This window comes from Flavobacterium notoginsengisoli (genome assembly GCF_042686225.1).
Classification (GTDB): domain Bacteria; phylum Bacteroidota; class Bacteroidia; order Flavobacteriales; family Flavobacteriaceae; genus Flavobacterium; species Flavobacterium notoginsengisoli.
This window is the reverse complement of record NZ_JBHUOT010000011.1, coordinates 57,672-173,014: the sequence shown is the minus strand read 5'-3', so window position 1 is coordinate 173,014 and position 115,343 is coordinate 57,672. Positions and strand designations below refer to the sequence as shown.

Below are 115,343 nucleotides of genomic sequence, written 5' to 3'. Positions count from 1 at the left end.
GTTCATTTTTAATACTATAAATTTTGGCTTGCAAATAATTAGACTTAAAATAACTATTATCAATGGTTTTACTTTTAAAACTAAGAGAATCTACCTTTTTTAAAAAAATAAGCGCTCTATCATATTTTTTTGTAGCATAGTAAAGATCTCCAAGATTAAAACTTGCTATTTGATAAAGAGACTCACTATTAACCTGTTTTGCATAGAAAGCGATATCATAGTAAATCTTTTCTGCATTTTTAAAATCCTTTTTAAAGACATACACGTTTCCCAGGCTCAATTTTGCGGTAATATTGTTATCAATAAATTTATCCGAATATGAAATAGCCTTTTTGTAAAAATATTCTGCAGAGTCTAATAAGTATTTTTTATCTCTGTTTTTAGAATAATATCCTTCATACGAACTTCCAAGATTTATGTAAGTATTACTTTTAGAATTCTGAAACAAGTCTTTCTCATAAAGACTTTCATTTCTATCCAAATAAATATCATTTTGTCTCAGGATCTTTATTGACAATTGATAGTTACCAACACTTTCATTTAACATAGCAATATTCGCCTTAAGCCTTAAAATTTGAATTACATCTTTAATCTTAGTCGAATATTTAATCCCTTCTTGATAGCTACTGAGAGCTTTTGCATAATTACCTCTTTTCCAAAAACTTAAACCTCTGTAATTAGCTAAATAAGATTGAAGTTTATCCTTATTATCTGTTTCCGGTATTTTCTGTAAATGCTTTAAGGCCTGAGCATACTTTTTATCAGACTCAGCAACATTTCCTTTTAACTGATATAAGTATGAACTAACACCATAAGCAAAAGTCAAACGTTCCTCATTTTTCGACTTTAGTAATTGATCAACATAAGCTAATCCATCATCATAGTTTCCATTTATACTGAAACGAATTTTATCCTGTAGTTCTAAATACTCTTGTTCAGTAAACTCTTTTGTAGGTTGAGCCACAGCAGTATTAAGCAGGAATAAAAATAAAAAAGAGATGATCAGCCTCATTTAATTTAATTTTTGGTATTCAAAAATAGTCTATAAATTATCAATAAACTACAATTAATTTGCCAAATTCCTATTAATTTTATTTTTACCTTGAAAAAATATAACAATTAAAGCGTTATTTGTTATATTTTTATTACGTAAATTTGTTTTGTTAAAAATTAAAAAACATGAAACCAGACCTATTTCAATCTCCAGATTACTATAACCTAGACGATTTACTTTCTGACGAACATAAATTGGTTCGCGAATCTGCTCGTGCATGGGTTAAAAAAGAAGTTTCTCCTATTATAGAAGAATATGCTCAAAAAGCAGAATTTCCTAAACAACTTATTAAAGGTCTTGGAGAAATCGGTGGTTTCGGACCTTATATTCCTGTAGAATATGGCGGAGCTGGACTGGATCAAATTTCTTATGGCTTAATTATGCAGGAAATCGAAAGAGGCGATTCTGGTGTAAGATCAACCTCATCTGTTCAATCTTCCTTAGTAATGTATCCGATTTGGAAATATGGAAACGAAGAACAAAGAATGAAATACCTTCCAAAACTTGCTACAGGAGAATATATTGGCTGTTTTGGTTTAACCGAGCCAGATCACGGTTCTGATCCAGGAAGTATGATTACCAATTTTAAAGATATGGGAGATCATTATCTTTTGAATGGTGCCAAAATGTGGATTTCGAATGCTCCATTTGCTGATATCGCTATTGTTTGGGCTAAAAATGAAGAAGGCCGAATTCATGGTTTAATCGTAGAACGCGGTATGGAAGGCTTTACAACTCCCGAAACACATAATAAATGGTCGCTTCGTGCCTCTGCAACAGGAGAATTAATTTTTGATAATGTAAAAGTTCCAAAAGAAAACCTTTTACCAAATAAATCCGGACTTGGTGCTCCGTTGGGCTGTTTAGATTCTGCCCGATATGGAATTGCCTGGGGTGCAATCGGTGCTGCAATGGATTGTTATGATACCGCTTTACGTTACTCTAAAGAAAGAATTCAGTTTGGAAAAGCAATTGGAGGAACACAATTACAACAGAAAAAACTGGCAGAAATGATTACCGAAATCACAAAAGCGCAATTATTAACCTGGCGTTTAGGTGTTTTGAGAAACGAAGGCAAAGCAACAACGGCACAAATTTCGATGGCAAAACGTAATAATGTAAATATGGCGGTAACCATTGCAAGAGAAGCCAGACAAATGCTTGGAGGTATGGGAATTACTGGCGAATACTCGATTATGCGTCACATGATGAACTTAGAAAGTGTAATTACTTATGAAGGAACTCACGACATACACTTGCTTATAACCGGAATGGATGTGACTGGAATTCCAGCATTTAAATAAACGTCAACTATTAAAATATACATAAAATCAATGCGAAAAGCTTCTTCTTAACGGAGAAGCTTTTTATCTTTGCACCAAAATTTTTCCAGAAATGAATATCGAAGCGATAAACAAAAGCATACAACCTCAAAAAGATCAACTTTTACAACATTCTTTATATAATAGAATTCAAAACATAGATGACTTACACAGCTTTCTTGAAACGCATGTTTTTGCTGTTTGGGATTTTATGTCGTTATTAAAAGCCTTACAAGCCAAACTTACCTGTACGACTACGCCTTGGTTTGCTACAAAAAACCCGGAAACAAGATATTTAATCAATGAAATTGTTTTGGCAGAAGAAACCGATTTAACATTGGACGGAAGAAGACAAAGTCATTACGAAATGTATCTGGAAGCAATGGAAGCATGTGGCGCCAATACAACCGGAATATTAAGTTTCTTATCAGAAGTAAATTCGCTTCAAAATATATTTGTTGCCATCAAACAAAGTTCGCTGCACCCTAACGTGAAAGCTTTTTTAGACTTTACTTTCAGAGTAATTGAAGAAGGAAAACCACACGAAATTGCTGCTGCATTTACTTTCGGAAGAGAAGATTTGATTCCGAGTATGTTTACAGAAATCCTGAAAAACTTTCAAAAGAATCTTCCGGAAACCGATCTAACAAAATTGCTTTACTATTTTGAAAGACATATTGAACTGGATGCCGATGAGCATGGTCCAATGGCTATGACAATGATTTCAGAATTATGTGAAGAAGATGCACAAAAATGGAAAGAAGTAGAAGAAGTTTCAATTCTTGCCTTAGAAAAACGTATCGGACTTTGGAACGCCATCGAAGAAGATATTGTAATGAAAACCGAAATGGTTTAATAAATCCAAAACAACTTATTTAACGTAACTATTTGTTTAAAGAGACTCGAATCTAATTAAACAAATTATGACAACAGATTTTAAGCAAATAGTTACTATTATATTCTCAGTATTTCTTCTCAGCTGTAGTTCAGACGAAACTGCTCCTGCCCCTTCTCCAACAACTCCACCGGTCGTAACGCCACCAACAACGCCAAATCCGCCAATAGCGAGCACTATAAATTATTTAGCCTTAGGCGACAGCTATACAATTGGTCAAAGCGTCTGCTCAACCTGCCGTTTTCCGGAACAGCTAAAAGCGAGTTTGAATACCATGTATTCCAGTACAATTTCGCTCAAAATAATTGCTACAACAGGCTGGACTACATCCAGTTTACTTTCAGCAATCGAATCTCAAAAACCAGAATCCAATTATGATTTGGTAACACTTTTAATTGGCGTTAACAATCAATATCAGCACAGGAATTTTTCGGTTTACGAAAAAGAATTTCCGGAATTGGTCAACAAAGCGATTATGCTGGCAAAAAGCGACAAAAAAAATGTTGTAGTAATTTCTATTCCCGATTATGCCTATACACCTTACGGGAAAGCACTTTCCGGTGATCAAAGCGCTACAATTTCTACAGAAATAGACAAATACAACACATTTGCAGAAAACTACTGTAATAACAACCAGGTTGCGTTTGTATCCATTACAGACATTACGCGTTTAGGACTTAGCAATCCAAACCTTGTAGCTTCAGACGGCTTACATCCTTCAGAAGCTGCTTATAAAATATTTGTAGACCGAATGATGCCGAAGATTAAAATTGCTTTACAGAATTAAGTTTTTTATTTTTTTTAGAAGCAGAAAAACTCGTTTTCAAAAGCACGTTTAGTCCCGCTATCCGCTATATCTTTTGTTCTGAACCCCAGAACAAAAGGATATCGCTTCTATCGGGGCTAGATTAGAAATTATCGGCTTTTAAGAAAAAATATTCCTAATTTTGCTTAGATCGATTAGATAAAATAAGCTTTAATCAATCTCTTCGAATAAATTTCTTTAAAATACAAGCATTACATAATGATTATTTCTAAAACTACAACTCAGGATATCGATGCCGTTTTCGATATTTATAATGAAGCTACATCCTATCAAAAAACGGTAAACAATAAAAGCTGGAGAGGTTTTGAAAGAGCCTTAATAGAAAAAGAAATTGCTGAAGATCGTCATTTCATAATCAAAGAAGAAAATGAAGTAGCTTGTACATTTGTACTTACTTTTAATGATTTAATTATTTGGAAAGAAGACAGTAAAGATCCTGCAGTTTATCTTCATCGTATTGCTACGAATCCAAAATTCAGAGGACAGTCTTATGTCAAAAAAATTATAGAATGGACTAAAGAATACGCCAAAGAAAACGAAAAAGAATATATTAGACTTGACACACACAGCGGCAATGAAAGAATAAATAAGTACTACACAAGTTGTGGTTTCACTTACAAAGGAATAAGCACTATCGAATGGACAAATGAATTACCAGAACATTACAAAGAAGGTTCTTTTAGTTTGTTTGAAATTAAACTTTAGATTTACTTCTTAGTTTTCCAAATAAACCCATCCAACAAATAATGTGTAAACTGCGGAACGCTCAACAAAGGAACCAACAAAATCTGCCAGCTTGAAAAATCAAAACTGCTTATTGTGATATTTTCATTCCAAACAAAAAACTCCCAAAGAAACTCTTCCGAAAAAGCAATTAAAAGCAGAATTCCAATGTAAATCAAAAGTCCTTTGTATTGTTTCAAAAAAGACAAACGCCCTAATTCCGAGGCTGATTTTCCATCAATTTCCCTAAAATAAACCAAAGCCATGTATGGAATTCCATGCGAAACGACATTCAATAAAGTAAAAACCAAATCGTCATTAAAATACACAATTCCGAAATACCAGGACAAAGCCGTTCCCAGAATAATGCTGTTTTTCGGAATATTAAAAAACTGATTTTGAATTGATTTTACAGCCGTATAAACTACATACAAAATCAAAATTCCGATATAAATCCAAAACAGGATTTCAAGAATTCTTTGGTTTTCAAACCTGAAAAATTCATTTTCTACGAACCAGTTGAACTTTCGCTTTGACGAAAAAAACCAATACAGCATAGGATATCCTGTCGAAGCATAAATCGCCAGATTATCGATCCAAACTGAAATTTTTGTTTTTGTTTCTTTTCTGGCATACAATCTCATAAAGCCGTATTGCTGTCTGATAAAATGAAAAACAGCCACATAAGCCAGAAACGACCAAAAAACTAAACTTCCAAAAGCGAAAAGCACAATGCCTGTGACCAAACAAATAATGGGCAACAGAATCAATCTTCTTTTCTGTTTCTGAAATTCATCAGCGACAAAATAAGTTTTGAATAATGTGGCGTAAACATGCGCCACATCTATAAAAACAATTAAAAACAACCAAGTGTAAAAAGAATAATGCTCTTCAATCTGAGTAATATAATACTGAAACAAAAAGATGATCGCCAATACAAAAAATGACGGCCCAATGATAAAAGTTAAATCGGTTTTGGCTTTATGAATCCACGGTTGTTCCATCTACAATTTCATTTACAACATTAATTCCCTGATGAAAAGCTTCTTCAAAAATCGAAATTCCCGATAAATCGCTGTGCGCGAAATATATTTTATTTTGAATATTCTGCTTGGCCTGTTTCTTCGCTTCTCCAAAAATAAATCCTGGCGCAGGCGAAATCATTCCGTGCCCTAAAAGAAAAACTTCTATATCTTCTGTATATTCTTCAATATCCGGATGTGCCACTTTTAAATCGTCCAGCACAAACTGTTTCCAATATTCTTTATCTTTTTTATAAAGCTCTTTTCTGGTTTTCTTCAAATCAGCCGAAGAAAAACTATAATAATACGTAATCACCTTTTTGTCCTGAATTTGATTCACAGTTTGATGCTGATCGTAAACATATCCTAAACCTTTGGCATCATAAATCACATTGTCCCAAGAAAGCGGAAAACTAAAATTATCCGATAAATCATTAACAACCAAAGTTGCCAAAAGCCAGGGCGTGTAATGAAACTCTTTTGTAAACGCCTTTCTATCATTAATCAAATACTGATTTACAAATTGCGGAGAAGCCATTATCACTTTATCAGCAATTATTTCAACCGAAGTTTTGTTTACATCATCAAAAGCTTTTGCGATTACTTTATTGTTTTCTACTTTGATATCATAAACCAAATGATTTTGCAGCGATTTATCTTTCGTATATTTTTTTAAATGATTGGCTAAACGTGAATTTCCTTCTGGCCAGGTTAAAACACTGTCGTGCTTTTCGGGCGTACAATCTTGTTTCCTTCCAGCAAAATAATGAATTCCTGCCCAGGCCGAAACGTATTCGATTCCTAAACCAAAATCGTCTTTACAACAATAATCAATGTAATTGAACAAAGGTTCAGACGTAAAATGATTGTCTGTAAACCATTGTTTCATAGTTATTTTATCTAAAGCTCTTGTCTTTTCGTCTTTAGAAGAAAGATACAGCGGAATATCAAACAAATACTTTTGATCTTTTCCTTTGGCAGTTCTAAAAACATCCATTTTTTTAAAGAATTTCTCAAATTCCAAATCATCAGAAACTAAATTTCCTTCTTTTGGAACTACGCCTTCCTGCCAATTATTTTTGTAAAACAAACGTTCGTCTGGTGCAAAAGTCAGCTGTAATTCATCAAAAACAGGAAATCCTTTTTCATCATACTTTAAAATGATTTTTTCCTCTTCCAGAAATTGAAGCAATTCTTTATCCTGAAAATTAGGTAAAGGAAGATAATGTGCGCCTAAAGGATATTTTGAGTATTTGTTTTCTCCGTTGGAAGAATTTCCTCCCAAATGATTTTCTAATTCTACGATCAAAAAATCTGAAATTCCTTTTTTATGAAACTGACGCGCGGCGCTTAAACCTGAAATCCCGCCACCAACAATCAAATATGGAATTTGGATTTGCTTGGTCGGTTTAGGAAAATCCTTTATCCATAAACGATGCCCAAGCAAGTGTTTTGTTCCCGATAAACGAATCATCAGTACCGCAATTTTATCGGAACAAAACTGCAGAAACGGAACCGCAATTAAAGCCGTTCCTACTATTTTTATAAAACTCCTTCTGGATTTATTGCAGTTTTCCCCACTCTTCATCAAAATAGCGTACTAAAATCTGGTTATCTAAACGGTTGATTTCGATTTCGTTTGAAATCATATCGTTGGTAAAATAATTGAAGCGGTCGAATTGATAATTGTAAAATCGCAATCCGTCAGCTTTTCGGTTTACGGAATTAAAAGTCGTTCCAAAACCATTTATGGCAATCGTATAACCCCATTCTCCAAACGACGGCACATAAGCATGATAAGCATCAACCTGAGGAAAAACCTGCATGACTGTTTTATTGATACACCAAAAAGATTTCGGCGCAAAATAAGGCGACGTAGTTTGTATTACAACGGCTGCGTCAGGTTTTAAAATGTTTTTTATGGTTTGATAAAAATTAAGCGAATACAATTTCCCCAAACTATAATTGGACGGATCCGGAAAATCGATTATCGCTACATCGTATTTTTCTTTGTTGTTTTTCGCCCAAATATAAGCATCGGTATTGATTACGGTAACTTTAGGATTATTCAACGAATTCTGATTGAAATTCGTCAATACTGAATTGGTTTTAAACAATTTGGTCATTCCTTCATCCAAATCGACCAAAGTTACTTTCTTAACATCTTTATATTTCAGGATTTCACGAACGGCAAGCCCGTCTCCGCCACCTAAAACTAAAACATTTTCGACACTTTTTGCCATCGACATCGCAGGATGAACCAAAGCTTCGTGATAACGATATTCGTCAGCCGAACTAAATTGTAAATTGTTATTCAAATAAAGCCTGTAATCGCTCTTATTATGCGTTAAAACGATACGCTGATACGGTGTCGAATTGGTATAAATGATATTTTCGCCATATAATTTCCCTTCTGAATACGCGAGAATATCATTCGAAAAAATAAAAACGACCAGTAATAGCACAAAAGAAAAAATGGCTTTTGCTCTTAATAAAGAAGGTTTTTTTAATTCTCTTTTCAATAAAAAACATAATGCAATAGCAATACTGACATTGATCATTCCGAAGAAAAGAGACGTTCCCATAATGCCCAATTTTGGCACTAAAACCAATGGAAATAATATGGAAGCCAAAAGTGCTCCGATATAATCAAAAGTAAAAACATTCGAAACCAGATCTTTGAACTCAACCCTGTCTTTTAAAATATTCATTAAAAGCGGAATCTCCAATCCGACCAAAAAACCGGTTACGAAAACAAATAAATATAAAATAAATTGAAACGAACCCACACTTTCAAACAGCAGAAACAAAACCACCGAACTCAGACCTCCAATAAGTCCAACCAGAATTTCGATTTCTACAAAAGTATTGAGCAGATTTTTATTGAAAAACTTCGAAAAAAACGAGCCTATACCCATCGAAAACAGGTACACGCCAATAATAAATGAAAACTGTTTTACCGAATCGCCTAATAAATAACTCGCCAAAGTTCCCGCAACCAATTCATAAATAAGACCGCAAGTGGCAATTATAAATACAGCAAAAAGTAAAAGAAATTCAAACCTAAGAAACTTTTTACCCATGAATTGCGGCACTAATAATCATGGAAATTCCAATGATAAACGCTGCCAAAACAATCGCAACAGCAACATTACTTTTTTCTGTAACTTCTTTCCAGGTATTTTCCGGAGTCAGTTTTTCGATAATAAAATAGCCTACTAACAAAATGGCAATTCCTAAAATAGAATAGATAATAGAATTTACTATTGGCTGAGCGTGAATTAATTCCATAATTGATTTTTTTTATTTGTGGTAAAAATGGTTATAAGATGAACGGCTTCCGCTCGTTGTTGATCTGTATTTTTCTGTAGTTTCGCAATCGCAGATTCTATTTCCTGCAAGAGCAAAATAGATATAAACCCCAAAGCAAAAGAATCCAATTGCTAGAGGCGCCCAATTATTGGCAAAGAAATCCGAAATTCTATTCATATTCATAAGTCGAGTAGGAACTGTCCGCCCATCTCTTTTTTTCAAATTGATTCGTAAAATATCGTATTATAAAATAAAGTACAACCATCCCGATGATAACCAGCCAGACATTTCGGTTCGAAGGCTGATTCCAGACTACGCTTACATTCATTGTGCTGGTAGAAAAATCTTCCGGAGCTTTCATTGGTGTGATAGAAAGATGATATTTTCCAGCCTTTACACCACAGATATTAAATTTCTCAGACTGACTTCCTTCTGTCCAGGATTCTCCATCAGTATAGCCGTGATAATATTCTATGTCTTTGCTGGTGTAAGTCTCATCACCATTATCTTCATTAATTAAAGCGATATTTAAATTGGCCCAGGAATTATTAACTGCTGTCGAAACCTTAATCGTCATAGGAGCCGAAGCGCCATTGAGCACAAATGAAGGGGTAGTCATTTCTTTATTATCAAATTCACTGAATTTAATAACGCTGTCAAAGACATTTTGTTCTACCTGATCTTTATAAATATACCAATTGGCTGTCAGAATTAATAAAGCAAAAAGACAGAAAATAATGGCTGTATTCCTAAGATCAAAACGAGACGGCTGAATCATACCAACTCCGGACTGATAGGGCATTGTTCGTTTAGGAAATGCTTTTTTAATGACACTTTTCCTTATATATTCACCATGAAAAGCCGTCTCCACATTATTCATTTTTTCAATAGAAATGATATACGGTGGATTTATAAATTCGGCCAGATGAATTAATTTGCCCGGAAGTTCAAAATCAAAAAAACCTTGGGCATCTATAATTTGAGCATCCGAATGCTCAAATAAATCGTAGCTTACATCATCATGCTTTAGGACTTTAACCCCCTTTTTCAGTTGATCGATTTTTTCCATTTCGGTAAGCATCATCCAATGCCCGTTTGAAACAGAAAGATAAAGGAATTCCTTAGCTTCATTTTGCAGTATAAATTCATTCCAGGTATAATCCGGATGCACTTTTTTCTTCAGTATACCTGTAACCTTATATTCTCTTCCATTCAAAAATCCAATATCGCCAAGTTCCAGCGGATAATCTTTGAGTATATTACTGTATTTATTTTTTCGTCGAAAATGTCCTTCATTGTCGCGAGCGTATAAACTATGACATTTTGGACACACAAAATTGACTACTTCAAAACCAACCTCTAACTCGGTTTCTGTATTACAATCGTAACAAGGAATCTTCATATCTTATCGGTTAATTTCAAAATCTTTAATAATATCAGCATCAAAATAGGCAATATAATCGGCCATTACAGCGCGCACTTTCTCCGAATTATCCTGAAGATAATTACACAAATAAACATCCAGAGTCAACTGATTGTATTCTGGCCAGGTGTGTATACAAATATGCGATTCTTTAAGGCAATACGAAATCGTAAAACTATCGTTATCAAAGTCATGCACCACCACACCGACTTTCTCCAATTCGTATTTTTCTAAAATGGAATTTGTAACCGAAACAAAACCACCGCTGTTGGTAAGCTTCGAAATTTCGGCGACATGTAAAGTAACCAGTTTATGCAATCCTGGCGAATAAGGTGGTAAATCCATCAAGTTATTTATATTACTCAAAAGCCAAATATATAATATTTCCAGAATAAAATAATGTGGGAAACCGTATTTAAGTATAACTTTTTGGAACTATATCTTTGTGATTTTTTCTTTTTTTAAGAAGCAGAAAAACTCATTTCAAAAGAACCTTTAGTCCCGCTATCCACTCTATCTTTTGTGGCGAACCCCGCCACAAAAGGATGCCGTTCCTATCGGGGCTAGATTAGACGTTTTCGTTTCTATTTGTAGTTTTTAAAATCAACCTCAACTTTTTCAAACAGTTCGGCTTTTTCCAAAATCGAATTAATCTTTACCAAACCCTCCTGATTCGCATCGGCTATTATAAAAGCAAAACCCCAGATATCTTTAGAAATGGTAAATTTTCCCACTTCAGAATCATATGTCATTAACACTTCATCATTCATCCACAAATCGAGAATATCAATCATTTTGGGTTTTATTTCCTGAATTGCACTTAAAAAATCAGAAATAAAAGTTTCATTTTCAGCGCCGATAAAAATATCCAGTAAAAGTTCTTCAGCCTGATATCCCGGACGAAAGTGATATTGATACATCTTACTCTTTTAAACTTAAAACTATTGAATCCTTTTGAAATGATAACCGAGATTATAAGAAGATCCTGCCGCCAGCATAAACATAATTGCACCGGAATTATCATACGCAAAATTCACCAGAAGTCCGTTGTCTTTTGCTAGTCCGATTCTGGTTTTGTGATTGGTATAACCACCGGCAATATACGGAATGCCGTTGCGTTGCAGATATTTATTATCCAGGTAAAAAAGTCCTTTTTTTAATTTGAATCCCACCACTACACCATCTACATTTACACTATCTTTTTTTGCAATAAACTGTATCCGATTATCTTTTAATATTTTAACGTCAACAAAATACTTTTCCGAATAATCGTATCGGCATTCTCTGGATTTTACAAAAGCATTCAGGTTATTTCTCGCTGCTTCGTCTGACTTGATTGTTTGCGATTTTCCTTTTTTATCATAACTGATATCCGGAAACAACTCATAACGGCCTTCCAGTTTTTTCAGATCTTTTTCTTTTAATGAGACTTTGTTTTGTCTAATAACTCTGTCTGAAAATGAGGCACAGGAAGAAAAAAGCAAAACCATCACCAAACCTATTAGTATTCTCATGAATTGTTTATTTACAATTTTAAAGATACTCTTTTATTTCAATAACAACTCACTCCAAAAACTCTCATTTGTTTAAAAAAATCGAATCCTCCGGATTTTCAAAAATTGATTTACCCGAATTTTTCGCAAGGCCACGCAACCATTTCGGAATATCGCTATCTAATTAAAATACAGCAAATTATTTCTTTAATTTTGTAAACCATCAAACCTAAATAAATGAAAAATCTAATTTTAATTGCAGCCTTATTTTTATTTGTCGGCTGTTCCAATGATGACGACAAAGCCAGTGAAGATATTACAATTACAGCTGTCGGACAAGGAAGTTTATCCTCTTCAACCATCGAAAAAGCAAATATGGTGATTACGAATAAAATTACCTGGGAAGCCTTAATAGCAAAAATGAATGAATATAATAAGAATACTACCGAAATTTTTTTAAAGGAAACAGATATAGATTTTTCTAAATTCAATGTTATTGCTGTTTTTTACAAACAACAAAGCAATATGTCAACCTCGATAGATGTTACAAAAGCCACAATACGCTCAGGCAAAATTATCATTAGAGTAGAAAATTTAAAAGTTGGCTTCACAAATGACGTTTCACAACCTTTTCATATTGTGAAAATTCCTAAATCGTCAAAAAACATTGTTTTTGAAAAAATAAAAAACCCTCTCTTACCAGAATAAACCTGTTTTTTACCAAAATGTATTTTCCTCAAAAAAATTAAATATCTTTGATGTATGAGCACAACATCAAAACCATATCATATAGGACGAAAAATAAGCCGTATTCGTGAACTTAAAGACATGAAACAAGAGGCACTTGCACAGGCTTTAGGAACAAATCAGCAAGCTATTTCGGCTATGGAAAACAGCGAAAACATAGACGAAGAAAAATTAAAAGAAGTGGCAAAAGCACTTGGTGTAAGCGTTGAAGCAATTCAAAATTTTACGGAAGAAAATATGATTAATTATTTCGCAAACTTTTATGATAATAGTACTAACTCTGGAAACATACAACCAAATCACTGCACATTCAATCCTTTAGACAAATTGGTTGAAGTTTATGAGGAAAACAGAAAACTCTACGAGCGTTTGATTCAGGCTGAAAAGGAGAAAAATGAGTATTTGGAGAAGTTGTTGGAAGGGAAGTAAAAAAACCTTTTATAAAATAATAATTTATTGTAAAAAGAGATTTCAGGTTTGAAATCTCTTTTTTGTTTAGTTACATCAAACAAATTGTAAAATTTATTTGATCTTATATTTTACCAATAAGGATTCAAAATTTTCGGAGCGTACAAAATTCTGTTTAATCTTGTTTACTTGAATTACCTCTAAAAATTTCATTTCTACCAACATATTCAAGTCTGTTCTTGCTGTATATTTTGATACTTGAAAACGATTTTCTACTTCTTTTACTGTAAAAATACTTTCCGGTTCATCAAAAATGATTTTCAACAATTGTGCCTGACGCTCATTAACATTGGGAATTCTAATGAAACTTACAATTTGTAAATTTTCTTTTTGCTTTAACTGGATATATTCTTTCAAAGCTTCAAAAGATTTATCCATTACTTTTAAATGATATGTCATAAAATAAGTCAAATCATTTGCATCGGCTTCGGTATATAAATAAGCTTTTTCATATTGAGTTTTACTATCCTGAATAATTTTCGAAATAGATAAATATTCTGTTAACCAATAGCCTTTTTTTAATAAATACCAGTAAAATAAAGCACGTGCAGTTCTTCCGTTTCCATCAGTAAAAGGATGTATATATCCTATCATAAAGTGAATTACAATAGCTTTTAGAATTGGATGAATAAATGTTTCTTTTGTATCAGTATTAAAAAAATCACATAAATCTTTAATCAAACTTTCCAATTCACTATTATTGGGTGGTGTATGAACCACTTCTCCATCAACATGATTCACCACATGAACATCATCAGATGTTCTGAAAGCTCCTTCTTCTTTTTTATCTTCTAAAGTATCGCAGGATATTAAACCATGAATATATAATAACTTCTCAGGTGTTAAATCATCGTTGCGATTCTGGGTAATATGTTTGATTGTAAGATAATTATTTACAATCATTTGTTCCGACTTTGTTTTTGGCTTTACTTCTTTACGAAGCATTTCTTTCGCCTTTTTACGTGTAGTATTAGCTCCTTCGATCTGACTGCTCGAAATTGCTTCTTCCATAATAGTACTTACTAAATATCTTGTCTTATCAGCATTTGGAACCACATTTTTAGCTCCCATATAACCGCCAATATGCATATCAAAATAATGAAGAATTTTTTGAATATAATCTGTAGTCACATAATTAAATTGATACTTATCAAAATTTATGTTTTTATAATTTACTGCACGAGCCATCTTTACGGCAGACCATAATTGTTCTGGTTCTAAATCTGGAACTTTTTTATATTTCAGTTTATCCCAGTACAAATACTCATTATTAATCTCTTTAATTTTCAAAACCATATCTGGTTTATTTACCAATGCAAATATCTTTGTAGTGAAGTGCACTTTTGGGGCATTTTCGATCATAATGAACAATTTTACAAAAACAAATATAAACAAAAATAGGGAGATTTAAACAAAATCTCCCTATTTTTACAGTTTTCCGTAATTCCGTTTCCTTATATCTTAAGTGATAAATAAAAAAAACCTGCAAAAATTAATTCACAGGTTACTTAAAATTCGCAGAAAGGAAGGGATTCGAACCCTCGATACAGTTACCCATATACTAGCTTTCCAGGCTAGCTCCTTAAACCACTCGGACACCTTTCTATTTTGGTCTGCAAAGAACAAAAAAAAAATCGAGTTATACAACGTAAATTTTAAGATTCGTTGATGCTTTTACTAAATTCTTCCATAAACAATTTTACAGCCTTCTTTTGATAGCTCCCAATTGTCAGCATAAACGAATCCCGCTTCGTTACAACGCCCGTAATCTGAATGGCTTTTAGACTGTGCTCCCAGCCTTTTAATGCTTTTTCAGCTACAATTGTTGCCCAGTCGCTGTTTTCTACCATTTGCAGTAAGGCATTAATGGAATTTAATTCTATGGAAATCTTCGGTTTCATATGATGTTTTACAAAAAGAATTTCTACATATTCTCTGGAATTTGATCCTTTTCCCGGAAGAATCAGCGGCACTTCTTCTATTTTCTTAAAGGGTATTTTTTCTAAAGAAGCTAAAGAATGTTTTTTTGAAACCGCCATTACCATATTGGATGTAAACAAAGGCACTTTCTGAATTGGCGGACCAATCTCATGCGATGAAATTACCAATACTAAGTCTAATTCATTATGAATCAGTTTTTGTTCTAAGGATTCTGTTGTACCGTAATCTACTATAATTCTTAAATTTTGATATCTTTTGGCAAAGGTATTCACAACAGGCAGCACCAATAATCCGAAAATATACGTAACACCTATTCGAAGTTCGCCTCCAATCATTTCGTTCAAATCTTCAATGGCTTGTTTTCCGTTTTCTACATTTTCTACCACTTTTTTAGCGTGAATTAAAAAAACGGAACCTGCTTCTGTCAATTGTACTTTTTTTCCAATTCGCTTGAACAAGGGCATTCCCAATTCTTCTTCGAGTTTTTTTATTTGCTGCGAAAGCCCTGATTGTGTTACAAAACATAATTCCGCCGCTTTGGTAAAGTGCAAAACCTCAGCCGTTTTAATAAAATATTCCAATTGATAGATTTCCATATTGATAAGTTTTACTACTTATTATCAGTAAAATTATTAATTTTTCTAATGAAATCATAATCCCGACCTTTGTATCAAATAATTAAGATCATGTTTAAAGCCTTAAAATCTAAAAATTTCAAGTTGTTCTTTTACGGACAATCTGTTTCAGTAATCGGAACCTGGATGCAAAAAACAGCCGTGAGCTGGATGGTGTACAGTATAACGGGATCTGTTTTTCTCTTGGGATTGGCAACTTTTTTAAGTATGATTCCGTCTCTTTTTCTGGCGCCTTTGGCAGGAAGTATAATCGGACGTTACGACAGACATAAAACATTATTGTTTCTGCAATCTCTTGCTATGCTTCAGGCAGGAACTTTAGCTTTGCTGATTTATCTTAAAATATACAATATCAACTTCATTTTAGCATTAAGTTTAATTCAGGGAATTATCAACGCTTTTGATATGACCTGCCGCCAAACCATGATGATTGATATTGTGGACAACAAAGAAGATCTTCCAAATGCGGTTGCTCTTAATTCTACAATGAACAACTTTGCGCGTATTGCCGGTCCCGCTCTCGCCGGAATCATTCTGCACGAATACGGAGAAGACATCTGTTTTATTGGAAACTTCATAAGCTACGTTCCTGTTTTGATTTCATTACTATTAATGAAAATCACACCTCATATTAAAGCTGAAAACAAATTAAATATGCTGGACGATCTTATTGAAGGTCTGGATTATGTGAAAAAAGAAACCGAAATGGCCAGAATGCTTTTGATGCTTACCTGCAGCAGTTTGTTTGTGATTTCGTTCAATACACTTATGCCCGTTTTCGCCAAAGATATCTTCAGCGGAAATGCAGAAACTTTTAGCTGGTTTGAAAGTGCTGCCGGAATTGGTTCTGTTTTATCTGCTATTTATCTGGCCAATTTAAAATCTGCTGAAAATATGAGCAAATTATTGATCGCAGCAAGTTTACTTCTGGGTTTCAGTGTAATTATTTTAGCGGTTTCAAATAGCATCACTGTCGCTTTGATCTGTATGACTTTAAGCGGAATCGGAATGATGGGACAAACTTCATCTATTAATATTTACATTCAGACACATAGTATTGTTAGTATGCGTTCCAGAAGTATCAGCTACTTTATGATGGCCTATCAGGGAATGATTCCTGTGGGAAGTTTAATTATCGGATATGTTTCTCACTCGCTTGGTGTAAGAGCAACGGTTGCTATTCAGGGAATTATTTGTATTCTTTCTGTTTTGGTTTATGCTTATTACAAAAAACATAAATCAACTGAAGAAGATTTAGAAACTTGTCCTGTACCTTATCAAAACTCTAAAAATTAAATTTCAAATTCCTATTTTCCACAATCTTGTCATCCTGACGAAGGAAGGATCAGACTAGTAATTTCCGCATGTAAAAGTGTCCAATCTTTGTCGAGCTCCTTGTGTGATCCTTCCTTCGTCAGGATGACAAATTGGAACGATTAAACAAGATTCTCAATAAAAAATCCCAAATTCCAATTATCCACAATTTTGTCATTTCGAGAAACGAGAAATCAAACGCGGGATTCTACAAAGATTGGCGACATACTTTCCGGAGTTTCTTGTGTGATTTCTCGTTCCTCGAAATGACAAACTGGAACGGTTAAACGAATTTCTCAATAAAAAAAAATCCCAAATTCCAAAACTAAAGTATGGAATTTGGAATTTTAAATATTGGAATTTTGAAACTATGAAATCTCTCCTCTAAGTGCAGTCTCAAAAATCTCTTTAAAACCGTTTTGCGGAATATTATGTCCTAACAAGTACATTAATTTTGTAATAGCAGCTTCTGTCGTAATGTCTTTTCCTGAAATAACGCCAAGCGATTTTAAAGCTGTACTGGTTTCGTATTGTCCCATGTTTACACTTCCGCCTGAACATTGTGTTACGTTTACAATATGCATTCCCGATTTGATGGCTTTTTCTATTAAATTCAAAAACCAGTCTTCGGTTGGAGCGTTTCCGGAACCATACGTTTCCAGAATAATTCCTCTTAAACCTTTTGTGGAAAGGATTGAAGCCAAAACGATTTCGCTCATTCCCGGGAACATTTTTATAATCGCAACATGATTGTCTAAATTCTTATGAACAATCAGTTTTGCGTCTTTGTTTATTGGAAGAAATAAATGTTTATTCAATTTTAAATGCACACCAGATTCTACCAATTCAGGATAATTTGGTGCTGTAAAAGCTCTGAAATGTTCTGCATTTACTTTTGAAGTTCTGTTTCCGCGGTATAATTTATATTCAAAATACAAACATACTTCTGTAATAACAGGTTTTCCGTTTTCCTGAAGAGAAGCAATCTGAATCGCTGTAATCAGGTTTTCTTTGGCATCAGTGCGTAAATCTCCAATTGGTAATTGCGAACCTGTAAATACTACTGGTTTTGACAAATTCTCCAACATAAAACTCAATGCTGAAGCTGAATATGACATTGTATCTGAACCGTGAAGTACCACAAATCCGTCAAAAGAAGCGTAACTTTCCTCGATAATAGTGGCAATTTTTGTCCACATTTCGGGATTCATATTGGAAGAATCTATTGGATGTTCGAATGAAATGGATTCTATTTCACAATCCAATTGTTTGATTTCAGGAATTTTCTGAATTAATTTGCCAAAATTAAAAGCTTTTAAAGCTCCTGTTTCAAAATCTTTGCTCATACCGATAGTTCCTCCGGTATAAATCAATAATATTTTAGCTTTAGATGACATCTTGGTATTTTAATTTATTGACAACCGGATTGGCATACATAGCCAAAAATCCTTGTCTTGTCACAGGATTATCACTTCCGATACGCATTTCTAAACGACGCTCAAAAAGAGACTTTTCGCTCTCTTTGTATTTATCAGAAAATCGGTCTGTTTCGTTCAAAATATCGTAAGCTATAAAATTAGTTGGCCATAATTGATAGTTCTTAATAATAACATCATCAATCGTTTGTGCCAATGCCAGAACCTGCTTGTTTGCATTGTCATTTTCGGCTACAATCTGATCAATTTCTGTATCTAAAACATCTCCGACAGAAATATGTATTCTTTTTTTAGTTCCCATGATACCGCTAATGATATTCATGAAATCTTCGTTTTTATCTTTTACGTAAACTTCATTATTGGCTTCGGCCATTAACTGTGGCATTTTCAGAACGTCAGTCGGATCGTATTCGTAGGAGATAGAAACCGGAACTACTTTTAATTTCTTAAAGTAATCCATTAAATTTTCTTCGTCAGATCCCATTCCAATCATTTTTAAAACTCCCGGATTGGTTTCATCATTTCCGTCTTTTGTTCTTCCTTCTTTCTGAGCAATCCAAACCGAACGATTTTCGCGAAGCAATAATTGTCCCATATACTCTGAAAGAAGCTTAGAACTTTGCAGCATTTCACGAGGTGTTAATCCTCTTAAAACCAAAAAGTTTCTGTTCAATTTTGCTAAAGTTGCCAGGAAAGCTTTCTTTACTAAATTATCTCCAATTGCAGATGCCGTCATCACTAAACCATGTTCAAACAAACATACATTTAATAGCGTCGTATCTAAAAGAATATCTCTGTGATTGGATATAAATAAGTAAGAAGTATTCGGTTCTAATTTTTCAAAACCTGAAGTTGTTAAGCCTTCAGAGCTTTTTTCTAAAACCTTCTGAATTGTGTTGTAAATAAAATTGCATTGAAAATCACGAATAGAGTGTGTTTTCTTTAATTGATCTTTCCAAACCTCATCTTTTACATCCGGAAAAGTAAAGTTCATCATGGTTTTCATCATCGGATGATTAACAACACCATGAAGTGCTTCATTTATTTCAGAATCATAAAAAGGTCGAATGGCATCAAATTTCTGCATTATTTATATTGATTTTAAGTGGGCAAAAGAACAAAAAAAAAATTACATTAAAGTAACGAATAGATTAAATCCCGAAAACGTCCTTCGAATTCCGGGTTGTTATCGTTGCTATTTCATCTTCAGAAACTTCGTAAATCGTTGCCAGTTTTGAAATTACATTCACTAAATAACTACTTTCATTACGTTTTCCACGGTACGGAATTGGCGCTAAATAAGGAGAATCTGTTTCCAAAACAATATGTTTTAAATCGATTTGATTCAAAAACTGATCGATTTTCCCGTTCTTAAAAGTAACAACACCGCCGATTCCTAATTTCATATTATAGGAAATAGCCTGCAAAGCCTGTTCTAAAGTTCCGGAAAAACAATGAAAAATCCCAAACAAATCTTCTGATTTTTCTTCTTCAAGCACTTCGAAAATTTCATCAAAGGCTTCACGACAATGAATTACAATGGGTAATTTGTATTGTTTTGCCAGCTGAATTTGTTTTTTAAAAGCAATCTGTTGTTCTTTTAAATGTGTTTTATCCCAATATAAATCGATTCCGATTTCACCTACAGCATAGAATTTTCTTTTTGCCAGTTCATTTTCAACGTGCGTCAATTCTTCCAGATAATTATCTTTCACGTAAGTGGGATGCAAACCCATCATTAAGAATACGTTATCCGGATAATTTTTCTCTAAATCGTACATGGATTGAGTTGCTGCGGCATCGATAGCAGGAATAAAAAAACGGGTCACTCCGGCATCAATAGCACGTTGAATCATTTCGTCACGATCCTGATCAAATTCTTCAGAATATAAGTGCGTGTGGGTATCGGTAATAATGGGTGTTGAATTCAATGGTATAAATTTAAAGCCGTCAAAAATACGACAATATTAAAAGAATACCAATTTTGTAGAGATTACGGAACGCGGATTTGACTGATTCACTTCGTGAAACCGCGGATAAAAACGGATTTCTTTATTTTCATTTTGAAAAATTACACTTAAAATGAGAAAAACCTTTGTCTAAGTTTAGAAACTTTGCCAAAGGTCGCTCTAAATTCTCTTTCGTTTTTTATCCTCTTAAGGAACGAAGAATCTCAAAAGTAGTTTCGCAAAGAAAACCCCCATTTTTTCTGACGATCAACTAATGTGATCCTTCGTTCCTCAGGACGATAAACTGAATTAATAAAATGTTATTTGTTTGTTTCAATAAATAATAAAGCACGGTCTAAAACTTCATCTTTTCCTTCCTGAATGCCTTTGATTGTTGGCTTTACTTCAATATCAGGAACTATGCCAATTCTTTGGGTTTCGCGCCCATCCGGATAATAAACTCCGATTCCTGTATATCTTGTATGAAAAGTTTTAAAATCAAGCTCAGTTACATTTCCGTCAGCTCCGGCTGTCTGACTTCCTATAATTGTTGTATTGCTCGCTGTCTGAAAACACATTGCAGTCCATTCTGCCTGACTTAGGGATTCTTCATTTAGCAATACAATAACTTTTCCTTTGTAATGATCTTTGTTTTCAGCCCCACAAGTTGATCCTTCTGTCCACTTAAATCTTCCCGGATAACTAAAATCAGGATATGTATAAATGGCAAATTTTTCTTCATGTGCATTTAAGAAATTAGCAATATCATAATAGGTTCCATTTGGATAATTTCGCATGTCAAAAACAATTGCTTTAGTTTGCTTTAGTTTTTCGATCATAGCAGGAATATTGGCACTTTTAATAATGCCCATATCTACATATCCAATATTATTTTCCAGGAGTTTAAACTTTTCCTTTTTTTTCTGAGCGCCTTTTTTGAATTCATTTCTATGAGAATCATGATAATTAAACCATCTCATTGCTTTTGTTGTGTATTTGCCGTCTTTTAAAAACTCAACATTCACATTGTCTGAATAGCCGTTTAAAATTCTTCTAACTACTTTGTTTAAAAGTACCGCTTCATTTGACGCTGCGCATAAATCTCTATTTTCAGCAATAAGCGCTGCGATTGTTTTATCATTTACTTTTGTAATTACATCTCCTACTTTTATATCATCGGCTTGAGCCAGGCTATCTGCTAGTATTTGAGTAACAACTATTTTATTGTCAATTATTTTGCCTCTAGCTGGAAAAAATCGCCTATTCTCATCAAAAAAGCCACTCTTATAAGGAACAAATTCAACATGACTATCATCAAGCTTTGCGGCTACTTTTGTCATTACATTAAAGAAATCTTCTTCATTCTGCGCTTTAATAAGCAATGGAATTGCATTTTCTAAAGTCAAATCCCATTTTTGATCCATTAAATACTTATAGGGAAAATAATATTCTACTAAATTCCAATACATAAAAAACCATAAGATTCGGGAATTTTGATTATCAAACTTCAGATCAAAATAATTTCCATTTTTAAGCGGATTATACCCCGGACCAATTTCCTCATCGGTTTGAAACCTGTTTTCTTCAACAAATTTTAATTTCTTAGAAAGCTTCTTTGAAAACAATTTATTGTTAAACCAGCTTAAATTGAAATTTTTATCAAAATACTTTACCTCTTTTGACACTGCTATTGGCGCAATTTCTTTTACCGGACCAAGATCATCAATCCAGTTTTCCAGAATTAATGAAAACTCTTCTTTGGTTTGTGCTTTTTCTATTTTAGGCAATTTCTCTAAAAGCTGATTGTCCCAATTGATTTCTCCATTGGCTACTTTTGGATGATAGTATTTTAAGAAACCCCAAACTTTGCAAGTTGCCACAAGTTTTTCTGTTTCAGTGATTTTAGCAGCACTGAAAACAGTTTGAGAAAATACGATAAAAAGAAATAAAATAATCTTTTGCATCAATTAATCCGGTTAAGTTTTAAATTGTTTTGGGACAATTCTTATAAAAAGAAAATCGAATTTAGAACTAAAATTCCAAATTCGATTGAGGTTTTACGTAAAGACCGCATTTTTTTTATCGATCTCCCTAAATTTTAACTAATTTAACTCTTCTAGCAGTTGTTCAACATCATCATAATCTTCAAAATCTTGCGAAATAGTCTGCAGAATTTCCTGGCATTCTTTATATTTTCCTTGTTTAAGTTTAGATAAAGCCAGATTCCATTTTGCTTTTTCTTTGTAAGCAGAATTTCCTGACTCTAATTCTTTAAAGATAGTTTCTGCCTTTACATATTTACCAACTTGTAACAACGAAATTGCATAGAAATATTGAATTTCCAGTGAATTATTTTCTTTTAAAATGGCTTCAAAAAGCGGCACTGCTTTTTCATATCTTTTTCCATTGAAATTATCTTCAGCTTGCTTTAATGTTTCTTCAGAAACACCTCTTTCGGTAAAATAAGCGCTTTCTGGATGGTTATAATCTTCAAAATTAGGGTAATGTTTATAGTCAAAGAAAAACAATCCGAACATAATCACAACGGAAGCTGCCGCAGCAAAATACCAAGGTTTAAGCGAAACTACTTTGCTTTGCTTTTTATTGAAATATTTATCGGAGATTCTACCCAGGTTTTCTTTAAAAGCTTCTCGTTCTGTTTCTAATCCGAATTTATTGTCTAATTGAAAATGCATTTCTTTGAAAGTCTCAAAAGACGATGCCAGTTCGGGATCTTCTGTCAATTGTTTCTCCAAATTGTTTTTTTCATCAACGGTCAGTTCGCCCTGAAGATATTGATCAAATAATATATAGCGTTCTTCGTTCATGATTAATTGTTTTTTAAAGAGTTAAAATTTTTCGCTTCCTGAATCCACTGCGTTAACTGCCCCACACATAACGATTTCTTTTTTCGAACATAACCATACGTCACATTGAGTTTTTCGGCTACTTCTTCCATTGATTTTAAACTGAAACTGAGTTTTAAAACTTCCTGACATTTCTCTCCGAGTTTCTGAAACATGGTATCAAAAAGTTGTTGTTTTTCGTCAAATTCTTCTGTTTGAGCAATTAAATCATGCGCAGATTCATTACTAGATACCACGTTCTCATAAATTGTTACCCCTTTGTTCGATGATTTTTTCAGTTCGTTCAGCCAGCGTCTTTTGCACAATAAGAAAAAGTAAGCGTCAAACGGACAAGTAAGCTGCAGTTTATTGGCTTTGGCCTGATTAAAAAGCAAAATCATAATTTCCTGAATCACATCCTGAGCCTGATCTTTATCTCCCGAGTTATTGGTGATAAACAAAACCACCTTGGGCGCATACTTCTTATATATCATTTCAATAATTACCGAATCATTTGCGGCAAGTCCGTCGATATATTTTTGGTCAGGATGAATTTTATTTTGATCCATAAAAAATGTTTTAACAGCTAATTTAAAAAAAGAATCTCAAAAATTTTCAAAAACAACGGGTAACAATAATTCAACGAATTGTATATAACGAAACAAAAGTCTTTTAAAAACCTTTAAAAAATTAAAAGAAATGGAAAGTTACCAATTTGTAAATGAGAAAAACCTGGACCGATTCTATGAGATCATCGCCGCCAAAACGCGCAATGGTTTTGTAATTACAGAACAAAATGAAAAACTGCCTTATGTGGTTTTATCCAAAGAAAAAAAATCCATAAACCATGCACTGCATTTATTTATCAGTTTCATGACTTTAGGTTTTTGGGTAATTATCTGGATTTATCTCATTCTGAATTTCTCCCGTAAAAGAGACATTTTGGTAGCCGTTGACGAAGACGGAAATTTCTTTGAAGACAAATGCCTTTCTGCTTAAATAAGAAATATGACTACCCATTACTCGTAAAAACAGGGTATCAATTATACCAACTTTCATAATGATCTGTCTAATCGGACGCGGATTAGACAGATTCGCTATCGCGAAGACGCGGATTAAGACGGATTTTTTCATTAATCAATTTAAAAAAATTTAAGTGCTAAATCTGTCTTAATCCGTGTTTTTACGAAGTAAATCTGTTTTATCCGCGTCATATATATCCTTTAGTGAATTATTAGTCTGCCTATAGTCATATAAAAAAAACAAAAATAAAGGGTAACAATTTTTAAAGCCAATTGATATAACGATATAAAAAAATATTTTTTGAAAACAAGGGTAACAAAATCAAACCCAAATTGATTTAACTAAAAATTAATTAACCAAATCTGAAAACTACTTGAAACGATCAAGCCAGATTTATAAAAACTAGAAATTATGAAAACAAATTTTAAAAAGATCGGACTTTTAATATTAGCAATGACAACTTTTGCAAGCTGCGACGATACAGACGGAGATAATATTAAACTTTCTCCTCCAACAGCTGCCGCTTTTAAAAGCATCAACGAAAAAGGAGTAAAAAGAAACACTCAAAATTTTACCATGACAGCGGGGAACGGAGTAGTAACTTTAACTTCCGCAAAGGGTGTCAAGCTTTACATTAACGGAGATTGTTTAACTAAAAACGGAAATCCTGTTACCGGACAAGTGGATATTGAATACATTGAACTTTTTGATAAAGGAAATATGTTAGTGACTAACAAACCAACAATGGGAATTATGCCAGACGGAAAGAAAAATCTCTTGATTTCCGGAGGAGAATTCTTCATCAAAGCAACTCAGGGGGGAGTCGAATTACAGACCTCATGCTACATGAACATGATTGTTCCAACGGCATTAACGAATGGTTACGATAACTTAATGACTTTATGGACTGGAGTTATTGATGAAGATGGTGAACTAGCCTGGAAAGATGGCAGAGGCGCAGACGGAAAAGGCGGCGTTCAAGGCGAAGGAAACAATTACTATGTGACTTTTGGAAACTTTGGATGGACAAATGTTGACCGTTTCTACAGCGATCCAAGACCAAAAACAACCATTTTAGTTGATGTTCCAGAAGGATACGATAATACTAATAGTGCTGTATATCTTTCTTATGATGGCGAAGGTAACAATGCGCTTGCAAAATTAGACACTTACACAGCCGAAGGATTATTCAGCGAACACTACGGTCAGATTCCGGTTGGTCTTGCCTGCCACATCATTTTCGCAACCGAAGATAATGGTAACTGGAGATACGCAATAAAAGGAGTAACAACTACATCAAATGCCGTTTATACCTTTACACTAGCCGAAACAACAGTCGGTACAGAAGACCAGCTGGTTGCTGCAATTAATGCCATTCAGTAACTTTCAAATGCTTTTTTTAAGAAAAAGTGGTGATTTGCTCATCACTTTTTTTTACATTTAATCCTGTTTGAAATTTCCCCAAGAAATTTTAAGCCTCAAAACTATCTAGTTATGAAACCACATCTGTCTATTTTCTTTATTCTATTTTCTATTCTCTCAATAGGGCAAACCAAAGTAAAAGACACCATAACCCGAAGAGCAAATATCAGTTTCATTCAAAACGGAAATCAGGTTTCTTATAAACCCGAAACACCGCCTTTGATTCCGATTGCGGGGGCGCCAAAACCAAGTTATTCTTATTTATGGGAACTGGGCGACGGACATTACAGCAAAGAAGCCGAACCGAAACATGTTTATAAAAAGAAAGGCACTTATACCACTAGACTTGCCGTAACGAACAATTACGACAACGGAAAACCTCCTGCAACGCGCCCGAAAAAAGTAGCTGTTAATGATATTACAGATACCAATTATAAAGACATTGCTTCGATTGCAGATCAGAACGGTTTTGCGATTATCAAAAATTGTGATCCAATTCCGGAGCAGGAAATGGTAGTCGTAGTGAGTTATCAAAATCTGGAGAATTATGTTGCCAACGGAAAGTTATATTTGTTTTATAATGAAAAGCAATTCAAGCACAATAATTTCGAATTGAGCAATTTCAGAACTTATGCCGGCGAACGTGAAGTCAAAGAAAACTTAGTCGCTTCAGTCGATGATTTGAATGATTCGAATAATTTTCTGGCTTCCGCCGAAGGGAATTTCAAAACCAAAAAATACCGAAATACAACAACTGAAGAAGATTTGGACGCATCGCTTTTAGATGCCAATAAAACGTATCACAATGTTTCGGTTTTAGAATTTGATGATGCCAATCCAGGCGAAACCCGAAATGTTTTTTACACTTTCAAAACCACTCCCGAAATGATTAAAGATACAAGCGCAACGGTTACGATGCGCGGTATTTTTGTTCCCAACAGAAGTTATAAAAACCATAAAGTGAAAAATCTGGAAATGGAAATTGTGACTTCTCATGATCCAAACAAAATGGGATCTAACGGAAGATTTATGAATTACAGACTGGTTCGTTTTAAAAGAGTCAATTTTAAAACCCGTTTTCAAAATAACGGCGAAGGCCCGGCAAGAAAAATTCGTTTAGAAACGGATGTTCCGGATATGTTTGACAAAAAGACTTTCCAGATTGAAAGCATGTATCCCGAATGTCCGATTTGTCCAAAAGGCGAAGAACCAACCGTAAGCTGTTTGGATACGATTATCAAACAAAAACAGATCATTTTTACTTTTAAAAATATTTATCTGCCGGGAACGGAACAGAAAAATGTAAAGGAAAAAGACAGTACAAAAGGTTTTGTAAAATACTCCATGAAGTTTGGCGAAGATTTTCATAAAGTAAAAACCAAAAGCCGAACGTCTATTATTTTTGATAAAAACGAACCGATAATTACCAATTATGCCACTACCCGATTCCTGCCTGGACTTTCAATTGGCGTAAAAGCGGGTTATAATTTTTATCCCGATTTAGATAAATCTACAAGTTATTTTGTTGGTGCAACGCTTTCGCCATTTAAATCGTATCGCTTTTATTGGCAGGTAGAATGGGTAAATGCTTTGAATCAATACAATAGTGCTGTAAATGTCACAGACGAATTTAACACTAATGCCAACGGAACAAGACAGTTGGTTCGTACCACAACTTCGACGGAAAATAAAAATATCAATTGGGAAGTTCCTGTTTTAATTCGCTACAATATCAATAATTACATTGGTGTTGGTGCGGGAATTCAGGCGAATATTAATGTTTCTTCTGAGCAAAACCAATCGATAAAAATTGATACTTATGAAGGTGATAAGGAGAACTTTTTGATTAGTTCTACAACCAGTTCAGATAAAGTGAAAAACAGTTTTACAGATGTAAAAACAGGTCTTTTATTTGATTTGACAGCAGGTTTTGCGAGAATTGGACCAAGTTTAGGCGCGCGATATGTGATTAATTTTGAACAGAATTTTAATTATTTTCAGGTTTATGGAATTTGGAAATTTTAGAGGTTATTCCGCAGAGATACACAAAGTTTACACAGAGATACGCAAAGTTATTTTTGCTTTGTGAATCTTTGCGAAAAAAACTTTGTGAATCTCTGTGAAATTAAAAAAGCTTAATATGAACTTATATCACTTATATGGTTTTATATTCCTTTTCCTGAATCTGAATGTTTTCGGACAAAATCAGGAGGATAAAATATATAATGCTGTGGATGGTTTTACCGCAAATCCTTCCGCGGAAGCGTTACAAAATCTCAGGAATATTGAAAGTGATTTTTGGAAAAGTGCAAAATCAAAAACCAAAGACGAATTATTGGCAATTGTTATTTTAAACTGCAACAAGGCCTATTATGAAAATCAGTTTGGGCAGACTTTAAAAGCGGTAAAAAGCTATGAAAATGCCTGGATGGTTTATCAGAAATACAAACTGCAACATTATGATATTGTCGAATTCTGTTTAAAGCCTTTAGGGAATTTATACACAGTTTTGGGCGATTATAAAAACGCAGAAAACATTATCAAACAGTACTATTTTATTGCAAATGCAGAAAAAAATAAAGGCCAGAAAGTTGCTGCGATTCTAAATTTATCAAATGTTTATCAAAATTCAGGAAGAGTCAATGAAGCAATTGAAATGCTTGAAAAAACAATTGATTCAGAAAAAATAACTCCATCTCAAAAAGGTCTTCTATTAAATAATTTAGGCACAAATTATCTTTTGAAATCTAACAATGGAGACTTTTCGAATGCTGAAATTGCATTTTTAAAAGCCGTTCCGTTACTCCAAAAAGATAAAACATATTCTGAAAATTTATTTAATACTTACATCAATCTTTATAGAATAAAAACTGCTTACAATTCAAAAGAAGCTACAGCATATTTTGAAAAAGCAGCGAACATTTTTGATAAATTACCTCAGCAGGAACCCCGAAAAAAAGCAAAATTTTATCTGGAAAAAGCTTTTCTTTTATTGAAGCAAAATAATGTGGTGAATGCGCAATCTGAACTCAAAACAGTATATAAAATACTATTGCCAAATTATAATTATACAAATCAAAAGAATATACTTCCTGACAGAAATACACTCTATGCAGAAACAGTTTTGCTTGATGCTTTAGATTTACAGGCAGAAATTTTTCTAGCAGAAAACGAACCAAAAAATGCTTTAAAAAGTTATTCTCTTTCCTTTCACATTGAAGAATTATTTCAATCTATTTTGGTTTATGAAGATTCTAAAATTATAACTCAAATTAGAAACCGAAACCGAACAGAAAAATGTCTTGATATTTACAAACTGCTTTTCGAAACGGAAAAAAAACAAAGTTACATTGATGCTGCCTTTATACTTACCGAACATACAAAATCTGTAGTTCTAAAAGATCATCTTAGGAATCTTGAATCCTTGCCAAGAGAACAAAAACTGATTCTGCAGCAGATGCAGAACTGGAATACTATTATTCTAAAAGAGCAGCAAAAAATGGAAATGGCCAATATTTCAAAAATAAATGAGGCCATTCAAAAGCAAAACAAATTAATGCTGCTATATAAATCAAATGAAGAAAAATACGATCAAACCAGTCAAGCCTCTTTTGATTTACAAAAATTATATACCAAACTTCAAAAAGATGATGCTATACTGTACGAATATTTTTGGGGCTATAAAACACTTCATCTTTTTACCATTGAAAACAATCAGATCAAATTAAAATCTATTTGCATTGCACATATATGTAGTGAACCAGTCATAAGATTTACCAGACTTTTTCATAAACCCGAGAATATTACCAATGATATTGGAAATTACCAAAAGATGGCTTTTATTGTTCATGAAAAACTTCTTTTACCTTCAAAATCTGATTCTAAAAATCTTATTATTATTCCCGACGGACTTTTAAATTCCTTACCTTTTGAAGCTTTAATAACGAAAAAAACGAAAACGACCAATTTTGCCAAAATGTATTATTTGTTAAATGATTTCAATATTGCATACAATAATTCGGCTGAGTTATATTTAAATACCAACGTACTTTCCAATGGCAAAAAGAACATTTTAGGTGTTTTCCCTATTTTCGAAAACACCAATTATACGCTTCGTTTTTCTAAAAATGAATTGGAATCTATAAAACATAATTTTGAAGGGCAGTTTTTTGAGAATGAAAATGCCACGTTCTCTAACTTTAAAAATAATACAGCAGAAAAATCGATTATACATCTCAGCACACATGCTTCTTCCGGAGATCTTGAAACACCAGCCAGTATTAGATTTTACGATCGGGAAATCTTATTCTCAGAATTGTATAACTTAAAGCTTAATCCTGATTTAGTAGTTTTAAGTGCCTGCGAAACCGGAATTGGGAAACTGTATAAAGCAGAAGGCGCTATGAGTGTTGCCAGAGGTTTTCAGTTTGCAGGAGCTCGAAATCTGTTGTTTTCGTTATGGAATGTAAATGATTATACAACTTCTGTATTTATGGATGATTTTTATAAAGAGATCAAACATAATGTTTCTTTTGTAAAAGCGACTGCCAATGCTAAAAGAGAATTCTTAAAAGATGAAACGATTCCGAATGCCAAAAAATCTCCCTATTACTGGAGTGCTTTTGTATATTATGGAGCTATTGAAGAAACAGAAAAACCAACAAATTATATCTTCTATATCATTAGTTTTTTGGCTATAATTGGCTTATTTTTGGGTTTCAATCATTACAGAAATGGAAAATCTTCACAAAATTCTCAAAATAGAGAATTACAAAAAAATAAAGTTCAAAATCACTAAAACCCAGCATTTACAGATAAAAGCCAAAATTAATGGTATTTCCGGAACTTTTATTCTGGATACTGGTGCATCTAACACCTGTATCGGATTTGAAAGTATTGAGCGTTTTGAACTGGATGCTAAAAACTCTAAAACAAAAGCTTCCGGCGCTGGCGGAACGGGAATGAAAACACAGATTTCATCTCAAAACAAGTTACAATTAGGAAGCTGGAAAAATAAGGATTTCAGTATCGTTATTTTCGATCTTTCGCATGTTAATGAAGCTTTAGAATCTTTTAAAGCAAAACCTGTTCATGGTATTATCGGTGCGGATGTTTTACTGGAAGGAAAAGCGATCATTGATTATTTTAATCATTATTTGTATTTAAAATAATGTAATGTAAGTTTTTTCATTATATATTTGTCGAGCTATTTTAACAAATATAACCGTATGAAAAAAACTCTACTTTGTCTTTTTATTTTATTAACCAATCTATTTTACGCGCAAGTCACCACTGTTACTGTGTGTAATAATGATCCCTTTAATTTAACCACACTTAAGCCAAACTTTATTGGCAATTTAAATCCTGCAGAAACAACTGTCACCTATTTTTTAAGTGAAAATAATGCATTAAATAATACTAATTCAATTGTAAATCCAACTGTTTATAAAGGAGCTGTAGGTACAACAAAAATCTACGGCCGAATTGATAATAAAGGTACAATTACAGTTAATTATGCAGATCTTAATACATTGCCTTCTTTAAATGTAACTGCATCCAACAAACCAATTTTATGTAAAGGAACTAATACCTCCTTAGCCATAAAAGCAACAGGAGGAAGTGATTCCTATTCCTATTCGTTGAATGGAAGTTCTTTTGCCAATTTGGATTACTACGATAATCTGCCTGCTGGGGTTTATAATATTAGGGTTTTAGATAAAGTAACTAACTGTACGACTTCTTTTAGTTATACTATTACGGAGCCTGCTGCTTTAGTAGCAACCGTAGCAACAACAAATCAAAACACTTTTGTCACTGCAATTGGAGGAACAAAACCTTATAAATATTCTGTAGACGGAGTTAATTATCAGACAAATAATTACTTTTCAAATTTAGCTCAGGGAAATTATAATATCATAGTTTCAGATTCTGAAGGTTGTTTAACTTCTGTTCCGGTTACTATTTTACCTGCTTTAACTTCTTCGACAACTATAACTTCTGGTCTAAGCTGTAATAGGGATATGGCAACAATCTCAATTACTGCTGCTGGAGGTAAAGCTCCATACGTTTATTCGGTAAACGGAGTTCCTTATCAGTCAGGCAATATTTTTTATAATTTATATGCTGGTACTTATACTGTAATGGTAAAAGATGCTTTAAATACAACAAGTACAGCATCACTTTACATTGAACCTTATTTACCACTCCAGTTTACAAAAACTATTACAGCTCCAAATTGTTATGGAGGAACTGATGGAAAAGTAGAAATTTCAACTCTTGGAGGAAGATCTCCTTATTCGTATAAAATCGATAATGGTCCAGTGGTATCAAGCAATATTTTTAGTAATCTGACTACTGGATATTATACAATAGCTGTTATAGATGCGTTAGGATGTTCTGATAAATTTGACATATTTGTACCAGAAACTAGCCAAATGAATATAGTTGAAAGTGTTACAAATGCAGGCATTGATAACAATAATGGAGAAATTAAAGTTACTGCTTCCAATGGAAATCCTTCTTATACTTATTCTCTTCACAATAATAATGGTACAATATTAAAAGGCCCGCAGAGTTCTAACATTTTTTCAGGTCTTTCGGCTGGATCCTATCAAGTTAAAGTCACCGATTCAAAAGGATGTTTTGCTACTAGATCTTATATCGATGTTCAACAATCTACAATTATTGCTAACTTAACTGTAAACTCGATAACATGCAATAACCCTAAAGGATCAATTGAAGTTGTCGTTACTGGAGGAGTTCCTCCGTACCAATATTCATTGGATTATGGCAATTACACTTCTTCAAATGTATTTAATAACTTAACTCCTCAAACTTATACAATAAGAGTTAAAGATGCACAAAATGGAAGAGTTTCTCTTTCTGGTACAGTTATTCAATCAACTCCTTTAACACTTTCTACCAAATTAGACACTCCGGTTTTTTGTAATGGAGAATCAACTGGTACCATTCTTTCGACACCAAGCGGAGGAAAAAGCCCTTATACGTATTCGATAGATAATGGAGTGACATTTCAGTCTAGCAGATATTTTTTAAATCTAAAGGCAGGTACTTACAACATTACTACAAAAGATGCTAATAACTGTATTGCTGTTAGTTCAATTACATTATCAGAGCCACCTGCATTAACTGCAACATATCAAATTGTTAACGATCAAAATATATTTATAACTGCTTCAGGTGGCAGCAACCTTTATACTTATTACATTACCAATACTACAACAGGAATTCAATATGGTCCAGAAACTGTAGGTGCTTTTACTAAATTACCTCCTGGACTTTATACTCTTGAACTTGGAGATTCTAGTGGCTGCCGTTTTTCTCAATCTGGAATAAAAATTGAAGCTTCACAATCTACAGCATTATCTGCTGTTTCAGTTGTCAATCCTGCTGGTTGTTTAAGTTTAGGAAGAATAGTTGTTTCTGCAATGGGTGGTAAAACTCCTTATCAATATTCAATAAACAATGGAACAAATTATTCATCAACAAATAGTTTTTCTTCGCTTACACCAGGCACTTATGCTGTCAAAGTTCGCGATGCTGACTTAAATACAACATCTCATTCTGTTACAATTAACCCTGTAGGTTCAGCTCCTACAATAACTGCTATTGCGACCAATGTAACCTGTCAAGGCCTTAAAAATGGAACTATTTCAGTAAAAGCAAGTGGCGGATCAGGTACTTATAGTTATAGTTTAAACGGAGTTCAACAAGGTCGCGATACATTTTCGAATTTAGCCCCTGGTAATTACACGATAAAAGCACAAGATATGAACCTGTGTACGGCCACGATAACGGTTGTAATAACAGAACCAAATGCTCTAAACGCAGCTGCAAAAGTTGGCCTTAATCAAGATATCACAGTTAATACCACAGGAGGTTCTGCTCCATACTCTTATTCTCTTGAAAATGAAAACGGAGTACAAGTAGCAGCTCCTCAAAGCAGTAATATCTTTAGTAATTTAGCAACTGGACTTTATACCGTAAAAGTAATTGATGCCAATGCTTGTAGTGTAACTTTAACAAACATAAACGTAATACCAGTAACAGAATTATATGCCTCTGCTACTGCAACCAATATAACGTGTAGTAATCCAAGAGGATCAATACAAATTGAGGCAATTGGTGGTGTTAAGCCATATCAATATTCATTAGATGATTTAACTTATGTTTCTTCAAACTTATTTGAAAACTTAGATGCCAAAAACTATGCGGTAAAAGTTAAAGATGCTCAAAATACTGTTTTCAATTTGAATGCGACAGTTGCTCAAACAACTCTTTTAACCGTTTCTGGAACAATAGAAACTGACATCCATTGTCCTGGCGATAATACGGGCTTTATTAGCGCTTTGGCAAAAGGAGGAGCTCAACCTTATCAATACTCAATTGATGGAATAACTTTTAAGTCTAATAGATATTTTCTCAATCTGAAAGCTGGAAACTATACTATTACTGTAAAGGATAATAATGGATGTATAGCTGTAACGTCTCCTTTAATTTTATCTGAACCTACTCCGCTATCTGGAACTTATACAATTGTTAACGAAGAAAATATCGTTCTAACTGCAACTGGTGGAAGCACTATATACGGTTATTCTCTTGAAGATGCTAATGGTGTTAAATTTGGCCCAGATCAAACAGGTCGATATACAAAGTTAGCCCCAGGCACCTATAAAGCAATAATTAATGACTCTAAAGGTTGTGCTTTCCAAATATCCGGAATAAAAATCGAGCCTTCGTCATCAACAAACTTAACTATAGCAACTTTTGCAGATCCTGTAACTTGTACGTTTCGTGGAAGGATAACCATAATTGCAAAAGGCGGTAGAGCTCCTTATCAATATTCATTAAATAATGGAGAAACTTATTCTTCATCAAATGTAATTGTTGGTTTAACTGCTAATTATACCTATCCTGTAAAAGTACGTGATGCAGACCTTAACACGGTTACAGCTCAAGTACCAATGACCTTAAGCGACTCTGCTACTAGATCAACTGCAGTTGTTACAGATGTAAGCTGTGCTGGAAATAATGATGGAAAAATTAAAGTTGTACCGTATAACAATGAAGGTCAACATCTTTATTCGATAAACGGAAGTCCAGCAAGTACTTTAGACACATTTGAAAACTTAGCACCAGGGAATTATACAGTATCAGTACAAGACAAGAATTTTTGTCAATACTATTTTATAGTTGTAGTAAAAGAACCGACGCCATTAATTGCAAATATTGAACTCGCACCAAACACCTTAACTGCTACTGTAGTGGGAGGAAATGCTCCGTACTCATATACTTTGGAAAACGAGAATGGTACATTATTATCACAAACCACAAATACTTTTAGTAATATACCAGCAGGTCTTTACAAATTGCATGTTATAGATGCAAATAGATGCAGTATTTTAATGGATGTTACTATAGCTCCTCCTGCTCCTTCAATTGAAGGAAAAAACACTTTAACTGTAGAATTCAAACAAGGCCAGACTTTGGGTGATCTTACTATTGATGGTCAAAATATTAAATGGTACAGTACTCCGGGCGCTACAACAACTGGAAAAACAGGTAAATCTGCCGAAACTACTTTACCTTTATCAACTATCTTAGTTGATGGTGTTACTTATTACGCTTCTCAAACCATAAATGGAATTGAAAGTAAAAATCGTCTTGCTGTAACCGCAAAAGTAAACGGTTCTCTTTCTACTCCAGACTTTGAATTGGCGGACTTCAGATTTTATCCTAATCCTGTAAAACATATTTTGAATATTCAATACAAATCAATAATTGACGATATTCAAATTTTCTCCGTTTCAGGACAATCTGTTTTATTCAAAAAAATAAATAACACCCATTCTGAAATTGATTTGTCTAATCTTCCGAGAGGAATGTACATTTTAAATGTGAAAACTGACGGAAAGGAAAAAGCAGTTAAATTTATTAAAGAATAGTAAATTCAAAAGAACAATAAAAAAGCCTTCATATTCGATTATGAAGGCTTTTTTATTTCAGTATTTTTTATTACTCTGTAATATCAGTTTTTGGAACCGCATGTTTTTTCAGTGAAAAATAAGCAACAATCGTACTCAATAACATTAAAACTCCTCCCAAGATAAATGGCGCGCCAGCAAATTTAAAAGGCGCATCATTATGAGTAAAAAAGTAGAATGTATTAGCCATCATAGGCGGACCAATTATAGAAGAAGCACTCATTAAACTAGTTAAAGTTCCCTGAATTTCTCCTTGCTCACTTGGTGCAACTTTACTCGCTACAACCGACTGTAATGCTGGTCCGGCAATTCCGCCAAGACAATATGGAATTAGAAAAACAAACATCATCCAGCTTTCTGTTGCAAAAGCAAATAACAGCATTCCAATTGTGTATAAAGCCAAACCGATGTAAATACTTTTCTCATTTCCAATTTTAGGATTAATAAAACGAACTAATCCGCCTTGTACTACGCCAACCAATAATCCAATAATTCCTAATGAAATTCCAATCATTCTCTCATCCCAATTGAATTGGTAAATAGTAAAAAAACTCCAGTTACTTTGTACGGCGTGAGAACCTACGTACAATAGAAAAATTGCCGCAATTAATCCAATTAAAGTAGGATGTTTTCTTAAACCTAAAATAGCTCCAATTGGATTAGCACGTTTCCAGTCAAAAGGTCTTCGGTTTTCTTTTTTAAGTGATTCCGGCAGAATGAAAAATCCGTAAAGGAAGTTTACCATACACAAAACAGCTGCTGCATAAAAAGGAACTCTGGATCCGTACTGTCCTAACAATCCTCCTATTACAGGCCCAATAATAAATCCTAATCCGAAAGCCGCTCCAACTAATCCGAAGTTTTTGGCTCTGTTTTCAGCAGTACTTACATCTGCGATATAAGCAGACGCTGTTGTAATACTTGCTCCGGTTACACCGGCAATAATTCTTCCGATAAAAAGCCAGATAATGGTTGGTGAAAATGCTAATAAAAGATAATCTAACGAAAATCCGAAAAGTGAAATTAAGATGATTGGCCTTCTTCCAAATTTATCACTCAAATTTCCAATTACGGGAGCAAATACAAACTGGGTTATCGCATACGCGAAAGTTAACCAGCCGCCAATTTTTGCCGCTTCACTGATGTCTCCATGAATTAGTTCTTCAATTAATTTTGGAATCACAGGAATAATAATTCCCCATCCTGTAATGTCAATTAACATGGTTATGAAAATAAAACCAATGGCTGCAGATTTGTCTTTTTGTAGCATAGTTATTTTTGTAAGGAGATGCAAATAAACAGATTTTTCAATTAACAATAAAAAAATCCCAAGTTCCTTTCAATTGGAATTTGGGATTTTTTATTGTGAAATTCCGAATTCGGGTTCGAAATTTCACTATCAAAAATTAAAACTATTAATGAGTGTGTTTCGGATTGAAACCGTCTTCGCTTAATTCTGTATGCTCATAATCGGCAACCATTTCAGCTTCGTAATCGATTTTTTCTCCTTTAGAGAATTTTCTAATGATTTTCTCCATAATGTCATAGATCACAGGAACTACGATTAACGTAAGGAATAATGAAGAGATCAAACCTCCAATAATTACCCAAGCCAATCCGTTTTTCCATTCTGCTCCTGCTCCTGATGCTAATGCAATTGGGAACATACCAAATACCATCGCAATTGTTGTCATTAAGATTGGACGTAAACGAGCGTGGTTAGCCTGAATAAGAGCGTTTCTAATTGATTCTCCGGCTGCTCTTCGCTGATTCGTATAATCGACAAGCATGATCGCATTCTTACACACCAGACCAATCAACATGATTACCCCTAAAATCGTAAAGATATTTAAAGTATTATTGGTCAATGCCAATGCAAATAAAACTCCAATGAACGAAAGCGGAATAGCAAACAATACAACAAACGGGTGAACGAAACTGTCATACAATCCAACCATTACAAGGTAAACCAAAATAATAGCTGCTAATAATGCGATTCCTAAAGTACCAAATCCTTCAGATTGGTTCTCCTGGTCACCACCCCAGATGTAATTAACTCCTGTTGGCTTTTGCAATTTATCTAATTTTGCCTGCCATTGCTGAACAATTGTTCCTGCTGGTACCCCAACATTCTGACCTTGTACCGTTACAGAAGCTGTTTTATCTCTACGCTCTAATTTACTTGGTCCTGAACCTTCAGTAATGGTAGCAAATTGGTTTAATTTAATCTGCTGACCTGCGTTGTTTATGAAAATCAGGTTACTAACGTCTGTGATGTTTTTTCTATCAAATTCGTTGTATTTAATGTTGATATCATATTCGTATTCACCAGCTCTGTATTTACCATCAGTATTACCGCTATAAGCAGTCTGCATTGTTAAACCAACTGTTTGCAACGTCAATCCTAAAGCAGCCATTTTATCTCTGTCAACCTGAACGTTGATTTCCGGGTTTCCGTCCTCAACTGTTAATTTAATCTCCGTTGTTCCAGGAATGGTACGTAATTCAGCTTCAGCCATTTTTGCAAATTTCATGGCACTTTCTACGTTCGGACCTGTTACGATCAAACCTAAAGTCGCATCTTCTGCCGTTCCTAAGATACCTACAGGCACTGTTTTTACTTTAGCACCAACTAATATTTTCTCCAGTTTACGTTTTGTTTTAGCTGCATAAACGTTAGCATCATCCGTACGATCTTTTTGCTCGATCATTTTAACGTCGATCTCTGCTTTGTAAGCTGTAGCCTGCGCTGCTCCTAAACCTTCACTGGTTTGACCTACTGTTGTAATCTGACTGAAAACGTATTTTTCTCCTTTTAAGAAAGCTTCTGCTTTTTGCGTCATAAAGTTGGTTTGCTCCAACGAAGCATCTTTTGGCATCTCAATTTGTACTAAGAACTCACCACTATCAGATGATGCGAAGAACTCTCCTCCAATATAACCACCTCCCATTAACCAGAAGATTGTACCAAAGAACAATACCAAAATAACTCCCATCGTCTTAATATAGTGATCTAAACACCAGTTAAGTAAGTTCGATACCCAGTCAGTAAAACGAGTTAAGTAACTTTCAAATCCAAGAATAATTCTTCCAAAAAGGTTTTTACCTTCAATATGCTCCAATTTTCCAAAACGAGAAGACAACCACGGAATAATTGTAAACGAAGCCAATAATGAGAACATCGTAGAAATAATTACCGTAACACAGAATTGTGTAATAATGTTCGATACCAATCCGGTACTCATTGCAATTGGTAAGAACACCACCACAATTACTAATGTAATCGAAGTTACGGTTGCACCAATCTCGGCAGTTCCGTCATAAGCGGCACGGATTCGGCTTTTACCCATCTCCATGTGTCGGTAAATGTTTTCCAATACCACAATCGCATCATCCACAAGAATACCAACTACAAGAGATAAACCAAGTAAAGACATTAAGTTAAGTGTATAACCTAACAAATAAATACCAATAAATGTTGCGATCAAAGAAGCAGGAATAGATACCATTACGATCAATGAGTTTCTAATACTGTGCAGGAAGAACAACATTACAAATGCTACCAGAATAACTGCAATTAACAAGTCATGTACAACAGAATCTGCTGCTTCAAGCGTAAATACAGTACTGTCTTTTGCAACTTCTAATTTTAACTGAACCGATTTATAATCCTGTTCTAAAGTTTTAACTGTTTTAATCAACTGCTCACTTACCGCAACGGCATTCGCATCCGATTGTTTTACAATTTGAAGTACAATGGCACTTTTTTGATCTACACGCGCGATTTTCTCTGCGATCTTTTGTGTATCCTGAACGTCAGCGATATCTCCTAAACGAACCTGAATTCCGTTTTGAGAAGAAACTACTAAGTTTCTTAATTCTTCAACGTTTTTATATTTACCCGCTAAACGGATTAAGATTTTTTGATTACGAGTCTGGATGTTACCCGTTGGGAAATCCAAGTTAGATGTCAAAATAGTCTGCTGAACCTGAGGAACTGAAAGTCCGTAACCCTGCATTTTTACAGCGTCAAGGTTTACCTGAATCTCACGCTCCTGACCACCAATAATGTTTACCTGAGCAACCCCTGATACACGAGATAAAATTGGAGCAATCTTTTTATCAATCAAATCGTAAAATTGTGCTTCGTCCATTTTACCATTCGCTCCTAGCGTCATAATTGGTAAATCACTCAAAGAGAATTTAGTTAATGACGGCGGATCGGCATCGTCTGGTAAATCACTCAAAATTGCGTTGATTTTACGCTGTGCATCGTTCATCGAAATATCAACATTCGCATTTGATGTCAATGTGATCGATACTACAGATAAACTCTCATAAGATTTCGAATCAATTTTCTTTATATTTTCCAGAGAGGCAATTGCATCCTCAATTTTTTTGGTAACAGTATTTTCAACCTCACTTGGAGAAGCTCCAGGATATACAGTTGAAACCGTAATTACGTTGGTTTCGAATTTCGGAATCAGCTCGTAGCCTAACTGGCTATAGCTGAACAATCCACCTAGAGTCAGAATTGTAAACAATACAATTACTAACGACGGACGTTTTATGGATATTTCGGCTAATTTCATATGTTTTTTTATTAAGTCCTTAGTTTTTTAGTTCCTAGTCCTTAGTTTTAATTCCTCGTTTTTTAATGTTACCTAATTCTAGGCACTAAAAAACTAAGGACTATGGACTAATTCCCTTAATAACTAATTACTCTTATTTAATAATTTCTACTGTATTTCCGTCTTGTAAGTTGATCTGACCTGTAGTAATTACTACATCTCCATCATTCAAACCATTAATGATTTCAACTTTATCTCCTAAAATTCTTCCCGCAACAACTTTTTTCAATTTTGCTACTTTATTTTCTACTACGAAGATTTCGTTACTGCTCACACTTCCAACAAAAGCATTTCTAGGAACCACTTTTAAGTTTTGTTTTTGGTTGTTTGAACCAAAGTTTGCTGTTCCGTACATACCTGCTTTTAAGTCATTATTAGCATTATTTGTAATTTCAATTTCAACAGGGAAGTTTAAAGAAGCATCTGCTTTTGCAGCGATAAATGTAATTTTTCCAGAGAATGTTTTATCAGGATAAACACTAGCAGTAATGTTTACTGTGTTTCCTAATTTTAAACTTGCTACCTGGCTTTCGTTTACTGTAACTGTTAATTTTAATTTAGAAACATTTACAATATCAAATAAAGCAGTTGCTGGCATTCCTGCTAAAATAGATCCCGGCTCAACATATTTTTTGTTGATGTATCCGTTAATTGGAGCTTTTACTCTTGTATCACCAACATTAATTTTAGCCTGAGTATAGTTAGACTGAGCATTTGTTAAAGCTAATTTTGCCTGATCTAATTGTTGTTTTGTAACACCACCGGTTTTAAAAGCATTCTCATATCTTGCATAATCAGATTTAGCATTTTGGTATGCTGCTTCAGCTGCCTGAGCATTTACATTGATTACGTCACCTCTTACTGTTAAAAGAGTTTGTCCCACTCTTACGTAATCACCTTCTTTTACTAAAACGCTGATCACTTTTCCGGATTTTTCAGCAGAGAAAGTTAATTCCTGAATTGGTGCAAAGTTTCCGTTTGCCGTAAAACCAAGATTTACATCTTCTGTTTTTACAGTTGCTACTTTTACAGAAACTGCAGCATTTTTTTCTGCTACAATGGCAGTTTTACCTTCATTTTCAGCCTTATTCTTATTTAAAATGTAGTTAATCCCGACAAGAGCCACGACTATGATTACGATTGTTATAATTATTTTTTTCATTGTAATAATTTGTTATTTAGTAAGAGATTTTAGTTCGCCTTTTGATTTAATTAGAGATATTTCGGCAATTTTATAATTTAAAACTGCTCTGGTGTAATTATTTTGAGCTTCAAGTGATGCATTTTCTGCGTCCAGCAAATCGGTTAAAGATGCTAGTCCCTGAAGATAATTGTTTTTGGTGTTGCTAAGAATTTCACTAGCTAAACGCATATTTTCTTGCTGATTCTGAATTGTCACCAAATTATTATCGATTTGTGCCATTGCATTTTTATAATCTAAATCAAGAGATAATTTAGTGTCTTTGATATCTTCCTGAAGAGATCTAATTTCGACATCTGCTTGTCTTACTTTTGCACGAGTACCAAAACCTGTAAAGATTGGTACGTGTAAGTTTAACCCAATTGCAGAGAAATCTGACCAATAAACTCCTTTTTCCGGTTTTGCAAACCAAGGAAATTCAGGACCTTGTCCGATATAATTGTAACCAGCAGTTAATGAAAGTGTAGGGTAATATCCTGCTTGCATTGCTTTTTTATTGTAAACCAAAAGCTCTTCTTGTTTTTTCAAAAGCAGATATTCTGTTCTGTTTTCGATATTTGGTTCTTGAGTTAAAGCAGCTGGGACTACTTCAAATTCTTCTTTTGGTAAAACGATTTGAGTTTCAATAGGCATACCCATATAAAATTTCAAAGCATTTTCCTGTAATGTAATTTGATTTTTTATCTGTTGGCGTTCTGTATCTATGTTAGACATTTTAACGACAATACGATCTAAGTCAATTTTTTTAGCCAAACCGTTATCAAACTGTCCTTTTACAATATCGCGAACTTTGGTAGTGTTTACATAATTACTATCCAAAAGCATCAGTCTTTCCTGCTGAACATATACAGAATAATAGTTATTCGCAACTCTCTCAATAACTTGCTCTTCTGTCAATTGATCGTTTATTTGATAAAACTCACGAGTAGATTTTGCTGCTTTTAATCCCGTAAAAACAGATTGATCAAAAATGGCCTGAGTTAAAGAAAGTCCTGCAGTCGAAGTCCAAGTCTGACCAAATGCTGCCTGGATTGTAGTTCCCGGCTGACCAAAACCTGCTCCATCAATAACCGTAGTCTGAATAATTGGATTGTATGTTAAGTTTCCGTTCGCAGAGATTTGCGGTAACGCTCTTGAACGTACTTCCTGAATTTTATATTCGCTGTTTTCAACCTGAAGTTTTGCTTTTTTCGCATCAGCTTTATTTTGAAGCGCATAATTGACCGCGTCTTTCAGAGTTAAAGTAGTGGTTTGTGCGGCGGCAGATAAGCCTATTGTACACAAAACTATAAGAAAGATTCTTTTCATAAGTGTTACTATTTATTAAATTTGAGATGAGACCGTCATTGTTTCTTTTACCCTCACACAGAAAAATGACGATTAATTTTGGAATGGTTAATTATTGATTCTTTTTAATTGCTTTTCTAACTCCTCGACTCCTTTTTCAGTAGCCATTGCACGAGTATGGTATTCTAATGCTTCTAATTCTATTCTTTGTGCTTCACTTTCAGAAACCGTATTTTCATTAATATGAAAAATTAGTGTGTAATAAAACTTCACATACACTTCTACATTCAAATCACTTCTGTAAAGTCCTTCTCGAATTCCTTTATCAATATTATCTTTAAAACACTGTGTACATTGATCTATTTCTATTGAAAGGATATTTTGGTAAATCTCAGGATAATGTTTTTTCAGCTGGTAAATTGGAGAAGTATCAATATTATTTTTAAACATATCTCGAAACATTTCCCTAATTTCAAAATTCTCATGAATCGCATTGTAATTCTTAGCTATAATGGTGTCCATAATTTCGTGAACCTGGCTATGAACCATTGAAGTACTCTCTTCAATCAAAACTTCTTTATTACAGAAATATTTGTAAATCGTTTTCTTTGAAATACACATTTCTCCTGCAATATCATCCATTGTAACACTCTTAAAACCAAGCTTTAAAAAAAGTTCACTTGCTTTTGCTATTATTTTCTCTTTCATTTTAATTCTCTCAATTCTCTTACAAATATAGTTAGGAAACTAAAATCTAAAAAAATAGTTTCCATGATATTTGTAATAATTTTACATTAAATTAATAATTATGTAAGATTTATATGCTAAATTCCAGATTAGCGATTAATTTGATATCTTTTCCAAGAGCCAGACCTCCATTGTGATGAAATGAATTATAGTCTAACCCAAAGTCCTGACGTTTGATATCGCCTTTAATTTCGAAAGCCACTTTTTTCTCTCCGTTATACGTATTTACTCCAATAAATTCTGCATCAAGTTCAACCACTCGTGTTACATCTTTTATCGTTAGATCTCCTTTGAAGAAATTAATATTGTTATTTATCTTTTGAAATGAAGTCGATTTAAAACTAATGATAGGATGTTCATCTACATCAAAAAAATCCTGAAGCTGTAAATTAGTATCAATTTGTTGAAAGCTTTCGGTTTTATTATTAATATCCAGTGAAAATTCAACCGAAGCATCTTCAATTTCATTATCTTCAAGACTCACATAACCGCCAAATTTGTTTGTTGTTCCTCCCAAATAAGCAATTATCGAATGTCTCATTTTAATTAAAACATCTGATTGTGTAGAATCTAAGGTCCATGTTGTTTTCATAAATAACTGATTTTAATGAGTTTATAATATCTCAAAATCGATATGGAAACTTTTACAGTGTTCTTAGTTTCCATTCAACGCTGCAAATATAAACAGGAAACTATAAATACCAAAAAAGTTTCCAAGTTTTTTTCAAAAAAAATTAACAAATTCATTCTTAGCTCCTTTCGCGTAAATATTTTAAGTTTTTAAAGCATTTAAAATTTAGAAACCAATAATTCATAATTGAATTGTATCTTTGAAGCTCGTAAATCAGAATTTCATTTTATGCACGATATTAGTCAGTACCAGGATTTTTTTATTGATTATTTAAAAAAACAAAACATTCATAAAGAACCTGTAAACCTCTATGAGCCGATCGAATATATTTTAGGACTTGGAGGAAAACGCATCCGTCCCGTCTTAACTTTAATGGCCGCAGAAGTTTTTGATACTGATTATTCCGTTGCCCTTCCCGCAGCTATGGCTGTAGAGGTTTTTCATAATTTCTCACTTGTTCATGATGATATAATGGATGATGCGCCTTTGCGAAGAGGACAAGTAACGGTTCACGAAAAATGGAATCTAAATACCGGAATTCTTTCCGGAGATGCCATGCTGATTTTGGCTTATCAATACTTTGAACAATACGAACCAAATGTCTTTAGAAATCTAGCAAAATTATTCAGCAAAACCGCTCTTGAAGTTTGCGAAGGGCAGCAATGGGACGTAGATTTTGAAACTCGTAAAGATGTTACAATCCCTGAATATCTTAAAATGATTGAATACAAAACAGCTGTTTTAGTTGCCGCCGCCATGAAAATGGGCGCGATTGTAGCCAAAACATCTGAAAATGAAGCCGATTTAATTTATGATTTCGGATTAAACTTAGGCTTAGCTTTCCAGTTACAAGATGATTATCTGGATGCTTTTGGAGACCCGGAAACTTTTGGAAAACAAGTTGGTGGCGATATTATTGAAAACAAAAAAACCTATTTATACCTAAAAGCTTTGGAGTTTTCTTCTAAAGAAAAAGCTTCAGAACTAGAGCAGTTATTTACTTTGCAATTAGAAAATAATACTGAAAAGATAGAAACTGCAAAAGCTATTTTCAACGAATCAGGAGCTTCAAAAACAACACAAGATGCTATCGAAATGTATACTTTAAAAGCTTTTGAAACTTTAGAAAAAATGGAAATTAATGCCGAAAAGAAAGACGTCTTAAGAACTTTCGGCGAAAATTTAATGGGACGTAAAGTTTAGTGTTCAGTTTTCAGTGTCAGTATTCAGTAAATCTACAATCTAAAGTCTAAAATCTAAAATAATTATGTTTGTAGCACCCGTAAATACCGAATCATTATTAGCGCAAGCGCAGGCAGAGACTTTATATCTAAACTTAATTGAGCAGATTAATAAAGATTTTAATCTGGCTAATGAAGGAATCGATTTTCCGTTAAGCATTTCTCCTGAAGAATTAAAAATTCAGCTTCACGAAAAAATCTACAGAATGATTCAGTACAAATTTGCTGAATATTTGAATCTGCTTTACATTATTGATGTTCCTGAAAACGAAATCAAACAACTTGATGGATCAGATTTGGTAATTCTTGCCGAGCAAGTTGCGTTTTTGATTTTAAAAAGAGAATGGCAGAAGGTTTGGTTTCGTAATTATTATAAATAGAGGCATCAAAACACTAAGCTCCTAAGGTTTTTTCTTGCTGAATGCCAAATAGCTCTCTCATAAACAAACTTATCTTCCAGCAGTCATCAATATTTTCATTATCAAAACATGCCCAATAATAGATTGTATATTGATGAATAGTAAAATTGTCTTCCAGTAAATGCTTTATTATACTTAAATATTCTTCAAAAAGTTTATCTGTATTCAAATCTTCAGTCGCTTGAATAATAGCTTCCATAAGAACAAACTTCTCATCATCATCTGTTAACTTCCTGTAATAACTAATATATTTATCTATTTCATTTGGACTGGCAACTTCATAAGGCCAATCCTGCATCCAATCCTCATATGGCATATTCAACTCTTTAACCAGCTTTTGAATCGCCTTTGCTGTACCGCATCTAAATTCAGGTTCTATCATAAAAAATATTAAAAAACTTAGCATCTCAGCCCCAATAACTATCGGGGTAGCAACTTAGATTAAAAATACACTCTCACAAAAGGCATAAATCCAGATCCGTAAAGGCTTTTATTAGGATTATACAAAACGTCGTAACGAGCTCCAATCGTCACACTTCCAGTTCTGTAACCTGCGCCTAGATATAAAGCAGTGTTCCAATAACTATCAGAAAAAGCGGGTCTGTTTATATTGGAATCATATCTTGTATCTATTCGCACTTGTTCTAATTCAGCAGATAATTGAATTTCAGGAATAGGATTTACGAGCCCAATTAAGCTTCCGCCATAAACGTACGATTCATAGTAATTCTTTGAACTTAAGTAACCAAATTGTAAACCAACACCAACGGCAACAATTTCGTTAACATTGTAAATAGCACTTGGCATTACAGAAATGTCTGTATAACCAGAACCAATTCCTAAACCGAGACCTCCTCCAAATTGAACTTTTTCCCAGAAGTGATTGCTGTTATCTATGACATACTTTTGCTGCCCCGATACATTCGTTGAAAATAAAACAGCCAAAATCACAAAAAAGAAATTGAAAACGATTGAAATTTGATTTTTCTTCATAGTTAACGTTTATTTTAACAAATTTTTACGTAAAAGTACGTAAAAAAAAGATTTAAATAAATGTGATTGTTGTACTTTTGCCTTTCTATATAACAAAAAGTATATTCACTCATATTATGGATAGGTTTTCATTTTTAAACGCAGCGCATACCGAGTTTTTTGCACAATTATACGATCAATATTTAGTTAACCCAGACAGCGTTGAGCCTAGCTGGAGAAGTTTCTTTCAAGGTTTCGACTTTGGACAAACAACTTATAACGACGAAAATCCAGTGCAAACCATCGTTGAGTACGTGACTAGCGACAACACAGATTATAGTCAAGTTTCTGAAAAACTAAAAAAAGAATTCAACGTTCTTAAATTAATTGACGGATACCGTACGCGCGGACATTTATTCACGAAAACAAATCCAGTTCGTGACCGTAGAACTTCATCTCCAACATTGGATATCGAAAACTTCGGGCTATCTACAGCTGATCTTTCAACTGTTTTTGATGCTGCTCAAACTATCGGATTAGCACCATCTTCTTTACAAGATATCGTAAATCGTCTTAAAGCTATTTACTGCCAGCATATTGGTATTGAATATATGTATATTAGAAATCCTGGCGTTGTAAAATGGATTCAGGATAAATTAGCTGTAAATGTTAATCAGCCAAATTTCTCTTCAGCAGAAAAGAAAACTATTTTAGACAAATTAAATGAAGCTGTATCTTTTGAGAATTTCCTTCATACTAAATATGTTGGACAAAAACGTTTCTCATTAGAAGGTGGAGAATCTATCATACCGGCTCTTGATGCTTTGATCGAGCAAGCTGCTGAAAAAGGTGTAGAACAATTCGTAATGGGAATGGCTCACCGTGGTCGTTTGAACGTTTTGGCAAACATCTTCGGAAAATCTACTCAGGATATTTTTGGTGAGTTTGACGGAAAAGATTACGATCAGGAATATTTTGATGGTGACGTAAAATACCACTTAGGTCTTACGGCTGACAGAAAAACAAGATCCGGAAAAAGCATTAACATCAATTTGGCACCAAACCCTTCTCACTTAGAAACAGTTGGAGCTGTAATTGAAGGTATCACAAGAGCAAAACAAGATAAATATTTTGCTGACGATTTCTCTAAAGTATTGCCAATCGCCGTTCACGGAGATGCTGCAATCGCAGGTCAGGGTATTTTGTATGAAATCATTCAAATGGCACAACTTGACGGTTACAAAACTGGAGGAACAATCCACATTGTAATCAACAATCAGGTTGGATTTACAACTAACTATTTAGACGCTCGTTCATCTACATATTGTACAGACGTTGCTAAAGTAACTTTATCTCCAGTATTACACGTAAATGCTGACGATGCTGAGGCTGTTGTACACGCTGTATCTTTTGCATTAGATTACAGAATGCAATTTGGACGTGACGTATTTATTGACTTATTAGGGTATAGAAAATACGGACACAACGAAGGTGACGAACCTCGTTTCACACAGCCGGTTTTATATAAAATCATTGCTAAACATAAAAACCCAAGAGACATCTACGCTGAGAAATTATTATCTGAAGGCGTAATCGATGCATCTTATGTAAACGGTTTAGAAAAACAATACAAATCTGCTTTAGAAGAAAACCTAGAAGCTTCTCGTAAAAAAGATTTGACTATCATTACACCATTCATGAAAAACGAATGGGAAGGATTTGTTCAGGTAACTGATACACAAATGCTTCAAAAAGTAGATACTACTTTCGCTAAAGAAGGTTTAGATTCTATCATCAACACCATTTCAACTTTACCATCTGACAAAAAGTTCATTAATAAAATAACTAAAATTGTTACAGACAGAAAAGTTGGATACGATAACAATACTCTTGACTGGGGAACTGCAGAAGCATTAGCTTACGGATCTCTTTTAACTGAAGGATTTGATGTTCGTATTTCTGGTCAGGATGTTGAGCGTGGTACATTCTCTCACCGTCATGCAGTTGTTAAAGTTGAAGATTCTGAAGAAGAAGTTATTCTTTTAGATGCAATCGAAAACAAAAAAGGAAAATTCGGAGTATTCAACTCTCTTTTATCTGAATATGGAGTTTTAGGTTTTGATTACGGATATGCATTAGCAAACCCAAAAGCCTTAACCATCTGGGAAGCACAGTTTGGAGATTTCTCTAACGGAGCTCAAATCATGATTGATCAATATATTTCTTGTGGAGAAGACAAATGGAACAACCAAAATGGTATCGTTTTATTATTGCCTCACGGATACGAAGGTCAAGGTGCTGAACACTCTTCTGCAAGAATGGAACGTTACTTACAACTTTGTGCAAGACATAATATGTATGTTGCAGACTGTACAACTCCAGCAAACTTCTTCCACTTGTTGAGAAGACAAATGAAAACAAACTTCCGTAAACCATTGGTTGTTTTCTCTCCAAAAAGTTTGTTGCGTGATCCAAGATGCGTATCAACAGTTGAGGAATTAGCAACTGGAAGTTTCCAAGAAACAATTGACGATAATACAGTAGATAAAAAGAAAGTAAAAACTTTAGTTTTCTGTACTGGTAAATTCTATTATGATATTGTGGCTGAAAGAGAAAACAACGGAAGAAATGACGTTGCAGTTGTTCGTATCGAGCAATTATTTCCTTTCCCTGTTGAGCAGATTAAAGAAATCATTGCAAAATATCCAAATGCCGATGATTATGTTTGGGCGCAAGAAGAGCCTAAAAACATGGGAGCTTACAGCTTTATGTTAATGAACTTTGATCTTGTTAAATGGAGATTAGCTTCATTAAAAGCATACTCTGCTCCTGCATCAGGAAGTTACACACGTGCAAAACGTCGTCACGCAGATGCAATTAGAATGGTATTCGATAAAAATTTATTCAGATAATAAAAAAATGTTTCCAGTTTCAATCCCGATAGCTATCGGGATTGAAACCATAAAAACCTTAAACAAAAAATAAGATGATTTTAGAAATGAAAGTCCCATCACCAGGGGAGTCAATAAAAGAAGTTGAGATTGCAACTTGGTTAGTAAAAGACGGAGATTATGTAGAAAAAGATCAAGCAATTGCTGAAGTTGATTCAGATAAAGCTACTCTTGAATTACCTGCTGAAATGAGTGGTGTAATTACACTAAAAGCTGAAGAAGGTGATACAGTAGCAGTTGGCGCTGTAGTTTGTTTAATTGATACAGATGCTGCAAAACCAGCAGGCGATGCAACAGCAGCTCCGGCAGCTGAGGCTCCAAAAGCGGAAGCTCCGAAAGCAGAAGTAAAAGCTGAGGCTCCAAAAGCAGAACCAGTTCAGGCTCCGGCAGCTACAAGTTATGCAGCTGGAACTCCATCTCCTGCAGCAAGAAAAATATTAGACGAAAAAAATATTGCTCCAGCAACAGTTTCAGGAACTGGAAAAGGAGGAAGAATCACTAAAGATGATGCTGTAAATGCAGTACCTTCTATGGGAACTCCAACTGGTGGAAGCCGTGGAACTGAGCGTACAAAATTATCTATGTTACGTCGTAAAGTAGCAGAAAGATTAGTTTCAGCTAAAAATGAAACAGCTATGTTGACTACTTTTAACGAAGTAAACATGACTCCTATTAACCAAATTCGTAACGAATACAAAGATGCTTTCAAAGCTAAACATGGTGGTTTAGGTTTAGGTTTCATGTCATTCTTTACAAAAGCAGTTACAAGAGCTTTACAATTATATCCGGATGTTAACTCAATGATGGATGGTGATTACAAAATCGCTTACGATTTTGCTGACATCTCAATCGCAGTTTCTGGACCAAAAGGATTAATGGTTCCTGTTGTTCGTAATGCTGAATTATTAACTTTCCGTGGAATTGAAGCTGAAATCAAAAGATTAGCTTTAAGAGCTCGTGACGGTCAAATTACAGTGGACGACATGACTGGAGGAACTTTCACAATCACAAACGGTGGTGTTTTCGGAAGTATGTTATCTACTCCAATCATCAACCCTCCTCAGTCAGGAATCTTAGGAATGCACAACATTATCGAGCGTCCAATCGCTGTAAACGGAAAAGTGGAAATCCACCCAATGATGTACGTTGCTCTTTCTTACGATCACAGAATTATCGACGGACGTGAGTCGGTTGGTTTTTTGGTTGCCGTTAAAGAAGCTTTAGAAAATCCAGTAGAATTATTAATGAATGGCGATGCTAAACGTGCTTTAGAATTGTAATTGTAATAATTTTCAACAATACTTAAAAACCTGTTCATCAATTTGAACAGGTTTTTTTTCTTAATACTGTCTTAATTTTAGCTTAAGCTGTTAATTTTTTACATAAACTTAAATTTTACCCTCTGAAAAAAATTTTATTTAGAATAAATAAGGATAACTTGCATTATTAGCAATCAACAACTACATTTGCGCTATTAAAATCAATTCTAAATAAAAATGAAATATAGATTTACCATTTCCTTTTTAAGTTTTTGCTTTGCTGTATTGACCAGCGTATCAGCTTTAGCTCAGGAAAAAGCAACTATTAAAGGTCAAATCAGTTTAACAAATAATCAGGCTGCAGATAATGTTTCTGTAGTATTGAAAGGAACAAAAATAGGAACTAGTACAGATGCAAATGGTTTCTATGAAATTAAAAATATTAAACCTGGAAACTACGTAATCAAAGTTTCTGGAATTGGTTATTCTTCTAAAGAAAAAAGCGTTAGCCTTAACAGCGGCGACTCAATTATTGAGGATTTTAGAATTAGTGAAAATTCTCAGGAATTAAATGAAATTGTAGTTAATGGAAACAGAAAAAATCCATTAGCCCGTAAAGAAACACAACAAGTATCAAGATTGCCTCTTAAAAATCTTGAAAACCCACAAGTTTATACCACTATTACTGCTGAACTTTTAAAAGAGCAAGTAGTTACTAATATTGATGACGCTCTTAAAAATGCACCAGGATTAACACCTCTTTGGGCTTCTACAGGACGTGGAGGTGACGGAGCAGGATATTTCTCTTTAAGAGGATTTGCCGTTCAGCCAACTATGATCAACGGATTACCAGGATTATCTAACGGCGGTTTAGATCCTGCTAATATTGATAAAATTGAAGTAATTAAAGGACCTTCTGGAACTTTATTTGGAAGTAGTTTAATCTCTTACGGAGGTTTAATCAACCTGACTACTAAAAAACCTTACGATCATTTTGGCGGTGAAGTTAGCTATACTGCAGGAAGCAACGGTTTAAACAGAGTTACTGCTGACGTAAACACTCCACTAGATGACGAACACAAAATCAACTTTCGTGTAAATACCGCTTACCACACCGAAAATAGTTTTCAAGATGCCGGATTGAAAAAATCATTCTTTTTCGCACCATCATTATCTTACCAGGTGAATGACAAACTTTCGTTTTTCATTAATACAGAATTCATGAACAATAAACAGACAAATGCTACTATGTTATTTTTAGATAGAGGTTCTGTATTAAGAGTTCACAATATGAATGAATTAGGTTATGATAACAAACGTTCTTACACTAGTAACGAGTTGTTAATTGAAACTCCTTCATACAACTTACAAGCTCAGATGAATTACAAGTTTAATGATCAGTGGTCTTCTCAAACTGTAGTTTCAAGAGGGTCGTCTTCATCTGATGGATATTACAGCTACTTATATGAAAGCACAAGTAGTCCTACTTATTCAGGAGTTACGCAAGGAATTATTTTAGGACGTTCTATGAATTACCAAAATTCAACAACGTTAACAACAGACATCCAACAAAACTTTATTGGTGATTTCAAAATCGGAAACATGAGAAACAGAATTGTTGCCGGTTTAGATTATTTCAATAGAGGTATGATTGACAATAGCTCTAACTATGTAGCCAATGGTGTTGTATATATTGGAAATCTTGATGTAAAAACTGTAAATGAAGAAGTTTTCAAAATAACAAACCCAGCAGATTATATCACGAATAACGATAGTGGTAATTTAACTAAAGCTGGTACTGATGCCCTAATCGCTAACGCAGGAATTAGTGTAAACAGAACAAAACAAGAAGTGTATAGCGCTTACGTTTCTGATGTATTTAACTTTACCCCTGCTTTATCTGCAATGGCAAGTTTACGTGTTGACCGTTTTGTAACTGCTGGAAATGTAGCAACAAAAGATGACGATTATAACCAAACTGCTTTTTCTCCTAAATTTGGTTTAGTGTACCAGCCAATTCTTGATAAAGTTTCGATTTTTGCTAATTATATGGATGGCTTTGCTAATTCTGCTCCTGTAACAGAGATTTTAGCAGACGGAAGTACACGTCCAAGAACTTTTGGACCAGAACACGCTAACCAATTCGAAGTTGGAACAAAATTAAATTTATTTAAAGATAAATTTTACGCTACATTCAGCTACTACGATATTCAAGTTAAAGATCAGGTATATGTAATTTATGGAGCAACAACTCAAACAGCTTTCCAGGATGGAGCTCAAAGAAACAAAGGTTTTGAAGCAGAATTCGTTTCAAGCCCAATTACAGGTTTAAACATTGTTGCAGGTTATAGCTATGTTGATGCTGTATTAAATGCTGGAGATCCTTCATTTGTAGGACAAAGACCAGAAAGTTCAGGGCCAAGAAATTTAGCAAATCTTTGGGCTAGTTATAAATTCCAAGAAGGAGATTTACAAGGTTTTGGTTTAGGTTTTGGAGGAAACTATGCCGACAAAAACTATATTATGAACAGAAATCTTGTTGGTAAGTTTTCATTACCTTCTTACACTGTATTAAATTCTTCTATTTTTTACGGAACAGAAAAATACACTTTGACGTTAAAATTAGATAATATTGCTAATGTTGATACTTACGATGGTTGGTCAACAATTCATCCAAGAAATATGAGAACTGTTTCGGCAAACTTCTCTTATAGATTCTAATAAAAAACCATTAAAAACACCTTTCCTGTAAAGAAAGGTGTTTTTTAAATTTTAAAGATTATGATTACCATTGCCAGTCTTTTTGTTTTTCTAGCTTTCTATACTCTTTATTACACTTCAAAAAGAGCAGTCTTATCGTATGATTTAGGTTTTGAAAAATGGATGAAGAAAAATCCAAAACCAACTAAAATTATCGGATTAGGATTACTAACAACTGCTTATATAATGTGGCTCTTTACACAATCTCTAGGTTGCGGTACGCTACTATTTTTCATTCAGTTAATGACAATTGGAAGTTTAATTATTATTCTTGCTCCTTTAAAGAAGGTAAACAGTAAAGCCCTTTTGGTTTTGCTGCTTTTTGTAGCTTTACTAGAATTTTACTATCACTAACATCATTTTTATATTACGATATGCCAGCAAATCCAAAATATTTAAATCCCTCTATTGGTGCTCGTTTTACCAAGATTACCGCTGCCATTTTAGGAGGATACTTTGTATCTGTTACTTTTCATTTAGCATTAGCAGCTTGGTTTAATCGTGCAGATGTACTAATCACTATGGCTTTTACTGGTTTTATAGTTTGGGTCGCCTTAATGGTTATTGCATTTTTAGCTAAAAGCGGCTGGAAAATATGGGGAATCTACATATTGCTGAGTTTGCTTTTTTGTCTTTTTATTTATCTTGGTCAAACCTATAATCATACTGCTCAATAATAGTTATGAACAACCGTCATTATAATATCTACTTTCATACTCATACTGTCAGCGGTATCGTTATCAGCGTAGCTTTATTTGTAATTTTCTTTGCCGGGTCTTTTTCTTTTTTTAGAGATGAAATCATCAATTGGGAAAGAAGTGAATCAACAGCAATCACGAGAGAAATCCATTTAGACTACGATAAAGCACTAAAGCATTTGGATGAAAAATATGTTTTGCATGGAAGAAACATAACAATCTCCAAACCTTCTATAGAAGAAAGAGTTGGCGTTTATATGGAAGGAACCAAAGACACTTTGGCTCCAGCCAAACAAAAAGAAGGACAGTATTTCTATTTAAATCCTAAAAATTTTAAAACTTTTACCTACGAAGAATCTTATTCTCTTGGGGAACTTTTATATCGTTTGCATTTCTTTGCCCAGATTCCGTATCCTGTTGGATATTATCTTTCTGGTTTTGTAGCGTTGTTTTTCTTATTTGCAATTATAACTGGTGTATTATTGCATTGGAACAAAATTGTTTCTAATTTTTATATTTTCCGTCCAAAAGAAAAATTAAAAACACTTTGGACTGATGCACATACGGCATTAGGAATGATTGGTTTACCTTTTCAGTTTGTTTATGCTGTTACTGGAGCCTTTTTTATGATTAAGCTGTTGATTGTAGCGCCAGCTGTAATGGCATTATACAATAACGATCAGAGTAAATTATATAAAGAATTAGAATACACAGATCCTGACTATAAATTTGAAAATAAAAAACTAGCTACTCCATTTAATATCGACGAACTGGTTGCCAAAACAAAAAAGAACTGGAATGATTTTGAAATTACACGTGTTTTTATTCAAAATTACGGCGATACCAATATGCATGTTTTAGTTGAAGGAGAACTTTTAAGCCAGAAAAAATTTACTGGAATCGGGAAAGTAGTTTATCGAATTGCTGATGGAAAAGAGATCGCTAAAAAAGATCCTATTTCTCAAACCAGCTATTTAGATGTTGTCAAAAATGTTTTATACCGAATACATTTTGGCGATTACGGCGGATATGCTTTAAAAATAATAAGCTTTATTTTAGGAATTATAACTTGTTTTGTAATCATTTCAGGAGTTATGATTTGGCTGGTTGCCAGAGACAAAAAGAACATGCCTGAAAAGAAAAGACGCTTCAACAATGCCGTTGTTCGTATTTACCTAGCAATTTGTTTGAGTATGTATCCAATTACTGCTTTAGCTTTTATCGGCAGTAAGATTTTCTATCCTTTAAGCCAGGCAAATCTATTCAGACTTTATTTCGGCGGATGGTTATTGCTGACAATATTTTTTATCATTAAAAAGAATGATGGCTTTACCAATAAATTCTGCTTGATTTCTGGAAGTATTTTAGGTTTCTTAATCCCAATCACAAATGGAATTGTTTCTGGAGACTGGTTTTGGACATCGTTTATGCACAACAAAATTCAGATTTTCTTTATTGATGTTTTCTGGATTTTCCTGGCTTCAATTTCCTTATATGTTGCCTATAATTTAAAACCTAAAAAAGTAGTTTCTTAAAAAGAACTCAACATACTCCAATTAGTTTCTCGCCACAAAGACGCAAAGACACTAAATTTTTTTAATCTCACAAAGACGTTAAATCCAGAAATTATAAAATAATCTTTGGACTTAGTTCCTTTGTGAGATTTATATTTTTCATTCAAAAAAAGACATAAAAAAACCGCTTATTAAAAGCGGTTCTTTTATGATTTTCGAAACTTTTATCAGTTTCTGTTTGCTAAAGCATTTTTCTGTAAGTTTTTAACTGAACTAACTTTGTTATCTACATAAGCAACTTCTTTCAAGCTGTTTTCATTAAAATAGATCCAATTTCCAGTTTTTAGTCCGTCTGTGTACTCTCCAACGGTTTTTTTATTTCCATTTTCATCATAAGATACCCAGATACCGTCCAATTTTCCATCCTTAAAAAAGCCTTCCTGCTGTATTTTGCCATTCTCATAATAGTAAGTTGCTTTTACTTTATTTCCAACAGCTTCTAATTCAGGTTTACCTTCTTGTGCTGTTAAAATTCCAGAGAATAACACAGCCGCTAAAATCACACACTTTTTCATATCGTCAGGTATTAAATGTTATTGAATGTTACTAAATTGTTATCAAATATAGTTAATAGTTTACATTAAAAAAACTTTTACTTAACAATTTGGTAACATTACCTAAAAACTTAACATTGGAAAATTACCAGAAATAAAAAAACCAGCGCTGAAGCACTGGTTTTACTCATATTTTAGAAAAAACTAACTTTTACGATAACGATATAAATTTCGTAAATAAATTAGTTCAATAAAGCACTTAATTGTTTATCTAATTCAGGATCAGAAGGTCTTGGAGCTTCAGACTTTACAACATTTCCTTGCGGATCAATTAAAATAAATCTCGGAATTCCTGTTACACCATAATTTACTACAAACTCAGATTCCCAATCTTTATCAGCAAAAAGCTGTACACCACCTAAATGTTTATCCGTTACAAATTTTTTCCATTTTTCGTTATCTTTTAACTTATCTATAGAAATACTCACAAACTCAATATTTTTTCCGTGGTATTTCTCTTCCATTTTTTGCAGATAAGGAATTTCAGCTCTACATGGCGCACACCAAGTTGCCCAAAGATCGATGTAAACATATTTTCCTTTTAAGTCAGAAAGTTTTGTTTTTCCGCCTTTAAAATTTTCGTAGTCAAAATTTGGAGAAGCTTTTCCAACCATTTTATTTGCTTTTGCCGCTCTTTCATATTCTTCAGCAGCGTATTTATTGAAACCTTCAATACTGCGTCTTAATGCAATTTTAAATTCCGGATCTAAATCACCTTTTTCAAGGCTTTCAGTATCTGCTTTCAATTTAGCATCCAATAGAGCAGTAAATTCTCCGCTTTCTTTTGAAAAAGCATCTTTTTGAAAACTTTCATCTTTTAATGCCTGTTGCGCTAAAAAGTTACTTTCGTTTACACCTTTACCTTTATATACAATAGTCTCGTCAAATTCTTTCGCATTCATGGTCAAATTCACTTCTGAATTTGGCTTTAAATACAAGTTTGAAGATTCTGTTCCGTCAGAAAACATGTAAAATCCTTTTGGAGCATCAAAAGTGGCTGCAAATACCTCTTTTTTATTTATTGGAATTACTTGTTTGAAATTATCCTTTCCTCTAATCACTAAAGTATCGCTGTTTCTATTTGCGATTTTAGCCGTGAATTTAATTGCATCCTTACTTTGTCCGATAACGCCCAAAGCATTAAAAATTACCAAACCTGCAACAAAAAGTTTTTTCATAGGTATTATTATTAGTTTTTTTAGTGATTCAAAACTAAAGAATTTAAAGCTTCCTAATTTAAGAATTAACAAAATATTTAAAATTCTATACATCAAGTTTATCACTTTACTATATTATCTTGAATTTTGTATTTACTTTTGCAGTCTAAAATTGAGATTATGTATAGAAGTCATAATTGCGGCGAATTAAACGCTTCAAATATTAATACCGAAGTTACACTTGCGGGCTGGGTTCAAAAATCACGTGATAAAGGATTTATGAATTGGGTCGATTTACGCGACCGTTATGGAATTACACAACTTATTTTCGACGAAAGTCGTACTGATAAAACTGTTTTTGAATTGTCAAAAACTCTGGGAAGAGAATTTGTAATTCAGGTTAAAGGAACCGTTATTGAGCGTGAAGCTAAAAACAAGAATATTCCAACAGGTGAAATCGAAATTTTAGTTTCTGAATTAACGATTTTAAATACTGCTTTAACTCCTCCGTTTACAATTGAAGATGAAACTGATGGTGGTGAAGATATCAGAATGAAATACCGTTATTTGGATATCCGAAGAAATCCGGTAAAAAACAGTTTATTGTTCCGTCACAAAGTAGCGATGGAAGTTCGTAAATATCTATCTGATTTAGATTTCTGCGAAGTTGAAACACCTTACTTAATAAAATCTACTCCGGAAGGAGCGAGAGATTTCGTTGTTCCAAGCCGAATGAACGAAGGACAATTTTACGCATTACCACAATCTCCACAAACTTTCAAACAATTATTGATGGTGGGCGGAATGGATAAATATTTCCAAATTGTGAAATGTTTCCGTGACGAAGATTTACGTGCAGACCGTCAGCCAGAGTTTACTCAGATTGACTGCGAAATGGCATTTGTGGAACAAGAAGACATTTTGAATGTTTTTGAAGGTTTGACAAGACATTTATTAAAAGAAATTAAAGGCATTGAAGTAGAGAAATTCCCAAGAATTACTTACGACTATGCTATGAAAACATACGGAAATGACAAACCGGACATTCGTTTCGGAATGAAATTTGGTGAATTAAACGAATTTGCACAACACAAAGAATTCCTGGTTTTTAATTCAGCTGAATTAGTTGTCGGAATCGCTGTTCCCGGAGCAGGAAATTACACCCGTAAAGAAATCGACGGATTAATTGACTGGGTAAAACGTCCACAAGTTGGTGCATCCGGAATGGTGTATGTAAAATGTAATGAAGACGGAACATACAAATCATCTGTAGACAAATTCTACGACAATGATGATTTAGCAAAATGGGCAAAAGCAACAGAAGCCAATCCTGGTGATATGATTTTTGTTCTTTCTGGTCCGGCTAATAAAACACGCGCGCAATTATCTGCGTTACGTATGGAATTGGCAACCCGTTTAGGATTACGTAAACCAGAAGAATTTGCTCCATTATGGGTTGTAGACTTCCCATTATTGGAACTTGACGAAGAAAGCGGTCGCTACCACGCAATGCACCACCCATTTACGTCTCCAAAACCAGAAGACATGTCTTTGTTAGAAACAGAACCAGGAAAAGTTCGTGCAAATGCTTACGATATGGTTTTAAACGGAAACGAAATTGGAGGAGGCTCTATTCGTATTCACGATAAAGCGACGCAACAGTTAATGTTTAAATATTTAGGATTTACTGAAGAAGAAGCAAAAGCTCAATTTGGTTTCTTAATGGATGCTTTCCAGTTCGGAGCACCACCTCACGGAGGATTAGCATTTGGTTTGGACAGATTAGTTGCGATTTTAGGAGGTCAGGAAACAATTAGAGATTTTATCGCTTTCCCAAAAAACAATTCCGGACGTGATGTTATGATTGATGCTCCTGCAGCAATCGATGAGGCACAATTAAAAGAATTACACATTAAAATTGACTCTATCTAAGATAATATTTCTTAAAAAAAACTAAAAAGCGGCTAAAAAACTTCAGCCGCTTTTTTTATATCAAAAAATGAAGAATTAATCCTAAATTATTCATTTTTCGCAAAATGAAATTCTTACAAATTGCCTTTTTTAATATTCTTACAATTAATGATTCTCAATTTATCGTATTTCATATAAAATTTGACGCAATAAACCACGTAAAAACACTGGAAATCAATAATTTTTACAAAAAATTAACACCCTTGTGTCTTTTGTATGAATTTATATGTTACATTTGCTTTATTATAAATTATTATTACAATTACAATGCGTACAGGTACAGTAAAATTTTTCAATGAATCTAAAGGTTATGGATTCATTACAGACGAAGAAACAGGAAAGGATATCTTCGTTCACGCTTCAGGAATTAACGCGGAAGAATTACGCGAAGGTGACCGTGTAAGCTATGAAGAAGAAGAAGGAAGAAAAGGGAAAGTTGCTGCTAAAGTAGCAGTAATCTAAGAAAAATATAGCAATTTATTTTTTTTGCCTCTGAATGGTCTCAGAAGACGTCCCGAAGTATCGGGACGTTTTTTTTTCTCATTTCTTAAAAAAATATTAAAATTCTACAATGTTATTTATAATCAATAAAAATTAGGTATAAACGCCGTTCCGCACCCTACTTAAAACCTTTTTTAGCTTGTGTTTTACAGAGTTGAAAGTTATCTTTGTGGCTCATTTTTTAAGTAAAAAATCGAAGCTTATGCAATCTGATCAATACAGTTACATTCCTATTTTAATGCAGTTTATTCTGGCTGTTGGTTTTGTGGTAGGAACAATCATTATTTCCGGAAAATTAGGACCAAGAAGAACCTCTGAAGTAAAAGATAAAAACTTCGAATGTGGTATCGAATCTGTTGGTAATGCACGTATACCATTTTCTGTAAAATACTTCTTAGTAGCCATTTTATTTGTATTGTTTGATGTAGAGGTAATTTTCCTTTATCCTTGGGCAGTAAACTTCAAAGACTTAGGAGTTGAAGGAATGTTAAAGATGATTGTCTTCATGTCTTTACTTTTAGTTGGTTTCTTTTACATTATCAAAAAGAAAGCATTAGAGTGGGAATAATTTAGAGATTTTAGATTTTAGATTTCTGATTTTAGATTTAAATGATTTAGAGTTAAAATTTAAAATTTAATCCTCAACAAAATTTGATTTAAAAAATTGATTTTACCTTTTACGATTTCAAAAAATCCAAAATCTAAAATCAGAAATCTAAAATAAAATGAGCGATTCAAAAGTAAATATGGTTGCACCGCCAGAAGGTCTTAATGGTGAAGGCTTCTTCGCTACAAAACTTAGTGATGTTGTTGGTTTAGCAAGAGCCAACTCATTATGGCCGCTTCCTTTCGCGACATCCTGCTGTGGTATCGAATTTATGGCTACAATGGCATCTCACTACGATTTAGCGCGTTTTGGTTCTGAGCGTGTGAGTTTCTCTCCTCGCCAGGCAGATATGTTACTTGTAATGGGAACTATTTCGAAAAAAATGGCTCCAATTTTAAGACAAGTATATGAGCAAATGGCTGAACCTCGTTGGGTTATTGCTGTTGGCGCATGTGCTTCTTCAGGAGGAGTTTTTGATACTTACTCTGTTCTTCAGGGAATAGACAAAGTAATTCCGGTTGACGTTTACGTTCCAGGTTGTCCTCCAAGACCAGAGCAAATTGTTGATGGAGTAATGAGACTTCAGGACCTGGTAAAAAGTGAATCTGTAAGAAGAAGAAGCTCTCCGGAATACCAAGAATTATTAGCTTCCTATAATATCTCATAAAATGGCTTTAGAAAACACCCTGATCCAAGATAAACTTACTGAAACATTTAATAACGATGTTTTCAACTTTCAGCAAGAGAGAGATATTTTTTCTTTAGAAGCTTCTGCTGATAAAATTACACCATTGATTCTATTCCTTAAAAACGATCCGGAATTAAAATTTCATTTCTTAACTGACCTATGTGGTATCCATTATCCTGATAATGAAAGTGAACGTCAGTTTGCAGTTGTTTATCATTTACACAACTGGTACGAAAACAAAAGATTAAAAATCAAAGTTTTCCTGAATGGTGAAAAACCAGAAATAAAATCGATTTCAAATATTTTCCTGAGTTCAAACTGGATGGAAAGAGAAACTTTCGATTTCTACGGAATTGACTTTATTGGACATCCTCAATTGAAACGTATTTTGAATATGGACGAAATGGTGTCTCATCCGATGCGAAAAGAATTCCCAATGGAAGACAGCGGAAGAACCGACAAAGACGACAGATTCTTTGGAAGAACAACAACAAATTGCTAAAAAATAATTCAACATTATAAAATGTCAGAACTATTATTACCACCAGAGCATCGATATGCTAAAATAATTAAGGAGAGACTAAACGAAGACGGAAGCGAACTTTCTGTACTGAATTTAGGTCCTACACACCCTGCAACACACGGTATTTTCCAAAATATCCTGTTGATGGATGGTGAAAAAATTCTTGAGGCTGAGCCAACCATTGGTTACATCCACAGAGCATTCGAAAAAATTGCCGAAAATCGTCCTTTTTATCAAATTACTCCTCTTACAGACCGTATGAACTACTGTTCCTCTCCTATTAACAATATGGGATGGTGGATGACTGTAGAAAAACTATTGGGTATTGAAGTTCCTAAAAGAGCTCAATATTTAAGAGTTATCGTGATGGAGCTGGCTCGTATTACAGATCACATTATCTGTAACGGGATTCTAGGGGTTGATACTGGTGCGTATACTGGTTTCTTATACGTTTTTCAATTTAGAGAAAAGATCTACGAAATCTACGAAGAAATTTGTGGAGCTCGTTTGACTACAAATATGGGGAGAATTGGTGGTTTTGAAAGAGACTGGTCTCCGGAAGTTTTCAAAAAACTAGATAAATTCCTTGAAGAATTCCCTCCAGTATGGCAGGAATTCCAAAACTTATTCGAAAGAAACAGAATTTTCCTTGACAGAACTGTAAACGTAGGTGGAATTACTGCTGAAAAAGCAATGGCTTACGGATTTACAGGTCCAAACTTACGTGCTGCCGGAGTTGATTATGATGTACGTGTAGCTCAGCCTTACTCATCTTACGAAGATTTCGATTTTATTGTTCCTGTTGGAAAATCAGGAGATACTTACGATCGTTTCTGTGTTCGTAATGCTGAAGTTTGGGAAAGTTTAAGCATTATTCGTCAGGCATTGGAAAAAATGCCTCCAGGAAACGAATATCATGCTGAAGTTCCAGATTACTACCTTCCTCCAAAAGAAGATGTTTACACTTCTATGGAATCTTTAATTTATCACTTTAAGATCGTAATGGGAGAAGTTCCTGTACCAGTTGCAGAAATCTATCACCCTGTAGAAGGAGGAAATGGAGAAATCGGTTTCTATTTAGTAACTGACGGAAGCAGAACTCCATATAGATTACATTTCAGAAGACCATGCTTTATTTATTATCAAGCATTCCCAGAAATGATAAAAGGCGCTATGCTTTCTGATGCAATTATCATCCTGTCAAGTTTGAACGTAATTGCGGGAGAATTAGACGCCTAAAAAATTTAGATTTTAGAAGATAAAATTTAGATTAAAAAATTTGTGCCTTTGCGCCTTTGTGGCAAAACAAGAATAAAATGGAAAGAAAACATTACAAACAAGAAATAAACATGACTGAGGCATTGATGAACCGCATCAATGAATTAATTAGTCATTATCCTGAGGGCAAACAAAAATCGGCTTTATTGCCTGTTTTGCACGAAGTTCAGGATGCACATAACAACTGGCTTAGTATTGAACTGCAAGATAAAGTTGCCGAGATTCTTCAGATAAAACCGATTGAGGTTTATGAAGTGGTTACTTTCTACACGATGTTCAACCAAAAGCCAATTGGTAAGTACATGTTTGAGTTCTGCCAAACTTCTTGTTGTTGTTTAAGAGGTGCTGAAGATTTGATGGATTATACTTCTGAAAAACTCGGCATTAAAATGGGCGAAACAACTCCAGACGGAATGTTTACCATTGCTGGTGTAGAATGTTTAGGCGCTTGCGGATACGCTCCGATGATGCAGTTAGGTGATTTCTACAAAGAAAAACTGACAGAAGAAAAAATCGATCAGATTATTGCTGATTGTAAAGAGGATAAAATAATATTACACGATAAATAAGATGTCACAAAAAATATTATTAGATAAAATCAATATTCCTGGAATTAAAACCTACGAAGTTTATCGCCAAAATGGTGGTTATGCTTCTGTAGAAAAAGCTTTAAAAACCCTTACTCCAGACGAAGTAACTGAGGAAGTAAAAAAATCAGGATTACGTGGTCGTGGTGGTGCAGGTTTCCCTGCTGGAATGAAATGGAGTTTTATTGATAAAAAATCAGGAAGACCAAGACACTTAGTGTGTAACGCCGACGAATCGGAGCCAGGGACATTCAAAGATAGATTCTTGATGGAATATATTCCTCACTTATTGATTGAAGGAATGATTACTTCAAGTTACGCTTTAGGCGCTAACCTATCTTATATCTACATCCGTGGAGAATATATGTGGGTCTTCAAAATTTTAGAAAGAGCAATCGCCGAGGCTAAAGCTGCAGGGTGGTTAGGAAAAAATATATTAGGAACAGGTTATGATCTTGAACTTCACGTACACTGTGGAGCTGGAGCATATATCTGTGGAGAAGAAACTGCACTTATTGAGTCTTTGGAAGGTAAAAGAGGAAATCCTCGTATTAAACCACCTTTCCCAGCGGTCTCAGGACTTTGGGCAAATCCAACAGTAGTAAACAACGTTGAAACTATTGCGACTGTGCCTTGGATTGTAAACAATTCTGGTGACGATTATGCTAAAATTGGAATTGGCCGTTCTACTGGAACTAAATTAATTTCTGCTTCTGGACACATCAAAAATCCTGGAGTTTATGAAATTGAATTAGGTTTAAGCGTAGACGAATTCATGAATTCTGATGAATATTTAGGAGGAATGTCTTCAAGCCGTCCATTAAAAGCATTTGTGCCGGGAGGTTCTTCTGTGCCAATTTTGCCAGCTGAGTTAATTTTCAAAACAGCAAATGGCGAAGATCGTTTAATGACTTACGAATCTTTAAGTGATGGTGGTTTTGCTACCGGATCGATGTTAGGTTCCGGAGGATTTATTGTTTATAACGATACTGCTTGTGTAGTAAGAAACACTTGGAACTTTGCTCGTTTCTACCACCATGAATCTTGCGGACAATGTACTCCTTGCCGTGAAGGAACAGGATGGTTAGAAAAAATCTTATGGAGAATCGAAAACGGTCAAGGCCGTGAAGAAGATATCGAATTATTGTGGAGCATTCAGAGTAAAATTGAAGGAAACACAATTTGCCCTTTAGGAGACGCAGCTTCTTGGCCAGTAGCAGCTGCAATTCGTCACTTTAGAGATGAATTTGAATATCACGTTCGTTTCCCAGAAAAAATTAAAAATAGAGATCACTTTGTTGCTGAGCCTTTTTCGCAAGTAAAGCATTTAGTAGGCGGTAAAGTAATTGTATAAAAAATAAAAAGCACAAAGTTATAAAGTTCATAATGTTAAAAAGGACAGCAATTCTTTTCAATATTCCGACTTTCAACAAAAAAGTTTAAAATAGTTTAAAGTTTCAAGTGAAAACGTGAAACCTGAAACCTGAAACTAAAAAAACAAAATAAAGAGATGAAAGTAACCATAGACGGTCAAAGTATAGACGTAGAGCCAGGAACAACGATCCTGCAGGCTGCACGTATGATTGGTGGAGATTTGGTACCGCCAGCCATGTGCTATTACTCAAAATTAAAAGGCAGCGGTGGAAAATGCCGTTGTTGTTTAGTTGAAGTTTCTAAAGGTAGTGAAGCTGATCCAAGACCAATGCCAAAATTAATGGCATCTTGTGTAACAGGATGTATGGATGGAATGGAAGTAAACAGTAAATCTTCTGCCAGAGTTACCGAAGCGCGTAAATCTGTAACAGAATTTTTATTAATCAACCACCCATTAGACTGTCCAATTTGTGATCAGGCGGGAGAATGTGATCTTCAAAATTTAAGTTTTGAGCACGGAAATCCAAAATCACGTTATATTGAAGAAAAAAGAACATTTGAACCAGAGAATATTGGTCCAAATATTCAACTGCATATGAACCGTTGTATCTTATGTCAAAGATGTGTACAAGTTGCAGATCAATTGACAGACAACAGAGTTCACGGAGTATTGGATCGTGGTGACCACGCTAATATTTCAACCGGTATTTCTAAAGCTATCGATAATGAGTTCTCTGGAAACATGATTGACGTTTGTCCGGTTGGAGCTTTAACAGATAAAACTTTCCGTTTTAAATCAAGAGTTTGGTTTAACAAACCTTACAATGCACACAGAGAATGTACAACTCCAGGATGTTGTGGTAAAACAACCGTTTGGATGTTTGGTGGAGAAATTCAGCGTGTAACTGGTCGTAAAGACGAGTACCATGAAGTGGAAGAATTCATCTGCAACAGCTGTCGTTTTGATCACAAAGATGTAAAAGACTGGGTTATTGAAGGTCCTAGAGAATTTGAAAAAGATTCTGTAATCAACCAAAACAATTACACTCAAAAATTAGAGAAAGTTACAATCGATACTGAAAAGAATATCCTTTTAGGTAGAGATATCGACCGCAAAAAGATTAGTATGGCAGCAATTCCATTAACTGATAAAGATCAAAAATAGTATGGAAAGTGCATTTATTATAGAAAAAAGTGTTGTAATTGTTGTCGTTTTTGCGGTAACAATGATCATGGCGATGTATTCTACCTGGGCAGAACGTAAAGTTGCTGCTTTCTTGCAGGACCGTGTTGGACCAAACCGCGCCGGATGGGGAGGTTTATTACAGCCGCTTGCTGATGGTATGAAATTATTCTCTAAAGAAGAGTTTTTCCCAAACACACCAAATAGATTTTTATTCGTTGTAGGGCCGGCAATTGCCATGAGTACAGCTTTAATGACTAGTGCTGTAATTCCTTGGGGAGACAGACTTCATCTTTTTGGAAGAGATATTATCCTTCAGGCTACAGATGTAAATATTGCTTTATTATACATTTTTGGAGTTCTTTCTGTTGGAGTTTATGGTATCATGATTGGTGGATGGGCTTCTAACAATAAGTTCTCGTTAATGGGAGCAATTCGTGCAGCATCACAAATGGTTTCTTATGAAGTCGCAATGGGATTATCTATGATTGCTTTATTGATGATGACCGGAACAATGAGTTTAAAAGAAATCTCATTACAGCAACAAGGAATGAACTGGAATGTTTTTTATCAGCCATTATCATTTTTAATTTTCTTAATCTGTTCATTTGCAGAAACAAACAGAACGCCTTTCGATTTAGCAGAATGTGAAAACGAGTTAATTGGGGGTTACCATACAGAATATTCGTCAATGAAAATGGGATTCTATCTATTTGCTGAATATGCTAGTATGTTTATCTCTTCTACTATTATTTCTGTTTTATTCTTCGGTGGATACAACTATCCGGGAATGCAATGGATGGTAGAAAATGTTGGTGTAAACACAGCTAACTTATTAGGAATTGCAGCATTATTTACAAAAATATGTTTCTTCATATTTTTCTACATGTGGGTACGTTGGACAATTCCAAGATTTAGATATGACCAATTAATGCACTTGGGCTGGAGAATTTTAATTCCGCTTTCAATCGTTAATATCATGATTACAGGTATTGTAATATTAAGACACGATATTGCAGCTTTCTTAGGATTCTAAGAACCCGTAATTATTCACAAATAAAAAACAAAATAGATTTGAATTTGAATACTCAAATTTTGAATCATAAACTATACAAGTAAAAATGTCAATAGAAACTATATCATTATCGGGTAGAAAAAAGGTGGTGTCAAATAAGGACATGTCTTTTGTTGAGCGATTGTATCTTGTGGCGATTGTAAAAGGTTTGTTTATTACCGTAAAACACCTTTTTAGAAAAAAAGTTACCATTCACTATCCTGAGCAGGTTCGAGAAATGAGCCCGGTTTATCGTGGTCAGCACATGCTGAAACGCGATGAGCAAGGCCGTGAAAACTGTACAGCTTGCGGATTATGCGCTTTATCTTGCCCTGCAGAAGCAATCACTATGAAAGCAGCTGAACGTAAAGCGGATGAAAAACACTTATACAGAGAAGAGAAATATGCTGAAATCTACGAGATCAACATGCTTCGTTGTATTTTCTGCGGTTTATGTGAAGAAGCCTGCCCAAAAGATGCTATTTACTTAACTACTTCTAAAGTATTAGTTCCTGCTAACTATAACAGAGAAGATTTCATTTTCGGGAAAGATAAATTAGTGATGCCTTTAGAAATGGCTATGAAAAATGCTCAACTTAAAAACGCTAACTAAATGATACATATTCCTGATTTTGCACACGCAACAACTGTTCAAGTTATCTTTTGCTTTTTAGCGTTTATTACTGTTATTACTGCTTTCCTGACTATTTTCAGCAGAAACCCAATTCACTCCGCTATTTACTTAGTGATTTGTTTCTTCTCGATTGCTGGTCATTATTTATTATTAAATTCTCAGTTTTTAGCTGTTGTACATATCATAGTCTACTCCGGTGCTATTATGATTCTGTTCCTGTTTACGATCATGTTAATGAACCTGAACGAACAGCGAGAAGTTCACCGTCCCAGAATTACTCGTTTAGGAGCAATTGTATCTTTTTGTTTAATCCTGATTGTTTTAATCACGATCTTCATTAACTCTAAACCAATTGTTGGAGAATATGATTCTACAGGAGAAGATTTCCAGTCTATTAAAGTTTTAGGTAAAATATTACTGGATGAATATATGGTTCCTTTCGAATTTGCTTCAGTTTTACTTTTAGTTGCCATGATTGGAACAGTTCTATTGTCTAAAAAAGAAAAATTAAATAAATAATGGGTAATATATTAAATCAAATAGGTATTGAAAACTACATCTTTTTGAGTGTTGTACTTTTCTGTATTGGTATTTTTGGTGTATTGTACAGACGAAATGCTATTATCGTTTTCATGTCTATCGAAATTATGTTGAATGCGGTAAACCTTTTATTTGTTGCTTTTTCAACTTATCATCAAGATGCACAAGGACAAGTTTTTGTGTTCTTCTCGATGGCGGTTGCTGCAGCCGAAGTTGCGGTAGGATTGGCCATTTTAGTTTCTATCTTTAGAAATATCGGATCAATTAGTATCGATAATTTAAAAAATTTAAAAGGATAATCAGAAATGGATACCAATTTAGCTTTAATTTTAGTTTTAACTCCTTTACTAGGTTTTCTGGTAAATGTCTTTTTTGGAAAAAGCTTAGGAAAAACAGTTTCTGGTGCAATCGGAACTATTGCCGTAGCAATTTCTTTTGTTGTTTCTCTTTTACTTTTTAATCAAATAACTTCAACCGGAAAAGGAATTGAGGTTACTTTATTTGATTGGATTCAAATCAGCAACTTAAAAATCAATCTTGGATTTTTATTAGATCAATTATCTGTTCTTTGGTTACTTTTTGTGACAGGAATTGGATCTTTGATTCACTTATACTCTATCAGTTACATGCATGATGATGAGAATATGCACAAATTCTTTGCTTATTTAAATCTATTCGTATTCTTCATGATTACACTTGTAATTGGAAGCAACTTATTAGTTCTTTTCATCGGATGGGAAGGTGTTGGACTTTGTTCTTACCTATTAATTGGTTTCTGGCATAAAAACCAGGATTATAATGATGCTGCAAAAAAAGCTTTCATCATGAACAGAATTGGAGATTTAGGTTTATTAATTGGAATGTTTATCATTGGTTCAATGTTCTCAACATTAGATTATGCAACTTTAAAAACGGCAATTGCCGGAGCTTCTAACTTAAATTTACCATTACTTTCTTTAGCAGCTTTATGTTTATTTATTGGAGCTTGTGGTAAATCTGCTCAAATTCCATTATACACTTGGTTACCTGATGCGATGGCTGGGCCAACTCCAGTTTCTGCATTAATCCACGCGGCTACGATGGTTACAGCTGGTATCTTTATGGTAACAAGATTAAACTTTGTTTTTGATCTTGCTCATGACGTACAAAATGTAATTGCAATTATTGGAGCTGTGACTTCATTGGTTGCTGCGACAATTGGTTTAGTGCAAACAGATATCAAAAAAGTATTAGCTTATTCTACAGTTTCACAATTAGGTTTAATGTTTTTAGCTTTAGGATTTGGGGCTTATGAAGTAGCGGTTTTCCATGTAATTACTCACGCTTTCTTCAAAGCTTGTTTATTCTTAGGTTCCGGATCTGTTATTCATGGTTTACACGGAGAACAAGATATGCGTAACATGGGAGGTTTGCGTAAAGCGATGCCAATTACTTTCTGGACAATGTTGATTTCTTCATTAGCAATCTCAGGAGTTCCATTCTTCTCTGGATTCTTCTCTAAAGACGAAATTTTATTGACTGCTTTCCACCATAGCATTCCATTATACGTTGTTGGATCAGTTGCTTCAATCATGACAGCTTTCTATATGTTCCGTTTAATGTTCTTAACATTCTTCAAAGAATTCAGAGGAACTGAAGAGCAAAAACATCATTTACATGAAAGTGGTTCATTAATTACTATTCCGCTTATCATCTTAGCTATTTTAGCAACTTTTGGTGGATTAATAAGTTTACCTGGAAACAGCTGGTTAAATGAGTACCTTGCTCCTCTTTTCACAAAAGCAGCAGGCGAAGAACATCATTTAGGCACAACCGAATACGCTTTAATGGGTGTTGCTGTTTTAGGCGGATTATTAGGAATTTTAATTGCGTACATTAAATACTTTAAACAAGATAATGTTCCGGAGGCTGATGAAAACATCACTGGTTTAAGCAAAGTATTGTATAACAAATACTATGTAGACGAAGTTTACGATGCAGTATTTGTAGCTCCTGTTAATAGTCTGTCTAAATTCTTTAGAGATTATATCGAAACAGGATTATCTGCCCTTGTATTCGGATTAGGTAAAATAGCAAATGAGATTGCTTTCCAAGGAAAAAAATTACAAACCGGAAGTATAGGATTATATCTATTTGTTTTTGTTTTAGGACTTTGCGCAATTGTTTCCTATATATTTTTAGCTCAATAATATTATTACTATGAACGTTTCTACTATATTAATTATACTTTTAATTGGTGCATTTGCCACTTATTTTTCTGGTGACAAACTAGCTTCAAAAGTTGCTTTACTTTTTAGTTTAGTTGCTTTAGGATGTTCAATTGTATTATTGAATAATTATAATGCTGGCGAAAATATCAGCGTAATCAACAGCTGGATTACTCAGCCAAAAATTTCTTTTGCTTTAAATGCAGACGGACTTGGGCTTGCAATGGTTTTATTAACTGCAGCTTTAACTCCGATTATCATATTTTCTTCTTTTGGAAATGAATATAAAAACGCCAAAGCTTTTTACGGATTAATCTTGTTTATGGCTTTTGCTATGACGGGTACTTTCTTAGCAGCAGATGGTCTTTTATACTATATTTTCTGGGAGTTGGCACTTATTCCAATTTATTTTATTGCTTTAATCTGGGGTAATGGAGATGCTGAAGAACGCAGAAAAGCAGTGGTTAAATTCTTTATTTACACACTTGCGGGTTCGTTGTTCATGTTAACCGCTTTTATTTACTTATACACAAAAGCAGGTTCTTTCTTAATCGAAGATTTATACAAAGTAAACTTATCTGCTTGTGAGCAATTCTGGATTTTCCTGGCTTTCTTTTTAGCTTATGCTATCAAAATTCCAATTATTCCTTTCCACACCTGGCAGGCAAATGTGTACCAAAAAGCACCAACAGTTGGAACAATGCTTTTATCTGGTATCATGCTAAAAATGGGATTGTACAGTGTTCTTCGTTGGCAATTGCCACTTGCACCAATCGCCGCTAAAGAATACATGTATATCTTTATTGCCTTAGGAATTGCAGGTGTTATCTACGGTTCAATCGTTGCATTGAGACAAAAAGATTTAAAAAAATTATTAGCTTATTCTTCTCTTGCTCACGTTGGATTAATTGCTGCAGGATCTTACACTCTAACTCTTGATGGTTTTAGAGGAGCTGTAATGCAAATGATCGCTCACGGTTTTGTTGTAGTGGGATTATTCTTTGCTGCTGAAGTAATTTACAGAAGATTCGAGACTAGAGAAATTGGCGAAATGGGCGGTATTCGTACACAGTCTCCAAAATTTACTTCAATGTTTTTAATCTTAGTTTTGGCTTCTGTTGCGTTGCCAAGTACATTTAACTTTGTTGGGGAATTTACCGTATTATACAGTTTATCTCAAGTAAATATTTGGTTTGCTATTCTTGGTGGAACAACAATCATTTTGGGAGCTTACTATATGTTAAGAATGTTCCAGCATGTTATGTTGGGCGAAACAAATTCTAAAACTTTTGCTGATGTTACGCTTAACGAAGGAATTTCATTTACTGTAATTATCGCTGTTTTATTGTTCTTCGGATTTTATCCAAAACCAATTACAGATTTGATTACACCAAGCTTGGAAAACATTTTACAAGTTATCAATAAGAACTAATATTTTAAACAAAAAATAAATTAGGATTACAGCTAAAATTGAAATCCTAAATCAAAAAGATAAAAATGAATACATTAATAGCTATAACAGGATTGGGTATTTTCTGCCTATTGTTTGAAATTCTTAATTTAAGAAAGGCCATTGTTCCTATTACCATTTTAGGTTTATTAGGTGTGCTGGCTCTTAACTATTGCGAATTTGGAACAGAACAAAGTTATTACAACAATATGATAGCAGTGAGTAAGTTTTCTACAACTTTTTCATCTTTGTTTATCGTTTTGACGATTTTCCTTGTAGCGTTAAGTCATAATTTTTATCACAATCATCCAGCAAAAATTTCTGATTACGTTGCGATTAAAGTTTTCTTACTTGCTGGAGCCGTAGCGATGGTTTCTTTTGGAAACTTAGCCATGTTCTTTTTAGGGATTGAAATCTTATCTATTGCCTTATATGTTTTAGCGGCAAGTGATCGTTTAAATATCAAAAGTAATGAAGCAGGTATGAAATATTTCTTGATGGGATCATTTGCTTCCGGAATTATTTTGTTTGGAATCTGTTTGATTTACGGAGCAATGGGAAGTTTTGATATCAGCGAAATTCATGAAAGTGCATTATCAGCAGAATTACCAATTTGGTTTCCTATTGGATTAATTTTAATGATTGTCGGAATGTTATTTAAAGTTGCTGCGGTTCCTTTCCACTTCTGGGCTCCAGACGTATACGAAGGTTCTCCTGCTTTAACAACGGCGCTAATGAGCACATTGGCAAAAGTAGTAGCTATTGCTACTCTATTTAAGCTGATTTCTGGTATGAACGTAATTTCTTCTTTAGAAAATCAAGATCTTTTAAATACATTTGAAGTTATAGTAGTTATTATTTCTATTGCTTCGATGACTGTTGGAAATATTATGGCATTGAGACAAGTAAACGTAAAACGTATGCTTGCTTTCTCCGGAATCTCTCATGCAGGTTTCATGTTAATGACTTTATTAACGGTTTCTGCTTCAGCTGGTGTCTTATTATATTACACTGCTGCTTATGCATTGTCTGGAATTGCTGCCTTTAGTGTTATTTTATATGTATGCAGAGATCATGATAACGAAGACATTACAAATTTCCACGGATTAGGAAAAACAAATCCGTTGTTGGCTGCTGTTCTTACAGCTTCTTTATTATCAATGGCCGGAATTCCAATTTTCTCCGGATTCTTCGCTAAATTGTTTTTATTCAACCAAACAATTCAGGCTGGATATATTGGTTTAGTAATTGTAGCTGTAATCAACTCAATTATCAGTGTTGGCTATTATTTCAAGTTAATTATTGCCATGTATTCTAAAGAACCTAATCAGGAAAGAACAGGAAAACCATTTCTTATTTATGCTACAGCAGTAATATCAATTGCATTAAACATCATTTTAGGTTTATTTCCTTCATTAGTTTTAGACTTATTACAATAAGATAAAAATACAATTCATAAAAAAAAATCCATCAAACGCAATTTGATGGATTTTTTTTATGGAAATAAAGAAGAGAAATTCATGTTAAAAAATTCTTCTATCCAATTGCACTTCAAAAAAACTCCATATATTTGAATTCAATTAAATGTATAGATTATGAACTTTAATTCAAAAAATCCATTTTTAAACAGTAAGCGTTTTTCATCAAATGCTGAACCAAGAACAGAAGTACATCAGGCTCAGATTATTGATTACAATCAGGAAATGACGGTATCCGGAACAATTAACAAAACAGCAATCCTGTTCCTAATTTTATGCGGTGCCGCTATGGTGACCTGGTGGATGGCATTCAATGGAATGAATCCTATGTTACCTACTATTGGTGGTGCTATCGTTGGTTTTATTCTTGTATTGGTTTCTGCTTTCAAACCTCAGGCTTCTCCTTACCTAGCCCCTGGATATGCATTATTTGAAGGTTTATTTATAGGTGGTATTTCTGCCATATTTGAATTGAAATTCCCTGGTATTGTAATTAATGCCGTTGGAGCAACTTTGGTTACTTTCTTAGTTTGCCTTGGTTTATACAAATTTAAAATTGTTAAAGTTACAGAACAATTTAAATCTGTGGTGGTTGCAGCTACATTAGCTATTGCAACCTACTATTTGATTTCATGGCTTTTCTCTCTTTTCACAAGCTATACTCCTGTTCATTATGGAAATTCTATGATGAGTATCGGGATTAGTGTTTTTGTAATCGTGATAGCTGCACTTAATTTATTTTTGGATTTTGACTTAATTGAAAAAGGTGCAAAAGAAAGAATGCCAAAATTTATGGAATGGTACGGAGCAATGGGATTAATGATTACATTGGTTTGGTTGTATATTGAATTCTTAAGACTTTTTGCAAAAATAGCGAGCAGAGACTAATAAGTCTCATTTAAAATATATTATAGCCTTTTTGATTTTACTCAAAAAGGCTTTTTTATTGCCTTTTTTTAAATTTTACTATAAATTTAATATCCTTATATACAGACAACTTTTTAATTGTATAAAAAATCCCACCTCTTTTTTGAAAAAATTATCAAGTCTCAATTTGCAAAATCGGCAACTTAAAAAATAAGAATTAACTTAAAAAAATCTTTCACCCCCTTATTTTATTGAACATGTAATAAATTACATTAAAATGCAATTTATTACATGTTCAATAATTAAATTGTGTTATTTTTACACTATTCATTTATTTGTGTTAAAAATAATAAGAATTCAAAAAATATACATATTTTTGTGTAATCGATTACAATTTTCTTACCGTTATACTGGAAATTGTAATTAAAAAAACCACAAAAACTAAACAACCTCAAAAACCACAGATTATGAAAAAAAAATTACTTTACCTGATTTTGCTATTTGCTTCGATACAACTATCGGCACAAATAACATTTACTGAATCCTCAGGCTGGCTGGAATCTGCTTTTGTAAAATGGACACCTGTTTCCGGTGCAGATAGTTACAATGTCTATTACACGGGAGGTGGGCAAACCAATAAAAAAATTGATACTGAACTAATACGTAATTATGGTACTTACTTTCGTGCTGACATCCCAGGGCTCGCTGCGGGAACTTATACCATAACCGTAAAACCAATTTCTGCTGGTGCAGAAGGAACAGGATCCACAACTGGTACACTAACGGTTAAAGCACATGATCGAAGCGGATTTGCTTTTAACGCCGGGCGTGTTCCGGGCGCTTACAATGCAGATGGAACACCAAAAAGCAATGCTGTCATTATCTACATTACACAAAAAACCAAAAATACAGTTTCTTTAAATGTTACCGGAGCAACTTCAAATCCATGTGTAGGATTACAAACTATTCTGGACGGATTTAAAAAAGGAAGCGATACCAGACCTTTAATTATCCGAATGATTGGACAGATTACTAATTTATCTTACATGTTAAATGGAGATTTGGTTATCGAAAATAAAAAGAATGCTAACGCCTATATAACGTTGGAAGGAATTGGAAATGATGCTACAGCAGACGGCTGGGGAATAAGAGTCAAAAATGCTTCAAACATTGAAATCAGAAATATTGGAATTATGAATTGCGCTAGTGACGAAGGGGATAATATTGGACTTCAGCAAGACAACGATTATGTTTGGGTTCATAACTGCGATTTCTTTTATGGAAAAGCTGGAAGTGATGCCGATCAGCTAAAAGGAGATGGTGCATTAGACTGTAAAAAATCGACTTACGTAACTTTTTCATACAATCACTTTTGGGATTCAGGAAAATGCAACCTTTTAGGTTTAAGCGAAGGAACTACTGAAGGGCTGTATATTACCTATCATCATAACTGGTATGACCATTCTGATTCCCGTCATCCTCGCGTTCGTTACTATTCAGCACATGTTTATAACAATTATTATGACGGAAATTCAAAATATGGTGTAGGATCTACTATGGGGTCTTCTGTTTTTGTGGAAGCCAACTTTTTTAGAAACTGTAAATACCCAATGCTGACTTCTATGCAGGGAACCGATATTTTTTATGGTACTGGCGGAACATTTTCAAGTGAAGACGGGGGAACAATAAAAGCCTTCAATAACACAATAAGCGGGGAAACTCGTTTTGTAGCTTATAATGCTACTAGTTATCCTGTTGAGTTTGATGCTTATTTAGCATCAACAAGAAATGAAACTGTTAGCAATACTATAAAATCGAAAAAAGGGACCAAGACCTATAATAATTTTGACACCAATTCTAGTGTAATGTATACTTATACACCAGATAGTCCGGAAACTGCAAAAACGAACGTAATGCAATATGCAGGACGTATTTATGGAGGTGATTTACAATGGGCATTTGACAATTCTGTAGATGATAAATCAGACGCTGTTAATACAGGATTGCAAACTAAATTATTAAATTATCAAACTGGTTTAGTAAATGTACAAGGTGAAACACCTGTTGCTGAAAGTTCTCAAACTTTAACTACAGAAACGGACAATAATCAGACAGTAAGTGCAGGAACAGCAATAGAACCAATGATTTTTACCTGGGGTGGTGATGCAACAAATGCTACAGTAACCGGATTACCAGCTTCAGGAATAAGTTTTGTAAAAAACACTACCGACAAAACCATTACAATTTCCGGAACTCCAACAGCTAATGTTTCTTTCTCCATCGCTACAAGCGGAACAGGCGGAACTCCTGCAAATGCAACTGGAACTATTACTGTTGAAGGTACTGTGACCCCTCCAGCGGGAGATCAAATACATAATTTCACAGAATCCGGAACAAGTAGTACATTCTACACTATTAGCGGTAATCTTGCAACAAACAAAGGAACTGTAACTTATAATGGCCTAACTTTGACACAATGCTTAAAACTCGAAACGGCAACCAGCATTACATATACTACAACGCAGTCAAGCACTTTAACACTTGTATTAGTAGAAGCTGTAGGAACTGCAAAAATTGACGGAACAAATTATACTGCGACAGCCGGAATAATTACGGTGACTCTTCCAGCTGGAAATCATACTATTGCAAAAAAAGACACCGCAAATCTTTTTTACATCAAAACTGCTTATAGCGGCACTTTAAAAATAGATCAGTATGCTGAAACTCAAAATTTGGTTGTTTACCCAAATCCTGTAACGAATCAAATGTATATTTTAAGTGACAATGTTCAAAAAGTTGAGATCTACAATATTCTTGGATCATTAGTAAAAACAATTGAAAAAAATACAGAATCAATTGATATGAGCCACTTAACTACGGGGCATTATATCGTTAAAATTAAAACTGATAATGGTATCGTTATTAAAAAGATTATCAAAAAATAAACTCAATTAACTCAAACAAAAAGGCTTCCAGAATTTGGAAGCCTTTTTATTATTTATCTCTTTCGATTTCTAAATTCTTCTTGTTCACTCATCTTAACACGTTCGTTGAATAAATCTTTAATAGTCTGAAGATTTAGCAGAACAAACAAAAACATTCCGACAAAAATAGTTATCCAGCTATAAACAATCTTTACACCTGAAACATCTAAAGCAACTACATAAAAAATAATTGTTGGCAAAATAGCCACAAACAATGTCAATCCTAAAGACAACATCAAAGGATTAATAAAATAGCTATTCAGACTATTAAGACCAATTTTTCTAATAAATAGGGCAATAAACAACAGTGCAACAATACTAAAAATTACGGTTGCAAAACCATAAATTAAAACCTGATCACCAAGATTATTAATCTTAGTTTCATAACCAAAGAAAGTATTAAAACTGAATTCCATCGTATTTCTTCTCTTCAGGTGTTACATTGAATAAACCTTGCGTTTTATAGCCAATCATTTTTGCTAAAATAAAATTAGGAAACTCCTGAATCCCGACATTGTATAGATTTACACTATCATTAAAAAACTCTCGTCTGTCTGCGATTTTATCTTCCATTTGTGAAACTCTTTTCTGCAATTCCAGAAAGTTATTATTGGATAAAAGAGCCGGATAATTTTCTGAAACAGCAAACAGATTTTTCATGGTTTTTGAAAATTCATTGGCATTTTCTATTTTTTCTTCAACCGTTTTTGAATTTAAAAAATCAGTTCTTAATTTGGTCAAACTAGTCAGCATTGCTGTTTCGTGTTCCATAAATTTAGAAGCTACTTTTACCAGTTCCGGAACCTCTTCAGCTCTCTGCATCAGAATAACATCAATATTCCTGAATGCTTTCTCATAATTATTCTTAAGCATAACCAGCTTATTGTAAATTCTAATAAAAACATTAAAAAAGATAAGCAACAGAAGCAATCCGGCAATTATGGCAATGTTTTGAGCAGTCATATTTTCTTTAATTTAAAATGATATAAATGAGTATAAGAGAGATAAAAAATAAAGTCACCAAAAAAGAATCTAATAATGGTTTATATTTATTTCTGAATGATATATTTCGTGGCATAGCTATTCCAAAAGTATCCGAACTTCCTTTTTTTATTATGGTATTACCATTGTCTGAATCGGCATAACCAATAAGAAGCATGTAATCATTATTTTTTAGATAAGTTTCAGTATGTCTGGTTTTTCCACCTGCCTGATTGTCAATTCTGGTGAAATAATATTCTAATCCTTCCCCATCGACAGTTACAGATCCCGTTTCATCTTTTATCTTAAATTTTCCTGTTTTAATTTCTGTAAAAATGGTACTGTAAGTGGTTCTTCCGTCATCATCAGGTGGGCTTTCTTTTTCAATTTTGTAATAATATCCAATACAAGGTTTATTAAAGTAAGGCGAAATAATGGTTTCGATTTCTTCTAAATCGCCTACAATTTCAACTTGACCCATTGCTACAGCATCAATCTTTGAGGTTGGCAAAATAGCCTGCAGCCTCATAAATTTGCTTTTTTTACTTGGAAAAAATATATTACTTACGATAATGAAACCGGGAATAATTAGAAAAAGAAGTTTCAGGTTTCCATTTTCCCCCAAATAAATAAAAGCCAGAATAAGACAAATCAATACAAATATTCCAAGGATTTTTTTAGTCCACGGCGTTTTTTGAATATTGTGTTTTCGGTTGAATTTTTCTCTTTCTGCTTTTTCTTCTTTACTAGTGCGAATTCCCGAAACAATCATTCCAATAATAGCGAAAAGAAAGACTGAAGCAAATAAAAATAAAACAACTGCAAAAGGATAACTACTATTAATTAGAAAACTAATACCAATAAGCATTGGAGACACTACAAAAAAGAGCCAACTGGGAAATTTCAAATTAAATAAGCCCGAAAAAATTACTGTTTGAAATAAAGCAATTCCTAAACTGAAAATCATTAAAAATATAACAGTTCCTCCGTCCGCTTCATTTTGAGTAAGAAAATTCAAAAAATCATTCATAATTAAAATGGCAAATAGTTTATTCAAAGGCTTAAAATACAATTTCGACTTCCTTAGAAAGTAATTTTCTAATTCTATTTCTTTCTAAATCGGAAATTGGATTATTGCTCAAATCCAAACCGATAAGTTTGTCTAATTTATTAAGTTCATTTGGGATTTCGGTAATTTCATTGTGACTTAAAATTAGAAATTTCAAGTTTTTAAAATGTAAAATTTCTACTGGAAATACCTTTAGTTTTGTTTTAGACAGGTCAAGTTCTATAACTAGTTCCGGTTTTAACTTAGCGTCTTCCAAATTGTAGAAAGTTGTTTTTTCTTTTTTCTTTTCTTCTTTATTTCTACTCAGAAGTCCGAAACCTGCTAAAATTAGTGTTGCTACAAAAAAGATACACAGGAAAGCAACCCATACCGGATCTTCATTTTTTTCTGATGTAAAAAGCCTTTGGTAAACATAAAAGACCATTCCAAAGAATAAAACCAAAAACAAACCTAAAACGATTAGGAAAAACAGATATTTAAAAAACGTGAAAATGATTTTTTTCACAGTAGTGGTATTTTTTGCCAAACAAAAATAGATAACCAAAGTCAGAACTAAGATCCAAAAAATCGCTACTCCAATTTTGGCAACATCATTCCCGCTTTCAATAATTGAAAACGTAAAAGAAGTAGGAAACATTAAAACAAACCAAATAAGAATTCCTCCAAATCCTATTGACAAACAACCTGGCTTTTTAGACTTAGCAGTTGATTTAAGCCAAAGCCATGCTAAAAAGAATGACAAAAAGAGTAGTCCAATAAATGCATATCCAAAAGGAGTAAGTCCGGCCAAAAAAAATAAAGTCATTTTTAGTTTCTTATAAATTAAGCATCAATAAAGATGTTTGAGAAATAAAGGCGAATACAAATTAAAATAAAAATACTACAAATTTTGCCATTAAAAAAACCGCTTTTCTCAAATAATGAAAAAAGCGGTTGTATTTATTTTCAAACTTCTTGTACTACAAGTCAAATTTAATTCCCTGTGCTAACGGAAGATTTGTAGTATAATTAATGGTATTGGTCTGACGTCTCATATAAATTTTCCAGGCATCAGAACCTGATTCACGTCCTCCGCCGGTTTCTTTTTCACCACCAAAAGCACCTCCAATTTCAGCTCCTGAAGTTCCAATATTAACATTGGCAATTCCGCAGTCAGAACCTGTTACAGATAAAAATCTTTCTGCTTCTCTTAAATTATTGGTCATAATTGCCGACGATAATCCCTGCGCAACGCCATTCTGAATTTCGATTGCATTATCAACCTCTCCCGAATATTTTATCAGATATAAAACCGGAGCAAATGTTTCGTGCTGTACAATTTCAAAAGAATTCTCAGCTTCAGCAATTGCTGGTTTTACATAACAGCCACTTTCATAACCTTCTCCTGAAAGTACTCCTCCTTCGACCAAAATTTTTCCGCCTTCGGCCACTACTTTATTTAATGCTGCAGCATACATTTCAACAGCATGAACGTCAATTAGCGGTCCAACATGATTATTTTCGTCAAGCGGATTTCCGATTCTTAATTGTTTATAAGCAGCAACTAAAGCATCTTTTACTTTATCATAAATGCTTTCATGAATTATCAATCTTCGGGTAGAAGTACAACGTTGTCCAGCTGTACCAACTGCTCCAAAAACAGCTCCGATAACAGTCATTTTTATATCTGCATCCGGAGTGACAATAATGGCATTGTTTCCTCCTAATTCTAATAATGATTTTCCTAATCTTCCGGCAACTTTCTGGGCTACAATTTTTCCCATTCTAGTCGAACCTGTTGCAGAAACAAGTGGAATACGAGTATCGGCAGTCATTAATTCTCCTATTTTATAATCTCCATTGATCAAACAAGAAATTCCTTCTGGCAGATTATTTTCTTTAATAACCTGAGCAATTATATTTTGACAGGCAATACCACATAAAGGTGTTTTTTCTGAAGGTTTCCAAACACATACATCGCCAGAAATCCATGCTAATGCTGTATTCCAGGACCAAACCGCAACCGGGAAATTAAACGCCGAAATGATTCCAACAATTCCCAACGGATGATATTGTTCATACATTCTATGTCCCGGTCTTTCAGAATGCATCGTTAATCCGTGTAACTGGCGCGATAAACCAACAGCAAAATCGCAGATATCAATCATTTCCTGAACTTCTCCAAAACCTTCCTGCAATGATTTTCCCATTTCGTAAGAAACCAGTTTACCAAGTGCTTCTTTATTTTGACGTAATTTTTCTCCAAACTGACGTACAATTTCACCTCGTTGTGGCGCAGGAATTAATCGAAAAGTTTTAAAAGCTTCTGCTGCGGTTTGAATTGCTTTTTCATAATCCTCAGATGATGACATTTTTACCGAAGCGATTAATTTTCCATCAACTGGCGAATAACTTTCTAAAATTTCTCCAGATGAAAAATTATTTATTCCTGTTGATGTTCCTTCGTTTATCGTTTTGATGCCCAATTTTTCCAGAGCTTCCTTCATTCCAAATTGCGATGCTATTGTTGTCATTGTAACTTTTTTAGTTAAAATTGTTATATTACTAATGTAAAGATATTGTTTTAGAATTAATTTCTGACTGAAGTTAATTTATAAATAGACGTAAATTTAAGGTTATTTACTAGGATTAACAGAAATGGAAACTTATTAATTGAATTTATTTAATGAAATTTGCACTAATTAAAATAAAAAATATGCTTCATTTTTACCGAATATTACTTTGCTTTCTTTTAATTACATCAAATGCTTTTTCTCAAAAAGAAAATTCTTCTTTTCAGGTTGTTCCTTTAGGGGTAAAAGGCGGAATTGACGAAAAAAATCTTTCAGCATATTTATTAGCACCAATCAATACAAAAGATTTTATCTGTTTAGATGCCGGAACTATAAATGCCGGAATCGAAAAAGCAATTGAAAACAAAGTATTTAAAGTTTCAACCAGCGAAGTTTTAAAAAAATACATCAAAGGTTATTTGATATCTCACGCTCATTTAGATCATGTTTCGGGTTTAATAATCAATTCTCCTGCCGATTCTTCCAAAACAGTTTATGCAACACAAAAATGCATGGAAATGATGGAAAATCATTATTTTAATGACCAGACTTGGGCAAATTTTGGAGATAAAGGCCCCGGATTTCCATTGAAAAAGTATCACTTTCAGACTTTAAATATCCGTGAAGAAACTCCGATTTCAAACACTAAAATGGCCGTTAAAGCTTTTCCGTTAAGCCATGTCAATCCTTTTGAAAGCACTGCTTTTTTAGTTAAAAATGATAGTAGTTACGCTTTATATTTAGGAGATACGGGACCCGACGAGGTAGAAAAAAGCAATAATCTTCGTAATCTCTGGACTTCCATTGCTCCTTTGATAAAAGCCAAACAATTGAAAGGGATTTTTATTGAAGTTTCATTTCCAAATGAACAACCAGATAAATTTCTATTTGGGCATTTAACGCCAAATTATTTAATGAAAGAACTTCATGTTTTGGAAGATTTGGCTGGAAAAGGTTCTTTAAAGAATTTTAAAATCATTATTACACATTTAAAACCTCCAACAAAAAATATTTCTAAAATTAAAGAGCAGTTAAAAAATCAAAATGATCTAAGATTGATGATTATTTATCCTGAGCAAGGGAAAAAGTTTGAGTTGTAGAGCTTAGTTTTGTAAGTTATTTTTTATATTTTAGCTAAATATTTTTTGAACTATGAAAATTATTTGGTCAACAAATGCTAATTATACTTTTTATAAAACACGAGATTATTTAATTCATTACAGAAATAATGAAATTGCAAAAAAATTCGCCAATGAAGTTCTAAAAATTCTTGACTTGATTTCCAAAAACCCTTCTTTAGGTAAATTTAGAGATGATTTGGAGTGTAATGAAATATTAATTTCGAAGCATACATCTCTATATTACATTATCAATAAAAACTTTATTCTTTTAATTAGGTTTCATGATAATCGCCAAAAACCTTTAACAATCTTCGATCTTCATTAGATAATTCCCTTTCTCTTTAGTTCAATCAGCATGTCCTCATGAGTTGTAAAGTTTCCTTCTTCAAACTCACGTTTCGCCTGCTCAATCTCTGCCTTTAATTCCAGTCTAAAATTTTCTTCAGGAGAAAGTACTTTTGCGATAGATAATACTTCATCTGGAGTAAATGATTGTGCCTTCAATTTTCGATAAAAAGTAGGACTAGGAATTCCTACCTTTTCAATTATATATTTTTTCTTATAAGGAGATTTTTCCATTAAAACCTCAATATTATCAACTATATTCTTATATGCGATTATTTCTTGTATCATTTATGAATATTTTTTATTTCATTTACAATACAAATATATATCAAAAAAGAGCCAAATGTTGTTTTTTAACATTATTAAAAACAAAACCCAATAAGAATCAAATTCTTATTGGGTTTAATTTAAAACATTTATTCTTTATTTTTTCTCCACAAATCTAGGATCCGTTTCCATTACAGTTCCGCATTTATCGCAGGTTCTTAATTCTTCTGAATTGTAAAAATGCTCAAAGTGAGGAAGGAAATCTTTTTCGATATTGTGTAGTTCAAAATACACTTCATAAAGCTTATAATTACAATTGTCACAATGCCAAAGCAAGCCATCGGTGAAACCTTGTCCGGCACGTTTACGTTCAATTACCAATCCGATAGAACCTTCTGAACGAACAGGAGAATGTGGTACTTTTGCAGGATGTAAATACATATCACCGGCATTTAATTCCATTTCCTTACGTTCACCATCTTCCTGAATTACTACTTTTATACTGCCTTCTAATTGATAAAAAAGTTCTTCTGTTTCGTTATAATGATAATCTTTTCTCGCATTTGGTCCCGCCACAATCATTACGATATAATCACCAGAATCTACGTAAAGATTTTTATTTCCAACCGGCGGTTTTAATAAATGACGGTTTTCGTCAATCCATTTAGTTAAGTTGAAAGGTTTTGCTATAGCCATTTTTATTCAAAATTTATGAAAAGCTAAGGTAATGAAAAGTTTTCAGTCTCAGTTTACAGTCTCAGTTAATAACTGAAAACTGCGACTGCGACTGAAAACTCATTTAAAATTCTTTTATCAAATAAATATAAACAGGAAAATGATCACTGAAACCTGCTTCTGTCAATGTATTCCGCAGTGGATAACCTTTGTATTGTCCTGAACTCTGAATGATATAAGGTCGGTTAAAAATATTTGCTTTCCAAAAATTAAAAGTTGTAAAATCAGATTTTATTAGAGACTCTGTCATGATAATTTGATCGAAAATATTCCAGGAATCCCTAAAAGCAATTGTTCCCATTCCTTTATTTACCAATTCTTCAAACGGATTAAAAACACCAAATGCTGAGACTTCTGACTTTTTTCCTTTTGCTCCTAAAGCAATTTTTATACTAGTATTAATAGGTCCGTCATTAAAATCTCCCATCGTCATCACTTTTGCCTGCGGATTAATTTGTTGCAAGGAATCAATAATTTTCCGGTTTAATTTGCCCGCTGCTTCCCGAAAAAGAGTTGTAGCCTTTTCTCCGCCAGATCGGGAAGGCCAATGATTGACAATAATATGCATTTCTTCATTTTCTAAAAAACCCGAAACTAAAAGCTGATCCCGAGTAAAAACACGATTGCTATTTTCTTTTTTAACTTCGATTTCATCGTCTAAAATTTCAGACTCTTCTTCTTTCTTTGGAATATTCTTTTTGTAAATAATTAAAGGAATATTAGAAAAAGAAGTCGGTCGAAAATATTTTTTCTGATAAAGCAATGCCACATCAATTCCGCGTTTATCTGGTGAATCAAAATGAATAATTCCGAAATCAAATTGTTGCAGCTTCGGTTCTTTAATTAAATCTTCCAAAACCGCTCTGTTTTCAACTTCAGCACAGCCCAATAAAACCGGCGCATTAGAGTTTTCCGGTGTTCCAATTTCTGCAATTACTCTTGCCAGATTTTTTAGTTTTTGTTCGTATTTTTCTTTTGTCCAATGCTGAGTTCCTGTTGGCGTCCATTCATCATCATTTGTAAAATCATCATTTACAGTATCATATAAATTTTCAAAATTGTAAAATGCTATAGTGTGTATTTTATATTTTCTTGGTTGCGAATTTGAAGTGCTCCAACAGAAATACAAGCAATAAAAAATTAAAGTTACATAACGCATAAATCTCCATTAATTAAAGAAAACAATTTATAAAAAACATTTTATTTGTAAGAATTTTTACAGTAATTTATTTTGACTTTTCTTTTTTATATTCAAATTCTCCTGTAACTTGCTGACTCAATTTGTTAGTCAAAAAATGAAAAAAATCCTTTCGGTCTTTACGTTATTTTTAATTTACAGCAATCTTTGTTATTGCCAGAAAAGCAGCCAATTTGTTGACAGCATCAGGATAAAATACAATATTCCGGAAATTGCTTATGCGGTAGTTTCTTCCGATTCTGTTTTAGAAATAAATGCTTTAGGATATAAAAAAATCAACAGTTCATCAAAAGCAGAATTAGCTGATCGATTTAGATTAGGTTCAATTACCAAAACTATAACAGCATATTTAGCAGCTATTTTGGTTAAAGAAGGAAAAATAAAATGGGAAACGAAATTTTTTGATTTGTACCCCGAATTGAAAGCGAAAAGCAATCCCAAGTATCACAATTTTACTTTAAGAGATTTTATAACTTTTAGAGCGCAGATCCCAACCTGGTCTTATGGAAATGAAAAACCAACTCAGAAAGAAATAAAAGGAAATAATCCTGAACAGCGTTATGAGTTTATGAAATGGTTTTTCCAAAAAAGTTCCCCTATCTCAGAAAAACAAGATGTTTACTTGTCTAATCCCAGTTATGTTGCAGCAGGACTTATGCTCGAAAAAGCAACCGGGAAAACGTACGAAGCCTTAATACAGGAATTAGGAAAAAATCTGGATATTAGTTTTGATTTTGGTCAGCCAAATTTAAAAGACGAAAATCAGCCGTGGGGACACGATGAAAATCTGATTCCGGAAAAACCAGCTTTAAATTACAAATTAAACTGGCTTTCATCGGCAGGGAACATTAATGTAAGCTTACCTGATTATTGTAAATTTGTCCAAATGCAGCTTCTGGGTTTACAAGGAAAATCTAAACTTTTCACTGCTGAAGAATTTAATGATATGCATTTTGGTTTGTCTGAATTTTCATTTGGATGGTATTCAGAACGAAATAAAAACCAGTATTCCTTTCACAATGGAAATCCGGGAACATTTTTAACCAAAGTGTATATTTGTAAAGCCGCCAACAAAGCTTTTATTCTTTTTGCCAATGTGCAATCTAAAAAAGCAGATGAAGGATTGGTTTTTATTTTAAAAGAATTAGAAACTAAATATGGATGTACTCCGTTTTATTAAAACCAGAATTAAAATAATTTATAATTTTAAGCAAAAAGAAAAATGAATATCAAAAGCTTTCAATACTTCAAAAAACACTTTAATCTTTATAAAGTTGCATTTCTTATTTTTGCTTTTCAATCATTCACTTGTCAATCTCAACAAAACATGATAACACCACCTTATTTACAAAAAGGAGATACTGTAGCCCTTTTAGCGACAGCCAGAAAAAACATAGACGACAATTTAAAACCTACTATAGATTTACTTCACAATTGGGGATTAGAAGCTGTAGTTGGAAGCACAATCGGATTAGATTATCATCAATTGGCAGGAACAGACGAACAAAGAGCTGCCGATTTTCAAAAGCAAATGGACAATCCGAATATCAAAGCAATCTGGTGCGTTCGTGGCGGTTACGGAACTGTTAGAATGTTAGATTTATTGGATTTCACCAAATTCAAACAACATCCAAAATGGGTTATTGGTTTTAGTGACGTTACCGTTTTGCACAACCATTTGAATACCATGGGCTATAAATCTATTCATGGCATTATGCCCGTAACGGTTCCAAGAGCAACACCGGATGCTGTAAGTTCTTTAAAGGCTAGTTTGTTTGGAGAGCCAATTTCGTATTCAATTAGTCCAACTCCGATGAATCGTTTGGGAAATGCAACCGGGGAATTAGTCGGAGGTAACTTATCTATTCTATATAGTTTACTAGGATCGCCTTCTGCAATTGACTGCAGAGATAAAATCCTATTTATTGAAGATTTAGATGAATATCTATATCATATTGACCGTATGATGATGAACCTAAAACGAAATGGATGCATCGAAAATCTAAAAGGAATTATAATTGGTGGTATGACCAGCATGAAAGATAATGAAGTGCCGTGGGGGAAAAATGCTTTGGAAATTATTGATGATGTAACCAAAAAATATAATATTCCTGTAATTTTTAATTTCCCGGCAGGGCATATTAGAGATAACAGAGCCTTAGTAATGGGAAATACCGTTACTATAGAAGTTACCGCAACAGGAAGTACCGTTACTTTTAAAAAGTAATACCGTACAATTCCTTATTATAAGGATCCACAAATACCACATAAAATCTCGCAAAGACGCAAAGTCGCAAAGTTTAAATTTTACTTTGTGACTTTGCGTTTTTGCATTCGAAAACCTGAAACGTTAAACCTGAAACTTGAAACTCTAAACAAAAAAACAATGGCAGAACATAATGATTTAGGAAAATTAGGCGAAGATCTTGCTGCAGCACATTTGGAAGAAAATGGATATTCAATTCTGGAAAGAAACTTTGTTATCCAAAAAGCCGAAATAGATATAATTGCTCAAAAAGGTTCAATTGTAGCGATTGTAGAAGTTAAAACCCGTTCTGGTTTAGATTTTGGATCGCCACAAGATTTTGTGAAGTCTAAAAAAATTCAATTACTTATTAAAGCAGTAAATGCCTACATAAACGATAGGGAAAAGGATTTTAATGAAGATTTAGAAATCCGTTTTGACATCGTTGCGATCCATAAAAATGGCGAATCATTTGCAATTGAACATCTTACCGACGCTTTTTATCACTTTTAACATAATTTTTTATTGTTATAATTGTAACAATTTGTTTTTTTATTTATATTTGCAGAGATTTATAACATCGCAATGTTAAATTAATAACCAACCGAATACAAAAAAAAAAAAAAAGATTATGAAAACCGTTTCTTCTATTGTAGAAAACTACATTAAAACAAAACCATTTTTATTAAATGCCCTCTCACTCGGAATTATAAACCTGACTTCACTTTCGCGAAATATTATGACCGAATTAGAAAGTGAGTTTGGCAAAGAAGTAAAACAAGGCGCTGTTGTAATGTCTTTAAAACGACTTACAGAAGAACTGGATTTTAAACTGAACCACAAAATCAATAAAGTAATCAAAAATATTGGCGAGATTACGGTTCGTTCTGAGCTTACAGATTACACTTTTGCCGCTTCTGAAACTGTTTTAAACAAACAGGCAGATTTAATTTCTGATATTAATGCTTTATCCGACATTTTTTATACCTCATCTCGTGGTGTAAACGAAACCAATATTGTTGTTAGCAGTAGTGTTAATCACTTAGTTGAGAAACACTTTATGAGAGAAAAATTAATTCAGAAATTAGATAACTTAGCTTCAATTACTGTAAAATTACCAAAAGAAAATATCGTTGTTCCTGGTATTTATTACTTCATTTTCCAGCGTTTGGCTTGGGAAGGAATTATCATCAATGAAGTAATTTCGACTTCAAATGAATTTACAATTCTTGTTGGAGAAGATCAGGTTGATGTTGCTTTTAAAGTAATTAAAGACTTGAAAAACTAATTCAAAATATATTTAAGAATCAATTTTGATTCTTCTGCATAACAATCCTTTTGTCTTTACTTTAAAGATAAAAGGATTTTTTTTTGGAATAAAAACTACATTCTAAGCTATAATTTTAGTTTTAGCAAATAAGAATATTCTCAAAAGTCAAACTGTCAAATAAATTTTATTTTACAAAAGCGTCAAAATGACACTTACTTGTAAAAAGCCACTTTGCACCATATTTTATATCTTTCTTTAAAAAACTAACAAAAAATCCGAATTAAGTTTTTTTAGATATAATTTGTTGCGAATAATATTTTTATATATTTGTAAAACTATTAAACAAATGCAAATTGAATTATATCAAAAGAAAGTTATTTTATATAAAAAATGTAAAATAAGCCTATCCATAAAAAAACTTATAATCTTAAAAAATTAAGATTTGAAATCAAATATGTAAAGCAATCGAATTTATATAAGATTTTTAACTTCACAATAAAATTATCTAACCAAAACCACAATAATGCCATTAAAATCACTCCTCGGAGTGATTTTTTTTGCTATTTTAAAACCATTTTAACTGTTGTGAAAGAAGAAAAAACAGAAATCGAAACACATCCTAAAAAATCGAATCGTAGAAAATACATTTCTATTCCTGCTTTTCTTTGGTCTTAAGATCGAAATCTGTTTTTAAGAAGGAATTCCTTCAGAATTAAAATATTTTATCAAAATCATCAATTCACATATAAAAAACTAACAATCAAATAATTAAATTTCTGTTTAAAAATTGAAAGCGAAGGAAAATTTGCTTTGTCTTTTTTATACATAAAAATAACCTAAAAATGAGGTTTCCCGTATAGATTTCATTATATAATTTCATTTTTTTACGAAGAAATTTAATCCCTAGATCAATGAAAAGAAAATTACTTTTAATTATTGTCCTTCTAATAGGAGGATTATTTGTTTCCTGTTCCGGCGACGATTCCGGAGATAAAACTCAAAATCCTGTTCTGCCAGAAATAAAAGAACCGCTGCCTATTACAATTACAGAGCTTTCTTCTGATTTTATAATAAATGGACAAAATTTAGAACTTAAAGGAACCAATTTTATTAACAAAGATTACCCAACAATAATATTGTTTAATGACACTGAACAAGTAACAGCTAAAGAAGTTACCGATACCAAAATTGTAATTCCAATTACAGATGCAATAAAAGCAGGCATAAATTCTGTAAAAGTCCAAATTAATAAAACATTAAGCAGCCGTTCCAACTTTTTTGTGATGAAAAAAGGATGGAATAAATTGAATGGCTTAGGTAATATTGATATTCACACATCTAATGTCTTTGATGACAGTAACTCTATTTTCTCCTTTGCAGATAGCGATACTCGCGACTTTGCATTTTGGGGATTCCCGGCAAAATTGCAAGCAACATCAGAAGGTCTTACGAAAACTAATGTTAAACAAAATGGCGGGAGTTACGGTGCCTTCAAAATGGTAAATGACAAGATCGGTGTTCTAACAAATACCAATGAGGCTTTTTATTCAAATAACGGTTTCGAAACCAACAATTCAACTACTGTTAATTCTTCTTTCAGTCCTAACATTAACGGATTAAATATTGGTTATGCTGATCAAAATATGAGTATTGTAACTACGTTTAGAGGCGGACAGATTTACACAGCAGATAATGGAGCTACAATTATTAAAAATGAAGTCTTGAAATGGACAGCCAGAGGAAGTTTTTACAGAGCTTATATCACCTCTTTTGCAAAATCTGCCTCAAATGGTAAGTTTTATCAGTTGGGAGTAATAAATGATTTTATGAAAGAAGGTTCCAATAAACATAGGAATATCGTATTAGAATCGACAACCGGATATAGTAACTGGACTGTCATCGATACCATTTCTAAAGCAAACCTTGACCTGACCCACTCTTATAAATTCTTAAACATCAACAAAGTTCTTGTTATTGATGTTACTAATAAAGCTCTGGTTGCTTCCACCGATATGTTAAAAACATGGAACACGATAAAGACAGATGTATCGTCTGTATTTTTAAGGACAGAGACTCAATGGTACATACAATCAGGGGATAAGATATTTGTAACTAAAGACTCCGGGGTGTCATGGGAATTAGAATTGGAATTACCAGCCGGTTCGGTTGTAAATGATATTTCTTTTTCTAAATCAAAAATTATTGTTTCAGGAAATAAAGGTTTACATTATCTAAAACTAGAATAATCTAATACTTTTTACAATGTAAGAAAGGCGTATGATATTTTCATACGCCTTTCTTATTTTTAGCTTTAAAACGAATAATTCAGAGCAAATCCAAAATCGTTTTTTAAAGTGATATCATTTTTTATAACAGCAGGCTTAAACGCCAGTTTTTCGTCTACATTAAATTGTGATAAGGCAGCATCGATATTGGCATCAATAATATTGAGGACGTAAAAACCAACCATAAATAAAGCAGATAAATCTCTATTTCTTTGAAATCCTTTTTGGATTCTCATCAATCTGTTTTCGTCTAACTCGGCAAGACTTGGATTTTTACTTGGTACTCCTTCAAGTCTGCTTTTATATTCATCACGATACAAATTATAATTCTTCTGATTATCAATGTACAAATACGTACTTGTTCCAATTGCTCCATAAACCAAAGGAAGCTTCCAATATTTCTTATTATAAATTTGTCCTAAACCAGGAAGAATTGCCGAATAGAATGCCGCTTTTGAAGGTCGAAGCGGATCAATCGTTTCTGATTTTAAAGAATCTTTTAAAACGATTTTACCTTTTTCCTGAGCGAAGATTGTAGTCAATCCTAAAAATAAAAATAGGAGAATAAGTTGATTCTGCATATAAAGTGGTCTTTGAAAATTTGGATCAAAGAAAACTTTTTAGTTCTAAGATTTTTCTTAAATAAAAGATAAAGAAAACTTAATTTTTAAAACGATCTAAAAATCAGGCAACTATCTTTTAAATGAAAAAATAATACTACAAATTTTGCAATATTAAACTTAAATTTGTTTCTTTGCGATATGAAATCTACAGTAGTAAATAAAGAAGTTATTAAAGAAGCAATTATCAAAATGAGAGAAGATAAGATTGCTGTACGTTCTTTTTTGCAAGGAAAAACTTCTGCTGAAACCTTAACTTCAAAAGGTATCAAACTTGTTAAAACAATATAATTATACTTTTAATTCTGATTCTGGTTATTATAGTTTTTTCACAAAAAGACAAATTGAATACCGAGTTGCTTTCTATGAAGATTTCACATTAGCTTCCTGTATTAGTGACAGTATAGGACTTGGAAATGTGTATCAAATTACCATAGATAAAATTAGTGATCAGCCTTCGCAATTTGATCTACTGATTTCTGTAACAATCAAAAACATTATTACTGCTTTCTTTGAAAATATTCAAAATGCATTAATCTATGTTTGTGATGATAATGATAATAAAGCCTTTCAAAGATTTTCTGTTTTTGATAGATGGTATAATAAAAGCTCTATGACTGATTATATTACTAAGATTAATAATATTATCGAATTTGACTTGGATAATGAAACCATTAAACTCTATACCTCTTTGATGTTTCATAAAGAAAATCCTAACAGTAAAAACATAGAAAAAGCTTTTAGCAATATCAACAATACGCTAAATGGAGAAAAACCATAGCCTTTACTAAAAAAGAGCAATATAAATATTTATATCGCTCTTTTTTGTAACTTAATGATTATTTACTCCTCAAACAACTCCATCAATTCCAGCGCACGTTTGATAGACTTCACATTTTCAAAAGTCAACAATAAACGTAATCCGTTTACGGTTTGTTTTTCTTTCATTTTGCAAAGATTACTATGCTTCTGAACAAAGTTTAAAACATTTCTAAACTTCACCGATTGGTAATAATCTGATTGCTGGTCTGAGACAAAATAACCAATCATTTTGCCTTGCTTCAAAACCAGTTTCTCGATTCCTACTTTCGTTGCAATCCATTTTATTCTGATGCTGTTTAACAATGCAGTTGCTTGTTTTGGCAGCGGTCCAAAACGGTCAATTAGTTTTCTTTCGAATTCCTGTAAACCGGCTTCGTCTTTTATAGCACCTAATTCATTATATAAAACCAAACGTTCCGAAACATTATTGATATATTCATCCGGGAACAACAATTCAAAATCAGCATCGATCTGAATGTCTTTTACGTATTCTTTAGTATCGATATTATTTTCTTCCGGATACAAATCTTTGAATTCATTTTCTTTCAATTCCTCGATGGCTTCGTTCATGATTTTTTGGTACGTATCAAAACCAATTTCATTAATAAAACCGCTTTGTTCTCCACCTAATAAATCTCCTGCTCCGCGAATTTCAAGATCTTTCATTGCAATGTTGAAACCGCTTCCTAATTCGCTGAATTGTTCTAAAGCCTGAATACGTTTTCTTGCATCTTCGGTCATGGATGAATATGGCGGACAAATGAAATAACAGAATGCTTTTTTGTTGCTTCGCCCAACACGTCCACGCATTTGATGTAAATCTGACAATCCGAAATTATTGGCATTGTTGATGAAAATGGTGTTGGCATTTGGAACATCTAAACCACTTTCGATAATTGTAGTTGCCACCAAAACATCAAAATCTCCGTTCATGAAACCTAACATCAATTCTTCCAGTTTGGCACCATCCATTTGTCCGTGACCAATTCCGACTCTGGCATTTGGAACCAAACGCTGAATCATTCCGGCAATTTCCTTTATATTTTCGATACGGTTATTGATAAAGAAAACCTGTCCGTTTCTTTGAATTTCATACGAAATGGCATCACGAATAATCTCTTCATTAAAACCAACTACATTCGTTTCAATTGGATAACGATTTGGCGGGGGCGTTGTAATTACGGATAAATCTCTTGCTGCCATTAACGAAAACTGAAGTGTTCTCGGAATTGGCGTTGCAGTCAAAGTTAATGTATCGACATTTGCCGCTATTGTTTTTAATTTATCTTTTACGTTTACACCAAACTTTTGTTCCTCATCGACAATTAATAAACCCAAGTCTTTAAAAACTACATTTTTATTTACTAATTGATGTGTTCCAATAACGATATCGAGTTTTCCTTCGGCTAAATCTTTTAAAGTCTGTGTTTTTTGTTTTGCCGTTCTAAATCGGTTTAAATAGCCAATAGAAACCGGCATATCTTTTAAACGCTCTGAGAAAGTTCTGTAATGCTGATACGCTAAAATCGTAGTCGGAACCAAAACAGCTACTTGTTTACTATTATCAACTGCTTTAAAAGCCGCACGAATGGCAACTTCTGTTTTTCCGAAACCAACATCACCACAAACCAGACGATCCATTGGTCGATCACTTTCCATATCGGCTTTTACTTCTGCCGTTGATTTGGTTTGATCTGGTGTATCTTCGTAAATAAACGAACTTTCTAATTCGTTTTGCAGATAACTGTCCGGCGCAAACTGAAAACCTTTTTCTAAACGACGTTTTGCATACAACTGAATTAAATTGAATGCAATATGTTTGACACGTGCTTTGGTTTTTTGTTTTAAAACCTTCCACGCATTTGATCCTAATTTATATATTTTTGGAGGTGTCCCGTCTTTTCCGTTGTATTTTGAAATTTTATGAAGCGAGTGAATGCTTACATACACAATATCATTATCGGCATAAACCAGCTTAATAGCTTCCTGTGTTTTGCCTTCTACCTGAATTTTCTGTAATCCGCCAAATTTTCCAATTCCATGATCAATATGTGTTACAAAATCGCCGACAGAAAGTGCAGTTAACTCTTTTAAAGTGATATTCTGTTTTTTAGAATAACCGTTTTTGATGTTGAATTTATGATAACGCTCAAAAATCTGATGATCGGTATAAGCCGTAATCTGATTTTCTTCATCAATAAACCCTTGGTATAAAGGCAATACGATTGTATTATACTGTTTTCTTATATTCTCTGAATTGGCTTCGTCTAAAGATTCAAAGATATCATGAAAACGTTTCGCCTGCGTTTCATTCGAACAGAACAAATAATTTTTGTATCCGTTAAAATGATTGTCGCTCAAATTATTCAGTAGCAAATCAAATTGTTTGTTGAAAGATGGCTGAGGCTGAATATGAAATTCGAACTTTTTTGTTGTCTTAAAAATTGGTTTTGAAGCCAATTCTACAATCGAAAAGTCCAAAGCTCTTTTAATAAACGACGTTTGATTTAAGAATAACTGCTCAGGTTCAGCATGTTTTATTTCTTTGGATAATTTCTCAAAAGCTTCTTCTGCTCTTGCAAATTGTTTATCTAACTGACTGAAAAGTCCATCTGCATTTTGGATAAAAAGAACTGTTTTTTCAGCAATATAATCCAGGAAACTTTCTCGGTTTTCCTGAAAAATCTTGTTTTCAACATTCGGAATAATTGTGATTTTTTTATGTGTTTCGACAGACAATTGCGTTTCAACATCAAAACTACGAATACTGTCTACTTCATTTCCAAAAAACTCAATTCTGTAAGGATGATCATTGGAAAAAGAAAAGACATCTACAATTCCTCCACGAACCGAAAATTCTCCGGGCTCTGTAATAAAATCTACTCTTTTAAATTCGTATTCAAACAAAACTTCGTTGATAAAATCGATTGAAATTTTGTCATTTAAAGCGACTTTCAAAGTGTTTTTATCTAACTGCTGACGTGTTACCACTTTTTCGAAAAGTGCTTCCGGATAGGTAACAATAATAGCTGGTTTTTTTCGGGAATTTATTCGGTTTAAAACTTCAGCGCGAAGCAAAACATTGGCATTATCTGTTTCCTCAATCTGATAAGGACGGCGAAATGAAGCAGGATAAAACAAAACATCCTGTTCTCCAATCATTTGTTCCAAATCGTTTAAATAATAAGCTGCTTCTTCTTTGTTATCTAAAACAACTAAAAAAGGCAGTTCAGTTTTCTTAAAAACAGAACGGATTATAAAAGAAACTGCAGATCCTAATAAACCATTAAGGTTCATTTTGATCTGATTTCCTTCCAGTAAACTTTTGGCAATCTGCTCTGCTTTTGGCAGATTATCATAAATTGTATATAAGGCGTTTTTACTCAACTTTTGGTGCGTTTTGATCTGTTCGTTGTAATGGAACCTGAGGAGCGGTCGAATTTGGGATTGCGCGCGTTGTATCTAACATTCTTAAGAAATCTTCTTCTCCTTGTTCTTTAGGTATTTTAGCTTTTTCGACAATTTTATCCATTTGTCTTTCCAGTGAAATCAGTTCTTTATTAATTTCCTGAACCAGAAAAACTACTTTATCGTCCGGAATAGTATTTAAATGAATAAACAAATCCAACATTTTGATTTTAGTAATTAAAATAGAAATACGGCTTTTGATTTGCGGCTGATTGAATTGTTCCGGAATATTATTGTTTAAAGCTATCGCTTTCTTAGAAATCGCTGCCGATTTTTTTTGAAATGCCCCAATCGTTTTTCTTGGTTTATCGCCAATTTCTTTGATAAAGTCGCGCCACTCTGTCCAGGAATTTAATTGTGATTCCGAGATTTCATTAATTGGCTCGTCAATAAATGTCCAACCTTTATTAATGTTAGTAAAGATTTTTTCTTTTTTCTTAGCTTCTTTTGCATTTTCGGCAAGACGCTTTTCATTCTCATTTTGACAAGATTGCAGTCCAAAAATCAAAAGTAAAAACAGCGCTATTCTATATTTCATTTCATAAAATGTTAGGGTGCAAAGTTACAAAGTAAATTTACAATTACGAATTCTGTTTTTTGCTAAAGAATCTATAAATCAAGGTTATTTTTTTACTGCAGAATTTATAGATTAAATCTTAGCAAATCATTCTTTGTTTTTAAAATTTGCACATGAAAAATTTAACCACAAAGCACGCAAAGATTTTTAAATTAAGTCGTTTTATAAAAACACAAAGTTCGTAAAGCTGGCTCTGGCTTTGCGAACTTTGTGTTTTTAAACTTACTGCAAGATAAAATCTTTGCGGTAAATAACTGCACGCTATCAACGAAGAATAATCCAATAAACAAACTTTTTAATTATCGAATTAATAATTTATGATTCTAAAAAGCACAAGTAATTGCGAAAACGTTATATTTGTGTCTCTAAAAATCATCGGAAATGAATCCTAAAATATTAATCATTGGTGCCTGTGGTCAGATTGGAACAGAGCTGACGCAAAAACTGCGTAAATTATACGGAACCGAAAATGTTATCGCTTCTGATATTCGAAAATTAAATACTGATGTTGTTAATTCAGGACCTTTTGAAGTCGTCAATGCTTTAGATTTTAACCAGATCGAACATTTGGTAGAAGTACATCAAATTACTGATGTTTATTTGATGGCTGCTCTTTTATCTGCTACAGCTGAAAAAAACCCTGCTTTTGCCTGGGACTTAAATATGAATTCGCTTTTTCATGTTTTAAATTTAGCGAAAGCCAAAAAGATTCAAAAGATTTTTTGGCCTTCGAGTATTGCCGTTTTCGGACCAACAACTCCAAAAGAAAATACGCCTCAATATACAGTAATGGAACCTTCAACTGTTTACGGAATAAGTAAACAATCCGGCGAAAGATGGTGCGAATATTATCATAATATTTATGGTGTTGATGTGCGCAGTATTCGTTATCCTGGTTTAATAAGCTGGTCTACTCCTCCGGGAGGCGGAACTACAGATTATGCAGTTGATATTTTCTACAAGGCAATTGCCGATAAAAAATACGAATGCTTTTTATCGTCTGAAACCAAAATGCCAATGATGTACATGGATGATGCCATTGATGCAACGATCAATATTATGAAAGCGCCAGTTGAGCAAATCAAAATACATTCGTCTTATAATTTAGCTGCAATGAGTTTTACGCCAACTGAAATTGCTGCCGAAATCAAAAAACATATTCCAGAATTTGAGATTACTTACAATCCTGATTTCCGTCAAAAAATTGCAGACAGCTGGCCGGCAAGTATCGATGATTCTTCAGCAAGAGAAGACTGGAACTGGAATCATAAATTTGATTTGGAATCAATGACTAAAGATATGATTGAGCATTTGAGTTAAATCTTGACATTCTCAGAAATAAAAAGTCCCGTTTATTAATTTAAACGGGACTTTCTTTTTTCTTTTTGAAGATTACTTCACTTCAAAAACATTATTTGCTTGTTTTACATCAGCCATTAATCCGCTTGGATCGATAGTAATTTTTTTGATCGCTGTTTTGTTTTTGTCAATCGTAAAACTGTAGTTTTGCTGTGCCCAGGCCCAGTCTTCTAAAACAGTTCTCTTTTGATTTGGGTTTGGATTTGATTTAATGAAATTCATCATTCTTAACGGAATGTAGAATGTTTCAGAAGTTCCGTCTGTATAATCCACTTTCAAATCGATTGGCATTGGCATTCTTCCAATTCTTTCTAAGGAAATGGTTGTTTTTCCTGCGTTGTCAGCAACATCTTTGATACCGTAATCAATTGTATTGGTTGTCTGCGCCCAGTCTGTTAAATACCAGTCTAACTCAGCTCCAGAAACTCTTTCGGCTGTTCTTTTGATATCATTTGGAGTTGGGTGCTTGAATTTGAAATCATTGAAATATCTTTTCAAAGTCGCATCAACATTCTCTTTTCCAATAACATATTCTAGCTGTGAAAGGAAAATACTTCCTTTAATATAAGATGAAATACTGTAAGGACGGTTTTCCTCATAACGATCTCCGTGAGTAGTTTGTGGCTGTTCTTTACCAGAATTTACTAAATTGTAATAAGCATTATAATTTCCTTTAAACGGATTTACTTCTTTTTTGTCTCCTTTTAATTCATTCAAAGCACTGTCTTCGATGTAAGTTGTAAAACCTTCGTCCATCCAAGGGTGTTTTGATTCGTTTGAAGCCAAAATATGTTGGAACCAGGAATGTCCTAACTCGTGAGTTGCAGTTCCAAGAATTCCTTCCAAAGTTCCGTTTCCTAACATCAAAGTACACATTGCGTACTCCATTCCACCGTCTCCACCTTGAATAAATGAATATTGTTTGTACGGATATTGTCCCACTCTGTTGTTGTAATAATCCATAACTTTTACCATTAAAGGCTCCAACTGTTTCCAGTTTTCTGCTACTTTGGGAGTGTTTTTGTAAAAGAAATGCAAATCAACATCGTTTGGTCCTTTTACAATATCATGCGCATAATCTTTGTCTGCTGCCCAGGTAAAATCGTGAACATTTGGCGCAATAAAATGCCATGTTAATGTCTTTGCTTTTTTAGGATAAACAACTGTTACACCGGCATCTTCATAACCATGCCCAATTGAATTTTTATCTTGTAAGTATCCTGAACCTCCAATTGTATATTCTTTGTCAATTGTAATTTTCACGTCAAAATTACCCCAAACGCCGTGAAATTCTCTCGCTATATAAGGATCTGCGTGCCATCCTTCGAAATCAAATTCGGCTAATTTTGGATACCATTGTGACATTGAAAGTTCAATTCCTTCCGAATTATTTCTTCCTGAACGACGAACCTGAACAGGAACTTGTCCGTCAAAATCTAATGTAAATGTCGTTTTAGAATTTGGTAAAATTGGCTTAACCAAAGTTACTTCCAAAATAGTTCCTGAAACTCTTGTCTGAGCAACAGCGCCATCTTGTTTGAAGTTTGTAATTTTTAAAAAACCGATTTCATTTGGTTTTAAAGTCTCTATTCTGCTTTGTTTTACATCTTTTCCGTTGGCATCTTTTGTTTTATTTACCATTCTTCCGTCCGGATCTTTGATAAAATGAAGACGTGCATCCATTTCGCTTCCCGGCTGGAAAGCATTTGGAAACAAATGATAAAATACTTTTTTCAGTGTATCAGGAGAATTATTAGTGTAAACCAATTCTTGTTTCCCTTTGTACTGATAGTTTTTTACATCCATCGAAACCTCCATTTTATAATCGGCATGCTGTTGCCAATATGAGGTGCTTTGAGCAAAAGCAGTGTTTAAACCAATGCTTAAGAAAGAAAGTAAAATAATTTTTCGCATGTGTTTGTATGTAATAGAAAATGGAAGAGCGCGAACTCTTCCATTAGATTAATAGTGTATTTATGTTTATTTTTTAGACATCTTTTCAGCCATTAATAAAGCATTGTAAGCATTTACCATTTTTGCAGTTTTTGATGATTCTACAGAAGAAACAGCTACTGGTTTTTCTGCCGGATTTTCACTTTTACCTAAAACTACTTTTGCAGGAAGTGCGACTCCCGAATCCATTAAAATCTTTTTAACCTGAGACGCTTTTAATTTTGGATAGTACGAACGAATCAAAGCTGCAACACCTGCCGCATTTGGAGATGCCATTGATGTTCCTTGTAAATACTTGTATTTGTTGTTTGGAACTGTTGCATAGATTTCTTCACCAGGAGCAAAAACGTCTACATTAATTTTTCCGAAGTTTGAGAAACCTGCAATTACATTTTCTCCATATTCTTTATTGATTGCTCCAATCGTGATAACATTATCTGCAAATTCTTTTACATTATCTTCAGAGTCATTTGGATAATTGATGTTTTTTGTTTCATCAATATTATAACCATCGTTTCCTGCAGCGTGAACAATTAAAACGTCTTTTTTAGCTGCATATTTAATAGCATCGTAAACCCATTGTTTGTGTGGAGAAAAGCTTTTTCCAAAACTTCCGTTAATTACTTTTGCCCCATTATCTACAGCATAACGAATTGCTAAAGCGATATCTTTATCGTACTCGTCTCCGTCTGGCACCGCTCTTACAGTTAAGATCTCCACATTTGGTGAAGCTACTCCGTCTCCACCTAAATTATTTCCACGAATTTGCGCAATAATTCCGGCTACGTGAGTTCCGTGAAGCGCTTTTTCTTTATCCGGTCCAAAAACGATATTGTTTCCGTAATGATTGTCTTTAATATCTTCCGGATTATCGCCTACGATTTTTCTACCGTCGAATTCTTTATTCAGGTTATAGTTTAATTGATCGTAAACTTGTTCTTTATATTCTCCAAAATCAGCTTCTGGATCAAAAGTCGAACCAGCATTAGTAAAAACCTGAGTCATTACAGCTTTACTTCTTGCTACTTTAGGGTCTGTTGAAGTAATTTTACTCAGATCTTCTAATTTATAATCTGTTTTATTCAGTTCTTTTTTTATAGTGTTATGAACTTCTAGTAAGAAATCTACTTGTTCTTTATCTTTTAAAGCTTCTTCATATTTCTCAGTATATTGAGCTAAAGCTTCTTTATATTGTGCAGAACCGTCGTCACCTTTTTTAACGATACGTGTCATTTCGAGGTTTTCATTAACCGCATTTCCCAGGAAATTCCATCCATGAATATCATCGATAAATCCGTTTTTATCATCATCGATTCCGTTGCCCGGAATTTCTTTTGTATTAGTCCAGATCATTCCCTGAAGATCTTCGTGTTCAATATCTACACCAGAATCTACAATACCTACAATAACTTTCTGCCCTTTTTTACCCTGCAGCAATTCAGTTAAGGCTCTGTCTACACTCATTCCCGGAATAGAATCTTTTACTAAATCTAAATGACTCCATCTTTTTAATTCATTTTCACTAACTGGTGCTTTTTTTACCACTGCCAAAGGAGCAACGATTGGTTGTTTCGGCGCAGATTTTTGTGCTTGCATACTTGCACTGCAACCTGCTAATACAAGTAATGCAAAAGCAGATAATTTAAGAGGTTTTTTATGACTCATGTATCTATAAATAATTGTAAAGTTAAAAGATGGGTCTAAATTATGCTTTTTTGTTACAAAATGCTAACCATTAACAATGTGTTATGAAATTTTGATGAAAATATAGTCCAACAATTACAAATACAAACAACTTATTTCTAGATCGTTAAACCAATATTACGATAATCATAAAAACTCCTCAAAAGTGCCTGTTTAATGAATTAAATACATGAAAAACAACAAATAACACGTCGTTACGTCTTCCCGTAAGGAATCTTCATATTAATAGCTTAAAATTGCGACGACCTAATTCTAAACTTATTCTATGAAAACAAAACTACTCTTGTTGCTGTTACTGGCAAATTTTTCTATTTATGCGCAAACTACTGCGATTCCTGATCTCAATTTTGAAAAGAAATTAATTGCATTGGGAATTGACTCCGGAAATCCGGATGGAAAAGTGCTTACTTCAAAAATTTCAGGACTTATCTCTCTGGATGTTTCAAATAGTTCAATAACCGATCTTACCGGAATTGGGGCATTTAAAGATTTGGAAATTTTAAACTGTAGTAATAACCAAATAACATCTCTAAATTTACTGCCAAATAGTTATTTAACGACTCTTAATTGCTCCCGAAATGCTCTTACTGCTTTAAATTCGCTTCCAACTCAGGAATTAAGAACCATTATAGCCTCGTATAATCAAATAAAAACATTTGCTTTTACAACTACTAATAAATTAAGAAAGCTTCAAATAGACAATAATATCCTAACGTCTTTAACCGTATATTCTCCAAATACATTGGAAGAATTAAACTGTGACAAAAACAATCTAACTTTTTTAAATATCTATCCAAATGTTGCTTTAAAGTCATTTTCTTTTAATCAGAATCAAATTTCTTCAATTGACCTTAAACAAAATGTTTTATTAACAGATTTAAGCTGTTGGGAAAATCAACTTACATCCTTAGATGTTTCAAAAAATACTGCACTGGTTTCTTTATATTGTGATTCTAATAAAATTCCATCATTAGATCTTTCCGGCAACACCAATTTGGTTGATTTTTCCTGCACTAATAATATGTTGGCAGAATTAAATCTAAAGAATGGAAACAATACTAAAATAAATAAAACACAACTTAATTTGACTTCCAATCCCCTTTTATCTTGTATAAAAGTGGACGATCCTTCTTATTCTAATAATAATTGGTACCCTGTCTCAAAAGACCCTGCAACAAGCTACAATCTTGATTGTAACTTATACACACTTATTCCTGATCTAAATTTTGAAAAAGAATTAATTTCCACAGGTTATGATTCTGGTACTCCTGACGGAAAGGTACTTACTTCGAAAATCGTACTGGCGACACAATTAGTTCTTACTAACAGAAATATTAGTGATTTGACTGGAATAGAAGCATTTGCCTCTTTAAAAACATTATATGTCCGTATTAATAATTTAACAACTCTGGATGTTTCTAAAAACAAGGCGCTGGAAGTACTGGACTGCGAAAGAAATAAATTAACTTCTTTAGATGTTTCTAATAACCCACTGCTAACATCATTGTCTATAGCCGGAAACTCAATTTCTATTTTAAATGTAGAAAATAACACTGCTTTAAAAGCCTTAAATATTTCAAAATATGCCAGTGGAACCTCCGGATCTTTATTTGGTAATTTTACTTCTATCAACCTTTCTAAAAATACAGCATTAGAATCTTTTGAGTGCCAACAAAATATAATTGAGCAACTGGATTTATCAAATAATTTACTGCTAAAAGAATTGAACTGTAGTCAAAACCAAATTAAGTCTTTAGATTTAAGCTCTCACAAAGCCTTGACAACTGTAAAAGTAAACAATAATAAATTGGTGAGCCTAAACTTAAAAAATGGCCAAAACAATTTATTACTTAAAGCCAATATAGACTTAACTGTAAATCCAACTTTATCTTGTATTAGCGTAGATGACGTTGATTATTCAAATGTTAACTGGGCAGGAAAAAAAGATGCCGCTGCGTTTTACTCTCCAATAAACTGCAACGCGATAACATTAATTCCAGATCCTAAATTTGAAGACAAATTGATCAGCCTTGGGATTGACACCGATGGTAAAAACGGATTGATTGCAACAGCAAGTGCAGCTGCAGTTACTACTTTGAATGTTGCTAACAGCTCTATAACCGATTTAACAGGAATTCAAGCATTTACATCGCTTACCGGCTTAGACGTTTCTAAAAACTCTTTAAGCAAATTGGATTTATCTAAAAATACTTCTTTAAATCATATTATTACTTTAAATAATGCTGACTTAAGATGTATTCAGGTCGCAGATGTAAATTATGCTTTGGTAAATTGGACTATAATAAAAGATACTTTCACAAGTATCAATCTTGATTGTACAATTTACACTTTAATTCCTGATGAGAAATTTGAACAAAGATTGATTGATTTAGGAATTGACAAAGATGGTAAAAATGGTAAAGTTACAACTGCCAGCATTTCTTCTCTGACGACTTTAAATTTAAACAACAGTGGAGTTTCAGATTTAACCGGAATCGAAGATTTTACAGCTCTGGAAAGAATTGATGCTGAAAACAATCAATTAAAAACTTTAGATTTTACTAAAAATACAAAATTAAAAACCTTGGTTATTAGAAACAATCAGTTGACAAGTTTAAACGTAGATAACTGTTTGGATTTAGAGTACCTAAATTGTGAAAATAATCAATTAACATTCTTAGATGTTTCGAATAATATAAAACTGGGATCCTTTTGGGGAAGCACGAATAAGTTTACAAAATTAGATTTTTCAGGCCACAATAATCTTATTGGTATTTATTGTGCAAATTCAGAGATAAATACTTTGAAACTTCCGAATAACGATAATAATAATTTAACGAAATTATGGTGTGGAGGTAATAAATTGGAAATTTTGGATGTTTCAAAAAATTTAGCTTTGACCGAACTTGTATGTGATGGAAACCAATTACAAGAATTAAATACATCTAAAAATACTGCTTTAGTAGCGTTGACTTGTTCTCTAAACAAACTAAAAAGTTTAGATATCTCGAACAATAAATCATTAACTATCTTCAGATGTGACAGAAATAATCTGGAAAGTCTAAACTTAAAAAACGGAAAAAACACGATACTAACTAAAGCGAATTCAAATTTCATTTACAATCCAAACCTATCTTGTATCCTAGTTGATGATGCTGATTATTCTAATGCTAACTGGTCAACATTGAAAGATACTTATGCTACGTACACTACTGACTGTAACCTTATTAAATTCACTTTAATTCCAGATGTAGAATTCGAGAAAGCTTTGATTTATAAAGGAATTGATAATATACTAGATGGAAAAGTCCTTACAAGCAGAATTGCTGTTGAAAAAGATTTAAATTTAACCTCTCTTAATTTCAAAGAAATTTCAGATTTAACTGGATTAGAAGACTTCACTTCTTTAGAAATACTAACTACACCAGGAAATAAAAAAATAAGCCAATTAAACGTTTCTAAAAACACTGCATTAAAGACACTAACTTGCGGTTCTGAAAATTTAACTACTTTAAATTTGACTAATAATAAAAATCTAGTTACGTTATACGCCTACAATAATAAGCTTACTACATTAAATACAAGTACAAATACTGCTCTTGAAACTATAAGCATAAATCTCAATTTATTAAACAGTGTAGATTTACAAAACAATGTTAATCTAACAAACCTTTACCTTAATTCTAATACTGGCCTTACTAATGTTAATGTTTCTAAAAACATTAAATTAACAGAATTACAAATTCAGGGCACAAGTGTAAATACTTTAGATGTTTCAGCAAATACTAAACTTGCAACTTTAATTTGCGATAATAGTAAACTTACCAGCTTAGATGTTTCTAAAAATACATCATTGGTAAATTTGAATTGTTCTAATAATGCATTAAAGAGTTTAAACCTAAAAAATGGTAAAAACACTTTATTCACTACCTACCTTAATTTTAAGAACAATTCAGGTTTAACTTGTATTCAGGTTGACGACGTTACCTATTCTACAAATAAATGGAGTAGTTATAAAGACGCAACAGCTAGTTTTAACACAGATTGCACGGTTTATACTTTAATTCCCGACTCAGCTTTTGAAGATAAACTAATCGCATTAAATATTGACAAAGATGGTAAAAACGGAAAAGTTGCTACTTCAAGTATTGCCTCTTTAACCTCACTGGATATTTCAGGAAGTTCTATTAAAGACTTAACAGGAATTCAGGATTTTACTTCATTAAAAGTATTAAACTGCAGTACAAATCAGTTGACAGTTTTAAATCCTGCCAGCAATCCTTTATTAACCGATTTGAATTGTTCTAACAACACTATAACTGTTTTGGATGTAAGCAAAAATCCTGCATTGACGGCATTAAATGTTTCAAACAATAATTTAAATTCTTTGAACGTAAAAAATGGTTTCAATGTAAATATGGATTGGTTTAGTGTGAATTTTACCAAAAACCCTTCTCTATCCTGTATTCAGGTTGACAACGCTAAATATTCTAACGATAACTGGAATGGAAAACTGGACAAAACTTCTTTCTTTACAGAAAATTGTGGCAGTTATACTTTGATTCCGGATTCAAATTTTGAAGATAAACTAATTGCATTGAACATCGATATAGACGGGAAAAACGGAAAAGTTTTAACTTCAACAATCGCATCAGTAAAAGACTTAAATGTACAATTAAGCGACATTAAAGACCTCACTGGGATTGAGGATTTTACTGCTCTTGAATTTTTAAATTGTCAATTCAACCTTTTAACTTCATTGAATGTATCCAAAAATTCAAAATTGATTGAGTTGTATACACATGGAAATGATTTAACAGTATTGAATTTAGCAGCAAATCCTGCTCTTACAACTTTACAGGTTAACAAAAACAAACTAACTGATTTGGATTTATCTAAAAACACCAAGTTGGTATACGTGAACGTCATGGAGAACTCACTAAAAAGTTTGAACCTTAGAAATGGTAATAATACCAACTTTACAGGTGCATTATTAAACAAAAACACTGCCTTAACTTGTATTTTGGTTGATAACCCTTCTTTTGCGGCTTCAAGCGGTGTATTCTTTAAAGATACCACTGCAAATTACTCTTCGTCATGCTCGTTAGGCATTGAAGATTCTGTTTTTGCTAAAGTGATAATGTATCCTAATCCAACAAAAGGTGAGGTTAACATCAATAACGTTTCTTTAGAAAAAGCAACCGTTTACAATTCATTAGGACAGATAGTAAAGTCATTTACTTTAAGCTCTGCAAATACAGATCATACAATTAACTTGTCTGGATTACCAAAAGGAGTTTATTACATATACTTAATCAATGAAGATGCTGCTTCTGCTAAAAAAATAATTTTAGAATAATTATAATTTGTTAAACTAAAAATCCCGTTTTCAGAATATTGAAAACGGGATTTTTTTGTAACGTATTGATTCTCTTTGTTTCGTTACGTCTTTCCGTAAAGAAATCTAAACCAAAATTTGTATAATTGCTCTGGCAAAATCTATAAACAGTTTATAAAAACAAAACTGATTATTGCTGTTTTTAGAAGATTTTTCAATTTAAATTCGTCTCACAATTAATTAACCCAAATATTAACTCTATGAGGAAAACTTTACTCTTAATTTTAATTTTTTCTTTTTCACAAACAAATGCACAATGCTGGAAAGAAGCAACTTCCGGATACAGTTTCAACGTAGCTATGCAAAACGATAATAGTCTATGGAGCTGGGGAAGTAACAAAGATGGTCAAGCAGGAGATGGCACTTTACTAAACAATTCTTCGCCAAAAAAAATAGGAACAGATACTAATTGGCAAACAGTAGTTACCGGAACCGATCATGCCGTTGCTTTAAAAAAAGATGGCTCTTTATGGGCTTGGGGAAGTAATAAATATGGGCAATTAGGAGACGGTACCAGCGTCAACAAAAGTATTCCTACACGAATAGGGTCTGCTACTGATTGGCAAACAATTGCAGCAGGAAATCAATATACAGTAGCCTTAAAAAAAGATGGAACTTTATGGGCTTGGGGAGATAATTATTTTGGGCAATTAGGTAATGGTACCAGTTCAGGACCTGGAATTCCTAAACAGGTCGGAACAGATAAAGATTGGAAAACGATAACCGTAGGTTATCATCACACAATTGCCTTAAAAACAGATGGCAGCTTATGGACCTGGGGAAGTAATGATGATGGAAAATTAGGAGATGGTACTACTAAGAATGGTTATTCACCAAAAAAAATAGGAACAGATACTGACTGGAAGACAATCTGTGGAGGAGGGAGTCATACCCTTGCTATAAAAACAGACGGATCTTTATGGGCTTGGGGACAAAATACATATGGTGAGTTAGGAAACGGTACAACTATGAATAGTTATATTCCGATAAAAATAGGAACATCCACAGATTGGAAAACTTTAGGTGCGGCGGGAGATCATTCAATTGCAATAAAAACTGATGGCTCTTTATGGACCTGGGGATATAATTCACACAATGAATTAGGAAATGGTAAATATTCAAACAGCCTTACACCAGTACAAATAGGGACTGGAAAAAACTGGCAGGCGGTAACTGCAGGCTGGTACTACACAACTGCAGTAAGTACTGATGGTGTTATGTGGACTTTTGGAGATAACGCAGATGGACAATTAGGTGATGGTACAACTGTTAATAAAAATGTACCTGTAATTGTTCCTTGCTCTGATATGTTGACTCTTAATATAAATGTGGTGAATGTAACTTGTTTAGGCATGCATAATGGTTCTGCAACTGCTATTGCAGGAGGAGGAACCGCTCCTTACACTTATTTATGGTCTAACGGAGGGACAAGTTCTTCCGTAAAAGATTTAGCACCCGGCACATATACATGTAAAGCAACAGATGCGTCTTCATTAACAACTATTATTGCCTTTACAATTACTGAACCCAATCTTATCTCTTTGGTTGCAACAAGTATTAATGCCTGTAATGGCAACAACGGAAGTATCTCCATTATCGCAAATGGAGGAACAAAACCTTATCAATATTCTATTTCAGAGTTTGGAGTTTTTCAAGATTCAAATATCTTTAATAATTTATCTGCAGGAAATTATTCTGTAATGGTAAAAGACGCTAATGGATGTATCACAAAGTCAGATTATGCAATAGTTAATTCAACCACTACGCAACCACCAACTGCAAATTCACAAACATTTGATAAAGGCGCAACCGTTGCCGATTTAAAAGCCAGCGGCACAAACATTAAGTGGTATGCTGATCCCGTATCATCTAATGTGTTGAGTTTATCAACTGTTTTACAAACAGGTACATATTATGCATCGCAAACAATTAATGGATGTGAAAGCTCGTCAAGATTAGCAATAAACATAACTATTAAGCCAATTCTGATTGATGATAAAATACCTGCAAATGGATTAATTTTTTATTATCCGTTTAGTGGAAATACTACTGACGCAAGCGCAAATGGTGTTAATGCTAATGCAAAAAATGTTACCTTAATTTCTGATCGATTTGGAAATGCTAACTCTGCTTGTTCGTTTAACGGAATCAACAGTAGTTTAGAGCCTTTTTTAGCAAATACTCCACAAGTAAATAATACCCGAACCATTACCGGTTGGTTTAAAATCAGTAAACCTGTTAGCAAAAGCATGAATTTTGCTATGATAAATTATGGAATCAATCCTGATGCTGCTTTTAAAATAAGTTTTTATTCTAAAGGTTATTTGGATGTCACTTTTGATACTCAGACCTTTTCATCTCAAAAAGACTATTTCAATAATCAATGGACCTTTTTTGCCATGACTTTTAATGATAGTACTAAGTTGTTTTCATTATACATCAATAATGTTCTTGAATTATCAGGAACTGTAAACTCGTTTACAAAAGGGTTTGGAGATTTTTTATGCAGAATAGGAAAAAATAATGACACAGATTACTTTGAGGGAGCTTTAGATGATATTGCGCTATGGAATCGTGTACTGACTTCGGAAGAACTTTCTGCTTTATATACTCCAGGTGAGCAGCCTGCTTATACTTTAATTCCAGATCCTCTTTTTGAAGAAAAATTAATCAATTTGAAATTGGATAATTTTCCAGTTGATGGAAAAATCCTGACATCTAATATTAATACCTTAACTTCCTTAGACGTTAGTAAAAGTAATATTTCAGATTTAACAGGAATACAAGACTTCGTATCATTAACTAATTTGAATTGCAGTCAAAATAGTTTAAAAGCATTAAACATAAGTAAGAATACTGCTTTGACAGTTTTAGATTGTAATAACAACCAGATTGCAAATTTAGATGTAAGTAATAATATTACCTTAACTGACTTAGTTTGCTACTCAAATAAATTAACCTCTTTGGATGTTAAAAAAAATACAACTTTAACAAAATTAGATTCTGGTTCAAACCAATACACTTCATTGGATGTAAGTAATAATACTGCTTTAACATTTTTGGGATGCAATACTAGCCAGTTAACCACTTTAGATGTAAGCAAAAATACCGCTTTAAATCTTCTGGATTGTCGCGAAAATAAATTAACCTTATTGGATGTTTCTAAAATCACTACTCTAAAAGAGCTATATTGTCAATCTAATCAATTAACAAATTTAGATATAAGCAAAAATAAAGCTTTAGAATTTTTAAATTGTTCAAAAAATCAGCTAACCACTTTGGATGTTAGCACAAACACCGCCTTAGTTGGTTTATATCCTAATTCCAATCAATTAACAAGTCTAAATTTAAAGAATGGAAACAATGATAAACTTGTCTATCTAAATTTTGTTAATAACCCAAATTTAACTTGTATACAAGTCGATAATGTGGCTTACGCTAATGCAAACTGGTCTGGCAAAAAAGATCTTACTGCAAGCTTTAATACGAACTGCAATGACGGCTATACTTTAATTCCCGATCTGAATTTTGAAAAAGACCTAATTGCCAAAGGAATTGATTCTGAAACTCCCGACGGAAGAGTTCTTACCTCAAAAGTAGCTTCGGTAACTGAATTGTATGTTATGGATAAATCAATTAGGAGTTTATCCGGAATTCAAGATTTCACGTCTTTAAAAACTCTTTTTTGCGATGGAAATCAAATCACTAGTATCGATATTTCTAATAATACTACTTTAGAAGATTTATCTATAGGCGATAATCAGTTAAAAAAATTAGATGTTTCTAAAAATATAGCTTTAAAAAGTCTGTATTTTCACAACAACCAAATAGACAGTATAAATGTTTCAAAAAATAAAGCCTTACGATGGTTATATATGTCTGGAAATAAGGTAACAGATTTAAACATTTCAAAAAACACTGCTTTAGTGCACTTAACCTGTAGTTCTAATTTATTAACTACGCTTGATCTTTCTCAAAATACAGCTCTTGAAGATTTAATTTGTGATCATAATCAATTAACAGAATTAGATATTTCTAAAAATATTTTACTTAACGGTTTGTATTGTAACAGTAATAAACTAACCGCTTTAAATACTTCAAAAAATACTAATCTGACTAGAATCGAATGTGATTCTAATCAAATTACTCGTTTAGATACTTCTAATAATCCTTTATCAGGCGGTTTGAATTGTAATTCTAATTTATTAACGTCTCTTGATATTTCAAAAAACACTTCTTTAAATTATCTAAAATGTGCTTCCAATCAATTAATTAATCTTAATTTAAAAAACGGAAACAATACCAAGTTTATCAATACCACTATGGTTGATAATTTGAAAAACAACCCAAAATTAACCTGTATACAAGTTGATGATGTAACTTATGCGAATAAAAACTGGATGAATGCTAAAGACTCTTGGGCTACCTACAATACTACTTGCACAATAGAATATGTGGCACTTCCAGACACTAATTTTGAACAAAGGTTAATTGATCTTGGAATTGATACTGATGGTCTTAATGGAAAAATCACAATTGCTAATGCCAGTTCAATAACAAGTTTAGACCTTTCAAACAGCAATATTAAAAATCTAACTGGTATTGAATATTTTACTTCATTGACAAACTTAGATATAAGCAATAACCAAATTACTTCTCTTGACGTAAGCAACAATTTACTTTTAGAAACGCTAAACGCTTCTTCAAATCAGCTTACTACATTAGATTTATCCAAAAATACCAGACTCAGAATTGTATATGTTGTTAATAATCCTTTGGTTTCTTTAAATTTGAAAAATGGAAACAATCGTAACTTTATTCTGCCATCAAATACTGGAAAAAAATCAGCTTCTGCATTATATACCACTTTCTTAGGGCTTACAACTCTCAGCTGTATACAAGTTGATGACGAGAATTATTCAAATTCAAATTGGTCAAACGTCAAAGAATCGACTACTACTTATGCTAATACTTGTAAAAGCCTAGGTATTGACAAATCTGAATTTAGTCAAGTCATAGTATATCCAAACCCAACAAAAGGAGAAATAACTATTAATAATATTCCATTAGACAAAGCAACAGTTTACAATTCGTTAGGCCAATTGGTAAAATCTTTTACTTTAAATAATGCAAATACAAATAATACAATCGATTTATCTGGCCTACCTAAAGGAGTTTATTATGTGTATTTAATTAACGGAGATGCCGCTTCTGCAAAAAAAATCATAGTAGAATAATCCGTATTAGCTAAATCAAAAAATCCCGTTCTCAAAATACTGAAAACGGGATTTTTTTTATTTTGAATTCTACTTTAAAGAATGTCTTCGCAAGTAAAAACATCTTTTAATCGAACACCTTTTTCGGTATGCTCAACCGTTATAATTTGATTATGTGCATCATGTTCCAAAAACAAATAATGATTCTGATCTGCTGCTAAATTCAGGAATTTTGATTTTTCCGGCATTGTCAAAAGTGGCCTTGTATCGTAACCCATAACATAAGGCAGCGGAATATGTCCTGCCGTTGCTAATAAATCAGCACAAAAAACAATGGTTTTATCCTGATATTTAATGTAGGGAATCATTTGTTTTTCGGTATGACCGTCAACATAGTAAATGTCAAAATTTAATTCTTTTGAGAATCCAAAATCAGTTTCAGGTCTTTCAATAAAATTCAATTGTCCGCTTTCCTGCATCGGTAAAATGTTCTCCGACAAGAAAGAAGCTTTTTCACGAGCATTTGGTTTGGTTGCCCATTCCCAATGGTTTTCGTTGGTCCAGAATTTGGCATTTTTAAAAGCAGGTTCGTAGCCTGTTTTATCACTATTCCATTGCACACTTCCTCCACAATGGTCAAAATGCAGATGTGTCATAAAAACATCAGTAATATCATCGCGGTTAAAACCATATTCTGCCAGAGATTTATCCAGGGAATGAGATCCCCAAAGCGAATAATATCCAAAGAATTTTTCAGATTGTTTATCGCCCATTCCAGTATCAATTAAAATAAGGCGATTTCCGTCTTCGATTAACAAACAACGTGCAGCAATATCAATTAAATTATTAGCATCGGCAGGGTTGGTTTTGTTCCAAATTGTTTTGGGAACTACACCAAACATAGCACCTCCGTCTAATTTAAAATTTCCGGATTCTATTGGGTAAAGTTTCATGAGTATGATTTTCTAAAAGAACAAAGCTAGGAAATACAAACTCCTTTTACTAGAAATTATACTGAAAACTGTTATTGTAAGGTAATAGAAGCGGTTCCCATTATTTCCTGCTTGTCGAAGAAATTGACAAAATAAGTTCCTTTTTTAAAGGGATTTCCATCTGCATTCAGAATCCCGTAAACATTAACCGATTTTCCCTGAAAGTCTGTACTCACAATAAAACTATAAACTAATGCTTTATCATTCCCAAACTCGATCAGTTTATTATCTCCTAAAACTGTATTTTTTTGGTCCAATACCTGAATGTAAAAAACTCTTTTTCCAGTTTTAGCAACAGCATTTCCGTTCACAATAAAACTCACTTTAAGTTTTTTTGTATTCTTTGCTTTTGTTGTTTCCAATTCGGCTCCTGAATTTTTTTCACGAAGTGCAACAACCTTAAAAGTACTCAAAGAAAGTTTTGACGCATCTTTAAGGGTCGATTCCAGTTTCTTTTGTTTCAAAATTAAAGTATCATTTTCAGCCTTTTGTTTGTACATCACAACATTTTGGCTTTCAATTTCTGTCAATAAATTTTTATTTTGGGATTTCAGTTTTTTGATCTCTGCCATTTTATTTTCTAATGACAATTTTGAGTCAGAGAGTTGTGATCTGAATACTTTAAGCTGTGCCAATGAAGGATTTTCAGAAGCTTTTATTATTTCCATTAAATTTTCAACATTTTTTCGCTCCAGTTCTAATTGTTCTGATAAAGCTGTTTTTTCCTGAATTGCAATATCATAAGCTTCTTTTAATGTAATTAACGAATCTAAAATACCTTTTTGCACGTTCGTTTCTTTATTTTCATAAAAGTATTCTTCTGACACACCATTTTCTACGGCACTACTTACATTTCCTTCAGGTTCATTACTAAAAACTAATACAGATGCTCCTAATCCCAAAACAAAAATTAATATGAATAAGGGTTTGTACCAAGCAATTTTATTTTGTTTATTCATAATTACTCACAATTTTTTGCAAAAATACCAATTAAATATTCGCGGGAATAAGTATAAATACTTGTTTTTTAACATTTAGGAGCGATATTTGCAGCTTAAAAATAAAAAACTGCTTAATTCGAATTTTTAGACCAATTTCAAGAGTCAATTTTATCAAAATAAGTAATATCTATTTTAACATTTGTTATAATAATGTGAACCGTTATGGAAAAAGGTTTTTAAGTCGTATCTTTGCAGACAATTTCTATTTAACATTGAAAATTAGCGTTTTAAATCTGTACTAAATTCATTACAGCTCAAAATGCTCATTAAAAATTAAACATCTAAGAACAATGATAAAAGTT

The 115,343-nt window shown here is 33.3% G+C and carries 94 protein-coding genes and 1 tRNA gene (2 of these 95 cut by a window edge); 52 read left to right on the top strand and 43 right to left on the bottom strand.

Translation table 11 applies throughout. The annotated features are described in order from the left end of the window. Positions 1-1,012: the 5' portion of a helix-turn-helix domain-containing protein gene (locus tag ACFS3A_RS21690; protein ID WP_379827658.1), read on the bottom strand. 761 nt of this gene lie to the left of the window's left edge; only the first 1,012 of its 1,773 coding nucleotides appear in the window; it begins with the start codon at positions 1,010-1,012; the stop codon falls past the left edge of the window. A gap of 167 nt (positions 1,013-1,179) precedes the next feature. Between ACFS3A_RS21690 and ACFS3A_RS21685 the strand changes: the two genes are divergently transcribed. The 4 genes from ACFS3A_RS21685 to ACFS3A_RS21670 all read left to right on the top strand — a co-directional run bounded on the left by ACFS3A_RS21685 (position 1,180) and on the right by ACFS3A_RS21670 (position 4,802). After that, on the top strand, positions 1,180-2,358 hold the full coding sequence (locus ACFS3A_RS21685; protein WP_379827657.1) for an acyl-CoA dehydrogenase family protein: 1,179 nt from the start codon (positions 1,180-1,182) through the stop codon (positions 2,356-2,358). A gap of 91 nt (positions 2,359-2,449) precedes the next feature. After that, positions 2,450-3,232 (top strand): DUF3050 domain-containing protein, encoded by a 783-nt coding sequence (locus ACFS3A_RS21680; RefSeq protein ID WP_379827656.1) that lies wholly within the window; start codon positions 2,450-2,452, stop codon positions 3,230-3,232. A gap of 67 nt (positions 3,233-3,299) precedes the next feature. After that, complete coding sequence (locus ACFS3A_RS21675) at positions 3,300-4,058, top strand: SGNH/GDSL hydrolase family protein (RefSeq protein WP_379827654.1); 759 nt, start codon at positions 3,300-3,302, stop codon at positions 4,056-4,058. A 237-nt stretch (positions 4,059-4,295) separates the two neighbouring features. Then, positions 4,296-4,802: a GNAT family N-acetyltransferase gene (locus ACFS3A_RS21670; protein WP_379827653.1), complete on the top strand. Its 507-nt coding sequence runs from the start codon at positions 4,296-4,298 to the stop codon at positions 4,800-4,802. 2 nt (positions 4,803-4,804) lie between these two features. On the opposite strand, the gene ACFS3A_RS21665 is transcribed toward ACFS3A_RS21670, so the two are convergent. The 8 genes from ACFS3A_RS21665 to ACFS3A_RS21630 all read right to left on the bottom strand — a co-directional run bounded on the left by ACFS3A_RS21665 (position 4,805) and on the right by ACFS3A_RS21630 (position 12,091). After that, positions 4,805-5,824 (bottom strand): hypothetical protein, encoded by a 1,020-nt coding sequence (locus ACFS3A_RS21665; protein ID WP_379827651.1) that lies wholly within the window; start codon positions 5,822-5,824, stop codon positions 4,805-4,807. Further along, positions 5,802-7,430: an NAD(P)/FAD-dependent oxidoreductase gene (locus tag ACFS3A_RS21660; RefSeq protein WP_379827650.1), complete on the bottom strand. Its 1,629-nt coding sequence runs from the start codon at positions 7,428-7,430 to the stop codon at positions 5,802-5,804. The genes ACFS3A_RS21665 and ACFS3A_RS21660 overlap by 23 nt, the downstream gene beginning before the upstream one ends. Further along, the gene (locus ACFS3A_RS21655) at positions 7,405-8,925 is read right to left on the bottom strand and encodes a polyamine aminopropyltransferase (protein WP_379827649.1); all 1,521 of its coding nucleotides are present in this window, start codon (positions 8,923-8,925) and stop codon (positions 7,405-7,407) included. Before ACFS3A_RS21655 ends, ACFS3A_RS21660 begins: the two co-directional genes overlap by 26 nt. Continuing rightward, positions 8,918-9,133, bottom strand: a complete 216-nt coding sequence (locus tag ACFS3A_RS21650; RefSeq protein WP_109191434.1) for a DUF350 domain-containing protein — start codon at positions 9,131-9,133, stop codon at positions 8,918-8,920. Before ACFS3A_RS21650 ends, ACFS3A_RS21655 begins: the two co-directional genes overlap by 8 nt. Before the next feature lie 190 nt (positions 9,134-9,323). Then, positions 9,324-10,556 (bottom strand): DUF4178 domain-containing protein, encoded by a 1,233-nt coding sequence (locus ACFS3A_RS21645; RefSeq protein ID WP_379827648.1) that lies wholly within the window; start codon positions 10,554-10,556, stop codon positions 9,324-9,326. A 3-nt stretch (positions 10,557-10,559) separates the two neighbouring features. Then, a complete protein-coding gene (locus ACFS3A_RS21640; RefSeq protein WP_379827647.1) occupies positions 10,560-10,943 on the bottom strand; it encodes an S-adenosylmethionine decarboxylase family protein in 384 nt (127 codons plus the stop codon). 218 nt (positions 10,944-11,161) lie between these two features. Beyond that, complete coding sequence (locus ACFS3A_RS21635) at positions 11,162-11,497, bottom strand: hypothetical protein (RefSeq protein WP_379827646.1); 336 nt, start codon at positions 11,495-11,497, stop codon at positions 11,162-11,164. Between the two features lie 21 nt (positions 11,498-11,518). After that, the gene (locus tag ACFS3A_RS21630) at positions 11,519-12,091 is read right to left on the bottom strand and encodes a hypothetical protein (protein WP_379827644.1); all 573 of its coding nucleotides are present in this window, start codon (positions 12,089-12,091) and stop codon (positions 11,519-11,521) included. Between the two features lie 216 nt (positions 12,092-12,307). Here ACFS3A_RS21630 and ACFS3A_RS21625 point away from each other — a divergent pair, with 216 nt between their 5' ends. Beyond that, entirely contained in the window at positions 12,308-12,778 is a 471-nt protein-coding gene (locus ACFS3A_RS21625) for a hypothetical protein (RefSeq protein ID WP_379827643.1), read from the top strand. Positions 12,779-12,832: 54 nt separating this feature from the next. Continuing rightward, positions 12,833-13,246: a helix-turn-helix domain-containing protein gene (locus ACFS3A_RS21620; protein ID WP_379827642.1), complete on the top strand. Its 414-nt coding sequence runs from the start codon at positions 12,833-12,835 to the stop codon at positions 13,244-13,246. 93 nt (positions 13,247-13,339) lie between these two features. On the opposite strand, the gene ACFS3A_RS21615 is transcribed toward ACFS3A_RS21620, so the two are convergent. From ACFS3A_RS21615 to ACFS3A_RS21605, 3 genes are all read right to left on the bottom strand, one after another. Then, positions 13,340-14,647: a Fic family protein gene (locus tag ACFS3A_RS21615; protein WP_379827641.1), complete on the bottom strand. Its 1,308-nt coding sequence runs from the start codon at positions 14,645-14,647 to the stop codon at positions 13,340-13,342. A 156-nt stretch (positions 14,648-14,803) separates the two neighbouring features. Continuing rightward, positions 14,804-14,890: transfer RNA gene (locus ACFS3A_RS21610), tRNA-Ser, on the bottom strand. A gap of 50 nt (positions 14,891-14,940) precedes the next feature. Next, positions 14,941-15,822, bottom strand: a complete 882-nt coding sequence (locus tag ACFS3A_RS21605) for a LysR substrate-binding domain-containing protein (protein WP_379827640.1) — start codon at positions 15,820-15,822, stop codon at positions 14,941-14,943. Positions 15,823-15,912: 90 nt separating this feature from the next. Here ACFS3A_RS21605 and ACFS3A_RS21600 point away from each other — a divergent pair, with 90 nt between their 5' ends. Further along, positions 15,913-17,157 (top strand): MFS transporter, encoded by a 1,245-nt coding sequence (locus ACFS3A_RS21600; RefSeq protein ID WP_379827639.1) that lies wholly within the window; start codon positions 15,913-15,915, stop codon positions 17,155-17,157. 386 nt (positions 17,158-17,543) lie between these two features. On the opposite strand, the gene ACFS3A_RS21595 is transcribed toward ACFS3A_RS21600, so the two are convergent. The 6 genes from ACFS3A_RS21595 to ACFS3A_RS21570 all read right to left on the bottom strand — a co-directional run bounded on the left by ACFS3A_RS21595 (position 17,544) and on the right by ACFS3A_RS21570 (position 23,975). After that, the gene (locus ACFS3A_RS21595) at positions 17,544-18,572 is read right to left on the bottom strand and encodes an asparaginase (protein WP_379827638.1); all 1,029 of its coding nucleotides are present in this window, start codon (positions 18,570-18,572) and stop codon (positions 17,544-17,546) included. Further along, the gene (locus ACFS3A_RS21590; RefSeq protein WP_379827637.1) at positions 18,562-19,698 is read right to left on the bottom strand and encodes a 1-acyl-sn-glycerol-3-phosphate acyltransferase; all 1,137 of its coding nucleotides are present in this window, start codon (positions 19,696-19,698) and stop codon (positions 18,562-18,564) included. Before ACFS3A_RS21590 ends, ACFS3A_RS21595 begins: the two co-directional genes overlap by 11 nt. A 64-nt stretch (positions 19,699-19,762) precedes the next feature. Next, complete coding sequence (locus ACFS3A_RS21585; protein ID WP_379827636.1) at positions 19,763-20,542, bottom strand: TatD family hydrolase; 780 nt, start codon at positions 20,540-20,542, stop codon at positions 19,763-19,765. Between the two features lie 338 nt (positions 20,543-20,880). Beyond that, entirely contained in the window at positions 20,881-22,524 is a 1,644-nt protein-coding gene (locus ACFS3A_RS21580) for a S41 family peptidase (RefSeq protein ID WP_379827635.1), read from the bottom strand. A 138-nt stretch (positions 22,525-22,662) separates the two neighbouring features. Further along, positions 22,663-23,388: a tetratricopeptide repeat protein gene (locus ACFS3A_RS21575; RefSeq protein ID WP_379827634.1), complete on the bottom strand. Its 726-nt coding sequence runs from the start codon at positions 23,386-23,388 to the stop codon at positions 22,663-22,665. A gap of 2 nt (positions 23,389-23,390) precedes the next feature. Next, positions 23,391-23,975, bottom strand: coding sequence for an RNA polymerase sigma factor (locus ACFS3A_RS21570; protein ID WP_379827633.1), 585 nt, complete (start codon positions 23,973-23,975; stop codon positions 23,391-23,393). A 130-nt stretch (positions 23,976-24,105) separates the two neighbouring features. On the opposite strand from ACFS3A_RS21570, the gene ACFS3A_RS21565 reads away from it, so the two are divergent. The 6 genes from ACFS3A_RS21565 to ACFS3A_RS21540 all read left to right on the top strand — a co-directional run bounded on the left by ACFS3A_RS21565 (position 24,106) and on the right by ACFS3A_RS21540 (position 35,816). Beyond that, the gene (locus tag ACFS3A_RS21565; RefSeq protein ID WP_379827632.1) at positions 24,106-24,405 is read left to right on the top strand and encodes a hypothetical protein; all 300 of its coding nucleotides are present in this window, start codon (positions 24,106-24,108) and stop codon (positions 24,403-24,405) included. A 435-nt stretch (positions 24,406-24,840) separates the two neighbouring features. Then, positions 24,841-25,812, top strand: coding sequence for a hypothetical protein (locus tag ACFS3A_RS21560; protein ID WP_379827631.1), 972 nt, complete (start codon positions 24,841-24,843; stop codon positions 25,810-25,812). 111 nt (positions 25,813-25,923) lie between these two features. Then, complete coding sequence (locus tag ACFS3A_RS21555; RefSeq protein WP_379827630.1) at positions 25,924-27,876, top strand: PKD domain-containing protein; 1,953 nt, start codon at positions 25,924-25,926, stop codon at positions 27,874-27,876. A 115-nt stretch (positions 27,877-27,991) separates the two neighbouring features. Then, the gene (locus ACFS3A_RS21550) at positions 27,992-30,649 is read left to right on the top strand and encodes a CHAT domain-containing protein (RefSeq protein ID WP_379827629.1); all 2,658 of its coding nucleotides are present in this window, start codon (positions 27,992-27,994) and stop codon (positions 30,647-30,649) included. After that, positions 30,585-31,022: a retropepsin-like aspartic protease gene (locus tag ACFS3A_RS21545; protein ID WP_379827628.1), complete on the top strand. Its 438-nt coding sequence runs from the start codon at positions 30,585-30,587 to the stop codon at positions 31,020-31,022. The genes ACFS3A_RS21550 and ACFS3A_RS21545 overlap by 65 nt, the downstream gene beginning before the upstream one ends. Positions 31,023-31,079: 57 nt before the next feature. After that, positions 31,080-35,816, top strand: coding sequence for a T9SS type A sorting domain-containing protein (locus ACFS3A_RS21540; RefSeq protein WP_379827627.1), 4,737 nt, complete (start codon positions 31,080-31,082; stop codon positions 35,814-35,816). A gap of 70 nt (positions 35,817-35,886) precedes the next feature. On the opposite strand, the gene ACFS3A_RS21535 is transcribed toward ACFS3A_RS21540, so the two are convergent. The 6 genes from ACFS3A_RS21535 to ACFS3A_RS21510 all read right to left on the bottom strand — a co-directional run bounded on the left by ACFS3A_RS21535 (position 35,887) and on the right by ACFS3A_RS21510 (position 44,313). After that, a complete protein-coding gene (locus ACFS3A_RS21535) occupies positions 35,887-37,125 on the bottom strand; it encodes a TCR/Tet family MFS transporter (protein ID WP_379827626.1) in 1,239 nt (412 codons plus the stop codon). A gap of 145 nt (positions 37,126-37,270) precedes the next feature. Then, on the bottom strand, positions 37,271-40,447 hold the full coding sequence (locus ACFS3A_RS21530) for an efflux RND transporter permease subunit (protein ID WP_379827625.1): 3,177 nt from the start codon (positions 40,445-40,447) through the stop codon (positions 37,271-37,273). A gap of 133 nt (positions 40,448-40,580) precedes the next feature. Further along, a complete protein-coding gene (locus tag ACFS3A_RS21525; RefSeq protein ID WP_379827624.1) occupies positions 40,581-41,648 on the bottom strand; it encodes an efflux RND transporter periplasmic adaptor subunit in 1,068 nt (355 codons plus the stop codon). 12 nt (positions 41,649-41,660) lie between these two features. Further along, positions 41,661-42,995, bottom strand: a complete 1,335-nt coding sequence (locus tag ACFS3A_RS21520) for a TolC family protein (RefSeq protein WP_379827623.1) — start codon at positions 42,993-42,995, stop codon at positions 41,661-41,663. Positions 42,996-43,082: 87 nt separating this feature from the next. Further along, entirely contained in the window at positions 43,083-43,682 is a 600-nt protein-coding gene (locus tag ACFS3A_RS21515; protein WP_379827621.1) for a TetR/AcrR family transcriptional regulator, read from the bottom strand. A 109-nt stretch (positions 43,683-43,791) separates the two neighbouring features. Next, complete coding sequence (locus ACFS3A_RS21510) at positions 43,792-44,313, bottom strand: YceI family protein (protein WP_109191406.1); 522 nt, start codon at positions 44,311-44,313, stop codon at positions 43,792-43,794. A gap of 267 nt (positions 44,314-44,580) precedes the next feature. Here ACFS3A_RS21510 and ACFS3A_RS21505 point away from each other — a divergent pair, with 267 nt between their 5' ends. Next, entirely contained in the window at positions 44,581-45,555 is a 975-nt protein-coding gene (locus tag ACFS3A_RS21505; RefSeq protein WP_379827740.1) for a polyprenyl synthetase family protein, read from the top strand. 64 nt (positions 45,556-45,619) lie between these two features. Then, the gene (locus ACFS3A_RS21500; protein ID WP_379827620.1) at positions 45,620-45,973 is read left to right on the top strand and encodes a hypothetical protein; all 354 of its coding nucleotides are present in this window, start codon (positions 45,620-45,622) and stop codon (positions 45,971-45,973) included. Between the two features lie 13 nt (positions 45,974-45,986). Here the strand turns inward: ACFS3A_RS21500 and ACFS3A_RS21495 are convergent, their stop codons facing one another. Both ACFS3A_RS21495 and ACFS3A_RS21490 read right to left on the bottom strand, forming a co-directional pair. Further along, a complete protein-coding gene (locus ACFS3A_RS21495) occupies positions 45,987-46,394 on the bottom strand; it encodes a hypothetical protein (RefSeq protein WP_379827619.1) in 408 nt (135 codons plus the stop codon). A 59-nt stretch (positions 46,395-46,453) separates the two neighbouring features. Further along, positions 46,454-47,005 (bottom strand): hypothetical protein, encoded by a 552-nt coding sequence (locus ACFS3A_RS21490; protein ID WP_379827618.1) that lies wholly within the window; start codon positions 47,003-47,005, stop codon positions 46,454-46,456. Between the two features lie 116 nt (positions 47,006-47,121). On the opposite strand from ACFS3A_RS21490, the gene ACFS3A_RS21485 reads away from it, so the two are divergent. From ACFS3A_RS21485 to ACFS3A_RS21460, 6 genes are all read left to right on the top strand, one after another. Continuing rightward, positions 47,122-49,896 (top strand): 2-oxoglutarate dehydrogenase E1 component, encoded by a 2,775-nt coding sequence (locus tag ACFS3A_RS21485; protein ID WP_379827616.1) that lies wholly within the window; start codon positions 47,122-47,124, stop codon positions 49,894-49,896. A gap of 74 nt (positions 49,897-49,970) precedes the next feature. Beyond that, on the top strand, positions 49,971-51,215 hold the full coding sequence (gene odhB / locus ACFS3A_RS21480; RefSeq protein WP_379827615.1) for a 2-oxoglutarate dehydrogenase complex dihydrolipoyllysine-residue succinyltransferase: 1,245 nt from the start codon (positions 49,971-49,973) through the stop codon (positions 51,213-51,215). 216 nt (positions 51,216-51,431) lie between these two features. Further along, the gene (locus tag ACFS3A_RS21475) at positions 51,432-53,915 is read left to right on the top strand and encodes a TonB-dependent siderophore receptor (protein ID WP_379827614.1); all 2,484 of its coding nucleotides are present in this window, start codon (positions 51,432-51,434) and stop codon (positions 53,913-53,915) included. A 60-nt stretch (positions 53,916-53,975) separates the two neighbouring features. Then, entirely contained in the window at positions 53,976-54,308 is a 333-nt protein-coding gene (locus tag ACFS3A_RS21470) for a hypothetical protein (RefSeq protein WP_379827613.1), read from the top strand. A 20-nt stretch (positions 54,309-54,328) separates the two neighbouring features. After that, positions 54,329-54,631 carry a hypothetical protein gene (locus tag ACFS3A_RS21465; protein ID WP_379827612.1) on the top strand — a complete coding sequence of 101 codons (303 nt, stop codon included), beginning with the start codon at positions 54,329-54,331 and terminating at the stop codon, positions 54,629-54,631. Between the two features lie 5 nt (positions 54,632-54,636). Then, positions 54,637-56,187: a PepSY-associated TM helix domain-containing protein gene (locus tag ACFS3A_RS21460; protein WP_379827610.1), complete on the top strand. Its 1,551-nt coding sequence runs from the start codon at positions 54,637-54,639 to the stop codon at positions 56,185-56,187. Positions 56,188-56,393: 206 nt separating this feature from the next. Here ACFS3A_RS21460 and ACFS3A_RS21455 read toward each other — a convergent pair whose 3' ends face one another. Both ACFS3A_RS21455 and ACFS3A_RS21450 read right to left on the bottom strand, forming a co-directional pair. Further along, entirely contained in the window at positions 56,394-56,741 is a 348-nt protein-coding gene (locus tag ACFS3A_RS21455; RefSeq protein ID WP_379827609.1) for a toxin-antitoxin system YwqK family antitoxin, read from the bottom strand. A 221-nt stretch (positions 56,742-56,962) separates the two neighbouring features. Continuing rightward, entirely contained in the window at positions 56,963-57,958 is a 996-nt protein-coding gene (locus ACFS3A_RS21450) for a TlpA family protein disulfide reductase (protein ID WP_379827608.1), read from the bottom strand. A gap of 159 nt (positions 57,959-58,117) precedes the next feature. Between ACFS3A_RS21450 and aspS the strand changes: the two genes are divergently transcribed. The 18 genes from aspS to ACFS3A_RS21360 all read left to right on the top strand — a co-directional run bounded on the left by aspS (position 58,118) and on the right by ACFS3A_RS21360 (position 77,824). Further along, positions 58,118-59,869, top strand: a complete 1,752-nt coding sequence (gene aspS / locus ACFS3A_RS21445) for an aspartate--tRNA ligase (RefSeq protein ID WP_379827607.1) — start codon at positions 58,118-58,120, stop codon at positions 59,867-59,869. A gap of 306 nt (positions 59,870-60,175) precedes the next feature. Beyond that, positions 60,176-60,370, top strand: a complete 195-nt coding sequence (locus ACFS3A_RS21440) for a cold-shock protein (RefSeq protein WP_007137066.1) — start codon at positions 60,176-60,178, stop codon at positions 60,368-60,370. A 241-nt stretch (positions 60,371-60,611) separates the two neighbouring features. After that, positions 60,612-60,977, top strand: coding sequence for an NADH-quinone oxidoreductase subunit A (locus tag ACFS3A_RS21435; protein ID WP_306154575.1), 366 nt, complete (start codon positions 60,612-60,614; stop codon positions 60,975-60,977). A gap of 157 nt (positions 60,978-61,134) precedes the next feature. Beyond that, complete coding sequence (locus ACFS3A_RS21430) at positions 61,135-61,683, top strand: NADH-quinone oxidoreductase subunit B (RefSeq protein WP_289664363.1); 549 nt, start codon at positions 61,135-61,137, stop codon at positions 61,681-61,683. 1 nt (position 61,684) lies between these two features. Beyond that, the gene (locus ACFS3A_RS21425) at positions 61,685-62,206 is read left to right on the top strand and encodes an NADH-quinone oxidoreductase subunit C (RefSeq protein ID WP_379827606.1); all 522 of its coding nucleotides are present in this window, start codon (positions 61,685-61,687) and stop codon (positions 62,204-62,206) included. A gap of 21 nt (positions 62,207-62,227) precedes the next feature. Continuing rightward, a complete protein-coding gene (locus ACFS3A_RS21420) occupies positions 62,228-63,466 on the top strand; it encodes an NADH-quinone oxidoreductase subunit D (RefSeq protein WP_091490525.1) in 1,239 nt (412 codons plus the stop codon). 77 nt (positions 63,467-63,543) lie between these two features. After that, complete coding sequence (locus tag ACFS3A_RS21415; protein WP_379827605.1) at positions 63,544-64,074, top strand: complex I 24 kDa subunit family protein; 531 nt, start codon at positions 63,544-63,546, stop codon at positions 64,072-64,074. A gap of 1 nt (position 64,075) precedes the next feature. Continuing rightward, complete coding sequence (gene nuoF / locus ACFS3A_RS21410; RefSeq protein WP_179003261.1) at positions 64,076-65,446, top strand: NADH-quinone oxidoreductase subunit NuoF; 1,371 nt, start codon at positions 64,076-64,078, stop codon at positions 65,444-65,446. A gap of 156 nt (positions 65,447-65,602) precedes the next feature. Next, positions 65,603-66,631, top strand: coding sequence for a 2Fe-2S iron-sulfur cluster-binding protein (locus ACFS3A_RS21405; protein ID WP_289664360.1), 1,029 nt, complete (start codon positions 65,603-65,605; stop codon positions 66,629-66,631). A 1-nt stretch (position 66,632) separates the two neighbouring features. Beyond that, complete coding sequence (gene nuoH, locus ACFS3A_RS21400; RefSeq protein WP_379827604.1) at positions 66,633-67,685, top strand: NADH-quinone oxidoreductase subunit NuoH; 1,053 nt, start codon at positions 66,633-66,635, stop codon at positions 67,683-67,685. 85 nt (positions 67,686-67,770) lie between these two features. Then, positions 67,771-68,316 carry a NuoI/complex I 23 kDa subunit family protein gene (locus ACFS3A_RS21395; RefSeq protein ID WP_379827602.1) on the top strand — a complete coding sequence of 182 codons (546 nt, stop codon included), beginning with the start codon at positions 67,771-67,773 and terminating at the stop codon, positions 68,314-68,316. Then, positions 68,317-68,856 carry an NADH-quinone oxidoreductase subunit J family protein gene (locus ACFS3A_RS21390; protein WP_091490517.1) on the top strand — a complete coding sequence of 180 codons (540 nt, stop codon included), beginning with the start codon at positions 68,317-68,319 and terminating at the stop codon, positions 68,854-68,856. Then, positions 68,856-69,176, top strand: a complete 321-nt coding sequence (gene nuoK / locus ACFS3A_RS21385; protein WP_008466103.1) for an NADH-quinone oxidoreductase subunit NuoK — start codon at positions 68,856-68,858, stop codon at positions 69,174-69,176. The genes ACFS3A_RS21390 and nuoK overlap by 1 nt, the downstream gene beginning before the upstream one ends. A gap of 6 nt (positions 69,177-69,182) precedes the next feature. After that, entirely contained in the window at positions 69,183-71,066 is a 1,884-nt protein-coding gene (gene nuoL / locus ACFS3A_RS21380) for an NADH-quinone oxidoreductase subunit L (protein WP_379827601.1), read from the top strand. Positions 71,067-71,076: 10 nt separating this feature from the next. Further along, on the top strand, positions 71,077-72,516 hold the full coding sequence (locus ACFS3A_RS21375; RefSeq protein WP_379827600.1) for a complex I subunit 4 family protein: 1,440 nt from the start codon (positions 71,077-71,079) through the stop codon (positions 72,514-72,516). 65 nt (positions 72,517-72,581) lie between these two features. Beyond that, positions 72,582-73,973, top strand: a complete 1,392-nt coding sequence (locus ACFS3A_RS21370) for an NADH-quinone oxidoreductase subunit N (protein WP_379827599.1) — start codon at positions 72,582-72,584, stop codon at positions 73,971-73,973. A 156-nt stretch (positions 73,974-74,129) separates the two neighbouring features. Next, positions 74,130-74,900, top strand: a complete 771-nt coding sequence (locus ACFS3A_RS21365) for a Bax inhibitor-1/YccA family protein (RefSeq protein ID WP_379827598.1) — start codon at positions 74,130-74,132, stop codon at positions 74,898-74,900. A gap of 446 nt (positions 74,901-75,346) precedes the next feature. Next, positions 75,347-77,824 carry a pectate lyase family protein gene (locus ACFS3A_RS21360; protein ID WP_379827597.1) on the top strand — a complete coding sequence of 826 codons (2,478 nt, stop codon included), beginning with the start codon at positions 75,347-75,349 and terminating at the stop codon, positions 77,822-77,824. A gap of 53 nt (positions 77,825-77,877) precedes the next feature. On the opposite strand, the gene ACFS3A_RS21355 is transcribed toward ACFS3A_RS21360, so the two are convergent. The 5 genes from ACFS3A_RS21355 to amaB all read right to left on the bottom strand — a co-directional run bounded on the left by ACFS3A_RS21355 (position 77,878) and on the right by amaB (position 82,426). Beyond that, the gene (locus ACFS3A_RS21355) at positions 77,878-78,279 is read right to left on the bottom strand and encodes a hypothetical protein (protein WP_379827595.1); all 402 of its coding nucleotides are present in this window, start codon (positions 78,277-78,279) and stop codon (positions 77,878-77,880) included. Further along, positions 78,263-78,826, bottom strand: a complete 564-nt coding sequence (locus ACFS3A_RS21350) for a LemA family protein (RefSeq protein WP_379827594.1) — start codon at positions 78,824-78,826, stop codon at positions 78,263-78,265. Before ACFS3A_RS21350 ends, ACFS3A_RS21355 begins: the two co-directional genes overlap by 17 nt. Positions 78,827-78,833: 7 nt before the next feature. Next, positions 78,834-79,874 (bottom strand): hypothetical protein, encoded by a 1,041-nt coding sequence (locus tag ACFS3A_RS21345; protein WP_379827593.1) that lies wholly within the window; start codon positions 79,872-79,874, stop codon positions 78,834-78,836. Between the two features lie 31 nt (positions 79,875-79,905). After that, positions 79,906-80,718 carry a leucine-rich repeat domain-containing protein gene (locus ACFS3A_RS21340; RefSeq protein WP_379827592.1) on the bottom strand — a complete coding sequence of 271 codons (813 nt, stop codon included), beginning with the start codon at positions 80,716-80,718 and terminating at the stop codon, positions 79,906-79,908. 154 nt (positions 80,719-80,872) lie between these two features. Beyond that, positions 80,873-82,426 (bottom strand): L-piperidine-6-carboxylate dehydrogenase, encoded by a 1,554-nt coding sequence (gene amaB, locus ACFS3A_RS21335; protein WP_379827590.1) that lies wholly within the window; start codon positions 82,424-82,426, stop codon positions 80,873-80,875. 182 nt (positions 82,427-82,608) lie between these two features. On the opposite strand from amaB, the gene ACFS3A_RS21330 reads away from it, so the two are divergent. Beyond that, the gene (locus ACFS3A_RS21330) at positions 82,609-83,565 is read left to right on the top strand and encodes an MBL fold metallo-hydrolase (protein WP_379827588.1); all 957 of its coding nucleotides are present in this window, start codon (positions 82,609-82,611) and stop codon (positions 83,563-83,565) included. A gap of 52 nt (positions 83,566-83,617) precedes the next feature. Then, on the top strand, positions 83,618-83,911 hold the full coding sequence (locus ACFS3A_RS21325; protein ID WP_379827586.1) for a type II toxin-antitoxin system RelE/ParE family toxin: 294 nt from the start codon (positions 83,618-83,620) through the stop codon (positions 83,909-83,911). Here the strand turns inward: ACFS3A_RS21325 and ACFS3A_RS21320 are convergent. From ACFS3A_RS21320 to ACFS3A_RS21310, 3 genes are all read right to left on the bottom strand, one after another. Further along, complete coding sequence (locus ACFS3A_RS21320; RefSeq protein ID WP_379827585.1) at positions 83,908-84,219, bottom strand: hypothetical protein; 312 nt, start codon at positions 84,217-84,219, stop codon at positions 83,908-83,910. The genes ACFS3A_RS21325 and ACFS3A_RS21320 overlap by 4 nt on opposite strands. Positions 84,220-84,354: 135 nt before the next feature. Then, positions 84,355-84,894, bottom strand: a complete 540-nt coding sequence (locus ACFS3A_RS21315) for a 3-hydroxyanthranilate 3,4-dioxygenase (RefSeq protein ID WP_379827584.1) — start codon at positions 84,892-84,894, stop codon at positions 84,355-84,357. A gap of 103 nt (positions 84,895-84,997) precedes the next feature. Next, entirely contained in the window at positions 84,998-86,092 is a 1,095-nt protein-coding gene (locus ACFS3A_RS21310; RefSeq protein WP_379827583.1) for an endonuclease/exonuclease/phosphatase family protein, read from the bottom strand. A gap of 136 nt (positions 86,093-86,228) precedes the next feature. Between ACFS3A_RS21310 and ACFS3A_RS21305 the strand changes: the two genes are divergently transcribed. The 5 genes from ACFS3A_RS21305 to ACFS3A_RS21285 all read left to right on the top strand — a co-directional run bounded on the left by ACFS3A_RS21305 (position 86,229) and on the right by ACFS3A_RS21285 (position 91,892). After that, entirely contained in the window at positions 86,229-87,311 is a 1,083-nt protein-coding gene (locus tag ACFS3A_RS21305) for a serine hydrolase domain-containing protein (protein WP_379827582.1), read from the top strand. A gap of 147 nt (positions 87,312-87,458) precedes the next feature. After that, on the top strand, positions 87,459-88,358 hold the full coding sequence (locus ACFS3A_RS21300; RefSeq protein ID WP_379827581.1) for a S66 peptidase family protein: 900 nt from the start codon (positions 87,459-87,461) through the stop codon (positions 88,356-88,358). A 159-nt stretch (positions 88,359-88,517) separates the two neighbouring features. After that, positions 88,518-88,889, top strand: coding sequence for a YraN family protein (locus ACFS3A_RS21295; RefSeq protein ID WP_379827580.1), 372 nt, complete (start codon positions 88,518-88,520; stop codon positions 88,887-88,889). Positions 88,890-89,007: 118 nt separating this feature from the next. Further along, positions 89,008-89,664: a hypothetical protein gene (locus tag ACFS3A_RS21290; RefSeq protein WP_008466087.1), complete on the top strand. Its 657-nt coding sequence runs from the start codon at positions 89,008-89,010 to the stop codon at positions 89,662-89,664. 893 nt (positions 89,665-90,557) lie between these two features. Then, positions 90,558-91,892 carry a hypothetical protein gene (locus ACFS3A_RS21285; RefSeq protein ID WP_379827579.1) on the top strand — a complete coding sequence of 445 codons (1,335 nt, stop codon included), beginning with the start codon at positions 90,558-90,560 and terminating at the stop codon, positions 91,890-91,892. Positions 91,893-91,957: 65 nt separating this feature from the next. On the opposite strand, the gene ACFS3A_RS21280 is transcribed toward ACFS3A_RS21285, so the two are convergent. After that, on the bottom strand, positions 91,958-92,512 hold the full coding sequence (locus ACFS3A_RS21280) for a DUF5683 domain-containing protein (protein WP_379827578.1): 555 nt from the start codon (positions 92,510-92,512) through the stop codon (positions 91,958-91,960). 180 nt (positions 92,513-92,692) lie between these two features. Between ACFS3A_RS21280 and ACFS3A_RS21275 the strand changes: the two genes are divergently transcribed. Next, a complete protein-coding gene (locus tag ACFS3A_RS21275) occupies positions 92,693-92,842 on the top strand; it encodes a hypothetical protein (RefSeq protein ID WP_379827577.1) in 150 nt (49 codons plus the stop codon). Further along, entirely contained in the window at positions 92,826-93,332 is a 507-nt protein-coding gene (locus ACFS3A_RS21270) for a DUF6169 family protein (RefSeq protein WP_379827576.1), read from the top strand. Before ACFS3A_RS21275 ends, ACFS3A_RS21270 begins: the two co-directional genes overlap by 17 nt. Before the next feature lie 62 nt (positions 93,333-93,394). Here the strand turns inward: ACFS3A_RS21270 and mfd are convergent, their stop codons facing one another. After that, positions 93,395-96,760 (bottom strand): transcription-repair coupling factor, encoded by a 3,366-nt coding sequence (gene mfd, locus ACFS3A_RS21265; RefSeq protein ID WP_379827574.1) that lies wholly within the window; start codon positions 96,758-96,760, stop codon positions 93,395-93,397. Further along, positions 96,753-97,379 carry a hypothetical protein gene (locus tag ACFS3A_RS21260; protein WP_379827573.1) on the bottom strand — a complete coding sequence of 209 codons (627 nt, stop codon included), beginning with the start codon at positions 97,377-97,379 and terminating at the stop codon, positions 96,753-96,755. The genes mfd and ACFS3A_RS21260 overlap by 8 nt, the downstream gene beginning before the upstream one ends. 420 nt (positions 97,380-97,799) lie before the next feature. Here ACFS3A_RS21260 and ACFS3A_RS21255 point away from each other — a divergent pair, with 420 nt between their 5' ends. Beyond that, a complete protein-coding gene (locus tag ACFS3A_RS21255; protein ID WP_379827572.1) occupies positions 97,800-98,738 on the top strand; it encodes an L-threonine 3-dehydrogenase in 939 nt (312 codons plus the stop codon). A 72-nt stretch (positions 98,739-98,810) separates the two neighbouring features. On the opposite strand, the gene ACFS3A_RS21250 is transcribed toward ACFS3A_RS21255, so the two are convergent. Together ACFS3A_RS21250 and ACFS3A_RS21245 are read right to left on the bottom strand one after the other, a co-directional pair. Further along, on the bottom strand, positions 98,811-100,691 hold the full coding sequence (locus tag ACFS3A_RS21250) for a M1 family metallopeptidase (RefSeq protein WP_379827571.1): 1,881 nt from the start codon (positions 100,689-100,691) through the stop codon (positions 98,811-98,813). 66 nt (positions 100,692-100,757) lie between these two features. Further along, positions 100,758-102,395, bottom strand: a complete 1,638-nt coding sequence (locus ACFS3A_RS21245) for a S8 family peptidase (protein ID WP_379827570.1) — start codon at positions 102,393-102,395, stop codon at positions 100,758-100,760. Between the two features lie 304 nt (positions 102,396-102,699). On the opposite strand from ACFS3A_RS21245, the gene ACFS3A_RS21240 reads away from it, so the two are divergent. Then, positions 102,700-107,793, top strand: a complete 5,094-nt coding sequence (locus ACFS3A_RS21240; RefSeq protein WP_379827569.1) for a T9SS type A sorting domain-containing protein — start codon at positions 102,700-102,702, stop codon at positions 107,791-107,793. Positions 107,794-108,032: 239 nt separating this feature from the next. Further along, complete coding sequence (locus ACFS3A_RS21235) at positions 108,033-113,069, top strand: RCC1 domain-containing protein (protein WP_379827568.1); 5,037 nt, start codon at positions 108,033-108,035, stop codon at positions 113,067-113,069. Between the two features lie 74 nt (positions 113,070-113,143). On the opposite strand, the gene ACFS3A_RS21230 is transcribed toward ACFS3A_RS21235, so the two are convergent. Continuing rightward, positions 113,144-114,001, bottom strand: coding sequence for an MBL fold metallo-hydrolase (locus tag ACFS3A_RS21230; RefSeq protein ID WP_379827567.1), 858 nt, complete (start codon positions 113,999-114,001; stop codon positions 113,144-113,146). 71 nt (positions 114,002-114,072) lie between these two features. Further along, positions 114,073-114,999, bottom strand: coding sequence for a hypothetical protein (locus tag ACFS3A_RS21225; protein ID WP_379827566.1), 927 nt, complete (start codon positions 114,997-114,999; stop codon positions 114,073-114,075). A gap of 332 nt (positions 115,000-115,331) precedes the next feature. On the opposite strand from ACFS3A_RS21225, the gene ACFS3A_RS21220 reads away from it, so the two are divergent. After that, positions 115,332-115,343, top strand: the beginning of a protein-coding gene (locus ACFS3A_RS21220; protein ID WP_012023267.1) for a HesB/IscA family protein. Its footprint extends 318 nt past the window's final position; the window shows 12 of its 330 coding nt (coding positions 1-12); the start codon lies at positions 115,332-115,334; its stop codon lies off the right edge, out of view.

Bases quoted from the DNA above. Each gene is read 5' to 3' on its own strand.
- ACFS3A_RS21250 (WP_379827571.1), bottom strand. From the start codon at position 100,691: ATGCGAAAAATTATTTTACTTTCTTTCTTAAGCATTGGTTTAAACACT.
- nuoL (WP_379827601.1), top strand. From the start codon at position 69,183: ATGGATACCAATTTAGCTTTAATTTTAGTTTTAACTCCTTTACTAGGT.
- ACFS3A_RS21625 (WP_379827643.1), top strand. From the start codon at position 12,308: ATGAAAAATCTAATTTTAATTGCAGCCTTATTTTTATTTGTCGGCTGT.
- ACFS3A_RS21605 (WP_379827640.1), bottom strand. From the start codon at position 15,822: ATGGAAATCTATCAATTGGAATATTTTATTAAAACGGCTGAGGTTTTG.
- ACFS3A_RS21575 (WP_379827634.1), bottom strand. From the start codon at position 23,388: ATGAACGAAGAACGCTATATATTATTTGATCAATATCTTCAGGGCGAA.
- amaB (WP_379827590.1), bottom strand. From the start codon at position 82,426: ATGACAACAATAGCATCGCAATTTGGAATGAAGGAAGCTCTGGAAAAA.
- ACFS3A_RS21290 (WP_008466087.1), top strand. From the start codon at position 89,008: ATGAAAACCGTTTCTTCTATTGTAGAAAACTACATTAAAACAAAACCA.
- ACFS3A_RS21425 (WP_379827606.1), top strand. From the start codon at position 61,685: ATGGCTTTAGAAAACACCCTGATCCAAGATAAACTTACTGAAACATTT.
- ACFS3A_RS21315 (WP_379827584.1), bottom strand. From the start codon at position 84,894: ATGGCTATAGCAAAACCTTTCAACTTAACTAAATGGATTGACGAAAAC.
- ACFS3A_RS21280 (WP_379827578.1), bottom strand. From the start codon at position 92,512: ATGCAGAATCAACTTATTCTCCTATTTTTATTTTTAGGATTGACTACA.
- ACFS3A_RS21430 (WP_289664363.1), top strand. From the start codon at position 61,135: ATGAGCGATTCAAAAGTAAATATGGTTGCACCGCCAGAAGGTCTTAAT.
- ACFS3A_RS21340 (WP_379827592.1), bottom strand. From the start codon at position 80,718: ATGACTTTATTTTTTTTGGCCGGACTTACTCCTTTTGGATATGCATTT.
- ACFS3A_RS21655 (WP_379827649.1), bottom strand. From the start codon at position 8,925: ATGGGTAAAAAGTTTCTTAGGTTTGAATTTCTTTTACTTTTTGCTGTA.
- ACFS3A_RS21475 (WP_379827614.1), top strand. From the start codon at position 51,432: ATGAAATATAGATTTACCATTTCCTTTTTAAGTTTTTGCTTTGCTGTA.
- ACFS3A_RS21600 (WP_379827639.1), top strand. From the start codon at position 15,913: ATGTTTAAAGCCTTAAAATCTAAAAATTTCAAGTTGTTCTTTTACGGA.
- ACFS3A_RS21650 (WP_109191434.1), bottom strand. From the start codon at position 9,133: ATGGAATTAATTCACGCTCAGCCAATAGTAAATTCTATTATCTATTCT.
- ACFS3A_RS21525 (WP_379827624.1), bottom strand. From the start codon at position 41,648: ATGAAAAAAATAATTATAACAATCGTAATCATAGTCGTGGCTCTTGTC.
- ACFS3A_RS21495 (WP_379827619.1), bottom strand. From the start codon at position 46,394: ATGATAGAACCTGAATTTAGATGCGGTACAGCAAAGGCGATTCAAAAG.
- ACFS3A_RS21485 (WP_379827616.1), top strand. From the start codon at position 47,122: ATGGATAGGTTTTCATTTTTAAACGCAGCGCATACCGAGTTTTTTGCA.
- ACFS3A_RS21500 (WP_379827620.1), top strand. From the start codon at position 45,620: ATGTTTGTAGCACCCGTAAATACCGAATCATTATTAGCGCAAGCGCAG.
- ACFS3A_RS21295 (WP_379827580.1), top strand. From the start codon at position 88,518: ATGGCAGAACATAATGATTTAGGAAAATTAGGCGAAGATCTTGCTGCA.
- ACFS3A_RS21275 (WP_379827577.1), top strand. From the start codon at position 92,693: ATGAAATCTACAGTAGTAAATAAAGAAGTTATTAAAGAAGCAATTATC.
- ACFS3A_RS21595 (WP_379827638.1), bottom strand. From the start codon at position 18,572: ATGTCATCTAAAGCTAAAATATTATTGATTTATACCGGAGGAACTATC.
- ACFS3A_RS21520 (WP_379827623.1), bottom strand. From the start codon at position 42,995: ATGAAAAGAATCTTTCTTATAGTTTTGTGTACAATAGGCTTATCTGCC.
- ACFS3A_RS21570 (WP_379827633.1), bottom strand. From the start codon at position 23,975: ATGGATCAAAATAAAATTCATCCTGACCAAAAATATATCGACGGACTT.
- ACFS3A_RS21390 (WP_091490517.1), top strand. From the start codon at position 68,317: ATGATACATATTCCTGATTTTGCACACGCAACAACTGTTCAAGTTATC.
- ACFS3A_RS21255 (WP_379827572.1), top strand. From the start codon at position 97,800: ATGAATCCTAAAATATTAATCATTGGTGCCTGTGGTCAGATTGGAACA.
- nuoF (WP_179003261.1), top strand. From the start codon at position 64,076: ATGTCACAAAAAATATTATTAGATAAAATCAATATTCCTGGAATTAAA.
- ACFS3A_RS21285 (WP_379827579.1), top strand. From the start codon at position 90,558: ATGAAAAGAAAATTACTTTTAATTATTGTCCTTCTAATAGGAGGATTA.
- ACFS3A_RS21590 (WP_379827637.1), bottom strand. From the start codon at position 19,698: ATGCAGAAATTTGATGCCATTCGACCTTTTTATGATTCTGAAATAAAT.
- ACFS3A_RS21420 (WP_091490525.1), top strand. From the start codon at position 62,228: ATGTCAGAACTATTATTACCACCAGAGCATCGATATGCTAAAATAATT.
- ACFS3A_RS21540 (WP_379827627.1), top strand. From the start codon at position 31,080: ATGAAAAAAACTCTACTTTGTCTTTTTATTTTATTAACCAATCTATTT.
- nuoH (WP_379827604.1), top strand. From the start codon at position 66,633: ATGGAAAGTGCATTTATTATAGAAAAAAGTGTTGTAATTGTTGTCGTT.
- ACFS3A_RS21510 (WP_109191406.1), bottom strand. From the start codon at position 44,313: ATGAAAACAACATGGACCTTAGATTCTACACAATCAGATGTTTTAATT.
- ACFS3A_RS21535 (WP_379827626.1), bottom strand. From the start codon at position 37,125: ATGCTACAAAAAGACAAATCTGCAGCCATTGGTTTTATTTTCATAACC.
- ACFS3A_RS21230 (WP_379827567.1), bottom strand. From the start codon at position 114,001: ATGAAACTTTACCCAATAGAATCCGGAAATTTTAAATTAGACGGAGGT.
- ACFS3A_RS21370 (WP_379827599.1), top strand. From the start codon at position 72,582: ATGAATACATTAATAGCTATAACAGGATTGGGTATTTTCTGCCTATTG.
- aspS (WP_379827607.1), top strand. From the start codon at position 58,118: ATGTATAGAAGTCATAATTGCGGCGAATTAAACGCTTCAAATATTAAT.
- ACFS3A_RS21395 (WP_379827602.1), top strand. From the start codon at position 67,771: ATGTCAATAGAAACTATATCATTATCGGGTAGAAAAAAGGTGGTGTCA.
- nuoK (WP_008466103.1), top strand. From the start codon at position 68,856: ATGGGTAATATATTAAATCAAATAGGTATTGAAAACTACATCTTTTTG.
- ACFS3A_RS21360 (WP_379827597.1), top strand. From the start codon at position 75,347: ATGAAAAAAAAATTACTTTACCTGATTTTGCTATTTGCTTCGATACAA.
- ACFS3A_RS21615 (WP_379827641.1), bottom strand. From the start codon at position 14,647: ATGATCGAAAATGCCCCAAAAGTGCACTTCACTACAAAGATATTTGCA.
- ACFS3A_RS21680 (WP_379827656.1), top strand. From the start codon at position 2,450: ATGAATATCGAAGCGATAAACAAAAGCATACAACCTCAAAAAGATCAA.
- ACFS3A_RS21490 (WP_379827618.1), bottom strand. From the start codon at position 47,005: ATGAAGAAAAATCAAATTTCAATCGTTTTCAATTTCTTTTTTGTGATT.
- ACFS3A_RS21505 (WP_379827740.1), top strand. From the start codon at position 44,581: ATGCACGATATTAGTCAGTACCAGGATTTTTTTATTGATTATTTAAAA.
- ACFS3A_RS21320 (WP_379827585.1), bottom strand. From the start codon at position 84,219: ATGATACAAGAAATAATCGCATATAAGAATATAGTTGATAATATTGAG.
- ACFS3A_RS21550 (WP_379827629.1), top strand. From the start codon at position 27,992: ATGAACTTATATCACTTATATGGTTTTATATTCCTTTTCCTGAATCTG.
- ACFS3A_RS21530 (WP_379827625.1), bottom strand. From the start codon at position 40,447: ATGAAATTAGCCGAAATATCCATAAAACGTCCGTCGTTAGTAATTGTA.
- ACFS3A_RS21545 (WP_379827628.1), top strand. From the start codon at position 30,585: ATGGAAAATCTTCACAAAATTCTCAAAATAGAGAATTACAAAAAAATA.
- ACFS3A_RS21685 (WP_379827657.1), top strand. From the start codon at position 1,180: ATGAAACCAGACCTATTTCAATCTCCAGATTACTATAACCTAGACGAT.
- ACFS3A_RS21660 (WP_379827650.1), bottom strand. From the start codon at position 7,430: ATGAAGAGTGGGGAAAACTGCAATAAATCCAGAAGGAGTTTTATAAAA.
- ACFS3A_RS21350 (WP_379827594.1), bottom strand. From the start codon at position 78,826: ATGACTGCTCAAAACATTGCCATAATTGCCGGATTGCTTCTGTTGCTT.
- ACFS3A_RS21460 (WP_379827610.1), top strand. From the start codon at position 54,637: ATGAACAACCGTCATTATAATATCTACTTTCATACTCATACTGTCAGC.
- ACFS3A_RS21355 (WP_379827595.1), bottom strand. From the start codon at position 78,279: ATGGAATTCAGTTTTAATACTTTCTTTGGTTATGAAACTAAGATTAAT.
- ACFS3A_RS21515 (WP_379827621.1), bottom strand. From the start codon at position 43,682: ATGAAAGAGAAAATAATAGCAAAAGCAAGTGAACTTTTTTTAAAGCTT.
- ACFS3A_RS21235 (WP_379827568.1), top strand. From the start codon at position 108,033: ATGAGGAAAACTTTACTCTTAATTTTAATTTTTTCTTTTTCACAAACA.
- ACFS3A_RS21645 (WP_379827648.1), bottom strand. From the start codon at position 10,556: ATGAAGATTCCTTGTTACGATTGTAATACAGAAACCGAGTTAGAGGTT.
- ACFS3A_RS21310 (WP_379827583.1), bottom strand. From the start codon at position 86,092: ATGCGTTATGTAACTTTAATTTTTTATTGCTTGTATTTCTGTTGGAGC.
- ACFS3A_RS21325 (WP_379827586.1), top strand. From the start codon at position 83,618: ATGAAAATTATTTGGTCAACAAATGCTAATTATACTTTTTATAAAACA.
- ACFS3A_RS21330 (WP_379827588.1), top strand. From the start codon at position 82,609: ATGCTTCATTTTTACCGAATATTACTTTGCTTTCTTTTAATTACATCA.
- ACFS3A_RS21365 (WP_379827598.1), top strand. From the start codon at position 74,130: ATGAACTTTAATTCAAAAAATCCATTTTTAAACAGTAAGCGTTTTTCA.
- ACFS3A_RS21620 (WP_379827642.1), top strand. From the start codon at position 12,833: ATGAGCACAACATCAAAACCATATCATATAGGACGAAAAATAAGCCGT.
- ACFS3A_RS21465 (WP_379827612.1), top strand. From the start codon at position 54,329: ATGCCAGCAAATCCAAAATATTTAAATCCCTCTATTGGTGCTCGTTTT.
- ACFS3A_RS21670 (WP_379827653.1), top strand. From the start codon at position 4,296: ATGATTATTTCTAAAACTACAACTCAGGATATCGATGCCGTTTTCGAT.
- ACFS3A_RS21415 (WP_379827605.1), top strand. From the start codon at position 63,544: ATGGAAAGAAAACATTACAAACAAGAAATAAACATGACTGAGGCATTG.
- ACFS3A_RS21675 (WP_379827654.1), top strand. From the start codon at position 3,300: ATGACAACAGATTTTAAGCAAATAGTTACTATTATATTCTCAGTATTT.
- ACFS3A_RS21635 (WP_379827646.1), bottom strand. From the start codon at position 11,497: ATGTATCAATATCACTTTCGTCCGGGATATCAGGCTGAAGAACTTTTA.
- ACFS3A_RS21405 (WP_289664360.1), top strand. From the start codon at position 65,603: ATGAAAGTAACCATAGACGGTCAAAGTATAGACGTAGAGCCAGGAACA.
- ACFS3A_RS21450 (WP_379827608.1), bottom strand. From the start codon at position 57,958: ATGAAAAAACTTTTTGTTGCAGGTTTGGTAATTTTTAATGCTTTGGGC.
- ACFS3A_RS21300 (WP_379827581.1), top strand. From the start codon at position 87,459: ATGATAACACCACCTTATTTACAAAAAGGAGATACTGTAGCCCTTTTA.
- ACFS3A_RS21455 (WP_379827609.1), bottom strand. From the start codon at position 56,741: ATGAAAAAGTGTGTGATTTTAGCGGCTGTGTTATTCTCTGGAATTTTA.
- ACFS3A_RS21345 (WP_379827593.1), bottom strand. From the start codon at position 79,874: ATGAATGATTTTTTGAATTTTCTTACTCAAAATGAAGCGGACGGAGGA.
- ACFS3A_RS21305 (WP_379827582.1), top strand. From the start codon at position 86,229: ATGAAAAAAATCCTTTCGGTCTTTACGTTATTTTTAATTTACAGCAAT.
- ACFS3A_RS21240 (WP_379827569.1), top strand. From the start codon at position 102,700: ATGAAAACAAAACTACTCTTGTTGCTGTTACTGGCAAATTTTTCTATT.
- ACFS3A_RS21565 (WP_379827632.1), top strand. From the start codon at position 24,106: ATGGAAAGTTACCAATTTGTAAATGAGAAAAACCTGGACCGATTCTAT.
- ACFS3A_RS21225 (WP_379827566.1), bottom strand. From the start codon at position 114,999: ATGAATAAACAAAATAAAATTGCTTGGTACAAACCCTTATTCATATTA.
- ACFS3A_RS21375 (WP_379827600.1), top strand. From the start codon at position 71,077: ATGAACGTTTCTACTATATTAATTATACTTTTAATTGGTGCATTTGCC.
- ACFS3A_RS21245 (WP_379827570.1), bottom strand. From the start codon at position 102,395: ATGAGTCATAAAAAACCTCTTAAATTATCTGCTTTTGCATTACTTGTA.
- ACFS3A_RS21435 (WP_306154575.1), top strand. From the start codon at position 60,612: ATGCAATCTGATCAATACAGTTACATTCCTATTTTAATGCAGTTTATT.
- ACFS3A_RS21630 (WP_379827644.1), bottom strand. From the start codon at position 12,091: ATGAGAATACTAATAGGTTTGGTGATGGTTTTGCTTTTTTCTTCCTGT.
- ACFS3A_RS21560 (WP_379827631.1), top strand. From the start codon at position 24,841: ATGAAAACAAATTTTAAAAAGATCGGACTTTTAATATTAGCAATGACA.
- ACFS3A_RS21260 (WP_379827573.1), bottom strand. From the start codon at position 97,379: ATGAAATATAGAATAGCGCTGTTTTTACTTTTGATTTTTGGACTGCAA.
- ACFS3A_RS21555 (WP_379827630.1), top strand. From the start codon at position 25,924: ATGAAACCACATCTGTCTATTTTCTTTATTCTATTTTCTATTCTCTCA.
- odhB (WP_379827615.1), top strand. From the start codon at position 49,971: ATGATTTTAGAAATGAAAGTCCCATCACCAGGGGAGTCAATAAAAGAA.
- ACFS3A_RS21665 (WP_379827651.1), bottom strand. From the start codon at position 5,824: ATGGAACAACCGTGGATTCATAAAGCCAAAACCGATTTAACTTTTATC.
- ACFS3A_RS21440 (WP_007137066.1), top strand. From the start codon at position 60,176: ATGCGTACAGGTACAGTAAAATTTTTCAATGAATCTAAAGGTTATGGA.
- ACFS3A_RS21470 (WP_379827613.1), top strand. From the start codon at position 53,976: ATGATTACCATTGCCAGTCTTTTTGTTTTTCTAGCTTTCTATACTCTT.
- ACFS3A_RS21580 (WP_379827635.1), bottom strand. From the start codon at position 22,524: ATGCAAAAGATTATTTTATTTCTTTTTATCGTATTTTCTCAAACTGTT.